Origin of the sequence: uncultured Rhodococcus sp. (assembly GCF_963525155.1) — a bacterium.
GTDB classification, from domain to species: Bacteria; Actinomycetota; Actinomycetes; order Mycobacteriales; family Mycobacteriaceae; genus Rhodococcus_F; species Rhodococcus_F qingshengii.
In genome coordinates, this window is the sequence record NZ_CAURKP010000003.1 from 1 (window position 1) to 102,774 (window position 102,774).

Annotated in this window: 101 protein-coding genes and 1 pseudogene; 51 read left to right on the plus strand and 51 right to left on the minus strand. The window is 63.0% G+C overall.

Annotated features, from left to right (window positions below; all coding sequences use genetic code 11):
• Window positions 1–204: 204 nt before the first annotated feature.
• Both RWT78_RS01065 and RWT78_RS01070 read right to left on the minus strand, forming a co-directional pair.
• Window positions 205–822, minus strand: a complete 618-nt coding sequence (locus RWT78_RS01065; RefSeq protein WP_003943536.1) for a response regulator transcription factor — start codon at window positions 820–822, stop codon at window positions 205–207.
• Window positions 819–2,021: a sensor histidine kinase gene (locus RWT78_RS01070; protein WP_125050154.1), complete on the minus strand. Its 1,203-nt coding sequence runs from the start codon at window positions 2,019–2,021 to the stop codon at window positions 819–821. Before RWT78_RS01070 ends, RWT78_RS01065 begins: the two co-directional genes overlap by 4 nt.
• A gap of 114 nt (window positions 2,022–2,135) precedes the next feature.
• Here RWT78_RS01070 and RWT78_RS01075 point away from each other — a divergent pair, with 114 nt between their 5' ends.
• The 3 genes from RWT78_RS01075 to RWT78_RS01085 all read left to right on the plus strand — a co-directional run bounded on the left by RWT78_RS01075 (window position 2,136) and on the right by RWT78_RS01085 (window position 4,471).
• Window positions 2,136–3,182: an ABC transporter permease gene (locus RWT78_RS01075; protein ID WP_030535886.1), complete on the plus strand. Its 1,047-nt coding sequence runs from the start codon at window positions 2,136–2,138 to the stop codon at window positions 3,180–3,182.
• Complete coding sequence (locus RWT78_RS01080; RefSeq protein WP_003943539.1) at window positions 3,179–3,919, plus strand: ABC transporter ATP-binding protein; 741 nt, start codon at window positions 3,179–3,181, stop codon at window positions 3,917–3,919. Before RWT78_RS01075 ends, RWT78_RS01080 begins: the two co-directional genes overlap by 4 nt.
• Before the next feature lie 111 nt (window positions 3,920–4,030).
• Window positions 4,031–4,471 (plus strand): PAS domain S-box protein, encoded by a 441-nt coding sequence (locus RWT78_RS01085; RefSeq protein ID WP_003943598.1) that lies wholly within the window; start codon window positions 4,031–4,033, stop codon window positions 4,469–4,471.
• 6 nt (window positions 4,472–4,477) lie between these two features.
• Here the strand turns inward: RWT78_RS01085 and RWT78_RS01090 are convergent, their stop codons facing one another.
• Window positions 4,478–5,104 carry a TetR/AcrR family transcriptional regulator gene (locus RWT78_RS01090; protein WP_003943606.1) on the minus strand — a complete coding sequence of 209 codons (627 nt, stop codon included), beginning with the start codon at window positions 5,102–5,104 and terminating at the stop codon, window positions 4,478–4,480.
• A gap of 51 nt (window positions 5,105–5,155) precedes the next feature.
• Between RWT78_RS01090 and RWT78_RS01095 the strand changes: the two genes are divergently transcribed.
• Complete coding sequence (locus RWT78_RS01095) at window positions 5,156–6,127, plus strand: hypothetical protein (RefSeq protein ID WP_218681108.1); 972 nt, start codon at window positions 5,156–5,158, stop codon at window positions 6,125–6,127.
• Here the strand turns inward: RWT78_RS01095 and RWT78_RS01100 are convergent.
• The 5 genes from RWT78_RS01100 to RWT78_RS01120 form a co-directional block, all read right to left on the minus strand.
• Window positions 6,074–7,366: a YcaO-like family protein gene (locus RWT78_RS01100; protein ID WP_058038099.1), complete on the minus strand. Its 1,293-nt coding sequence runs from the start codon at window positions 7,364–7,366 to the stop codon at window positions 6,074–6,076. The two genes, RWT78_RS01095 and RWT78_RS01100, sit on opposite strands and share 54 nt — an antisense overlap.
• Window positions 7,363–8,703: a YcaO-like family protein gene (locus RWT78_RS01105; protein WP_314673403.1), complete on the minus strand. Its 1,341-nt coding sequence runs from the start codon at window positions 8,701–8,703 to the stop codon at window positions 7,363–7,365. The genes RWT78_RS01100 and RWT78_RS01105 overlap by 4 nt, the downstream gene beginning before the upstream one ends.
• Window positions 8,696–10,123 carry a CocE/NonD family hydrolase gene (locus tag RWT78_RS01110; protein WP_314673405.1) on the minus strand — a complete coding sequence of 476 codons (1,428 nt, stop codon included), beginning with the start codon at window positions 10,121–10,123 and terminating at the stop codon, window positions 8,696–8,698. Before RWT78_RS01110 ends, RWT78_RS01105 begins: the two co-directional genes overlap by 8 nt.
• Complete coding sequence (locus tag RWT78_RS01115) at window positions 10,120–10,932, minus strand: hypothetical protein (RefSeq protein WP_314673406.1); 813 nt, start codon at window positions 10,930–10,932, stop codon at window positions 10,120–10,122. Before RWT78_RS01115 ends, RWT78_RS01110 begins: the two co-directional genes overlap by 4 nt.
• A gap of 94 nt (window positions 10,933–11,026) precedes the next feature.
• A complete protein-coding gene (locus tag RWT78_RS01120) occupies window positions 11,027–11,215 on the minus strand; it encodes a streptamidine-related RiPP repeat protein (protein ID WP_003943543.1) in 189 nt (62 codons plus the stop codon).
• A gap of 92 nt (window positions 11,216–11,307) precedes the next feature.
• Here RWT78_RS01120 and RWT78_RS01125 point away from each other — a divergent pair, with 92 nt between their 5' ends.
• The 5 genes from RWT78_RS01125 (at window position 11,308) to RWT78_RS01145 (ending at window position 16,167) form a co-directional block, all read left to right on the plus strand.
• Window positions 11,308–12,567 (plus strand): MFS transporter, encoded by a 1,260-nt coding sequence (locus RWT78_RS01125; protein ID WP_314673408.1) that lies wholly within the window; start codon window positions 11,308–11,310, stop codon window positions 12,565–12,567.
• 84 nt (window positions 12,568–12,651) lie between these two features.
• Window positions 12,652–13,719: an iron ABC transporter permease gene (locus RWT78_RS01130; RefSeq protein WP_314673410.1), complete on the plus strand. Its 1,068-nt coding sequence runs from the start codon at window positions 12,652–12,654 to the stop codon at window positions 13,717–13,719.
• Entirely contained in the window at window positions 13,716–14,510 is a 795-nt protein-coding gene (locus RWT78_RS01135) for an ABC transporter ATP-binding protein (protein ID WP_314673412.1), read from the plus strand. The genes RWT78_RS01130 and RWT78_RS01135 overlap by 4 nt, the downstream gene beginning before the upstream one ends.
• Window positions 14,507–15,487 carry an ABC transporter substrate-binding protein gene (locus tag RWT78_RS01140; RefSeq protein ID WP_003943586.1) on the plus strand — a complete coding sequence of 327 codons (981 nt, stop codon included), beginning with the start codon at window positions 14,507–14,509 and terminating at the stop codon, window positions 15,485–15,487. Before RWT78_RS01135 ends, RWT78_RS01140 begins: the two co-directional genes overlap by 4 nt.
• On the plus strand, window positions 15,484–16,167 hold the full coding sequence (locus tag RWT78_RS01145) for a SagB family peptide dehydrogenase (RefSeq protein ID WP_314673416.1): 684 nt from the start codon (window positions 15,484–15,486) through the stop codon (window positions 16,165–16,167). The genes RWT78_RS01140 and RWT78_RS01145 overlap by 4 nt, the downstream gene beginning before the upstream one ends.
• Window position 16,168: 1 nt before the next feature.
• Here RWT78_RS01145 and RWT78_RS01150 read toward each other — a convergent pair whose 3' ends face one another.
• The 4 genes from RWT78_RS01150 to RWT78_RS01165 form a co-directional block, all read right to left on the minus strand.
• Entirely contained in the window at window positions 16,169–16,453 is a 285-nt protein-coding gene (locus RWT78_RS01150; RefSeq protein ID WP_007735909.1) for an SHOCT domain-containing protein, read from the minus strand.
• Complete coding sequence (locus RWT78_RS01155; protein WP_218748673.1) at window positions 16,450–16,902, minus strand: DUF6325 family protein; 453 nt, start codon at window positions 16,900–16,902, stop codon at window positions 16,450–16,452. The genes RWT78_RS01150 and RWT78_RS01155 overlap by 4 nt, the downstream gene beginning before the upstream one ends.
• A gap of 3 nt (window positions 16,903–16,905) precedes the next feature.
• Complete coding sequence (locus RWT78_RS01160; protein WP_050657053.1) at window positions 16,906–18,552, minus strand: MFS transporter; 1,647 nt, start codon at window positions 18,550–18,552, stop codon at window positions 16,906–16,908.
• A gap of 68 nt (window positions 18,553–18,620) precedes the next feature.
• On the minus strand, window positions 18,621–19,868 hold the full coding sequence (locus RWT78_RS01165) for a hypothetical protein (RefSeq protein WP_314673422.1): 1,248 nt from the start codon (window positions 19,866–19,868) through the stop codon (window positions 18,621–18,623).
• A gap of 18 nt (window positions 19,869–19,886) precedes the next feature.
• Here RWT78_RS01165 and RWT78_RS01170 point away from each other — a divergent pair, with 18 nt between their 5' ends.
• On the plus strand, window positions 19,887–20,474 hold the full coding sequence (locus RWT78_RS01170) for a DinB family protein (protein WP_003944177.1): 588 nt from the start codon (window positions 19,887–19,889) through the stop codon (window positions 20,472–20,474).
• A gap of 1 nt (window position 20,475) precedes the next feature.
• On the opposite strand, the gene RWT78_RS01175 is transcribed toward RWT78_RS01170, so the two are convergent.
• Complete coding sequence (locus RWT78_RS01175) at window positions 20,476–22,047, minus strand: TRAP transporter large permease subunit (RefSeq protein WP_314673426.1); 1,572 nt, start codon at window positions 22,045–22,047, stop codon at window positions 20,476–20,478.
• Window positions 22,044–23,420 (minus strand): M20/M25/M40 family metallo-hydrolase, encoded by a 1,377-nt coding sequence (locus tag RWT78_RS01180; RefSeq protein WP_314673428.1) that lies wholly within the window; start codon window positions 23,418–23,420, stop codon window positions 22,044–22,046. The genes RWT78_RS01175 and RWT78_RS01180 overlap by 4 nt, the downstream gene beginning before the upstream one ends.
• Window positions 23,421–23,570: 150 nt before the next feature.
• On the opposite strand from RWT78_RS01180, the gene RWT78_RS01185 reads away from it, so the two are divergent.
• Genes RWT78_RS01185 through RWT78_RS01200 form a run of 4 tightly spaced genes read left to right on the plus strand, consistent with a single transcriptional unit; the run spans window position 23,571 to window position 30,550 of the window.
• Window positions 23,571–24,206: a TetR/AcrR family transcriptional regulator gene (locus RWT78_RS01185; RefSeq protein ID WP_019746323.1), complete on the plus strand. Its 636-nt coding sequence runs from the start codon at window positions 23,571–23,573 to the stop codon at window positions 24,204–24,206.
• A 25-nt stretch (window positions 24,207–24,231) separates the two neighbouring features.
• Complete coding sequence (locus RWT78_RS01190; RefSeq protein WP_007735929.1) at window positions 24,232–25,929, plus strand: AMP-binding protein; 1,698 nt, start codon at window positions 24,232–24,234, stop codon at window positions 25,927–25,929.
• Window positions 25,926–29,123 carry a carboxyl transferase domain-containing protein gene (locus tag RWT78_RS01195; RefSeq protein ID WP_314673434.1) on the plus strand — a complete coding sequence of 1,066 codons (3,198 nt, stop codon included), beginning with the start codon at window positions 25,926–25,928 and terminating at the stop codon, window positions 29,121–29,123. Before RWT78_RS01190 ends, RWT78_RS01195 begins: the two co-directional genes overlap by 4 nt.
• A gap of 56 nt (window positions 29,124–29,179) precedes the next feature.
• Window positions 29,180–30,550, plus strand: coding sequence for a sulfatase (locus RWT78_RS01200; protein WP_003944134.1), 1,371 nt, complete (start codon window positions 29,180–29,182; stop codon window positions 30,548–30,550).
• Here the strand turns inward: RWT78_RS01200 and cysC are convergent.
• From cysC to RWT78_RS01240, 8 genes are all read right to left on the minus strand, one after another.
• Window positions 30,547–32,427, minus strand: coding sequence for an adenylyl-sulfate kinase (gene cysC / locus RWT78_RS01205; RefSeq protein WP_003944183.1), 1,881 nt, complete (start codon window positions 32,425–32,427; stop codon window positions 30,547–30,549). The two genes, RWT78_RS01200 and cysC, sit on opposite strands and share 4 nt — an antisense overlap.
• Entirely contained in the window at window positions 32,427–33,341 is a 915-nt protein-coding gene (cysD, locus tag RWT78_RS01210) for a sulfate adenylyltransferase subunit CysD (RefSeq protein ID WP_047272728.1), read from the minus strand. The genes cysC and cysD overlap by 1 nt, the downstream gene beginning before the upstream one ends.
• Window positions 33,338–34,147, minus strand: coding sequence for a trehalose 2-sulfotransferase (locus tag RWT78_RS01215; protein WP_007735934.1), 810 nt, complete (start codon window positions 34,145–34,147; stop codon window positions 33,338–33,340). The genes cysD and RWT78_RS01215 overlap by 4 nt, the downstream gene beginning before the upstream one ends.
• A 122-nt stretch (window positions 34,148–34,269) precedes the next feature.
• A complete protein-coding gene (locus RWT78_RS01220; RefSeq protein ID WP_003944164.1) occupies window positions 34,270–35,211 on the minus strand; it encodes a copper resistance D family protein in 942 nt (313 codons plus the stop codon).
• A gap of 4 nt (window positions 35,212–35,215) precedes the next feature.
• A complete protein-coding gene (locus tag RWT78_RS01225) occupies window positions 35,216–35,734 on the minus strand; it encodes a copper resistance protein CopC (RefSeq protein ID WP_314673435.1) in 519 nt (172 codons plus the stop codon).
• The gene (locus RWT78_RS01230; protein WP_314673436.1) at window positions 35,734–36,408 is read right to left on the minus strand and encodes a YcnI family protein; all 675 of its coding nucleotides are present in this window, start codon (window positions 36,406–36,408) and stop codon (window positions 35,734–35,736) included. The genes RWT78_RS01225 and RWT78_RS01230 overlap by 1 nt, the downstream gene beginning before the upstream one ends.
• 52 nt (window positions 36,409–36,460) lie before the next feature.
• Complete coding sequence (locus tag RWT78_RS01235; protein ID WP_003944165.1) at window positions 36,461–36,976, minus strand: hypothetical protein; 516 nt, start codon at window positions 36,974–36,976, stop codon at window positions 36,461–36,463.
• 14 nt (window positions 36,977–36,990) lie between these two features.
• Window positions 36,991–37,644 (minus strand): DUF6474 family protein, encoded by a 654-nt coding sequence (locus RWT78_RS01240; protein ID WP_003944178.1) that lies wholly within the window; start codon window positions 37,642–37,644, stop codon window positions 36,991–36,993.
• Between the two features lie 124 nt (window positions 37,645–37,768).
• Here RWT78_RS01240 and RWT78_RS01245 point away from each other — a divergent pair, with 124 nt between their 5' ends.
• The 4 genes from RWT78_RS01245 (at window position 37,769) to RWT78_RS01260 (ending at window position 42,859) form a co-directional block, all read left to right on the plus strand.
• Window positions 37,769–39,325: a TM0106 family RecB-like putative nuclease gene (locus RWT78_RS01245; protein ID WP_314673453.1), complete on the plus strand. Its 1,557-nt coding sequence runs from the start codon at window positions 37,769–37,771 to the stop codon at window positions 39,323–39,325.
• 75 nt (window positions 39,326–39,400) lie between these two features.
• Window positions 39,401–39,805: a hypothetical protein gene (locus RWT78_RS01250; RefSeq protein WP_314673437.1), complete on the plus strand. Its 405-nt coding sequence runs from the start codon at window positions 39,401–39,403 to the stop codon at window positions 39,803–39,805.
• Window positions 39,802–42,087 carry a hypothetical protein gene (locus RWT78_RS01255; RefSeq protein ID WP_314673438.1) on the plus strand — a complete coding sequence of 762 codons (2,286 nt, stop codon included), beginning with the start codon at window positions 39,802–39,804 and terminating at the stop codon, window positions 42,085–42,087. The genes RWT78_RS01250 and RWT78_RS01255 overlap by 4 nt, the downstream gene beginning before the upstream one ends.
• A 145-nt stretch (window positions 42,088–42,232) precedes the next feature.
• Window positions 42,233–42,859, plus strand: a complete 627-nt coding sequence (locus tag RWT78_RS01260) for a hypothetical protein (RefSeq protein ID WP_314673439.1) — start codon at window positions 42,233–42,235, stop codon at window positions 42,857–42,859.
• 141 nt (window positions 42,860–43,000) lie between these two features.
• Here the strand turns inward: RWT78_RS01260 and RWT78_RS01265 are convergent, their stop codons facing one another.
• Window positions 43,001–43,768: an SDR family NAD(P)-dependent oxidoreductase gene (locus RWT78_RS01265; protein ID WP_003944195.1), complete on the minus strand. Its 768-nt coding sequence runs from the start codon at window positions 43,766–43,768 to the stop codon at window positions 43,001–43,003.
• 158 nt (window positions 43,769–43,926) lie between these two features.
• Between RWT78_RS01265 and RWT78_RS01270 the strand changes: the two genes are divergently transcribed.
• Genes RWT78_RS01270 through RWT78_RS01285 form a run of 4 tightly spaced genes read left to right on the plus strand, consistent with a single transcriptional unit; the run spans window position 43,927 to window position 47,646 of the window.
• Window positions 43,927–44,517, plus strand: a complete 591-nt coding sequence (locus RWT78_RS01270; RefSeq protein WP_054188683.1) for a hypothetical protein — start codon at window positions 43,927–43,929, stop codon at window positions 44,515–44,517.
• On the plus strand, window positions 44,510–45,160 hold the full coding sequence (locus tag RWT78_RS01275) for a DUF6308 family protein (protein ID WP_314673440.1): 651 nt from the start codon (window positions 44,510–44,512) through the stop codon (window positions 45,158–45,160). Before RWT78_RS01270 ends, RWT78_RS01275 begins: the two co-directional genes overlap by 8 nt.
• 35 nt (window positions 45,161–45,195) lie before the next feature.
• Window positions 45,196–46,653: a DUF222 domain-containing protein gene (locus tag RWT78_RS01280; RefSeq protein WP_314673441.1), complete on the plus strand. Its 1,458-nt coding sequence runs from the start codon at window positions 45,196–45,198 to the stop codon at window positions 46,651–46,653.
• Window positions 46,654–46,656: 3 nt separating this feature from the next.
• A complete protein-coding gene (locus RWT78_RS01285) occupies window positions 46,657–47,646 on the plus strand; it encodes an FAD-dependent monooxygenase (protein ID WP_314673442.1) in 990 nt (329 codons plus the stop codon).
• Here RWT78_RS01285 and RWT78_RS01290 read toward each other — a convergent pair.
• A complete protein-coding gene (locus tag RWT78_RS01290; protein WP_283377334.1) occupies window positions 47,609–48,175 on the minus strand; it encodes a GNAT family N-acetyltransferase in 567 nt (188 codons plus the stop codon). The genes RWT78_RS01285 and RWT78_RS01290 overlap by 38 nt on opposite strands.
• The gene (locus RWT78_RS01295) at window positions 48,172–48,855 is read right to left on the minus strand and encodes a TetR/AcrR family transcriptional regulator (protein WP_081557182.1); all 684 of its coding nucleotides are present in this window, start codon (window positions 48,853–48,855) and stop codon (window positions 48,172–48,174) included. Before RWT78_RS01295 ends, RWT78_RS01290 begins: the two co-directional genes overlap by 4 nt.
• A gap of 102 nt (window positions 48,856–48,957) precedes the next feature.
• Between RWT78_RS01295 and RWT78_RS01300 the strand changes: the two genes are divergently transcribed.
• The 5 genes from RWT78_RS01300 to RWT78_RS01320 are packed head-to-tail and all read left to right on the plus strand — an operon-like array spanning window position 48,958 to window position 54,616.
• Window positions 48,958–50,148, plus strand: a complete 1,191-nt coding sequence (locus RWT78_RS01300; protein ID WP_007735955.1) for a lipid-transfer protein — start codon at window positions 48,958–48,960, stop codon at window positions 50,146–50,148.
• 42 nt (window positions 50,149–50,190) lie between these two features.
• The gene (locus RWT78_RS01305) at window positions 50,191–50,622 is read left to right on the plus strand and encodes an SRPBCC family protein (protein WP_030535858.1); all 432 of its coding nucleotides are present in this window, start codon (window positions 50,191–50,193) and stop codon (window positions 50,620–50,622) included.
• A 7-nt stretch (window positions 50,623–50,629) separates the two neighbouring features.
• Window positions 50,630–51,505, plus strand: coding sequence for a MaoC/PaaZ C-terminal domain-containing protein (locus RWT78_RS01310; RefSeq protein ID WP_030535857.1), 876 nt, complete (start codon window positions 50,630–50,632; stop codon window positions 51,503–51,505).
• Between the two features lie 41 nt (window positions 51,506–51,546).
• On the plus strand, window positions 51,547–52,413 hold the full coding sequence (locus RWT78_RS01315) for an SDR family oxidoreductase (protein ID WP_003944152.1): 867 nt from the start codon (window positions 51,547–51,549) through the stop codon (window positions 52,411–52,413).
• Window positions 52,414–52,417: 4 nt separating this feature from the next.
• Window positions 52,418–54,616: an acyl-CoA dehydrogenase gene (locus RWT78_RS01320; protein ID WP_209448225.1), complete on the plus strand. Its 2,199-nt coding sequence runs from the start codon at window positions 52,418–52,420 to the stop codon at window positions 54,614–54,616.
• A 19-nt stretch (window positions 54,617–54,635) separates the two neighbouring features.
• On the opposite strand, the gene RWT78_RS01325 is transcribed toward RWT78_RS01320, so the two are convergent.
• From RWT78_RS01325 to RWT78_RS01340, 4 genes are all read right to left on the minus strand, one after another.
• Entirely contained in the window at window positions 54,636–56,048 is a 1,413-nt protein-coding gene (locus RWT78_RS01325; protein ID WP_050655963.1) for an amidase, read from the minus strand.
• A gap of 90 nt (window positions 56,049–56,138) precedes the next feature.
• Window positions 56,139–56,297, minus strand: a complete 159-nt coding sequence (locus RWT78_RS01330; RefSeq protein WP_003944172.1) for a hypothetical protein — start codon at window positions 56,295–56,297, stop codon at window positions 56,139–56,141.
• Window positions 56,298–56,441: 144 nt separating this feature from the next.
• Window positions 56,442–57,092, minus strand: coding sequence for a sterol desaturase family protein (locus tag RWT78_RS01335; RefSeq protein WP_020968076.1), 651 nt, complete (start codon window positions 57,090–57,092; stop codon window positions 56,442–56,444).
• Window positions 57,089–57,811: a FadR/GntR family transcriptional regulator gene (locus RWT78_RS01340; RefSeq protein ID WP_007735969.1), complete on the minus strand. Its 723-nt coding sequence runs from the start codon at window positions 57,809–57,811 to the stop codon at window positions 57,089–57,091. The genes RWT78_RS01335 and RWT78_RS01340 overlap by 4 nt, the downstream gene beginning before the upstream one ends.
• A 156-nt stretch (window positions 57,812–57,967) precedes the next feature.
• On the opposite strand from RWT78_RS01340, the gene RWT78_RS01345 reads away from it, so the two are divergent.
• Window positions 57,968–58,990 (plus strand): ABC transporter substrate-binding protein, encoded by a 1,023-nt coding sequence (locus RWT78_RS01345; RefSeq protein ID WP_003944181.1) that lies wholly within the window; start codon window positions 57,968–57,970, stop codon window positions 58,988–58,990.
• Complete coding sequence (locus RWT78_RS01350; protein WP_003944194.1) at window positions 58,987–60,000, plus strand: ABC transporter substrate-binding protein; 1,014 nt, start codon at window positions 58,987–58,989, stop codon at window positions 59,998–60,000. Before RWT78_RS01345 ends, RWT78_RS01350 begins: the two co-directional genes overlap by 4 nt.
• Before the next feature lie 12 nt (window positions 60,001–60,012).
• Here RWT78_RS01350 and RWT78_RS01355 read toward each other — a convergent pair whose 3' ends face one another.
• From RWT78_RS01355 to RWT78_RS01365, 3 genes are read right to left on the minus strand one after another with little or no spacing between them, the layout of a single operon-like run.
• Entirely contained in the window at window positions 60,013–61,464 is a 1,452-nt protein-coding gene (locus RWT78_RS01355) for an amidase (protein ID WP_314673443.1), read from the minus strand.
• A 33-nt stretch (window positions 61,465–61,497) separates the two neighbouring features.
• Window positions 61,498–62,760: an amidohydrolase gene (locus RWT78_RS01360; protein WP_314673444.1), complete on the minus strand. Its 1,263-nt coding sequence runs from the start codon at window positions 62,758–62,760 to the stop codon at window positions 61,498–61,500.
• Window positions 62,761–62,773: 13 nt separating this feature from the next.
• Window positions 62,774–63,982 (minus strand): MFS transporter, encoded by a 1,209-nt coding sequence (locus tag RWT78_RS01365; RefSeq protein ID WP_030535848.1) that lies wholly within the window; start codon window positions 63,980–63,982, stop codon window positions 62,774–62,776.
• A 99-nt stretch (window positions 63,983–64,081) separates the two neighbouring features.
• Here RWT78_RS01365 and RWT78_RS01370 point away from each other — a divergent pair, with 99 nt between their 5' ends.
• Complete coding sequence (locus RWT78_RS01370; protein ID WP_054781284.1) at window positions 64,082–65,116, plus strand: Lrp/AsnC family transcriptional regulator; 1,035 nt, start codon at window positions 64,082–64,084, stop codon at window positions 65,114–65,116.
• 3 nt (window positions 65,117–65,119) lie between these two features.
• Here the strand turns inward: RWT78_RS01370 and RWT78_RS01375 are convergent, their stop codons facing one another.
• Window positions 65,120–65,833 (minus strand): TMEM165/GDT1 family protein, encoded by a 714-nt coding sequence (locus tag RWT78_RS01375; RefSeq protein ID WP_058227350.1) that lies wholly within the window; start codon window positions 65,831–65,833, stop codon window positions 65,120–65,122.
• Window positions 65,834–66,125: 292 nt separating this feature from the next.
• A complete protein-coding gene (locus tag RWT78_RS01380; RefSeq protein ID WP_003944138.1) occupies window positions 66,126–66,653 on the minus strand; it encodes a hypothetical protein in 528 nt (175 codons plus the stop codon).
• Window positions 66,654–66,818: 165 nt separating this feature from the next.
• Here RWT78_RS01380 and RWT78_RS01385 point away from each other — a divergent pair, with 165 nt between their 5' ends.
• From RWT78_RS01385 to RWT78_RS01400, 4 genes are all read left to right on the plus strand, one after another.
• Window positions 66,819–68,168 carry a DUF1254 domain-containing protein gene (locus RWT78_RS01385; RefSeq protein ID WP_042453224.1) on the plus strand — a complete coding sequence of 450 codons (1,350 nt, stop codon included), beginning with the start codon at window positions 66,819–66,821 and terminating at the stop codon, window positions 68,166–68,168.
• A gap of 156 nt (window positions 68,169–68,324) precedes the next feature.
• Window positions 68,325–68,897 carry an HdeD family acid-resistance protein gene (locus tag RWT78_RS01390; RefSeq protein ID WP_314673445.1) on the plus strand — a complete coding sequence of 191 codons (573 nt, stop codon included), beginning with the start codon at window positions 68,325–68,327 and terminating at the stop codon, window positions 68,895–68,897.
• Window positions 68,898–68,901: 4 nt separating this feature from the next.
• Window positions 68,902–70,050, plus strand: coding sequence for an AI-2E family transporter (locus tag RWT78_RS01395; RefSeq protein WP_042453218.1), 1,149 nt, complete (start codon window positions 68,902–68,904; stop codon window positions 70,048–70,050).
• Between the two features lie 43 nt (window positions 70,051–70,093).
• Complete coding sequence (locus RWT78_RS01400; protein WP_314673446.1) at window positions 70,094–71,443, plus strand: hypothetical protein; 1,350 nt, start codon at window positions 70,094–70,096, stop codon at window positions 71,441–71,443.
• Here the strand turns inward: RWT78_RS01400 and RWT78_RS01405 are convergent.
• Window positions 71,440–72,063: a superoxide dismutase gene (locus tag RWT78_RS01405; RefSeq protein WP_314673447.1), complete on the minus strand. Its 624-nt coding sequence runs from the start codon at window positions 72,061–72,063 to the stop codon at window positions 71,440–71,442. The genes RWT78_RS01400 and RWT78_RS01405 overlap by 4 nt on opposite strands.
• A 260-nt stretch (window positions 72,064–72,323) precedes the next feature.
• On the opposite strand from RWT78_RS01405, the gene RWT78_RS01410 reads away from it, so the two are divergent.
• The 3 genes from RWT78_RS01410 to RWT78_RS01420 all read left to right on the plus strand — a co-directional run bounded on the left by RWT78_RS01410 (window position 72,324) and on the right by RWT78_RS01420 (window position 74,862).
• Entirely contained in the window at window positions 72,324–73,502 is a 1,179-nt protein-coding gene (locus tag RWT78_RS01410; protein ID WP_047272742.1) for an acyltransferase, read from the plus strand.
• The gene (gene msrA, locus RWT78_RS01415; RefSeq protein ID WP_020905733.1) at window positions 73,441–74,154 is read left to right on the plus strand and encodes a peptide-methionine (S)-S-oxide reductase MsrA; all 714 of its coding nucleotides are present in this window, start codon (window positions 73,441–73,443) and stop codon (window positions 74,152–74,154) included. Before RWT78_RS01410 ends, msrA begins: the two co-directional genes overlap by 62 nt.
• Window positions 74,155–74,265: 111 nt before the next feature.
• Window positions 74,266–74,862: a hypothetical protein gene (locus RWT78_RS01420; RefSeq protein ID WP_223304488.1), complete on the plus strand. Its 597-nt coding sequence runs from the start codon at window positions 74,266–74,268 to the stop codon at window positions 74,860–74,862.
• Between the two features lie 15 nt (window positions 74,863–74,877).
• Here the strand turns inward: RWT78_RS01420 and RWT78_RS01425 are convergent, their stop codons facing one another.
• Both RWT78_RS01425 and RWT78_RS01430 read right to left on the minus strand, forming a co-directional pair.
• Window positions 74,878–75,807, minus strand: coding sequence for an LLM class F420-dependent oxidoreductase (locus tag RWT78_RS01425; protein ID WP_003944174.1), 930 nt, complete (start codon window positions 75,805–75,807; stop codon window positions 74,878–74,880).
• Between the two features lie 21 nt (window positions 75,808–75,828).
• On the minus strand, window positions 75,829–77,604 hold the full coding sequence (locus RWT78_RS01430) for a hypothetical protein (protein WP_314673448.1): 1,776 nt from the start codon (window positions 77,602–77,604) through the stop codon (window positions 75,829–75,831).
• A 415-nt stretch (window positions 77,605–78,019) separates the two neighbouring features.
• Here RWT78_RS01430 and RWT78_RS01435 point away from each other — a divergent pair, with 415 nt between their 5' ends.
• From RWT78_RS01435 to RWT78_RS01450, 4 genes are read left to right on the plus strand one after another with little or no spacing between them, the layout of a single operon-like run.
• Window positions 78,020–78,979, plus strand: coding sequence for a DUF4328 domain-containing protein (locus tag RWT78_RS01435; RefSeq protein WP_314673449.1), 960 nt, complete (start codon window positions 78,020–78,022; stop codon window positions 78,977–78,979).
• Window positions 78,976–79,740, plus strand: a complete 765-nt coding sequence (locus RWT78_RS01440; RefSeq protein WP_003944175.1) for a glycerophosphodiester phosphodiesterase — start codon at window positions 78,976–78,978, stop codon at window positions 79,738–79,740. Before RWT78_RS01435 ends, RWT78_RS01440 begins: the two co-directional genes overlap by 4 nt.
• Before the next feature lie 11 nt (window positions 79,741–79,751).
• The gene (locus tag RWT78_RS01445; RefSeq protein WP_003944127.1) at window positions 79,752–80,666 is read left to right on the plus strand and encodes a DUF5926 family protein; all 915 of its coding nucleotides are present in this window, start codon (window positions 79,752–79,754) and stop codon (window positions 80,664–80,666) included.
• A gap of 53 nt (window positions 80,667–80,719) precedes the next feature.
• Window positions 80,720–81,538, plus strand: a complete 819-nt coding sequence (locus RWT78_RS01450) for an alpha/beta fold hydrolase (protein WP_003944129.1) — start codon at window positions 80,720–80,722, stop codon at window positions 81,536–81,538.
• Here RWT78_RS01450 and RWT78_RS01455 read toward each other — a convergent pair.
• Window positions 81,535–82,080 (minus strand): ferritin, encoded by a 546-nt coding sequence (locus RWT78_RS01455; protein WP_030535839.1) that lies wholly within the window; start codon window positions 82,078–82,080, stop codon window positions 81,535–81,537. The genes RWT78_RS01450 and RWT78_RS01455 overlap by 4 nt on opposite strands.
• A 154-nt stretch (window positions 82,081–82,234) precedes the next feature.
• The gene (locus RWT78_RS01460) at window positions 82,235–83,161 is read right to left on the minus strand and encodes a cation diffusion facilitator family transporter (RefSeq protein ID WP_007735998.1); all 927 of its coding nucleotides are present in this window, start codon (window positions 83,159–83,161) and stop codon (window positions 82,235–82,237) included.
• Between the two features lie 179 nt (window positions 83,162–83,340).
• Here RWT78_RS01460 and RWT78_RS01465 point away from each other — a divergent pair, with 179 nt between their 5' ends.
• The 3 genes from RWT78_RS01465 to RWT78_RS01475 are packed head-to-tail and all read left to right on the plus strand — an operon-like array spanning window position 83,341 to window position 85,302.
• A complete protein-coding gene (locus tag RWT78_RS01465) occupies window positions 83,341–83,970 on the plus strand; it encodes a M23 family metallopeptidase (RefSeq protein ID WP_314673454.1) in 630 nt (209 codons plus the stop codon).
• A 28-nt stretch (window positions 83,971–83,998) separates the two neighbouring features.
• Window positions 83,999–84,358 carry a BlaI/MecI/CopY family transcriptional regulator gene (locus RWT78_RS01470; protein ID WP_003944179.1) on the plus strand — a complete coding sequence of 120 codons (360 nt, stop codon included), beginning with the start codon at window positions 83,999–84,001 and terminating at the stop codon, window positions 84,356–84,358.
• Window positions 84,355–85,302, plus strand: coding sequence for a M56 family metallopeptidase (locus tag RWT78_RS01475; RefSeq protein ID WP_003944128.1), 948 nt, complete (start codon window positions 84,355–84,357; stop codon window positions 85,300–85,302). The genes RWT78_RS01470 and RWT78_RS01475 overlap by 4 nt, the downstream gene beginning before the upstream one ends.
• On the opposite strand, the gene RWT78_RS01480 is transcribed toward RWT78_RS01475, so the two are convergent.
• Window positions 85,303–85,947 (minus strand): thioredoxin domain-containing protein, encoded by a 645-nt coding sequence (locus RWT78_RS01480; RefSeq protein ID WP_030535837.1) that lies wholly within the window; start codon window positions 85,945–85,947, stop codon window positions 85,303–85,305. It lies immediately after the preceding gene.
• A gap of 126 nt (window positions 85,948–86,073) precedes the next feature.
• Between RWT78_RS01480 and RWT78_RS01485 the strand changes: the two genes are divergently transcribed.
• Window positions 86,074–87,015, plus strand: coding sequence for a cytochrome c oxidase assembly protein (locus RWT78_RS01485; protein WP_042920585.1), 942 nt, complete (start codon window positions 86,074–86,076; stop codon window positions 87,013–87,015).
• An 11-nt stretch (window positions 87,016–87,026) separates the two neighbouring features.
• Here the strand turns inward: RWT78_RS01485 and RWT78_RS01490 are convergent, their stop codons facing one another.
• The 5 genes from RWT78_RS01490 to RWT78_RS01510 form a co-directional block, all read right to left on the minus strand.
• Entirely contained in the window at window positions 87,027–87,572 is a 546-nt protein-coding gene (locus tag RWT78_RS01490) for a ferritin (RefSeq protein ID WP_003944176.1), read from the minus strand.
• Window positions 87,573–87,609: 37 nt separating this feature from the next.
• Window positions 87,610–88,080 (minus strand): hypothetical protein, encoded by a 471-nt coding sequence (locus RWT78_RS01495; RefSeq protein WP_042453189.1) that lies wholly within the window; start codon window positions 88,078–88,080, stop codon window positions 87,610–87,612.
• A gap of 99 nt (window positions 88,081–88,179) precedes the next feature.
• The gene (locus RWT78_RS01500) at window positions 88,180–89,415 is read right to left on the minus strand and encodes an LCP family protein (RefSeq protein WP_192712857.1); all 1,236 of its coding nucleotides are present in this window, start codon (window positions 89,413–89,415) and stop codon (window positions 88,180–88,182) included.
• A gap of 160 nt (window positions 89,416–89,575) precedes the next feature.
• On the minus strand, window positions 89,576–90,397 hold the full coding sequence (locus RWT78_RS01505; RefSeq protein WP_003945405.1) for a CPBP family intramembrane glutamic endopeptidase: 822 nt from the start codon (window positions 90,395–90,397) through the stop codon (window positions 89,576–89,578).
• A 10-nt stretch (window positions 90,398–90,407) separates the two neighbouring features.
• Window positions 90,408–91,187: a DUF2470 domain-containing protein gene (locus tag RWT78_RS01510; RefSeq protein ID WP_003945406.1), complete on the minus strand. Its 780-nt coding sequence runs from the start codon at window positions 91,185–91,187 to the stop codon at window positions 90,408–90,410.
• A 139-nt stretch (window positions 91,188–91,326) separates the two neighbouring features.
• Between RWT78_RS01510 and RWT78_RS01515 the strand changes: the two genes are divergently transcribed.
• Genes RWT78_RS01515 through RWT78_RS01525 form a run of 3 tightly spaced genes read left to right on the plus strand, consistent with a single transcriptional unit; the run spans window position 91,327 to window position 93,576 of the window.
• Entirely contained in the window at window positions 91,327–91,965 is a 639-nt protein-coding gene (locus tag RWT78_RS01515) for a hypothetical protein (protein ID WP_007736015.1), read from the plus strand.
• Window positions 91,966–91,996: 31 nt separating this feature from the next.
• Window positions 91,997–92,911: a prephenate dehydratase gene (gene pheA / locus RWT78_RS01520; protein WP_003945402.1), complete on the plus strand. Its 915-nt coding sequence runs from the start codon at window positions 91,997–91,999 to the stop codon at window positions 92,909–92,911.
• The gene (locus RWT78_RS01525) at window positions 92,908–93,576 is read left to right on the plus strand and encodes a histidine phosphatase family protein (RefSeq protein ID WP_042453186.1); all 669 of its coding nucleotides are present in this window, start codon (window positions 92,908–92,910) and stop codon (window positions 93,574–93,576) included. Before pheA ends, RWT78_RS01525 begins: the two co-directional genes overlap by 4 nt.
• Before the next feature lie 9 nt (window positions 93,577–93,585).
• On the opposite strand, the gene RWT78_RS01530 is transcribed toward RWT78_RS01525, so the two are convergent.
• From RWT78_RS01530 to RWT78_RS01555, 6 genes are all read right to left on the minus strand, one after another.
• The gene (locus tag RWT78_RS01530) at window positions 93,586–95,688 is read right to left on the minus strand and encodes an acyltransferase family protein (RefSeq protein WP_231782819.1); all 2,103 of its coding nucleotides are present in this window, start codon (window positions 95,686–95,688) and stop codon (window positions 93,586–93,588) included.
• 40 nt (window positions 95,689–95,728) lie between these two features.
• Window positions 95,729–96,547 (minus strand): ESX secretion-associated protein EspG, encoded by an 819-nt coding sequence (locus tag RWT78_RS01535; protein ID WP_314673450.1) that lies wholly within the window; start codon window positions 96,545–96,547, stop codon window positions 95,729–95,731.
• Window positions 96,547–97,785, minus strand: coding sequence for a PPE domain-containing protein (locus tag RWT78_RS01540; RefSeq protein WP_314673451.1), 1,239 nt, complete (start codon window positions 97,783–97,785; stop codon window positions 96,547–96,549). The genes RWT78_RS01535 and RWT78_RS01540 overlap by 1 nt, the downstream gene beginning before the upstream one ends.
• A 60-nt stretch (window positions 97,786–97,845) precedes the next feature.
• Entirely contained in the window at window positions 97,846–98,145 is a 300-nt protein-coding gene (locus tag RWT78_RS01545; RefSeq protein ID WP_003945399.1) for a PE family protein, read from the minus strand.
• Between the two features lie 134 nt (window positions 98,146–98,279).
• Complete coding sequence (locus RWT78_RS01550; protein ID WP_007736028.1) at window positions 98,280–98,630, minus strand: metallopeptidase family protein; 351 nt, start codon at window positions 98,628–98,630, stop codon at window positions 98,280–98,282.
• Window positions 98,631–98,633: 3 nt separating this feature from the next.
• Window positions 98,634–99,740 (minus strand): septum formation family protein, encoded by a 1,107-nt coding sequence (locus RWT78_RS01555; RefSeq protein WP_003945397.1) that lies wholly within the window; start codon window positions 99,738–99,740, stop codon window positions 98,634–98,636.
• A 70-nt stretch (window positions 99,741–99,810) separates the two neighbouring features.
• On the opposite strand from RWT78_RS01555, the gene RWT78_RS01560 reads away from it, so the two are divergent.
• The 3 genes and pseudogenes from RWT78_RS01560 to RWT78_RS01570 all read left to right on the plus strand — a co-directional run.
• Window positions 99,811–100,206 carry an ankyrin repeat domain-containing protein gene (locus RWT78_RS01560; protein WP_003945404.1) on the plus strand — a complete coding sequence of 132 codons (396 nt, stop codon included), beginning with the start codon at window positions 99,811–99,813 and terminating at the stop codon, window positions 100,204–100,206.
• A gap of 65 nt (window positions 100,207–100,271) precedes the next feature.
• The gene (serS, locus tag RWT78_RS01565) at window positions 100,272–101,525 is read left to right on the plus strand and encodes a serine--tRNA ligase (RefSeq protein WP_314673452.1); all 1,254 of its coding nucleotides are present in this window, start codon (window positions 100,272–100,274) and stop codon (window positions 101,523–101,525) included.
• Window positions 101,526–101,888: 363 nt separating this feature from the next.
• Window positions 101,889–102,774, plus strand: a pseudogene (locus RWT78_RS01570) (Ig-like domain repeat protein); the annotation flags it as partial.

The window sequence follows — 102,774 nt, forward strand, 5'->3', positions numbered from 1 at the left end:
CCACGATCAGCAACACCATCCGCGACTGCAACTCGTGCCGGGCGCGCACCAGATCCAGAACCTCACTCTTGAGGTCCTCGCCATCCAGTTGCCACGCTTCCCGTCTGTCCATACTCAAAGTCTAATCGAACAAAGTTTCGAACACAAGAGAATTGTGAGCGAAAATTGCTGCTGTCCAGCTACTTTCGACAATTCGGGCAAATGTCAGATTGAACCCAACTCGCGCGCACGAGCTACCGCCGACGTCCGCGACTTCACTCCCAACTTGCCGAAGATGTGAACCAGGTGCGACTTGACCGTGGTCTCACTCAGGAACAGTTCTTTGCCGATCTCTCGGTTGGAGCGACCCGCCGCCACCAACTTCAGAACTTCGATTTCCCTTGGGCTGAGGCTGGTTTCGGGTTTGCGTACCCGAGTCATGAGCTTCGACGCGATGGCGGGGGAGAGAACGCTGTCCCCGCTCGCAGCGGCGCGGACGGCTGACAGCAACTCGACCGGTGGTGTGTCCTTGAGTAGGTACCCGCTGGCCCCGGCCTCGACAGCGCTCAAGATATCTGCATCCGTGTCGTAGTTGGTCACAACGAGTACGTGCGGCGGATTCGGAAGCGCGCACACCGCGCGGGTGGCGTCGACGCCCGTCTTCCCGGGGCCGAATCGCAGGTCCATGAGCACGAGGTCGACCGGTGTGGTGGCGCAGAAGGCTATGGCTTCCTCGGCGGTGCCCGCTTCGCCGACTACCTCGATGTCGGCTTCGCTTTCGAGCAGCGCTCGTAACCCGGCGCGCACGATCGCGTGATCGTCGGCGAGCAGCAGGCGGATCACGGTTCGCCGACTTCGAGAGGAAACGTCACTGCGACGGCCGTGTGTCCCGGCTCGGACTCGATGGAGAAAGTCCCGCCCTGAAGTTCGACGCGTCGGCGAATTGCATTGAGGCCGAAAGATTCCGCCGGGCCACGTTCGAGAACTGCCACGTCGAAACCGCGACCGTTGTCGACCACGTCGAGGCTGACGGTGTCATCGGAATAGGTCAGTGTCACAGCCATTCTGGTTGCATCCGCATGGCGGAGAACATTGGACACCGCGCCCTGAGCGATGCGTACCAATGTTGCTTCGAGGGGCATCGGTAGCCGGACTGCCTCGCCTTCGACCACGGAGCGCGCTTCCAGTTCAGGACTGCTCGCGCGTTCGCAGATTCGACGAAGCGCGTCGGCGAGCGACTGACCGTCCAAGGCCGCGGGCGTCAATTCGGCTATGAGTTGGCGGGTTTCGGCAAGACTGTCCGCGGCAGTTTCCCGTGCGAGGCTGATCTGACGGATGGCCGGGCTGTCCGGATCGGCGCGTTCGGCAGCGTGAAGGAGCATCTGGATGCTCGAAAGTCCTTGGGCCACGGTGTCGTGAATCTCGGCGGCGAGTCTTTCACGTTCCGCGAATTTTCCGGCATCGCGGGACGTCGACGCCAATTCTTCACGAGTATTCATCAACTCGTCGATGAGACGACCGCGCTCGGCTGCCTCGCGGTACAGAGCTTGATATCCGAGACCGATAGCAACGGCTACGGCGGCGCCGATGATCGGGCCGACGGCGCCGGCCACCGTCCACCCGCGATGCAATCCGGTGCCGATCACGGCGACAGCCGTTGCCGCGGTGACGGCCAGCAGGCTCCACGGCCGCCGCAGAATATGGAGATAGAGGAAGAAGAGTCCGAACGCGAGGTAGGCGGCGTCGGCGGATACCGCCATCGTCGCGATCCAGACGAGGGTCAGCACGGCCAGCCACCAGCGGGCAGCGTTGCCGCGCAGCCTTTTGGCAACCCCGAAAAGATAGACGGCAACAAAGATCACGGCCAACGCGATGATTGTTGCGGTCAGGTCGGATTCGTCGATCAGCGCTCGAAGAAACACCACACCGGCCAGCGCCATGACAAGGACATGCAGGCCCAGTTGTAGGCCGGCGAAGACAGGCGTGAGCGGAGATCGGTGCATCTCGCCCAGCTTAGCGAGGTTCGGGCCTGGTTCATCCATCAAAAGTTGTAAACCGGGATGGTTCTTTCGAGCGCTGGAATGTCGATCCGAGGTGCGATGGAAAGAGTCTGCATCCGCGAGAGCGTAGAGGCAAGCACAGGAAAGGAATTCACAGTGTTTGTCGCAATGAGGGACTTACGGGCAGCGCGAGGTCGTTTCGCGCTGATCTCCGTCGTGGTTCTGTTGGTTGCACTTCTGGTCAGTTTTCTCAGCGGGTTGACTGCAGGACTTCGCCATCAGAACGTGTCGGCCATCGAGGCCATGAATGCCGACACGGTGGTGTTCGCCGACACCGGAGCCGGGGCGTCGTTCGACGAGTCGGCGCTCACGCAGGACCAGGTCAACGCTTGGACCTCCACGTCGAAGGACGTCGATCCCATCGGAATCGGTCGCGGGAAAGCGGGATTGGCCGACGGAAATCAGAAGTCGGTGGCCCTGTTCGGCGCTGATGGCGGTTTCGGTGACGTGACGCCGTCGGCGTCAGGCACGGTGGTGTTGAGCGAAGGTGCCGCCCGCGATCTGGGGGCGGGCGCCGGCGATCAGGTGAGTGTCGGTACGAAGCAGTTCACCGTCAGCGCCGTTCGCGGTGACGACTGGTACAGCCATTCGCCCGTCGTCTGGATGACGCTCGACGACTGGCAGGCGGCCAATCCACGCGGCGGAGTTGCGACAGTACTGGCTGTCACCGGAGCCTCTGACGCTTCCGCAACGGACAAGGCGGCTGCGACGACGTCGACGACGGTCAGCGGTTCGCTCGACGCGATCGGTTCGTACAAGTCGGAGAACGGGTCGTTGACGTTGATGACGCTCATGTTGTTCGCGATCTCAGCCCTGGTGATCGGTGCGTTCTTCACGGTGTGGACGATCCAGCGAACTCCGGACATCGCGACGCTGAAAGCGCTCGGTGCGACTACCGGTTCGTTGGTGCGCGACGCACTGGGTCAGGCGCTCATCGTTCTGATTGCCGGTGTCACCGTCGGAATCGGGCTGACGGCCGTGGCCGGATCGCTGATAGGTGACGCCATGCCGTTCGTCCTGGACGCATCCACCACCGTCGTACCTGCCGTGGCATTGATCGGACTCGGCCTGCTCGGCGCGGCCTTTGCACTTCGATTCCTCTCGACCACCGATCCACTCACAGCATTGGGGAGCGCACGATGACCATGACAACCGGCACCACAGTTCTCGACATCCAGAACGTCGATCTGACGTTTCCCGATGGGCAATCGCGGGTGACGGCGCTGGATGACGTGTCTCTGCGACTGCACCGCGGCGAGATCGCCGCGATCACCGGGCCCTCGGGTTCGGGCAAGTCCAGCCTGTTGGCGGTGGCGTCGACGCTGATCCGTCCGGATTCCGGGCACGTCTATCTCCGGACGCCGGAAGGCAGCACCGACATCGCTGCGCTGAGTCGGCGGGCGGCGTCGGAGCTGCGACGCTCGTCGATCGGCATCGTCTTCCAACAGTCGAACCTCGTGTCTTCGCTGACTGCACTGGAGCAGCTCGAGGTGATGGCGCATCTGGGGCAGTCCGTGTTCACGTCACGGGCCCGTCGCAAGGCCGTGAAATCAAAAGCGATGGATTTGCTGGACGCTGTCGGGCTCGCGGATCAGAGCGGAAAACGGCCGTCCCAGCTGTCGGGCGGGCAGCGACAGCGCGTCAATCTCGCGCGAGCATTGATGAACGATCCGCAGCTTCTCGTGGTCGACGAGCCCACGAGTGCGCTCGATCAGGAGCGCGGTGCCGCTGTCATGGATCTGATCATCGGGGTGGTGCGGGAACGCGAGGCGGCAACCCTTCTCGTGACACACGACCGAAGTCACCTGTCTCGGATGGATACTGTCTATCGTGTTGTTGACGGTTCCTTGGCGGAGGATCAGGAGGCGCTCGCGGCGTGACTCAGGCGGGCACGATTCGGGCATTCGTCACTGCATCCGGGCGGGAAGTCAACCCGCGATTTGCTGGGCAGTTAGACTGTTGTCGACTCGGGCAACTTGAGAGGACGTGTTATGGAACGCCGCCGCAACGTTGCGCAGCCGCCACAATCGCCGATTGCGGATCTGGAGCAGATGCCTGCCCTGATTCTCCTCGACAGGCTTCCGGTGCCGGTCATGGCCGTTCACCGCGACGGCAGCATCGTTTTTGCCAATCCGTCCTTCGCTGACATGCTGGGATATCCCAAGAAGGCCGTCTCGGCGTTGCGTTTGCAGGACATCCTCTACGACAAGGATGCCGACGACGTCAGTGCAGAGCAGGCCCATCGTGAACTGAGTTCCGAGCCGGGCTCGGTCAAGGAGTTCGTGCACTCCGACTCCACGTTGGTGCGCGCGACGGTCAGCCAGTCTCTGCTCCGACGGGACGACGACACGATCACCCTTGCCGTCCTCCACGATCTGACGGAGCGCCTGTGGAACAACCCACGGCACATCGACGACAAGCCCACCAAGTAATCCCAGCTACTTCCGGGATTTGACGGTTCGGTCCAGGCCGAGGGTGGCGGCAAGGGTGTTGACCACCCATTCTTCGTACTGTTGGCCGGTCCAACCCGCGCCGACCACGAGGTCTGTGTAGGTCTCGGGACTGAGCAGCGTGAGTGCGACGTTCACGGCTGTTTCGAGGTCGACGGTTGGCGCTTTTTCGACGATGCCGACCATCAGATGTTCCTGCACCGTGCGTCTCTGAGTGCGGTTGATTTGCCACAGACGGGCCGCGTCCTCGTCGGCGGAAGCGGCGGCCCGCAGTGCCAGGAGGATATCTGCGGTGCGTTCCAGAATGAGCCGTCCGTGGTGAACCTGAATCCGGAGTTGCCCGAGTGGATGTGGGGCGCCGAGTGCTGCCGCCACCCACGGACGGTCGAGAGTTGCCGTCTTTTCCTCGTCGCCCGCAACGGCCACGTCGAGCAGTGCTGACAGCACGCTCGGCTTGTTGCCGAACACAAAATAGACACTCTGCACCGACACGCCCGCCGCCGCGGCAAGCTGCTTGATCGTGGCGGCCGCGTAGCCGGGATCGACAAAAACCTCACGCGCTGCCTCGATGATCTTGCGCCGCGCCGACGTGTCTTCCCGAAGAACCTCAGTCATGATTAGAGTTTAACTCTAGAGTCGAACTCTAGCGACTCGGGAGGCGAAATAATGACGAAGGTTCTTGTACTCGGTGGCTACGGTGCCGTCGGGATTCCCCTGATGAAACAACTCGCGAAGGTCCCCGAAATCTCCGCGTACTCCGCCGGCCGTGACCCTGCCCGCGCGGACGTCGTCGTTGATCTTAAAGAACCAGGCGCGTATTCGACTGTGGTTCGAGACTTCGATGTCGTGGTGAATGCGTCGGGTTTCGAGGATGTTCGCCTGGCCGACGAAGCGGTACGCGGTGGGGCGGCATTCGTCGACATCACGGCGACCTCGAGCTACTGCGAAGAATTGGAAGCGGTCGACGGACCCGTTCTGATGGGCGTCGGGTTGGCGCCGGGATTGACCAGTGTCCTTGCAACCGAGGCGCATCGACTCGGCGACGGACCCGTGGACATCCTGATCGGTCTCGGCGGTGGAGAACTACACGGGCCGGCCGCAACGGCGTGGACGTACGGGATGTTGGGCACGAGGTTTTCTGATCCCGACGGACGATCGGTCCGCAACTACACCGGGATGAAGACGTTTCGAATACCGGCCGATGCGACCGGCTACCGCACCGGTCCTGCTGTGCGGGCCGACTTTTCGGACCAGCATGCGTTGACGCGAGACCTCGGTGTTCCGGTCAGGACGTACCTGCGATTGGACACGTCCACCGCGACGCTCGGACTTGCGGCCATGACGTGGGCACCCGCGCTACAGAAGGTCGTGCCGAAGAAGCTGTGGGGCTCGGATCGTTGGGTAGCGATGGCCCGAGCGGATACCGGCCCGGCGCTGTGGGTTTCGGGGCGTAGCCAGTCGGTCGCGACGGCAGCTATCGCCGCGCGCGCCGTGCAGGTGATTCGGGATGCCGCGATCTCGAAGCCGACGTGGTTCCACGCGGTGGAAACCACCGAGTCGTTGCAAGCGGCGGTTCCCGAACTGTCAGTGCGGCAATGGGATGGTGCGAGCCGATCGTCCGGCAAGACTGTCCACTAGTCGGGGCGAGCCGAGAAACGGCAATCCGGCGGCCGCATTGGTGAGACAACCGGGTACGACGACGCGGACGACGTGCAGGCCGGCGTGGAGAACATCAGTTGTGGTGAGATCGACCCATGCCGGCCGGAAACCGGCTGCCGTCAGAGCGCTTTCGGTGCCGGCGGCTGATGTCAGAGAGTCGAGTCCCACCTCGCCGACGACGGCACCGACCAGCTCACTCTCGAATCGTGCTTGGATCTCCGGGTCCAGGTGAAGTTGCAAGTGGCATCCGTAGTCCATCACGTCGGCAAAATCCGATCGGTAGGCGCCTGCATAGCTTCGGTCAGCTCGCCAAGGCGCAAGCGGACTGGTCGGGGAGGCCGCGGCTCGACCGATGCCGCTCTGCGGGTTGTCGTAGTCGGCGGAAAGCAGCTGCAGCTGAAGCGCTTCGCCGAGTGACTTGAACGCAGCGGTCTGGGCGTCTTCGTGGCAGGCGGTACCGATGGTCGAGTATCCGGTGAGTCCGTCGTGGATGAGGGCGCCGAGCACCGGGATCCCGAAATCGCTGTCGAATGACAACCACCTGGTCGAGAGGGTGCCGTGATTCCCCAGTCGCCGAAGCACCTCGGGAATGCCGGTGACGACCCGAACACCACGCCGCCCGGTCCAGGACAGCGTCATCGCGTCTCGTTCGACTATCTCGCGCAAGGCATTGTCGATTGCGAACTTCACCGAGGGTCCGGCGGCGAGACCCGCCTGAGCTACCGGAGAGATCGCCGGACCCGTCCGGGCGACGAAATGAGGATACGAACCCCAGACGAGTTCGGCCGGTACCCAGATATCCGAACCCGTGATCAGGTCGGCTCCGCGAGTCCAGTCCATCTCCAGATCGTCGGTTGGTTCGACGAACGGGAACTGTGGCCGCGCGCACTGGGCGGCGTCGAAACGCGCGAGTTGTGACAGGTCGATGCTTGCTCCGATCAAGGCATCGGCCGACCCGCGGACGATCGGTTTGGCGACGATGTTGCCGCAATATCGTTCCACCGCTTCGCCTATCGCAGCTGCGGTAGGCCGCGCACGGTCACCCAGATCGAAGCAATATCCGGCGCCGGCCGAGTCACTGGACCAGGGTGAAAAGCGTGCTGAATCACTGACATACGAGTGAATCAGCTTGAACTCGGGCGGAAAGTGCTGGGGAACAACGGCGTCGACCAGCTCTCGAATGATCCCAGTTCGGCGGTCGACGAGCGAAGATGTCATGCGAGGGGGACCGGCAGATGCAGATGGGTGGTCGATGCGCTGGTCAATCTGCTACCTCCAAGAAGGGGAAAGGCTGCCGGGGCGTTGTTGTACAGGCCCGGAGTCAGGATGCGGACGACGTGCAACCCGGCAATCGAGATGTCGCCGGTGGTGAGATCGACGGAAATCGGCTGGTGTCCCCGTGACATCAGAAGCGCTACGAGAGAAGCCAGATCCAACGGCGCTTCGTCGGGAATCTCTGATACCGAGAGTGTTTCGGTGTAGTCGAAGAGATGTTCCTCTGCGGCCAGGGCCATCACGGGATCGAGATAAAGTTGGGCGACGGTCGGCAGATCGACGATGTCTTTCCATTGCGGATCGAACTCGTCCCGGTAACGACGGTCGGCCCGAAAGGGTTTGTACAGGTGCGCCGGCAGCGTTCCGTCCGCCACGCTGCGCCAGGTCGGCCCGTCGGGGTCGGCGAGGTCGATCGTGATGGCAAGTACGGCATACGCCTCGACAAGCGCCTTCGAGACTGCCGCCTCCACCGTCGGTCGACAAGCTGTGCCCAGCGCGACCAGTCCACGTCGGTCATCGCGGATCCACGCTGCGGCGACGGGAATGCCGAAGGGGGAGGGAAGCAGCAGCACTCGAACGCTCCGGGTCTGGCTCTCCAGATCCCCGAGTTGGCGGTGCGCAGGCAACCGCTCCCAGTCGGAAAGCTCGATCGCCGGCTGTGACCGGTCCCCGCACCACCACAGCGCGGTGGCATCGCGTTCGAGAAGTTCCAGCAGAGCTGACATCTCGGCCTCGCCGCGTGAGCGTCCCGCTGCGATTCCGGCGTACTGCAACGACGCGATCGGTGGCTCGCAGCGACGGGTGCCTGTGTAGTACCCGAGATAAGTCAGGGCCGCAGGCACGTAGGTGGGCACCTTTTCGTCCATGGTGTGACCCAATGCCCAGCGAATGTTCAGATCAGAGGTGAAGGGAACAAAGGGGAATCCGGGAAGGCGGTACTGATCCTCGCTGTACAACGCAAATTCAGCGGGATCGACGACCCGTGAGCCGGCCAGTTCCAGCGCTGATGCACTGCTGCGGACCAGATCCTCGGGGACCAAGTTGCCGCAATATCTTTCGACGGCCTCACCGGTCGCCGCCCCGCGAGCTGCTGCATCGTCGCGTATCGAAGCCCCGAATCCGTAAGGGTCCGCGCGAAACAGTGAACCGCTGCCGCCGAAGTTTCTGGTGTCGGCCACCCTCGCGGCCCAACCGACCCAGCCTGTCGGCATGTCCGAGCGAATGTGTGGTTCCAGTGAGGTCAGCACGCCGCTCCGGGCGTCGACCAGCAAGTCATCCACCGGCAGTTCCTCCGAGTATCGGCAGGGTCAACGACCCGGAAAATGATTGGTGCAGTGCGGTACTGCGTGTTCCTCGATAGCGATCACCGTCTCCGAGATTGCGTGCGAGTCGTGGGAAGTCCGAGCCGGCGATCCGCAGCGTCAAGACATCACCCGCGCGCACAGTGTGCAACACGGGATCCAGATCGATGGTCACCATCGTCGGCTGCAGGCTGACACCCGCGCCCCGTGCGATCGATCTGGTAACTCCAGCGGGATCGACGACGCTCAGTTCGGCGATCCAATCGGCTTCGCCCTCGGGTGAATACACTTTCAGCTCCACCGATGGTGTTCCGGAGAGTACGGAGTCGTGCTTGATATCGAAAGTCAAGACAACACAGTTGTTTCGGTCCCGTGAGGCGTCATACAGGAAGCTGTAGGCCGCATCCTTCCGATCTGGTTCGAGATGAACGCGATTCGCACCCGTGACAAACGGTTCGGTCGACCATTCGCCGACACCCCGGTCGAATACCCGATTGATGGTCAGGGGCCGCGCAGCGAATACCGATTCCATCCACTCGACCTGAAGGCGGCCGAAACTTGTCTCGCCGACCATTCCAGGGCGGAGGTCGTGCGCCCAGGGGCCCACGATCAAACTCTGCGGCCCGCGCCCCACGGACGTGAAGTGCCGCAGTGTCTCCCGAATCATCGCATCGTCCCAACCGCCGATGTGCAGCCCGGCGATGTCGAGTTCGGAGAGTTCGTCCGCGGACACCAGATCATCGCCACCGAAGTCTTCGCGTTTGCGAGCGCGAAGGATCGGCGTCAACCAGCCCGGTGAATCGGAGGTCAGACCGACTTTCTCGATCATCGACTGCACCGGGAGATGTTCCAGCAAAGACGAATCCGAGCGCATCAGGGCAGGGATGAAACCCTCACGAGAGGAAGACGAATCTCCGTGCTCGCCCCACCACGCCAGATGCTCGGCGAGGAGAAGGATCCCCGAGGGATCACGTTTGACGCGGTCGCTTCCGATGGTCGGCACCTTGGAGACGACGCCGTCTACACGAAATGACCGATCGGCGCTGTTGGTCTCGGCAGCAAATGCCCAGGCGGTTCCGGCCGCATACGAAGCCCCGCTTGCGATGACGCACTCGGGTGTCCACGGCTGATCCTGCAGCCACTCGGCCAGGGCGGCGGCGTCCTCGCGCTCGTGGACGTAGGGTTCCCAAGATCCGGTGGAATCGTGCCGTCCACGTACGTCCTGACAGATGAAGGCAATTCCTCGTGATCGCCATTCGAGCCCCTCGGCCAGATGCCACCCGCGTCCGTACGGGGTTCGGATCACGATCAGTCCGCGCGGTGAAGAATCTGGGAGAAGCACATCCGTAGCCAGCGAAGAACCGTCTGCCGCCGGGATCTTCACTCCGAGTGAGATCACCGGAGTGTCGGCGAAGGCTCGAGAACGCCGCCCGGCAGAGGTAGCACGGGATGGCGAGTCATCATGAGGGTTCGCGGATTCATCCGGATCTGGTGGTGAAGGTGTGATGGCGGTGCGCCATGTACACCAGCCACGACGTCCGAACATGCAAGCGCACTGGCCATTGCGGCTGCGGTGGGTTCAAGTTCGAGCGGGCGAGGTTCGCTGCCGGCGAGGTGATTCCACAGTGCCTGCAGATGATCCGGGACGCGCGACGCGGCAAGCCGTCGACCGCAGACGTCCCGGTAGCTTGCGCTGCCGATACCGTCGAAGAAGGGTCCGATGCAGATCTCACCCAGCTCCGCGTGGACGCGTTGCCACGGTGTTTGGTTTCGGCGGCACCAGGTATCGAGTTCCGACCACTCGTCGTGAGGAGGAGCACCGGCAACCGACAGTACGAGGTCCGAAGACGCAACGTCGTCTTCGATTGGCACAGTGGTGGATACGACCTCGAGATGCGGAAGAGCCTTGGAGAGCAGGGCGATGCAAGCATCGGCAACGGGCCCGATCCCGTCCATCAGCACACGCTGTGGGCGCGGAATCTCTGGCACTTGACCTGGAACAGCCAGCACGCCGCGAGAGACGAGGGCGTCGGCGATCTCGATAGCTCCCGGGCCGAGCACCGAACCAGAGCGCCTGAGAAAGTTGTCGAGTTCCGCGAGGTCTTCGGCCGGCGCGCCGATCGTGACCGCGTTCTCGTCCGGTGTCAGGTAATGCCAAACACCGTCCGTGGTCGGATACAGCTGGTGTCCGTCGGCGAGGGCGTACACGGATCTCCTTGTCGGTGCCCGCACCCGACGAGTCGGATGCGGGCGGGGTCATCGGCAGATCAGACTGTCGAAACAGTCTGGATCAGGGGAGGTTTCAGCTCTGGAAGCTGAACGGGTTGTCGACGAGGGCGTTGGTGCCCACACCCTGCAGAGCGTGTGCGGACGTTGCCTCGGCAACCGGCTCGAAGGTGAACGGGTTGTCGACGAGAGCGTTGGTGCCGACGCCCTGGAGTGCATTGGCCGGAGCCGAGTTGGAGACGCTGTCGAACGAAATGTTGCTCATTGTCATCCCTTCCGTAATGGAAACCATTTCCATTACGATGTCACCGTACGAAAGATCGCGACGGAGAGCAACAGGTACAAGAGAGTGCATACATGAGCGAGACCCCGACGACGGGATCCGTCGAAGCGCAACCACATGTCTTTCGGGACAGATCGTTTCGATTGTTCTTCACGGCTCGCACGATTGCCGTGGCCGGTGCGGCGGTCACCGGAGTGGCCATGCCGATCCTGGTGTTCGACATCAGCCGGTCTCCGTTTCTCACCTCGCTCGCGGCTGCGGGGACGGTTCTGCCGTACCTCGTGTTCGGCTTGTTCGCCGGCGCCGTGGCAGACCGAGTCAACCGGCGGACGGTCATCCTGTGTGCGCAGGCCGTTGCTGCACTTGCTTTGGCGAGTATTCCGGCAGCGCAGGCACTAGGCGTATTGACGGCGTGGCATGCCGTCGGCGTATCGATCTGCATCGGAACGTGTTTCGTGTGGTTCGACGCCGCTGCTTTCGGAGCGCTGCCTGCTCTGGTCGGTCGGCAGAGGATACCGGCCGCCAACAGTGCGCTGTGGACTTCCAGCACGCTCGTCGATGTTGCCTTTCCGGCTATTGCCGGAGTGCTCGTGGCGTCGATCGGCCCGGCCTACGCATTGGGTGCTGATGCACTGGCTTACGTACTGGCCGGGCTGGCCATGGCCTCGATCGGAGCCTCGTTTTCGATGACTCCTGCGGCGCCGAAGAAGTCGGGAACCGGAATTGCGCGTGACATACGCGAGGGCCTCAGCTTCCTCTGGCGGTCGCCGCTTCTGCGAGCCTTGACCGGCGTCGGCTTCGTCAATTCCCTGACGCAGGGTGCGGTTACGGCGCTCCTGGTGGTGTACGCATCCGAGAGGCTTGGGATTTCGACGTCGAGTCCGATGATCGGCGCCGTGTGGACGGCCGTCTCCGTGGGTGGAGTGGTCGGGGCGCTCGTGCTTCCACGCCTACCGACGCAGTGGCCGGTCGGGGCGATCACTGTCGGGGCGCTGACCATCGCCCCGGTGGTGCTGTTCGTCGTTGCGACAACCGGCAACACCGGCGCCGCGATCACGGCGCTCGTCGTCTACTCCGGCTGTGCGACCGTCACCATCCTCAATGGCATCGGTGCACGTCAGCGCCTGACTCCGGATCGTCTGCAGGGGCGCGTGAACACCACGGCGAGGATGGTCGCCTGGGGTGGTTCGCCGGTCGGCGCCTTGATTGCCGGGGCAATCGCAGGACGCTGGGACATCGGCACCGCCTACCTCGTTGCGTGCATCTTTGCGCTGGTCGGGGCGCTCTTCGCGTGGGCGAGCGCGCTGCGGACCGACCCTTACCCGCACAAATGAGCATGTGACTATTAATGAAAACGACTGTCGTTATGGTTAGATCCACCTGTTCATGACTGCGAACCCCACCTACTCAGGAGTGCGATGACGCTGACCAGCGAGGCAGCACCACGAGTGCCGTCGCGTCCACATCCCGTCGGCGAGCGCGGGTACGTCCCGTTTCTGTTGGCCACGGCGGTTGTGCTTGTCGCGGTCTCCACCGTCGCGGTGTGGTCGGGTGCCGCGTCGGTGTCCTTTGCCGACGTGTTCGCGGTGTTGTACGCACACGTCGGCGGTCCGCCGGTCGACCCGCTGCTCGATCGGATCGTGTGGGGATTGCGGGTACCGCGCATTCTGATTGCGGCATTGGCGGGCGCCGGGCTGTCGTTGGCCGGCGCCGTGCTGCAAGCGTTGGTGCGCAACCCGATTGCCGATCCGTACATTCTGGGCGTGGGTTCCGGAGCATCCTTCGGTGCAGTACTGATCATGACGACCGGCATCGGCACCGGCCTGTCGATCGGCGTCCCGGTGGCAGCCTTCCTGGGGGCCATGGTCTCCCTGATCGCGGTTCTCGTACTGGGTCGGCGAGAGGGAATGCTCGTCCCGCTGCGCATGGTCCTGGCCGGAGTTGCCATCGGCTATCTGCTCTCGGCTGCAACAAGTTTTGTGCAGTTGCGCGCCGATCCGAGTCAGCTTTCGGGAGTGCTCTTCTGGTTGCTGGGCTCGGTGAGCGGGGCCAGTTGGTCGGATCTCGGTGTGCCCGCCGCGGTGATCACCGTCTGTGCGGCAGTTCTGTTGACACAATCGCGCCAACTCAACGCGTTGGCCATGGGAGACGAGAGCGCGCAATCGGTCGGCGTGGACGTGCGCCGTACCAGGTTGCTACTACTGGTGATCGCGTCGTTGCTGACCGCGGTTGTCGTATCCGTCGCCGGGGGAATCGGTTTCGTGGGGCTGCTCGTGCCGCACGCCGTACGACTTCTGGTCGGTTCCGATCACGGCAAGTTGCTCCCCGCGACCGCGTTGGTTGGTGCCACCTTCCTGGTGATCGTCGATCTTGCGGCTCGGATGTTGGATGCGCCCAACGAATTACCACTCGGGATCATCACCGCCGGATTGGGTGCACCGTTCTTCCTCTGGTTGCTTCGACGGGACGGCGGTGCGCAGTCATGAGATTGTCGGCCAGCGGAATTCACGTCGTTCGGGGCGGACGCCTCGTGGTTTCGGGTGTAGACCTCGAAGCGCCCGAGGGAAGCGTGGTCGGACTCGTCGGACCGAACGGCAGTGGAAAGTCCTCCTTCCTTCGCGCGTTGTATCGCTCGATGAAGCCGCGAAGCGGAATCGTGAAGGTGGACGAGGTGAATGTTTGGGACGATCTCTCGCCTCGATCGGCAGCACGCATCATCGGTGTTGTGGGGCAAGAGCATTCATCCGATTTCTCGTTCAGCGTCCGCGAGGTGGTTGCAACGGGTCGGACGCCGCATCACAGCGCGTTCTCTCGACTCGGTGAGATCGACCGAGACATCGTCAGCGCAGCACTGGTGCGAACCGGCATGCAGGGCTTTGGATCACGTCTCTTCGCCGAACTGTCCGGCGGAGAAAAGCAGCGTGTGATGTTGGCCCGGGCGATCGCTCAACAACCGTCGGTGCTGGTCCTGGACGAGCCCACCAACCACCTCGACATCCGTGCTCAACTCGAATTGATGGAATTGGTCGCCGAACTCGGTACCACGACGATTGTCGCGATCCATGAACTCGCCTTGGCCGCAGCGTATTGCGACTACGTCTGTCTGCTCTCCAGCGGGGCAGTTGTCGCGACAGGACCAACGGCCGAGGTCCTGACCGAGGATCTGCTGTCCGAAGTATTCGGGGTTCAGGTGCATCTCGGCACTCATCCGTTGACCGGGCGCCCCCTGCTCTCGTTCGCCCCTCCGCTCCTACACACGAAAGAAGCAGTGTTTTGAAATCCTCGATACGTACTGCCGCGCTGTTGTGCTCGGCCGTTACCGCCACCGCAGTACTGACCGCATGCGGAAACTCCACGGCGGATTCGGCGGCGTCGTCGTCCGAGAAGATCACCGTCACCAATTGTGATCGCGAGGTCACGGTGCCCAAGACGGCGGAGCGGATTGTCTCGCTGTATCCGTCGATGACGGAACTTCTCATTCAGCTCGGCGCCGCCGACCGCATTGTCGGACAATCGAATACCGACCTCTCTCCTCCCAGCCCCGAACTCGCTGAGCAGTTCGCGGCCGTGCCGGTACTGAGCACCGGAGTTCCCGCGAAAGAAGCATTGCTCGACGCCCGTCCGGATCTGATCGTCTCCGACGGGGAATACTGGTTCGACGGTGACCGATTGCAGACCATGGACGAATTGCGTGACCTCGGCATCCCGATCTTCGTGAACAGCGGCTACTGCCACAAGGCCGTCACCGAAGGCAGGATCGACGACGTCTGGTCCGACCTCGACGGTCTCGGCGCCTTGACCGGAACAAGTGACGCGGCAGCAACCCTCCTGGCCGACGGCAAGAAGTCCCTCGCAGCAACCGAGGCATCTGTCGCCGGGCAGGAGCCGGTTCCCACTGTGATGGTTCAGGTTTCGGAGGGACAGTCCTATGCTCTGGCCAGGGGCCTCTACAGCAGTGTGCTCGAGGCCGCCGGGGGAAGCAATCTTTTCGAGAACGACCTTCCCGACGGAAAGTACTTCGGCCAGGTAGCCACGGAATCGGTGCTCGCGAAGTCGCCGAAGGCTGTCCTCGTCGTCTATTCCACCGAGTCGGCTCGGGAATCCACCCTGGATGCTGCGCGGACGGCATTTGCCGGAACCCCCGCCGCGGCGTCGAATGCGATCTTTGCCGTTCCGGAGGCGTGGTTCGCCGGTGAGTTGGTCTCGATCGACGGGGCCGGCGAGGTGTCTCGCCTGCTGCACCCGGGTTCGTGACCGCACTCGAGCGAATCGAGGCCGTCGTATCGCTGCATGCAGTGTTGGACCGGACGGTGAGTCCGTCGGAGCTACCGTTCGACGAGCACGGACTGCCGCCGGTGACGTGTGAATCCGTGGAACTGCCGGCCGCGACGCCACTGCCGGCCTGCGGGTTCGCGGACGTCTTGCAGGCACGACGGAGCCGCTACGACCCCGCACAGACGGCACTCCGAGCAGGCGAGCTGTCAAACGTGTTGCACCACAGTGTTGTCAGCAGCCCGACGGCGGGCGGGATGCGCGAACTGACGCTGTCGTTTGTTCTCAGCCGACCCGGAGACGAGCTCGGAGCCGGGGTATACCGATATGCCCGAGGCCGTGCCGAAGCTGTCCGGCCAGGCGACGTGCGAGAGCACCTTCGAGCGAGCCTTCTCCAACCCGAGTTCGTCGACGTGTTCCCGGTTCTTCTGTTTGTGGTCGCCGACTTGGAAGCTCCGCTCGAGAAGTACGCGATGCGGCACTACCGCACGATGCACGTGGATGCCGGTGTGCTGGTTCAGAATCTGTACCTCGTGACCGAGGCGATGGGACTTGCGGGCTGCGCCATCGCAGGATTCACGGATGCGCGAGTGGCATCTCTGTTGAATCTCGCGACGACGCAGCTTCCCGTCATGGCTTTTGCCCTCGGGAGGCGCAGCTAGGTCAGGCGAGGATGCGCGCCTTCTGGGTCTCGAACTCGGCCTCGGTCAATACTCCCGCATTCTTGAGTTCGCCCAGCTTGGTGAGCTGTTCGAGCTTCAAGTCCATCGATGCTGCCGGAGCTGCCTGCGGTGGCAGGGGTGGTAGATCGGGAATCGGAGGCACCGGCTGGGCCTGCGCTGCGCGAGCCTGATCTTCGGCGGCCCAACGGGTCCGCTGACGGCGCTGAACATTGCCGTGAATGGAGCTTGCGACGGCTACCCGGCCGGCTCGCCTCAAGAAACTCATGCGTCCTTCTCCGTATTGCCTGGTGCGGTGTTGTCGAGTGCGGTGGCAAGTTCGTCCAAGCTCAGGTGACCTTCGGTGACAATCTTTGCGCCGCTGCGTGTCCACGCGTCGATCACCGGCAGTATGGCCAGTTCCTCGTAAACGAGCACGGCGGCAACGCTACCGGTGGCCAACTCGTCACCAACGGCGGCGATGTCGCCGGCGTCGAGCAGTCCGGAGGCTGCGCCGTCGAACTGCGCCAGATCGAAATCTGCGAGTTCGAAGGTCGATGCCGGTACGACGGCCACTGATCCATCGGCGGCTTTGGTGACGAACTCGAGGTCGAGGATGCGGATCACGCCGGAGTCGACGAGAATGAGCAGCTGCTCGAATCCTGCGGAGGTCGGTGCACCGCCGGGAAACTCGACGGCAACGTATTCGATCGGACCGAATTGGTCTTGGTTGGACATCGGTTACTTCTTGCCCTTCGTGGGTTGCGGTTCTTCCAGAGCAGGTACTTCGTCGGGCATGCGGCCGGCCGGAATGATGGCGAGCAGGGAGAGTCCGGCGAGGACGAGTAGCGAGGTTCGCAGGGCGCGCAAGCGCGCTTCGGTGTTGATCCGGATGGCTTCGTCGATCTGTGCTTGTGTCGCCGAGGTGTTTTCGAGCGTCACGACGAGTTGATCGTTGGGGACGAAGTTGACCTGGTCGAGATTGATCCCGGACTCGACCTTGAGTGATGCCGGGATGGTGGGGTTGTCGATCAGCTGCGAGCTGACGAGGGAACCGAGGATTCCGACGGCGAAGACGCTGGCCACCGCGATGCCGACGCTGCCGGACATGTTGTGTACCAGTCCCCGCCAGGCACCGACGTCGCCGGCCAGTTCCTTGGGGGCTGCGGTGAGGAGGGTGTTGAACACCAGCGCAACGATGGCGCCCTGCCCGAGGCCGAGGGTGATCAGTCCGATGACGACAAAGATCTGATGCCAGTCGCCACGAATGGTGAAGGCCAACAAGATGAGTCCAGCGGCAACGACGACGAACCCGGCTCGTGCGATCAGACGCGGGGAGTACGTCTTGTACAGACGCGCGACGACGGTACTCGCGATGAAGATCGAAAGTGTGTACGGGATGATCGAGAACGACGTCTGCAAGCTGCTGCGGCCCTGGATGATCTGCATGTACAGCGGAATGAGGAAGTTGGCCGCGGTTCCCACGAACATCATCGTCGCCATGCAAATCGTGGTGGCGCGCTCGGCGCCGGTCTTGAGGACGTCGAGGTTGAAGAGCTGAGGCTTGTTCTGCGCCTTGCGGCTTCGCGTCCACTGGAAGAATCCCTGCGCGCAGATGGTGCCGAGGACGATCAGGATGGCCGCGGGTGAAACACCGATGACCGAGAACGGCGCAGCGTCGGTGGCCAGGATGACGCCCCACGAGTTCAGGCCGCTGAAACCGAAGCTGAGCAGGATGACGGCAACGGCAGCAATGGCGGCGCCGGCCCAGTCGATGGTGATGTCCTTCTGCGGGGGAACAGGTTTGACCCGGAAGCTCAGGATCAGGTTGACCACCGCGAGAGCCACGACGAGGGCGAACGAGTATCGCCACCCGATCGTCGTCGCGAAGGAACCGGCGATGAGCAGCGCCAGCACACCGGCCGCCGGGATTGCTGCTGCCAGGTAACCGATGGCCTTTGCCTGCTGATCGCCACTGAAGTTCGTGGCGATGAAGACCGTCAATGCGGGAGCGATGAGGGCGATCACGGCGCCGGATGCAGCTTGCGCCACGAACAGCATTGCCGGGCTCTGACTCAGGGCGACCGCGGCCATTGCGAGGCCGTGAATCGCGACGGCAATCTGGAAGACCAGACGCGTTCCGTAACGGGCGCCGATCTTGGCCCCCAACAGAATGAAGGCAGCCATGGCGAAGGTGCCCGCGGTGATCGCGGTGCCGACACTTGTTGCGGGCGTGTCGAGATCGGTGGTGATGCCGGCCATCGAGACGGTCAGGGCGTTGACGGCGAACGACGCCTGAATCTGGGTGAGGACCACCACGATGAGTGGTAGCCAGGAGGCGGTGCTCACGGCGGCCGTTGTGGCGGCCGCGCCAGGCTTTACGGACATGATGGGTCACGCCTTCCTCGACACTGCGTGTACTCGCGACGTGCCCGGATCAGCCACGCACGGCTACATTAGCCGGAATTGTGCTGAATGGTCGCCTGCAAGTGGTTGGTTTCTTCGCGATAGACCACCATCTCCCGGTGCAAGGCGCGCCGGAAGCGCGGTTGCTCGGCCAGGAGTACGGCCAGCACGGTCAGCAACAGCCACGTCGCGGCCGCGCTCGCGAGGAGCAGCAGGACCGGAATCCACGGACCGCCCATCTGCTCGAGCAGCGTCGTCTTTGCCCAGACGCGCCAGTAGAGCATCAGATTGACGATCAGTCCGACACCGTACGAGATGACGAAGGACAGCAGGAACTGCTTCCACGTGCCGTCGTGGCGCCGCGCCGTCATCGGTTCTGCCCGCAGCGGCAAGCTCACCGACATCACGTTCGCGACCCCCAACCAGAGCAGGATCATGGTCAGCACCTGGCCGCACGCCTTCACCAGGTCGGCACTGCTTCCGGAGCGCCACGCGAGGACGGCGCTGAGCAGGAACCCGGCGCTGCCGACGAGAAGCAGCATCACCGCGTTCTTCGCGACCAGTACGTGCCAGAGCCTGGTTCCACCGGACAACGCAGCACGGACGCGGCCGGCGTCGAAGCTGAGCGCATTGGTGCACACGACGCTTCCGACCACACCCGAGAGTGCGTACAGCGCAAGGTAAGGCAGTCGATCTTCCTTGGCGTCCCACTGGAAGAGGCGAATGAATGCCAGGTACGCCAAGCCCATTCCGAGGCTCAGCCCCAGCCGAAACGCGATCGACCGAGGCTTACCACTCACGACGTGCCGTGCTTCCTCACGGATCCGGGAGCCGAGATCCTGCACGTGGCGGACGACGGGGTTGCCAGAGTTCAGCGGGACGTAACCGCGGATCGCGGCGGCGACGGTATCGGTGTCACCGGCATCGAGCGCGGCGACGCGTGCTTCGAGAACCGCAAGGTGGGCGGCGCGCAAGGCTATCCGTGCGGTGGTCACCGCGGCGACGGCGTCGGCCTCGGCCTGCGCGGCGGTGCCGATGCCGGCGTCGGCGGGCAGTGGCGGCTGCAATGTCGTGATCAGTTCGAGTTGGCGAGCCATGTGCGGTGACGGCGACAACCCGCTGTACGACGGTCGGCTCAGCGCTGATCGTTCGTCGTCGAGCGAATCACGGACGGACGCGGCAGCCTTGCGGACGGCTGCCGGGTTGTGCCAGCGCACCGACCGGGCGTCACGCTCGGCGGCGACGGCCCGGGAGGCAACCTCGGTCAGATCCTCGACCGCTGTCAATGTCTGCTCCACTCGGTTTAGGTTGGTTTCATGACCACCAACTCGGAAAAGGAAGATCTCCAGCGGTACCTGCAGGCAGCACGTGATGCGCTCGTCTGGAAGCTCGACGGGCTGTCGGAGTATGACATTCGGCGCCCGATGACCCGGACAGGGACCAACTTGTTGGGTCTGGTCAAACACATGATCGGCGTCGAGCTCGGGTATTTCGGTCCGACGTTCGGCCGTCGGGTTCCCGATCTCCCCGCGTGGTTGCGTTCGGAGGAACTCAACGTCGACATGTGGGCCCGCGCCGACGAGTCCACTGCCGACATCGTCGAAACCTATCGCCGCACCTGGGCTTTCGCCGACGCCACGATCGAGGAGCACGATCTGGACGCCCCCGGCTTCGTGAAGCACTGGCCGGAGGATCGTCGCGACGTCACACTGCACCGGATACTCGTTCACGTTGTCACCGAGATCCATCGGCACGCCGGCCACGCGGACATCGTGCGGGAGCTGATCGACGGCGCCGCTGGGATGAAGGCGGGCGACAACAATCTGGCTCCCGGTGATGAGGCGTGGTGGGCCGAGTACACCGACCGTCTGGAGACGGCGGCACGCGAGGCCCACCACGCTTGAACTACTCGAATACCGCTGCTGCGCCGATCACCACGACAACGATCACGAAGTTGATCAGTAGCAGTGGCCAGACGAAGCGCAGGAACTTGTCGTAGCCGACCTTCGCCATGGCCAACCCGCCGACAACGACGACGTTGGTCGGGGCAACCATCAGCATCAGGCCGTGGCCCATCTGGAAGGCGGTGATGACGAGTGCGCGGCTGACTCCGGCAAAGTCGCCCAGCGGCGCGAGCAGCGGCATCGCCAGGGTGGCGTGACCGGAACTGGACGGGATCAGGAACGCCAGCGGGATGTTGACGAGCATCACCAGGATCGCGAAGACCCCCGCCGAAGCGCCGCTGACCAATTGCTCCATCGCGTTGAGGATGGTGTCGAGGGTTTCGGTGTTGGTCATGATCACCGAGACGCCGCGAGCGAGCAGGATGACGATCGCCGGTCCGACCATGTCGCCGGCTCCACGCGTGATCAGGGAGACGATCTTCTTCTCACCCATCTTCGCGACTATGCCGACGAGAACGGCGGCGAGGATGAACAGCATCGCCAATTGCGGGAACCACCAGTTCAACTCGAACCAGTAGGGCTCGGTTGCCGTGACGTGGTACGCGTCGTACTCGGCCGGACCGGTGGTGGCGCCGAAGATGCTCGACCACGGGATGACGGAGAAGATCATCAGTCCGAAGGTGAGTCCGGTGATGAGCAGTACCAGCTTCTGAGTTCCGGTGAGCTTGCCGTCGATGTCCACCGGCTCGGCCGGCTCGGCCGACTCTTCGTCTTCGTCGTCCGCGATGTCGAAGCCGACAAGCGACTTGGACGGATCCTTCTTCACCTTTGCGGCGTAGCGGAGAACGAATACCACTGCCACAGCGGTCAATACGATCCACAGGATCACGCGCAGCACGATGCCGTCACCGATGGAGACGCCTGCCTCACCGGAGGCGACGCCGATCGAGAACGGATTGACGGTCGACGCCATGTTTCCGACCAGAGCGCCGAGGATGATCATGGTGGCCGCGACCATGCGGTCGTAGCCCAGTGCCGTCATCAGCGGTATGAGCAGGGCGTAGAAGCCGAACGTCTCGACCGAGAAGCCCATTGTCGAACCGAGCAGTGAGAACAGCACCATGATGACGGTGATGAGCAACCAGCCCTTGTCGCTGAGCTTGGTAGCGAGTTGGGAGACAGCGGTTTCGAGACTGCGGGTGGCAAAGCTGACCGAGATGAACGCACCGAGCGCCATGATGAAGAGGACTACGCCGACCGAACCGAAGAGCCGTCCGATGTTGTCGGTGTCGACGAACCCGGTGATCGAATCCTGGACGCCGTAGAGGCCGTTCACGGGGGAGAGGATCAGTTGCTGGATTCGTTCCCAGAACGACAGCGGAGACGTGACGGTTTCGAAGCTGCCGGGAACGGGTGAGCCGTCCACGTCGACGCCGAAGCGTCCGGCCGGAATGAACAGTGCCGCAATCCATACCAGGACGGTGACGATCGCGAGCATCGTGACCGCGCCGGGGAACTCGAACTTCTTCTTGGCCGGAGTAGGTGCGGACCCCGTGTCGGTTTCGGTGCTCATTTCTTCACCTCGAAGGTGTGCGCGTACTCCTGGAAGAACAGTGCTTTGGCGACGACGGCCTTCTCGAGCTCGTCGAGCAGGACTCGTTCGTTGGGGCCGTGGATGTTCGCGTAACCGTCGGTGGCGCCGAACAACAGCTTCTCGGCGGTGGGCACTGCTGTATCCAAGGCCATCACGAGGGGGATCGAGCCGCCGCCTGCCATCAGCCCGGCCGGCTCACCCCACGACTGCGATAGTGCAGACAATGCCGCGTCGAAGGCCGGTCCACCTTCGGCTGCCGCAAACCCGTCGCCGGTTTCTCCCGCGGTGACAGTCAGTTGCAAACCGAAGGGGCGCAGGGCTTCCAGGTGCCGGACCAGAGCAGCCTGCGCCTCGGTGGCAGGTTGGCGCGGGTGTACGCGCAGATTGATCACGGCGCGGGCAGTGCTTGCGACGGCGTTGACCGCACCGTCCACAGGGGGAGCGTCGATTCCCGTCACGGTGATGGCCGGGCCCGACCAGATGCGTTCGCCGATGCCGCCGGTTCCGAGCAGCGGAAGCCCGTCTTGGATCTCGGCGAGGGTGCGGAACTCGTCCTCGGTGTATGAACTGCCGGTCCACGGTTCGCGCAGGAGGCCGTCGATCGCCACGTCACCGTTGTCGTCGTGCAGCGACGCCAGTGCGCGGATGAGCGCGAGGCGGGCGTCCGGTGCGGCGCCGCCGTAGAGGCCGTTGTGCTTGTCGGCGCCGAGAGTGGTGAGTTCGACGATCACCTGGGCGGATCCGCGCAGTGCGACGGTCAGGGTCGGTGATCCGGGTCGAACGCTCCCGACGTCGGCGATGACCATTGCGTCGGCCGCAAACAATTCGGGGGCTTCCGGCGGATAGTTGTCGAAGGGGCTGCCGAATTCTTCCTGGCCTTCGATGACGAGCTTGACCGTCACCGGCGGCTTTCCGTCGAAGACGCGAAGCGCGCCGATCATGCCGATGACGTTTGCCTTCGAATCTGCCGTACCGCGGCCGTAAATCGCGCCGTCACGCTTGCTCGGTTCGAAAGGCGGTGAATCCCAGAGTTCGACGTCGTCGGCGGGAACGACGTCGTAATGCGAATACATCAATACGGTCGGGGCTCCCTCTGGACCGGGAACTGTTGCAATGATGACCGGCGCAGTTTTACCTGTTATTTCGAGTTTCTCTATCTTCGTGACTCCGGACTTCTCCAATAGAGAAACGATCAGGTCGTGAGCCTCGAACAGGGGCTCGCTGGGGAAACCTTCTGTTGCTATCGACGGAATACGAACAAGTTCGACGAGTTCCGACTCCAGTGCCGGCATCAAAGCGGCAACTGTTTCCTTGATTGTGGAATAGGAGGGCGAGGCGGATTCTTCCGGCACGGAATTGACTCCTTCTGGGAAAGGCGAAAAACATTAGAGGCAGAGTCTTACACCCGATATGCGGGGTGTGAAAGGGTGACCCGAACAAAAAGCCGAAGTGGGGCGCCGGGCTCGCGATTCTTGACATTGACGTCAACGTCAACACACACTGTGACGGTGACCACCAGTGAAACGCAGGAGCGAGCGCGGACAGCCCGCAAACTCGGCGACGGTCCACGCCGTGCCGGACTGCTCGACACCGCTGCCCTCTGCTTCGGCGAACTCGGATACGACGCCGTGACGGTCGAGACGATCACGACCAGGGCTGATGTGTCCCGGGCGACCTTTTACGCGTACTTCTCGTCGAAGGACGAGGTCTTCCGCGCCGTCGCCGAAATGATGTGCCGACGCTTCCTCGACGCTCAGCACATGGAGGGCCCGGCGGCCGAGGATCTACGCGAAGTTCTCCGAACGACCACGTCGGCGTTCATCACGGCCGTGTACACCTACGGTGACCTGCTCGCGGTGATCGAGCATCGGGCGCGGGTGGATTCCGAGGTCGAGCGCAGTTGGTCGGCGGTTCGCGAAAAGCTCGTGAGCCGCTACGTCCGCTTTGTCGAACGGATTCGACAGGTTCACGACGTAGATCCCTGTGTTTCGCCCCCGGTGCTCGTTCAGATGATCTCGGACGCACAGATGGCCGGTGGAGCACGACTGAGTAAGGCGAGTGTCGAAGAGCAGAACCAGTTCATTGCAGATATGACGACGATGTCCGAGCGGTTGATCGGGTTCGAAGAGTCGAAATAGATTTCTTTTACGAATGGAGTGATCGGTGGCAGAACAAGACGTGCTCGAAGCGGCTCTGGCGGAGATCTCTGCGCTGCAACAAGCGCATTGGCCCGCCGGCATTCCCCGCGCCGTCGAGTATCCGCTCGAAGGTGGGGGACTTGTCGATTACTTGCGGCATTGGGCGATCGAGCGGCCGGATACTCCTGCCATCGTCTTCTACGGCCGGGTCATCACGTATTCCGAATACGACGAGCTTTCGGATCGTTTTGCCGGATGGCTGCTGTCACTCGGAGTCGAACGCGGCGATCGCGTCGGCGTTCACCTGGTCAATTGCCCTCAGTTCCATATCGCGATGCTCGGCATTCTCAAGGTCGGTGCGGTTCACGTGCCGATCAATCCACTCTTCCGTGAACATGAATTGATTCACGAACTCAACGATGCCGGCGTCAAGGTCCTACTGACGCAGAACACCTTCTCGAAGTTGGTGAAGAAGGTTCGCTCACAGACTCCACTCGAACACGTCGCGAAGACTGCAGTGTCGGACATGCTGACGGCGATCCCGACCGTCGAACTGCCCTTCGAGGTCGACGATCCGCGCCTGAGCGACTGGCAGTCGATCATCACCAGTGAGCGGGCGACTCCTGTCGCCACCGAACTCGATTCCCTCGCCGCCCTGAACTACACGGGCGGAACGACGGGAATGCCCAAGGGCTGTGAGCACACTCAGCGCCACATGGTTTACACCGCGGCCACCGCGACGCTTGCGGGCGGTGACCAGGTGGGTGCCAATCCGCCGGTGTCCCTGGTGTTTCTGCCGATCTTCTGGATCGCAGGTGAGGACTTCGGCATCCTGGTTCCGCTCGTCAACGGCGGAACCGTGGTCCTGCTGAATCGTTGGGATGCGGAGACCACGCTCGACGCTGTCGAGGCTTACGGCGTGACCTCGCTGGTCGGAACTGTCGACAATTACGTCGAACTGATGGACACGCCAGGATTCGCGGAGCGAAATCTCTCGACACTCCAGAACGTCATGGCAGTTTCGTTCGTTCTCAAACTCGATCCGGCCACGCGCCAGCGGTGGCGCGAGGCTACAGGCGGCGTTCTGCGCGAAGCGAGCTACGGCATGACCGAAACCCACACCGCGGACACGATCACCCTCGGCTTCCAGGACGGCGACTACGACCTGAAAAGCGAGCCGGTGTTCTGCGGAATTCCGGTGCCCGGCACCGACGTTCTGATCGTCGATCACGACGGCAGGCCGGTGCCCGTCGGCGAGCACGGGCAGATCATCGTGCGCAGCCCATCCATCCTTTCCGCGTACTACCGCAACGAGGCGGCCACCGCCGACGCCATCCGTGACGGCTGGCTGCAGACCGGTGACGTCGGAAAGTTCAGTGAGCGTGGCGGTTTGCACTATTTGGCGCGGAACAAGGAAATGATCAAGACCAACGGCATGAGTGTCTTTCCCTCCGAGGTGGAAGCGCTGCTCATGCTGCACCCGGCGATCGAAAAGGCTGCGGTGGTGCCGAAACCGGACCCGGACAAGGGGCAGGTGGCTTTTGCGTTTGTCCAACTGGTCGAGGGTTCCGACACTGCGGCCGACGAGATCGTCTCGTGGGCGAAGGAGAACATGGCCACGTACAAGGTGCCCGAAGTGGAAGTGCTCGAGGCGCTTCCGATGACAGCGACAGGAAAGGTGCGCAAGGGCGATCTGTTCGAGCGCACTCAGGGGGACAAGTGAGACTGCTGATTGCGAACCGCGGCGAAATTGCGCTGCGGATCATTCGAACTGCCCGTGAACTCGGGATCGAGACGGTGTCGGTGTACGCCGAGGACGACGCGTCCAGTCCGCACGTCGCGGCGGCCACGGAGTCGGTGCCGCTCGGAGCGTCGGGCGCATCCGCGTACCTGGATCAGAGCGCACTGCTGAAGATCGCGGCCGAAACGGGCGCCACCCACGTGCACCCGGGCTACGGGTTCCTCAGTGAGAAAGCCGAATTCGCGCAGGCGTGTACCGAGGCGGGCATCGTCTTCGTCGGCCCGGACGCCCAGGTTCTCCGGACTTTCGGCGACAAGGCCAGCGCCCGCACTGCGGCGGTCGACTCCGGCGTACCGGTCCTGCCGTCGACATCGGCGAACGCCGACCTCGACGAGGTGCGTGAATTCTTCGAGCGCAATTCCCGCGGGATCATGATCAAGGCGCTCAGCGGCGGCGGTGGCCGCGGCATGCGCGCGGTGCGTGACCCGAAAGCACTCGACGACGCGTACCGTGTGTGTGCGGCCGAAGCCCAGTCGGGATTCGGCAGTTCGGCACTGTTCGCCGAGGTACTCAGTGAGCACGCTCGGCACATCGAAGTGCAGATCGTGGCGGCACCGGGGCAAGGTGGAACCCACGCGCTCGCTCTGGGTGACCGCGATTGCAGCGTCCAACGTCGCCATCAGAAGTTGATCGAGGTTGCGCCCGCGCAGGGGCTGTCGGGGGCCCTGCGCGGGCGTCTTCACGCTGCGGCGGCGAGGCTGTGCGCCGAGGTCGGCTACCGCGGCATCGCGACGGTCGAGTTCCTCGTCGAGGAACGCGGCTTCGTCTTCCTCGAGGTCAATCCCCGAATTCAGGTGGAGCACACGGTGACCGAGGAGGTCACCGGAGTCGACCTCGTCGCCGTGCAGCTCGCGATCTCGGACGGAGTTCCGTTCGAGAACCTGGACCTGCCAACAGGGATCATCGCTGTCGAGAAGGGCTCGGAGACAGTCGGATCCGTGGCAAACGCTTCGGGAATCGCGATCCAGACCCGCGTCAACATGGAAACCATGACGCCGGACGGCAATGCGTTGCCCTCCTCGGGCACGCTCGACAACTTCACTCCTCCGGGCGGGCCCGGTGTGCGCGTGGATACCTTCGGTACGGTCGGGCTCTCGCCGAGTGCGCGTTACGATTCGCTCTTGGCAAAGGTGATCACCCACACGCGTCGATCGGATTTCCCTGCCGCGGTGCGCAAGTCGATTGCCGCTTTGAGTGAGTTCGCCATCGACGGCGTAGCGACCAACATCGAGTTCCTGCAGGCAATACTGTCGGACAAGGACTTCCGCGACGGCCTGGTCGACGTCGACTGGTTGGGTTCTCGATTGGCGGACCTCGTCCCCGACGTTGGCCCACAAACGCCCTCCTCGTCTGTGGACGTGGCACCGGACGAGGATGTGGTCCGTGCACAGATGGCGGGCATCGTCGTCGAACTCGCGGCAGTCGGTGACGGCGTCCATGCGGGTGGCCAGGTTGCCGTCCTCGAGGCGATGAAGATGCAGCATGTTCTCTCGGCGCCCGGTGATCTCGAAGTGGTCCGGGTCCTGTCGTCACCGGGGAGGTCGGTGGGTGCGGGCGAACCGTTGCTCGTCGTCCGTAGTGCAAGCGCGGGATCGAAGCTCGCCGAGGTCGACGAGGTGGACCTCGACGACGTGCGTCCCGATCTCGCGGAGATCATCGCTCGCCACGAGGTGACCCTGGACCCGGCCCGGCCCGCAGCCGTGGCGAAGCGTCACAAGCTGGGACGCCGGACTGCTCGCGAGAACGTCTACGACCTGGTCGACGACGACAGCCTGGTCGAGTACGGCGCTCTCGCGCTGGCGGCGCAGCGCAGTCGACGCAGCGAGGAAGACCTGATCGCCAACACTCCTGCTGACGGGTTGATCGGCGGAGTGGCGACCATCAGCGGCGGCGAGAGCGTCGTGATCTCGTACGACTACTCGGTGCTCGCCGGTACCCAGGGCATGCGCAATCACGCCAAGACCGACCGCCTGCTCGAGATCGCCGATCGCAAGCGAGTTCCGGTGGTGCTGTTCGCGGAAGGTGGCGGCGGTCGCCCCGGTGACACCGACGCCGGCGCCGGGGCGGGCCTCGAGCTGGGAACCTTCCGCGCCATGGCGGCGCTGAGCGGGCGGGTGCCCATGGTCGCCGTCGTGTCCGGGCGCTGTTTCGCGGGCAACGCGGCCCTGGCCGGTGCCTGCGACGTACTGATCGCGACGCCTGACGCCAACATCGGCATGGGAGGCCCTGCCATGGTCGAGGGCGGCGGGCTCGGAAACTTCCGCCCCGAGGACATCGGCCCCATCGACGTGCAGCGCCGTAACGGCGTCGTACACCTGGTCGCTGACGACGACGCTCATGCGGTGGCGCTGGCCAAGCAGTACCTCGGCTACTTCCAGGGTGCGAGCGGAGAGTGGACGGCTCCGGATCCGCGGCTCCCGCGGCATGTGGTGCCGGAGAATCGCCTGCGCTCGTACGACGTTCGTGGAGCGATCGACGCAATCGCGGACGTCGACAGCGTCCTGGAACTGCGTCGAGACTACGGACGCGGTGTAGTCACCGCACTCGTTCGTGTCGAAGGAGTGCCGTACGGTGTGCTGGCGAACAGCAGCGATCATCTCGGCGGCGCGATCGACGCGGAAGCCTCGGACAAGGCTTCGGATTTCCTGGAACTGCTCGAAGCGCACCGCATCCCTCTGGTGACCCTGTGCGACACACCGGGATTCATGGTGGGCCCGGACTCGGAAGAGGAGGCGACGGTCCGAAGGTTCGGCAGATTCTTCGTTGCCGGTGCTCGCCTCACCGTGCCGTTCGGAACGATCATCCTGCGCAAGGGTTACGGGTTGGGCGCCATGGCAATGGCCGGTGGTTCCTTCCACGCCCCCGAGTTCACGGTGGCGTGGCCGACGGGCGAGATCGGGCCGATGGGTCTGGAAGGTGCTGTACGTCTCGGTTTCCGCAAGGAACTCGAGTCCGTCGAAGATCCGGTGGCTCGGGAAACGCTGTTCGGTCAGTTCGTGGAACTGGCCTACGCACAGGGCAAGGCGCTGATGGCGGCGACCACGTTCGAACTGGACGACGTCATCGACCCGGCCGATACCCGCGGATGGATCAGACAACTCGGCAGAAACAGTTGAGATCCTGCTGATTCGAGCTGTTGCCGCACGTGGGCGGGGCAACTAGCCTTGCCCACGTGTCGGCTGCGCGAGATAACGTCCTGATCATTCATTGGCACGACCTGGGGCGACACCTCGCGAGTTACGGTGTCGCCGGGGTCAACAGCCCCCATCTCGACCGACTGGCGGCAGAAGGCATCCGGTTCACCGACGCACACGCGACGGCGCCGCTGTGCTCGCCTTCGCGCGGATCGCTCTTCTCGGGCAGGTATCCGCACAACAACGGTCTGATCGGGTTGGCGCACCACGGCTGGGAGTACCACGCGGAGGTGCAGACGCTCCCGCAGATCCTCTCCGACAACGGTTGGTACACCTCGCTGTTCGGCATGCAGCACGAGACTGCGTATCCGAAGCGACTGGGCTATCACGAGTACGACGTCACCAACTCGTTCTGCGACTACGTGGTTCCGCGTGCCCAGAACTGGCTACGACGCTTCCCGCCCGAGCCGTTCCTGCTCACCACGGGATTCTTCGAAACGCATCGCCCGTACCCCGCCGATCGCTATACCCCGGCGGACACCGCAGCCCTGGAGGTCCCCGGATACCTTCCGGACGTGCCACAGGTGCGCGAGGATCTGGCCGAATTCCACGGCAGCGTAGAGGTGGCCGACGCCGCGGTGGGGGAACTGCTCGCGACCCTCGAGGAAGAGGGGCTCGACGAGAACACCTGGGTCTTCTTCCTCACTGATCACGGCGCGGCGTTCCCGCGTGCCAAGTCGACGCTCTACGCCCCGGGTACCGGTATTGCCTTGATCGCTCGGCCTCCCGCGCGGTATCGCAGTGGCGGAAAGGAATACGAGACACTGTTCAGCGGTGTGGACCTTGTTCCGACCATTCTCGATCTGCTCGGAATCGACGTCCCCACCGAGGTGGAAGGGCGCTCGCACGCCGATGCCCTCGTCGACCGCGGAACCGAACCGTCCGAGCCCGTTCGTACCTCCTTGTTCACGGAGAAGACCTTTCACGACAGCTTCGATCCCATTCGTGCGGTGCGCACCAAGGACTACAGCTACATCGAGAACTACGCCGTCCGCCCCGCTCTGGATCTACCGCTCGACATCGAGGACAGTCTTTCCGGAAAGGCGCTCGGCACCGAGCATCTTGCGGTACGCGCACCCCGGGAGCTGTACGACCTTCGTGCCGACCCGGACGAGAAGATCAATCTGATCGATCGACCGGAAGTCTCGGCAATACAGGCGGAATTGTCCTCGCAGCTTCACACGTGGCGCGCCGAAACGGATGATCGTCTCCCGGACGAGGCATTGGGAAGCGCGATGGCGGTGCACCGCATGGCGGCGTACCTCGAGAAGATCGGTGTCCGACCCAACGTGCGGTCCGCCTACAGTGCGGACCGCGGTTACCTCGAGTCGGACACCGAAAACCCTTAGGTTCGTGCGGTCTCGCGCTCCTCCAACAATGCGATGACCCGCTCGACCAGCTCGTTGATGTCAGCGCCGGTTGTGTCGAATGCCAGGTCCGGATCCTCCGGCGTCTCGTAAGGCGCGTCGATTCCGGTGAGCCCCTTCAGTTCACCCGCCCGCGCACGTGCGTACAGGCCCTTGGGATCTCGACGTTCGCATTCTTCGACGGGAGTGGTGACGGCAACTTCGAGGAAGGTGAGCCCGGCAGCTTCGTTGAGAGCACGCGCAATTGCTCGATCCGAACGCAGCGGTGAGACCATCGACGCGATGGCAACGACGCCGGCGTCGGCGAACAGTCGAGTGAGATGCCCGACGCGCCGGATGTTCTCGGCCCGGTCTCCCGGCGAGAACCCGAGATCGTCGGAGATACCGTGGCGGACGTTGTCACCGTCCAGGAGATACGCGGTGCGTCCCGCGTCGACCAGCGCACGTTCGACAGCCACAGCGACGGTGGATTTTCCGGAGGCAGGAAGGCCGGTCAGCCAGATCGTCGCGCCCTTCTGGGTGGTAGACGCCCACCGCCGCTGACGTTCGAGTGAAGACGGATGCCACTTGATGTCGTTGCGTGTCTGCTCACCGGGAACGACGACGCGTGGCTCGAGAATGGTGCCGGCGCCGACGGTGTCGTTGCTCTGCTCGTCGATCAGGATGAAGGCGCCGGAGTCCCGATTGTGGTCGTAGGTGTCGGCGACCACCACGGAACTGGTTCGGAGCGTGACCGTTCCGATGTCGTTGAGCCCCAGTTCGACTGGGCTGTCCTGCTCGTCGAGCGTTTCAGGATCGAGACGGGTGTGCAGTTCTTGGACGGTCGCTCGCACGGTCCGGGACGTGTGTTTGAGCGCTATCCGATCGCCCGCGCGCAACGGTGTGTTGGACAACCAGCAGATCGTGGCTTCGAGTTCTCGGGCCAGAACCGGCAAATGAGCCTGCGCACCGCCGCTGACCAGAACGTCGCCACGTCCGACGTCGATGTCGTCGGCCAGTTCCACCGAAACCGACAGTGGTGCAACGGCAGTACTGCGGTTGTCGTCGAGAGTGTCCAGACTGATCACGGTGCTCTTCGATCCGGACGGCAGGACCACTACCTCGTCTCCGACGCTCAGTGTGCCTGCCGAAATCCGGCCGGTGTACCGGCGACGATTCTGCGGATCGGGGCGCGAAACCCATTGCACGGGAAGCCGAAGCTCCTCGATGTGCGTCGCGGGCGCATGGAGTTCGACGCCTTCGAGGTACTCGAGGAGCGTCGGCCCCTCGTACCACGCGGTGTTCTCGGACCGCGTCACGACATTGTCGCCGGCTTTCGCGGAGACCGGTATGGCGAGTACGTCCTCGCGTCCGACTTGCCGTGCCAAGGCCCGTAATTCTTCCTGCACCTGAGCGAATCTCGCTTCGTCGAAGTCCACCAGATCGATCTTGTTCACCACGGCTACAAGGTTCGGAACACCGAGCAGTGCGGCGATTCTGGCGTGCCGACGGGTCTGACGCAGCACGCCGGTCCTCGCGTCGACCAGCAGGACCGCTACGTGAGCATTGGATGCTCCGGTGAACATGTTGCGCGTGTAGCGTTCGTGCCCCGGGGTGTCGGCGAGTACGTAACTTCTGGTCGGAGTGGAGAAGAATCGGTACGCGACGTCGATCGTGATGCCCTGTTCACGCTCGGCACGTAGTCCGTCGGAGAGTGCAGCCAGGTCGGCGACACCGTGCTCGTCGGTGACGGAATCGAGGTGATCGGTTGGCAGACTGTCGGTGTCGTGCAACAGTCGGCCGATCAGCGTGCTCTTGCCGTCGTCGACGCTACCCGCCGTGGCCAGTCGCAGGAGTTGGCGAGTGATGGTGGTGGTCATCAGAAGTAGCCCTCACGCTTTCGGTCTTCCATCGCGGCGACCGACGTTCGGTCGTCTGCGCGAGTCTCGCCTCGTTCGGAAACCGTCGCGGCCGAGATTTCGGTGACGACGTCGTCGATGGTGGTGGCGTGCGATCGAACGGCGCCGGTGATGGTCAGATCGCCGACGGTTCGATATCGCACCCACTCGGTCGTTGCCGCGGCGTTCTCGGCGTCGGTGCTGAATTCGGAAGCAGCGAGGAGCATTCCGTCGCGCTCGAATACCCTCCGCTGGTGCGCGAAATAGATGGACGGCAGTTCCAGTTCCTCCTGGGCTATGTAGCGCCAGATGTCGAGCTCGGTCCAGTTGCTCAGCGGGAAGACACGAACGGACTCGCCGCGTCTGATCCGACCGTTGTAGAGCGACCACGGTTCGGCCCGTTGCGCTCGCGGGTCCCACTGGCCGAACTCGTCACGGAAGCTGAGGACTCTTTCCTTGGCGCGCGCACGTTCCTCGTCCCGGCGGGCGCCACCGAACGCGGCGTCGAACCTTCCAGCTTCGAGAGCGTCGAGCAGGGTTCTGGTCTGCAGGCGGTTTCGCGATCCGCTGGTCTCGGTCGACTCCTGCACTCTGCCCTGGTCGATCGAATCCTGAACGGAAGCAACCAGAAGTGTGTGCCCGCCCTCCTTGATTCGGCGGTCGCGAAATTCGATGACCTCCTCGAAATTGTGACCGGTGTCGACGTGCAGGACCGGGAAAGGGAGTGGGGAGGGCCGAAACGCCTTCTCGGCCAGACGAAGCAGGACTATCGAGTCCTTGCCGGCCGAGAAGAGCAGTACCGGTCTCTCGAGTTCTGCCACCACCTCTCGAATGATGTGAACCGCTTCGGATTCGAGAACTCGGAGTTCGTCGACAACATCGGTGACGGTGCTCATGTGACGGGATATCCGTTCTGTTCGGCGTCGATGCGATAACGCTGCACCCATTCGCGGGATCGTCCGTCGCTCTGACGACGCAGCGGCGGTGGCGGGGCCAGTTGTCCGTCGAGGCCGAGGGAGATGAGGGTTTTTGCGACCACGGACTGCGGGTCTTCGGTGAGATCGCGGAACCCGACTTCGATGGGAGAGATGTCCTCTTCCTCGAACCAGCGCTTCCATTGGCGTTCCTGCTCACCGAGAATCGTCACCAGGTGCGCGATTCCGACTGCGTTGTACTGCGCACCGTCCGAGAGATTCGGTGGAGTCGCGTCGTCGCGCCAAACCTGTGTCTGCACGGCGCGCCACATCGACACAGCTTGAGCGACGACATCTTCTCGATAGACGTGGATGAACTGCAGGTCGTGATCGAGGGTGTCGTGGAGTGCGGAACGTAGGTCCGTCCCACTGCGCCAGGGCAATCCGGCCGCGCGATCGAGTAGGAGCGGCGTCTGGTTCCACATCAGCTTGCCACCCCAGACTCCGTTGGGGGTTCGGCCGAGTTCGAGAAGTTGTGTGCGCCACTGTTCGGAGGTGCGAGTGTCCGGCGTGCCCGGGTGGAACGGGGCGAGCAGACCCAGGACGGACTCGTCCGTGACGTCTTCGAACCACTGCCTCGGTTGCGGCGATCGCGAGGTCTCGGGGAGGTACTGGAAGAACTCTTCCGGCTCACCCGCGACCCCGGTTGCTCGCAGGGATTCGACCAGCAAAGTACTGCCGCTGCGCTGCGAAGCGCAGACGAGAAACGAGCGTTGGGCCTCCGTCATGCGAGCAACGCTAAGGGGGGCCGGAAACCGCCGCAAGCTGGGAAAATAAACTCACGTAGAGGTTAAATCTCGACGTGAAACGTTAAATGTGCGGGTCACGAAATGTCGCGCTGAGGCACGTCTTACGCAGTTGTCGCAAGGGCCGCAGCAAGCCCGAATGCGATGGCCATGAAGACAACTTCACCGATGGCGCGACGCAAGGATCCGTCCGAACTCATGCGGTGTGCAGCGCTCGCGACCACCCATGTCCGGCGCCACCACCATCCCAAGGCGACGAGCAGTCCGATCGCCACGATCTTGGCGAGGATCACCCGGCCGTATGCGGTGTCGTAGAAGGCGGAGAGTGAGTCGAGTCGCACGACGGCGTTGACGATACCGGTGACGACCAGCGCGAGGACGCATCGCCATGCGAGAGCGGAGTACTTGGGCAACCAGATCGCCCAGGCACCGCGCGACGGTACGGCAAGCGCGAGTGCGGCGAGCACGCCGAACCACAAGGCCGCAGCGAGGACGTGAACGGCGTCGAGGATCGATCCGAAGCTCTGCTGCGCCATGTGCCCGGTGATCGGGCGGGCAGCGAGCGCCAACGCGGAGACGACCAATGCCGGTGCGACGGGCACCGTCTCGGGATTGGTGAATCCGTAGATGCCGTAACAGACGACGGCAAACGCGCACGCGATGATCGCGACGCCGACGCGGCCGACGTTGACCTCGGAGACGAATGCGCCGAAGTGCCCGATGGTCAGCGAGGTGACCGGGGCGCCGTCGGCCGCTGCGGCATTGAGCACGAGGAGCGTGATCTCGGCGACGAGCCACACTGCTGCCACCGCGGTGAGCTGAGTCCACATGACGGCGGGGGTTGTCGCCGGGCGGCGTTCACTGCGGCCCATCCAGGCGAGCGTCGCGATGCCGAGCGTCAACGAACCACATCCGATCGCGAGAACGCGGACCGTGCTCGACGATTCGGGTCCCGACGGGCTGGCGAGGCCCCAGGCGATCAGGACTCCCAGCAGAGCTGTGGGTACGGCAAACAGCAACCACCACCTGTTTGCCGTACCCGTCACGCGATCAGCTCGACTTCGGCTTACGGAGCACGAAGAACAGCGCACCGCCGAACACGACGACGCCGGCGACGATGAAGATCCACACCGGCATGCTGCCGGGCTCCGACTCACCCGTACTCGACGCGGCGGCAGCGCCGGGAGTGCCCGACCCCGCCTCGGTGAGGGTGAACGTCAGGGTTCCGTTGACGGGGTGACCGTCAGCGGAGGTGACGCGGTACGCGATGGTGTAGACGCCGGTCGGCCCGAGATCGCCGAGGTCTGCACTGACAGTGGGTCCTTCGACGGACGGATCGCTCTTGGTCCAGAGGTTGCCGTCGGGACCGGTGACGGTCAGCGCCGCGAACTGCGCCTGCAGAGCCTCGTTGAACGTGACCGAAACCGTGTCAGGCGCAACTTGAATGGACGCACCGTTTTCCGGGTTGGAGCCGACCACCGCGGAGTGTGCACTGGCCGTGCCCATTCCGAGCATCGTGGCCAGCATCGCGAGCATGCCGACGGCGATGACCTTGATCCGGGTACTCATCAGCGCTTGCTCCTGACCAGTGCGCCGAGGCCGAGTGCAGCGCCCAACGCGCCGAGCACGAGGCCGACGCCGCCGAGCCAGCGGGCAGTGTTGTCCGACGAAGAGTCAGAGGCTTCGGATGCGGCGGACGTCTCGGCAGTGTTATCGGCAGCAGGCGCTCCGTGAGCATCGCCGGTGGATGCGGCGAGAGTCAGCGTCGGCGCGGGCTTGTCCGGCTCGCTGCCGTCGGCAAGTTCTTCCTGATCCCAGTTGACGACGTTGCCGTCGCTGTACGTCTGCACGGCCTTGAACTCGACCTCTTCCTGCTCGGGCAGCGGGCCGGCGGAAAGGACGAACTGCTGGAACTGGCCGGGGGCGATTCCGACGCCGGGGTCGGCCGTCCAGGTCACGGACTTCGCGACCAGCGAGGTGGGGTCCTTCTCGACGACGGCGGTCCAACCGGGCATCGGTTCGGTGCGTGCCGACTTGAGGTCGGGGAGGGCCACCGTCAGCTTGGTGGTCGAAGCGGTGTCGGATTCGGTGGGCACGCGGAACGTGAGAACGGAGTATCCGCCCTGCGTAGCTCCTGGTGCGACGACGCTGACGTGTGCTGAAGCAATTCCGGCGGCCAGCAGCACAGCGCTGCCGGTAGCGACGGTCGTGACAACCGCACGCGAAATCAGGGTGTTCTTCATGTCGGGGAGTGTCCTCTTGGTCTGGTGAAGGGGTGGGGAGTTCTACGAATCTTCAGACCAGGGCAGGAGGACCGCGCCGCGAGATGCTGGCGCGAAGTAGAGCGTCGACAGGTCCGTGATGGATTCCGGTCGAGACGGTGTGGCCGCGGGAAGTGACAGCGGCGGGAGCCAGAGACGCCAGGACGACGTGGAGAGCGTGGGTGACAACGCGGTAGAGGCGCTCGGCGGCCAGGACCGCCACCGCACAAGCGACGGTGGCACCGGCGTGAGCACCGAGCATCACCAACCCCGGAGCGGGCGAATGAGCGTGCTCGGAGAGCGTCATGGTGGTGTGCGCGGCCAACTGACCCAGACCCAGAGCAACGATCAAGGCAGCGGGCCCCCGTGAGAGGGCGGGAAGGGTGGCCGTCACGGCGCCGACGGTTGCGCAGACGGCGAGCAACAGGGTCAGCGACGACGACTGTGGCAGCTCGCCTCCGCCGATCCCGTGCGCGGCGACAGCGAGAGCAGCCGAAGCGGAACCGACAGCTGTCCCCCGGAGGGTCGCGGTCTGCTCGGCTGCTCTCACTGGCGTTCTCAGGTCTAGCGCACGCCGAGACGTGCGAGCAGATCTGCTTCGACGCCGTCGAGTTCGGAAGAAATCGCCTGGTGAGCTGCCTTACGGCGAGCCTGCGGCATCTGCTCGGCAGCGCGAACTGCCGTGCTGAGGTCGCCGAGGCGCTCACGGATGGCGGCGGCGAAACGCTGCGTCTCCGCGTCGTCGGGCTTGCGGCTGAGGATCTCGGTGACCGAGCTCTCGGCACCGGCGATACGAGCGCTCAACTTCGCGCCGTGACCGGTGTAGTCACCGAGCTGGTCTACGGCGATGCCCATCTTCTGTGCACGCGTGGTGTCGAGCTGGGCGCGCACCGCCGTGGCTGCGCGGTAGGCGATCGGCAGGAGAACGGGGGCAAGCAGACGTGCCACTCCCAGGTACTTACGCACCTTGGCGACGGTCAGGCCCTGATTCGCAGCGGCCTTCTCCTGCGCCTTCAGGGTCGCGATCTGCGCCTTTTCGATCTTGTGCTGTGACTCGATCTCGGCTTTCTCCAGCTTCTTGAGCGACTTGGTCTCGACCTTGTCGCGCTTACGCTGGCTCTTGGCGTTGAGCTTCGCCTCGACCTCAGCCTTGTGCTTGAGAGCCTTTGCCTCCGCCTTGCGGGTGGCACGAGACTTTCGCTTCTTGAACAACCCCATCGAAAAGGACCCCGTTTCCAGGTGTTTGTGTGTTGCCAGGTACCTGCGCTTCGGCTTCAGCCTAGGGGAGCACATAATCTTCGTCATCGTGTGTTCCGTTAACAACCCCGCGCCCCAGCTCCCGATCATCGATTCGGGGGCGTTGACCCGATGCCGTCATCGGGTGCGTCTGGACGGGTTGTTTCCCGGGAAATCGGCTTCGGAACCCGTCGACACCGGCGTCAAGCAGCGCCAGGATGCCGCGATCGCGAAGCGCGCGGAGATCGCCGAACTCGTGATCGGCGCTGCTCCCGAGCGTTGGGTGAAGATCAACCCTGATCAATCGGCGTCGGCTCAGGCTCGCGACACCTTGGCTGCCTGTGAGGCCGGCGCAGACCGGATCTGGGGCGCGGTCTTGCCGGTCGAGCGCGACACCGGACGCAAGGGCCGCTGCGAAATGCTCATCCGTGACGACGAGGGTGGCGGGTACATCCCCGTCATTGTCGTCAATCACAAGGTGACCGATCCCGGCCAGGGCGCGATCACCTCGGGGCTCTTCGAATGGGAGCCCGCGGCCGATCCCAAACGCAAGGTCCGCAGTCAGGTCCGCGATCAGATGCGCGTCGCGCAGGTCTATCGGATGCTCGAGCGTCGTGGGCTGGCGAGCCCGTCGCTGACGGCAGGCGCGATCGGATACAACGGAGACTGCATCCTCGTCCACGACCTCAGCGCGATTCTCGACGATTACGACGAGCGTTTCGCCGACCGTATCGCTGTGGCCCGCGGTGAGGTGCTGACGTCTCCGTCACAGGTGAGCGAGTGCAAGTCGTGCCCGTGGTGGACCGAATGCAAGCAGGAATTGGTCCGCAACCGCGACGTCAGCCTCGTCGCTGTCGGATCGCGGGCCGAGCTTCTGCGCGACGTCGGCTGCAACACGATCGATCAGCTGGCCGCCTGGGACGGCGAGCCGCTCGAAGATTGGCCGCACGGAAATTTCGACGACGCAGTAGTGATCGCCAAGGCGTGGTTGGCAGATGCTCCGTTGGTGCGGCGGTTCGAGAAGATCTCGGTGACTCGGGCGGACATCGAGATCGACGTCGACATGGAGAGCTATCAGGAGCACGGCGCCTACCTGTGGGGGACGTTGCTCAATGTCGGTGGCTTCTCGATGTATCGAGGATTTGCGACGTGGGATCCGTTGCCGGCACGTGATGAGGCGCGGTCGTTCGCAGAGTTCTGGGGCTGGCTGATGGCGGAACGTGCCGCAGCCGCCGCTTCGGGTAAAACCTTTGCCGCGTACTGCTATTCGCGTTCGGCCGAGGACAAATGGTTGTTGGACTCGGCGCGCAGGTTTGCCGGTGAACCCGGGATTCCGAGTAAGGACGAGATCCGCGAATTCATCGACAGTCCGCAGTGGGTCGACATTTATCAAGCGGTGAGTGATCAGTTCATCTGCCCGAACGGCAAGGGACTCAAGAAGATTGCTCCCGTCGCCGGCTTCAACTGGCGTGACGCCGAGGCTGGTGGTGAAGCGTCGATGGCGTGGTACCGCGAGGCGGTCGGCTACGACGGTGAGCCGGACGAGACGCAGCGGACACGCATCCTGCAGTACAACGAGGACGACGTCATTGCCACCAAGGTCCTCCGTGAGTGGATGACGGACCGCGCGGAGAAGGAAATTCCACTCGCCTCGGACCTGTAAGCCGGCGGCCTCGACGTATACTTGGCCGACGTTGCACGAGTCAGGGGGGCTGACTCGTACGTCCGAGGGGGGATCGTGGGTACGTTTGCGACAGATATCGCTGAATTGAAAAGCTTGGGCGGGGTGCTGCACGGGCTCGCGGATGAAGCTGGTCGGCTGAGCGTGGGACCGTCGGCCGGTGCTCCTCCCGCCACTGGTGGCACCTTTGCCCCCATGGCGACTGGGCCCTTGCTCGGGAATTCCTCTTTTGCGCCTGCGAATACGGTGCTGACCTCTTTTCTCGAAGCATCAGCGATCTCGCACGAGCTTTTCGAGGGTTTGCTGGTTCCCTCATTGCGGGAACGGTTGGGCGAGACCGGCGACATCATGATCAACGTCGCCGAAAAGTTCCGCAGTCGTGACGAGCAGTCTGCTGCCGAACTTGCCACCACTTACACCGACGCCACAGGCGCCTGGGTCGCCCAGGAACCCACCGCATGACCCCGACGCGTGCACAGATCGAATCGTGGGATCCAGCGTCGCTCACTGCTATTGCCGACGCCTGGATTGCCCTGGGCAGCAAGGCGGAAGATCTCTTTTCCCGGTACCTCAGCAGTGTTACCACCGTGCACGGCGCTTACTGGGAAGGGGAGACCGCGGAAGCGGCTCAGGACAGGGCCGCCGCAGACAGGAAGACGGCTGGCGAGGTTGTCGATGCTATCGAAGCTCTGGCAAAAACCGCACAGCAAGGCTTTCACGAGATCGACGCTCCCTTGCAGCGGGCCCGAATGGCTGTTCTTGCAGCAGAAGCGGATGGATTTGTGGTCTCGGACGCGCTTCTGCTCACGGACACCGCGGCCGAACCGGACGCCGCCCGTATTGCCCTGATGGTCGAACGGCAACGTGAGCTGACCGACGCTGCAAATGCCACCGAAAATGCGGACAACACTGTGCGAAGCTCGCTGGCCGGCGCCCGTGACGGGCTACGTGTGACATTCGTATCCGCAGTTACCTCGGGTGGGGAACAGGGTAAGAGTGATTCTGACGCTCTGGCAACGCATCCGGCGTCGATGACGCCGGAACAATTGCAGCGGATCACGGAAACCGGCCACCTGACACCGGAACAGGCTACGGCGTTGGAGCGGGGTGAAACTGCGACAATCCCGGCGTCGCAGATGGAATACCTCAATCAGCTGGGAAGATCACTGGATGGGAAATCGCCCCAGGAGATCGAAGACCTGCTCTCGAAGTTGCCGCCCGATGCGCAGGCTGCGGTCGCAAACTCGCTGCAGATACTGTCCAACGAGAACGTCAGCGCGACGGTCGAGGGTGATCCGGACGTTCCGACCAAGGGCGGTCTGAACCTTCTACCCGACATGATGCGAGAGTCTCTGACTCGGGATGACTTGGTGGTAAACAGCTTTGAAGTAGCCGGCGGATCCGGCCTGCCCAGCATTGCACTCAACGGCGTTGCCGACAATCAGGCGATTGCCGACATCGTTTCGATGGGCGACAATCAGTACAAAAGCGGTAGTGCCCTCGACAGTGCGCTTCTCGATGTGGGGCAGAAGTACCTGGATGCGCAGGTTGCTCATGAACAGAACCCGGAAAACAAGTTCGAGTACTTCATGGTCGATGGGCGTGGTACGCAGGACATGGCGATCACCGAGCAGATCTTCGCCGCTGTGGGAGATGACAAGATTGCCGTAGATGCCGCCGTGAACAATCCGGAATCCGGCAACGGATTTGTGCAGGATGTACTGTCGCACAACTGGACTGACGACGGTAAAGCTGCATCGACGCTCTTCGATTTCTCTGATGGTGATGCCAGAGTCGAAAACCCGAATGATCCCACCGACGTGGCTACGGCAACTCGTGCCGGCAGCATCATGTCGGCTGTCGGGGAGGCGGTCAGTACCGACGAAGCGTGGAAGTTGCTCTCCAACATTCCCGAAGCCGGCAGCCAATCGGCCGGTCAGCTCAATCCAGATCTGTTGCAAACAGTTTCACGCAGCATGAGCCCATACATCTTGGATCTTGCTGGGGCCAATCCGGAATATCTCCCTGGCTTCGACACTGCTGGATGGATTGATCCAGATGGAATGCGCCACTTCCAGGGTTCGGCAAACGTCTTCGCACTGATGAATACCGACGAAACGGCTGGTACGGACTTTACGCAAGCGGCGTATCAGGAGATGCTTGCGAAGCAAGGTGCGTACGCACTCGACCCGATGCATCCGAGCTCAACCAATAACCTGGATACGGCAGGAAGGGTTGCAGCGCTGACCGACCGAGGATTGCAGCTCGGCATCCAGGACGGCTACGACGATCAGGCCAGACAGGCTGCCGAAATATATGCGCGCAAGAACAATGCGTACGGAGCCATGATGAGTCTTGGAACCTTCGGTATTGGAAACCTACCTGGCGGGGATCTCATGAACGCCATGATCGGAGCCGGTGGAGATCCGTTTAAGGAGTCGATTATTGGTGCACAACCTTCAGGGGCAGAGGTGGCGACGATCGGTGGGTTTGATTCGGTGAGACAGTCTTACAACATCCTGAATGCTGCAGATTTACCAGCTGATTTCGTGGATACGTACAGATGGGCCTTCGATGAGGATAGAAATCTGCGCCCCTGGTACGAAGTGCAGTCCGGGGCGCTGGGAATGAACGAAATATCCGGTGATTTCCTGACGATGTTTTCCATGTTCGGTAACCCTCGCGATGGACATGACGACAGAATGCAAGATGCGTATGACGCGGTGGTGTGGAATGCGCACTAGTCGGATTGTGTCTGCGGTGTTGGCGATGATGTGTGTCGCTGGCAGTTCGGCGTGCGGCGGTGGCGGTTCGGAGGCTCCCGCTGAGGTCGTTCCGGTACGTGAGTTTCCGTATACGACGGTGTGGTCTGCGAGTCCGGGTGTCGATTTGTTCGGTCGCGGGGCAGAGTTGATTCGCGCGGCGGAGGAAGCGGCCGTCTACACGTTTGTTGTCGGGCCGGAGGCTGAGTTTCCGGGCTATTTTGATGCGGTTCGTGACAGCGACATCGGATTGTTTCCTGCTGATCACGATTTTCGTACCGAGAACGGCAAGTACCTTCAGGACAGATATACCTGGTTCCGCAATATCGTCGACTATTCAGCGGATGCCGGTCGGGTGTCGGCGACGGTGTGTACTTACCGCGTGTACGAGGACCCGGCGAAATACCGGAGTGACATCGTTCTTCATGTTGCGGTGCGTATCGCTCTGGTCAATACCTCGGACGTGCCGGGTCGTGCGGGGATTGTCGACACTGATGCGGCTGCGCGTGATCCGCGTGCGCAGCATCCGCCGTCCTGGAACGTCTTCGGAACGTGGAACATTGTCGATTACACATCATTTCTCACCAATGAAACCCCGCAAGGGTGCATCGATTGGTGGAAGCAGGAATTCCCGATGTTTACCGCAGATAGACTCGGGAGTAGAGCGCTGATTTCGCCTCCTGGTTTTGTCATGCCGACGATGCCGGTGGCCGTGCAGTATCCGGAGTGGATCGGTCCGGCGAATGTGCCATAGTCGGCCCACTCGCTCCTGGCACAGCAGATGCCGGCATCGATTTGTTCTCGCGTGAATCGGAACTGCCGCGAGCAGCGTTCGAGCTTGTACTGTGCGCCTTTATTAACCGCGGGCGGTTAATAAAGGCGCACAGCAGGGAAGTTAGCGCGGCGCCATGCGCAGTGCGCCGTCCATGCGGATGGTCTCGCCGTTGAGGTAGTCGTGCTCGACGATCATCTGCGCGAGCTGCGCGTACTCGGACGGCTGGCCCAGGCGCGACGGGAACGGAACGCCGGCCTCGAGGCCCTTGCGGTACTCGTCGGTGACGCCTGCGAGCATCGGGGTGTCGATGATGCCGGGAGCGATCGTGTTGACGCGGATGCCGAACTGCGCAAGGTCACGGGCAGCCGGAACCGTCATGCCGTGCACGCCGCCCTTGGAGGCGGAGTACGCGATCTGGCCGATCTGGCCTTCGAAGGCAGCAACGGAAGCGGTGTTGATGACGACGCCGCGCTGGCCCGACTCGTCGACGGCCTCGGTCTTGGCGATGGCGTCGGCGGCCAGGCGCATGACGTTGAAGGTGCCGAGCAGGTTGACGGTGATGACCGTGCGGAACAGCTCGAGGTCGTGCGGACCCTTCTTGGACAGGATGCGTCCGGCCCAGCCGACACCGGCACAGTTGACGACGATGCGCAGCGGGGAGCCCGACTCGACGATCTGGTTGATCGCTGCTTCGACCTCTTCGCCGCTGGTCACGTCGGTGGGGATGAGGGTGACGCCGGCGGGGACGTTGTCGCCTGCGCGCTCGATCGACGCGGGCAGATCCAGGCCGAAGACGGTAGCGCCGGCGTCGGCGAGGCGCTTGGCTGTTGCGGCGCCGAGGCCTGATGCCGCTCCGGTGACCAGTGCTGCGGTTCCCTTGATTTCCACTTCGTGTGCTCCTCGAGTTAGCGATCGGTAAGGCGGTGGTACGTGTCGAGAACCATAACGCGAGGGTGTATGTGAGGGCGAACGCGCGAGACCCGCGTAGGGCTGGGTACCTTGGACGCGAGGTCTGAGAGCAAAGCACCGGACGAGAGGGGACCTGCGTGAGCAAGGCGCCTGTGCGTCCCGCCGCTTCTGTCGAGAATTTCGAGCGGTTGCAGCGCGACCCGCTCTTCGAAGATCTTGCCGAGCTGATTGCCGAGGTTCTCTCCTACGCGTTCGACGCTCCGGCCGCCGTCGAGATCGAACAGTGGACGATCAGTTGCCTGCCGTCGACCAACCGATCCGCGGAGCGCCATCGCTTGTTCACGCTCAATATCGGTCCGATGGAGATTCTGAGCGTCGAGTGCCATCTGGTCGGCGGTAAGCCGATCGAGCACGTCATGTCCGTGTACGTATCCAGTTCGGCACTGGAATCGCGAACCGGCTGCAGCATCGAAGAACTCGATGCCAAGCACGATCTGGTCGCCATCAGACGCACCGAGTTGGCGTCCGCCGACGGCGACGGGACCGTGATCGACTGCAGTCTCGAGGACTCGGATGCGTTGGAACAGTTCGCCCAACTGCCCGTCGACATGACGACGGTTCGTCCGCTCGCGGAGCATCTTGTTGCCAAGGGCAAGGGCCCATTTCGGCAGTATCACAACGCCGGGTTCGCCAAATATGTACTGGAAAGGTCGCTCGACCATGCTTGATCAGTTGCCCATCCGACTCCCGCGTGTGCTGCGAGACGGGGACGATGCCGGCGCGGTCGACGTGCTGCAGGAATATTTCACGAGGCCGCTCCGAAAGACCGGTTATCTCCGAACCGGTGCGTTGTGGGATTCCTGGGATCCCAGTGGCAATCGCGATCGTGATGCGAACATCTTCACCGCGGAAGATCTTGTTGCGGTGACTCTTCTGTCGGTTCAGGTTCCGGCGCAAGGAGCCTTCTTCCTGCTCGGGGAGAACAATGCCGAACTGAACCGACTCCTGGCGGACGTGGGCCCGGATCGCGATCTGTCGAACGAACCCGATCCCTTCACTCCGGAATCCCCGGTGTGGCGGTTGGAGACGGCGCTTCGAGAGATTCACGGCGTCGGGCGAACCATGGCGTCCAAACTGATCGCGCGCAAGCGTCCGCGACTCTTCCCGATCTACGACGACGTCATCGGGCGGGAGTTGGGAACGAAGTCGGCCCACCTGGAACCCGTTCGCGTAGCCATGCGGGAAGACGAGTTGCAGAGTCGACTCCTCGATCTACGTGCACGAGCAGGTCTCGACGAATCCGTTCCGGTCATCAGGGTGTTGGACGTGCTGGCGTGGATGCAGGGTAAGGGATACAAACCGGCACTCTAGCTTTCTTGTCGGTGAGTGGGTTTATTGTCGAATGTATGTTCGATAACGGATCGACGGGCGGTGTGGGCACATCCGTCGATGACGGCCGTCCTGTCGTCGACCCACTCGTGTTGCCGGACATGCTCTTTGCGACGGCGCAGAGCGAGAACATGCTTGCCGCGCAAAAGGTGCTCGGTGCATCCATGTTGTCGGAGTCGCGATTCAACGCCGAACTCGACGTGTCCGGTGATGTCGACAAGGCGTGGCGGATCGCATGCAACGAGATCGCGGTCATGCTCACGTGCTCGCGTCGTACTGCCGAAGTCCACATCGAGATCGGTGATGCCCTACGGGAGTTCCTTCCGCTCACCAAGGCCGCCTTCGCTGCCGGCGAGCTGGACTATGCGCGTGTGCGCAAGATTGTCGACGGACTCACCGGGGCCGACCCGGAGGCGATCGCAGCGCTCGAGCGCCGGGTACTTGCCTCGGCGCACCGTCTTCCGCCCGGGCAACTGGAGCGCGACATCGAGCGCCAGCTTTTTGCCTACGATCCGGATGCTGCCGCCGAACGTCGCCGGAAGATGCTGGAACACCGCGATGTTCGCACGCGTGCAGACCGTCACGGACTCGCCCAGTTGCAGGCAACACTCAGCGCGAACGAGGCTGTCGAAGCGCTTGGCCTGATCAACGAGGCCGCCGGAAGCGTCTGCAACCACGATCCACGAAATGTCTCGACCCGTAGGGCCGACGCACTGGTAGCTCTGCTGCACGGCGAACAGGGGCTGACTTGTCAGTGTGGCAGCGAAACGTGCGAGGCAGCATCCACAGCAGCTCGATCAACTGCGCCCTCAAGTAGGAAGCCGGTGTTGCACATCGTGTGTGATCTGGCGACGCTCCTCGGATTGACGTCAGATCCCGCGAGCATCGACGGATACGGGCCGATCGATCCTGATTTTGCTCGCGAGCTCGCCGCTGATTCCACCTGGCAGGCCTTGTTCGTCGATTTCCGCGCCCAGGCCGCGGGGAACCGACCGCGTCGGCAGCATGCTCCGACTGTCCTGCCGCTTGTCACCCGACGTGATCGCCCAAGTCACGAACCGAACGGCTGCGGGGATCGGATTCGGGCAATGCAACGGTTGGTCGCGCGATCCCCGGACATCGTTCGAAGATCGGATGGGCATGGCGCCCAGCACGATCCACCTCCCGGCGCGCTGACCTATGCTCCGGGAGCGGCTCTGGCCGCATTGGTGCGGGCCGTCGACGGTCACTGCCGGTTCCCTGGTTGTTCGGTGCCCGCGAACAGGTGCCAACTCGACCACATCACCGAGTTCGATCCTTCCGATCCGAGACGTGGAGGGTGGACCATTGTGAGCAACCTCCAATGCCTGTGTCGTCATCACCATCAGGTGAAGACATACAGGTTGTGGACACCGGTGATGCTGGAGGACCGTGCCATTCACTGGACCGATAAAACCAGCGGGTTGACGGCGGTCACGGTTCCGGAGAGGATCTGACCTGTGCCGGAAGGACAGTGCGCGGGAATCGTCGGCGGAGGAATTGGCGGGCTGACGGCTGCCATCGCGCTCCGCAAAGCAGGCTGGGATGTCACCGTGTACGAGCGTGCGTCCGAGTTTACGGAGGTAGGCGCCGCCGTCGTGTTGTTTCCCAACGCTCTGGCAGCGTTGGACGAAATCGGTGTAGGCGAACAGGTCAGGGCGAATTCCCTTCCGTACAGCTCGGGCGCGATCAGGAATCTGCGCGGGCAAAATCTGGTGACGCGCAGAATTGGCGACCTCGCCGGCGGTCGCGATCTGGTGACAATCCACCGCGCCGATCTGATCGACGTGTTGGTTCGCGCCCTCCCCGCCGAGTGTCTACGCACCGGAACCAGGGTGACGGGTGTGGGCTGCGGAGATCACGGCCGCGCCGAGATAGTCACCGACGGTGATACCGCTCGATACGACCTTGTCGTTGCCGCGGACGGTGTGCACAGTGTTGTGCGACAGCAGATCTGGCCCGGCGAGGGAACCGTGGTACATACCGGAGTGTCAGCTTGGCGCTGGATCGTCGATGGTCCACCGCCGGATTTTGTCGGACAGGTATGGGGGATTCGAGGGGAGTTCGGGATTCTCCCGTTGGCGGGCAACCGCACCTACGCTTTCGCGGGTGCGCAACGCGGCGAGAGTCTTGCGCATTTTGCGGACTGGCCCGAACCTGTGTCGCAGCTCGTCGCGAACGCTGACCCGGCCCGCATCATCGAGAACGAACTGCTCGAGATTCGGACCCCGAAGTTGTTGACACGCGGCAAAGTTGCGTTGATTGGCGACGCCGCTCATGCCATGCGCCCTCACCTCGGGCTAGGTGCGGCTTTGGCGATCGAGGACGCCGTTACTCGCCTGCTGGCGGCGGTGCGTGACGTCGTTGTGCGGTTGACTCCCGACATCCTTGCCTTGTCGGTATTCGGTGTGATCAACCGTTGGCGGCCGAAGCCGATCGAGAGGCACTGACTTCGAAGATGGTTTCCAGACCGTCTTCTTCGTCCCACTGCTCACCGACTTCGCAAAAATTGTACTGGCTGATCAGGTTTCGAGATGCGGCATTGTCCGGGCTGATGGTCGCGCGAACGATGTGTACTTCGGATTCGCGACTCGCGACGTCGAGAAGTATCTCGAGGGCGGTTCTTGCGTAGCCCTGACGCCGGAACGCCGGGTCGATGCGATATCCGACCTCCACCATCCCGCGCGCATCGGGGCGACCGTGGAATCCGGCCAACCCCACCGGCGTCGAGGTGCGGGCATCGACTGCGATGCGGGTGATCCACGCGCTGTCGAGGGGATTCTCTGCTATCTGCTTGCTCCGGTAGCGCCACAAGCCCTGGCATTCTTCGCCGAGGAGATAAGGGGTCAGGAGGTCGGGTGCGAGTTCCATTGCAAGAGTGGCGTTGTCTTCACCAAGTGCGTGGAGGGCGAGTGATGGAACCTGGACCAGTTGAAGTCCACGTCCGCCGAGTGTCCAGGGTAGTTCGGTGACTGTCACAGGTCGGCGATCGGAGTCGACAGCGTTATGTCGACGCCGATGCTCCGGAGATTGCCGTCGAGAACCTGCCAGATGGAGCGCCCCAGGAACTCGGCCAATTCCGCACTGGACACATCGGAACCCGGCTGGCTGAGCCAACGGTTGACGCTGACGTCGACCAATCCGATGACGCCGAAAGCCAAGGGCTCCGCCATCTTCGACGGTTTGCCACGGCTGGTGAGGATCGTGCCCAACAAATTTCCCAATTGGACGGCGATGGCCGTCTTGGTTCCGGTCACCACTTTCGAACCGGTGGCCCGCGTACTCGGCGAGCCCTTGCCTAAAAAGTGGTGCAGTCGTGGATATTTCACAATCCACTGAAGGTAGGTCTCGACGGCCCGTGAGATGGCCTCGCCGACGGTGCCCTTCGGCGTGAGAGTGGGGGCCAGGTCGGTCATCATCATCTCGAGGATGCGGACTCGCAGCTGCTCGTCGAGGTCGGCTCGATCCTTGAAGATCCGGTAGACAACGGAACGGGGGACGTCGGCGCGCTCGGCGATCTGCTGGACGCCGACGTCGGCGCCACCTTCGTTGACTGCATCGAGTGCTGCGTCGAGGATCCGCGCTTTGCGCTGCTCCTTGTGATCGTTCCAGCGAGTGCTGCGCCCGTCGGGCTGCGCCGACTCGGCTGTTTTTGTCATAAATCGAACGATACTCACCCCGCCATTGACTGGACAAGATGTCTCACATACTTTGGTGGGACAGCGTGTCACACACAGATACCGTTCTCTTCAGGAGTGGCAATGAGTAACAGGGTTTTTGTCGTCGGCGTCGGCATGACGAAGTTCGAGAAGCCGGGAGCCCGCGAGTGGGACTACCCCGACATGGCACGCGAGTCGGGTACCAAGGCGCTCGAAGACGCGGGTATCGACTACACCGAGGTCGAGCAGGCATACGTCGGCTACGTCTACGGCGAGTCCACCGCAGGTCAGCGCGCTGTCTACGAGCTCGGTCTGACGGGTATCCCCATCGTCAACGTCAACAACAACTGTTCGACGGGATCGACCGCGCTCTACCTCGCCACGCAGGCGGTCAAGAGTGGTCAGGCCGACTGCGCACTCGCGCTGGGCTTCGAGAAGATGCAGTCCGGGTCCCTCGGATCCACCTACGACGACCGCGAACAGCCCCTCATGCGGCACCTCCTCGCTCTCGCCGAGCTGCAGGAGTTCGCGATGCCGCCGGCTCCGTACATGTTCGGCGCCGCGGGCGTCGAGCACATGGAACGCTTCGGAACCACTGCCGAGCAGTTCGCGAAGATCGCCGTCAAGAACCACAAGCACTCACTGAACAACCCGTACGCGCAGTTCCAGGACGAGTACACCCTCGAGCAGATCCTCGAAGCACGCCAGATTCACGGGCCGCTCACCAAGCTCCAGTGCTCGCCCACCTCGGACGGATCCGGCGCGGCGATCATCGCCAGCGAAGCATTCGTCGAAAAGCACGGGCTCGCTGCTCAGGCGATCGAGATCGTCGGACAGGCCATGGTCACCGACATGAACAGCACTTTCGAGGACAAGAGCGCCATCAGCCTCGTCGGCGCGGACATGACCCGCAAGGCCGCCGAGAAGGTATACGCCCAGGCCGGGATCACCGCCGACGACGTCGACGTCATCGAACTCCACGACTGCTTCTCCACCAACGAGTTGCTGACCTACGAGGCACTTGGACTGTGCGCCGAAGGTGACGGCGGCAAGCTCGTCGACGCCGACGACACCACCTACGGCGGACGCTGGGTGGTCAACCCGTCCGGCGGCCTCATCTCGAAGGGCCACCCCCTCGGAGCAACAGGCCTCGCGCAGTGCGCCGAACTCACCTGGCAGCTCCGCGGAACCGCGGACAAGCGTCAGGTCGACGGCGCGAAGGTCGCCCTCCAGCACAACATCGGACTCGGCGGTGCAGTTGTCGTGACCGCATACAAGCCCTACGCACGCTGAATCACACCCTCAACCCGCCAGCTACCCACTAGGAGTTTCATCATGGCTTCCGTTTCCGTCTCCGCCGTACTGCCCGCATCCCCCGAGAAGACCTGGGATGCGCTCTCCGATCTGTCTCGCTGGGAAGAGTGGCTCACCATTCACCAGGGCTGGAAGAGTGAACTCCCCACCGAGGTCGCGTTGGGCGCCAAGTTCACCGAGGTCGTCTCCGTGATGGGTATGGCCAACAAGATCGAGTGGACCGTCGAAGAGGTCGAGGTTCCGAAGATGGTCAAGATTGCCGGTACCGGAATGGCCGGCGTCACCGTCGAATTCATCCTCTCGGTCGAGGCCGACGGTGCGGGTTCGAAGGCAACCGTCGACGCCAGCTTCAAGGGCACCATGATCGTCGGGCCGATCGGCAAGGCAGTTGCCAAGAACGCCAAGGCTGATCTCGAGGCCTCGCTGGCCAAGTTCGCCGAGCTGGTCGGGTAACGGCTCGATGACGACACCGAAGACCAACGCGGTCGAATTCGATACGTCCGGGCTGGACGTATGGACCGATCCGGAGCACTTCGAGGTGACAGCCGAGCGCATCGCCGAATATGCCGCTGCCACAAACGACCCCATCGAGCGACACCTGAAAGGCGAGATCGCTCCGCCGGTCTTCGCGGTGGTACCCGTCTTCATGTCGATGGCACCCGCTGCGCTGTCGGTGGCGCCGGTCGAACTGCTGATGAAGCTCGTTCACGGTGAGCAGGACTTCCTGTTCCACCGTCCGATCTACCCCGGTGACCACCTTGTCGCTCGTGCCAAGCCCATCGGATTCGAGGGCCGGGACAACGGATCCACCGTCGTCATCTACGTCGAAACCAAAACCGACAAGGGTGAATTGGTCAACGAGCAGTGGATGACGGCCTTCTTCCGCAAGGTCGACGCGGGCCCCGGACTTGGCGAGAAGGCTCCCGAACACCGATTCGACGACGCTCTTCGCGCTGGTAGACCCGCAGCGGTGGTGAACCAGCACATCGACGAGGACCAGACATTCCGGTACTCACCGGCTTCCGGCGATCCGATGCCGATTCACCTCGACGAGGAGATCGCTCGGATGTCCGGTCTCCCCGGAATCATCAACCATGGACTGTGCACGATGGCGTTCACGTCGTGGGGAGCCCTGACCGAACTGGCAGGCGGCGAGACCGAGCGGTTGCGCCGTCTCGCAGTGCGATTCGCGAAACCCGTACTCCCGACCCAGGACATCGAGACGGTGTTCTACAAGTCGGGTTCGGCAGACGGAGCCACGTCGTACTCGTACGAAACCAGCGCGGTCGGCGACCTCGTGATCAAGGACGGCCTGGCGGTCATCGCCGACAAATGAGTCTTCATGTCCGACAACTGAACTGATGGGAATCTGAACTGATGGGAAGTCTCGACGGTCGCGTAGCGATCATCACCGGAGCAGGACGCGGCATCGGCCGTGAGCATGCGCTGCTCTTCGCTCGTGAGGGTGCGAGCGTCGTGGTCAACGATCTCGGCGGAGCAAACGACGGTTCCGGTGCAGATGCCGGCCCCGCGCAGCAGGTAGTCGACGAGATCGTCGCTGCAGGCGGCAAGGCTGTTGCCAACACCGACAACATCGCCACCTGGGACGGTGCCGAGGGCCTCGTCAAGCAGGCCGTCAGTGAGTTCGGCCGACTCGACGTCCTGGTCAACAACGCCGGCATTCTTCGTGACGCCTTCATCGCGGGTATGGACGAGAGCCAGTGGGACGCAGTCATTGCCGTGCACCTCAAAGGGCACGCAGCGACACTGCACCACGCTGCCGCATACTGGAAGGACCAGAGCAAGGCAGGCGAGACCGTCAACGCTTCGGTCATCAACACTGCTTCGGCTTCGGGTACCTTCATGCCCAATGCGGGCCAGGGCAACTACGGTGCAGCCAAGGCGGGCATCGCAGCCCTGACGTTGGTGGCCGCTGACGAGCTCGATCGATACGGCGTGCGCGTCAACGCAATTGCGCCGATCGCGCGTACTCGACTGACGCTGGCGACACCCGGTATGGGTGCGCTCTTCGCGGCCGAGGTCCCCGAGGGTGAGTTCGACGCGTTTGCGCCGTCCAACATCTCGCCGCTCGTGGCCTATCTCGCGGCGGCGGACTGCAAGCTCAGCGGCAAGGTGTATGCCGTTCAGGGTGGGGCCATCACGGAACTCGCCGGCTGGCACGGTGTGAACACCATCGAGAGCGAGGGTCCCTGGACCACCGCTGACCTCGCAGAACGACTGTAAGCGCATGGCACGCAACGCATACGAACTCGGCCTCGGGCTGAGTGAGGAGCACACCGCGCTTGCAGATTCGGTGCGCTCCTTCGCCGAGCGCACCATCACCACCGAGCAGGTGCGCGCGGCCGTGGAGTCGCGGACCGAGGACAAGTTCCCCCAGTTCTGGACGGCACTCGTCGGGCAGGACCTTCTCGGGCTCGCGGTTCCGGAAGAGCAAGGTGGTCACGGCGCCGGCCTGCTGACCTTGGCGGTGGCACTGGAAGCATTGGGCCGCACAGTCTCTCCCGGCCCGTTCGTTCCGACGGTATTGGCAAGTGCCGTTCTCGGTGTCGCCGATTCCAAGGCGGGACCCGAGTTCCTGCCCGGTCTGATCGACGGAAGTCGTACGGCAGCAGTCGCCTTGGGTGCACCGTTGGCGGCCGAGTCGTCGGACGGTGGGTACAAGATCACGGGCGCACTCGACGGTGTGCTCGGTGGTGAGCACGCCGACGTACTGCTGGTTCCGATCCAGTTGCCCGAGGGCGTTCGCTACGCGGTGCTCGAGAGCAGCGCAGTCGCGATCACCGTTCAGGACAGCATCGACGTGCTGCGCGGTAGTGCGCGGATCGAAGCTGACAATGTTCAGATCAGCGCCGAACGGATACTCGACGGTCTCACCGAGGCGCGGGTACGGTCCATTGCCGCAGTCGTTCTCGGCGCCGAAGACGTCGGCGTCATGTCCTGGTGTGTTTCCACTGCGTCGGAGTACGCCAAGACACGCGTGCAGTTCGGGCGACCCATCGGCCAGTTCCAGGGCGTCAAGCACAAGTGTGCGCAGATGGGCATTGCGCTCGAGCAGGCACGCGCCGTTGTGTGGGATGCGGCAAGCGCATTGGACAAGGGCGACGACACGGCAGATTTTGCCGCCGACATCGCCGCAGTCATCGTGCCGGACGCCGCAGTGCAGGTAGCGCAGGACTGCGTGCAGGTTCACGGCGGCATCGGATTCACGTGGGAGCACGACGCACACCTGTACTACCGCCGCGCGCTCTCGATCCGCGGCATTCTCGGCACCCGCGAGGATCGAGCCAATCGTGTTGCGCAGCAAGCACTTGACGGTGTCAGCCGGGCTTCGGTTCTCGAACTGCCGCCGGAGGCAGAGGAGATCCGCGGCGGCATCGCGGCCGAGCTTGCCAAGTTGGTCGAGCTCGACGAGGACGACCAGCTGATCGCGCTCGGCGACGGCGGCTGGGTTCAGCCGCACCTGCCGAAGCCGTACGGGCGCAGCGCCGCTCCGCTCGAGCAGATCGTCATCTCCCAGGAGATCAAGGCTGCCGGTATCTCGATGCCGCAGCTCCTGATGGGCACCTGGGCCGTGCAGGCCGTCGTAGCGCATGGTTCGGACAAGCAGAAGCAGGAATTGGCAGTACCGACCCTGCAGGGTGAGCTGGTGTGGTGCCAGCTCTTCAGTGAGCCCGGTGCTGGTTCCGACCTCGCATCACTGTCGACGAAGGCCGAAAAGGTCGACGGCGGTTGGAAGATCACCGGTCAGAAGATCTGGACCACGGTTGCTCAGTTCTCCGACTGGGCAATGCTGATCGCCCGCACGGACGCCACCAAGCCGAAGCATCAGGGCATCACCTACTTCGTGCTCGATATGTCGACACCGGGCATCACCGTCCGCCCGCTGCGTGAGATGACGGGCTCGGCGCTGTTCAACGAGGTGTTCCTCGACGACGTGTTCATCCCCGACGAGAACGTGGTCGGTGAGGTCAACGACGGTTGGAACGTCGCCCGGACGACGCTGGCCGGCGAGCGCGTCGCGCTCAGCCAGAAGATGGAGGCATACGCCTCGGACTCCGATCTGCTGAAGTTCGCGAAGTCGGCAGACCTGAGCCCGATCGGACGCTACCGTGTCGGCGAGCTGGTTGCGGAGAGTCAGGCGATCGACCTCATCGGCTCCCGCGTTGTGCTCAAGCAACTTTCGGGGATCGACGTGAGTACGACGTCGAGCGTCGGCAAGCTGTTGGCGATGAAGATCAGCCAGTCGATCGCCGAGTTCGTCGTCGCCGAACTGGGTGCTGCCGGAGCGGTCAGCATCCCAGGTCAGCCAAGCGACAAGGCGATGGAGCAGCTCATTTCGGGCCGTGCCACCACCATCTACGGCGGCACAACCGAGGTGCAACTCAACGTGATCGGTGAGCGCATGCTCGGATTGCCGCGAGACTGAGGGTATTTACCGGTGAGGCTCAGTCCTGGATTCTTCTCCAGGGCTGAGCCTCTTCCAGTTCGAAGGCCAATTCGAGGAGCGTGCGCTCGTCGCCGAGATCGGCGGAGAAATGCGAAGCCAACGGCAAACCGTTGCTGGTCTGATGCATCGGTAGCGAAATCGCGGGACCACCGGAGATGTTGTTGAGCGGTGTGAACGACGTGTACGCGATCAACTTGTCGAAAAGCTCCTCGAAAGGCTGAGCGGGAGAGAGGTATCCGAGCTCGGGGGTGGTGTGCCCCAGAGCCGGCGAGAGCACGACGTCGTACTTCAAGAACATGGCGCTGTACTGCTGCTGGAGCCGTCGCAGACGGTAGAGCACGCGCGGCGTCTTCACCAGGTTCTTCCGGTACAGCGTGTAGAGGCCCTTGGTGAGATTGTCGGTGCCGGACTTGTCGAAGTCGGGTCCGAGCATTTGTTTGCCACCGGTGGAGATGGCAAACGACAGAAAGCCCCAGTAAATGCTGAAGTCGTCGATGAATTCGGGGCCGACGGGCAGTGCCGCGTCCTCGACATGATGGCCAAGGCTTGCAAGGAGTTCGGCCGTAGCTTCGACGGACTTGCGCGTCTCGTCGTCCGTCTTGGTGACGGTTACGGAATCGGCGATCACGCCGACGCGCAGGCGGGTTGAGCTGGGTCCTTCGATCAAGCGAACCGGTGCGAGTCGCGGATTGCGGTAGTAGTTCTCAGCCGCAGACATCCATCGTGCAGTGTCGCGAACAGTGCGAGTAACGGCGCCCTGGGCGATCAACCGGATCGGCATCGACTTGTCGGCCGGATCGGCGATGGTGCGTCCGCGAGTGGGTTTGAGTCCGACGAGTCCGCAGGCAGCGGCGGGAATGCGAATCGATCCACCGCCGTCGTTGGCGTGCGCGATCGGGAGTACGCCGGCAGCAACAAGCGCGGCTGCGCCTCCCGAGGAAGCGCCCGACGAGTACGCCGGATTCCACGGGTTGTGCACGGGTTCTTCCGTCATGTATTCGGTGGACGCACTGAACCCGAACTCGGGCAGTCGGGTCTTGCCGATCGAAATGGCCCCGGTGGAGAGGAACTGCTTCGCGAAATCGCTGTCGGCTTTGGCGGGGATCGCGGTGAAGGCGGTACTGCCCTGCTGGGTGGGAAGGCCGGCGCTGTCGGTGTTGTCCTTGATCGCGGTGGGGACACCGGCAAAGACGCCCTTGGCGGGCCGGTTGCTCCTGGCGAGGGCACGATCGAAATCAGTGCAGGCCAGACCGTTCAATTGCCCCTGCACTGCCTCGGCGCGGGCGATTGATGCCTCCATGACTTCCCGTGCGGTCACCTCGCCTGATTCGATCCGGGCGGCGACGCCGGTGGCGTCGAGGTCGCCCAGGGCGTCGTCGGTGAAAGCGTGGATGGGGGTGTTCGCGGTCATGGGGATCCTTGTCAGGCGGAGGCACTCAGGTCGTCCGTCCAGCATATTGGACGGACGACCCCTGAGTGGCGCTATCTGTGGATTGCGGTATCAGCTACCGAAGATCGTCACTGCCTGCTCTGCTGCCTGCGGCGCCTGCTGGAACACTCCCTGTGGGATGAACTGCTGCGGAATGAACTGCTGGGGGCCCAACTGCTGGAAGTTCGTGACCATCGGGTGGATGACGTTGTTGAATACATCGTTGAACATGTGTTGTGTCCTTCGGTTACAGCGTTTTTCGAACTTCTGACTCCATCGACACTAAGCACGGTTCTGACGAGTTTCAACGAAAATTGCTGATACACAAGCAAGTTCAAGTTCATTGCCAGCTGGGGGCCAGGAATCGGTCTTCCTTCACAGCTTGGACGCTGCGCCGTGCAGGTTCTTGGCTGTCGGGGAGGTCTCGACGGATTTGGGATCGGGGTACGTGCCCAGTACTCGATCGGCAGTTCCCGCGGTGGTGACGGTGAACCAGTAGTGCTCGTTCTTGAAGTGGTGGTTGCGGTGGTTGCGCCAAACTGACCGGTAGAGAGCAGTTTTCGGCTTGTAGTCACTGTGGATGAGGAAATGAGTCCACTCGTAACCGAGGCCGAGCACGGAAATGCAGGTCAGGAACGTCAGACCGAGTTCGACGCGGGGAAATGCCAGGAGGGCGACGGCTGTCAGAACGGGAATCACGATCAGGAGCGTCTGCCACGGGATGAAGATGAGTGAGACGGTTCGCGGCGCAAAGTGGTGTTCCCGATGGCTGCGCGCCAGCCGTGAATCGAGTGTGACGCCGGCAATGGTTCGTGGCTTCCAATGAAGAACGAAGACGTGAATGATCCACTCCACGAAGGGGAATGCGGCAAGCATCACGAGCGGAACGAGGGCGTCGGTGATCTGCCAGTTGCCCACTGCGATGCGCGCCGCCGCGGCGGCCAGCAGCATGGTGCCGATCATCCACGGCGTCGGTGACTTGCGGAACGTCCGTGCCGCATCGGCGAGAGTAAGAGGCTTGCTCATGGTTTCAGTCCTTCCAGGAAGGTGAGAGCGTCGCCGATTGCCGTCGTGCCGGTGTGAAGGAGCTGTGCGGCTGACGCCTCGGCAGTTGGCTCGTCGTGTGAAGTGATGGCGGAGGCCAGTTTTCGATACAGGTCGGTCTGGCCGACTTCGGCGACCATGACGGATGCAAGTGCAGTCATAGCCGGCTCGTATGCAGCCCGAAGGCTGTTGAAGATCAAACGGAAGGCAATGGAATCTGCGCTGTCGACGACGACGTCCCAGAACGCCAGAGCGCGGTCTTGCAACTCCACTGGATCTTCGGTGGCGCCTAGTTGATCAACGGCCGTGTCGAGTTCTCGGGCGGATTCCGCGGAGATGCGACGGGCGGCCAGCACAGCGATCTGCGGTCCCATCAACTCGCGAGTTTCCAGGACGCTGCGCACCACGCTCAGGTCGGGGACGCCGTCGCGCACCAGCAGCTGGGGGAGAAGTTCGGGTCCGGCCTGGCGTCGAAAATCGCGCACCGACGTGGACTCGCCCTGGCGGACCTCGACGAGTCCGGCCTGGGCGAGCTTCTGAATTGCCTCGCGGACTGCGGGCCGCGAGACGCCGAATGCCTCGGCGAGCTTGCGCTCGCTGGGTAGTGCCTCACCCGCAGCCAGCTCTCCGGCCAGCACTTTCACCGATATCTGATCGAAGACTGCGCCGGAGGCCGAGGTACGTGCAACGGGTTGGAACATGTACCGACCTTAAGCGCTTGCTGGTGAGAGGTCAAGTGGTATTACCAGTTGAGCACTGGCGTGAAAGAGATACGTCTTGGCCAAGAGGCTTCACCGTAACGGCGCAGGTGAGAGTAATTTTAGGTAGCCCTAATTCGGATAACCGTCAGGAAACCCATGACATCACTCCTGTTACCGACTCCAGATACCGATGCAGAGTTCGCTCGCATCACCGCTGCCCTGACTCGACGCGGCTTTCTCGGCGGAAGTGCCGCCGCGCTGTCCACACTTGCTCTCGTCGGATGCAGTAGTGGGGAGGGCGGTGACGGTGCGGACGGCGCAACTCGTACTGTGCAGACGCACTACGGATCCGTGGATGTTCCCGTCGATCCGCAGCGCATCGTCGCCGTCTCATACAACACCCCGTGGCAGTTGCAAGCCGTCGGCGCCCGACCCGTCGCGACGCTCGACTACAGCGCGTACATCGACCAGTTCATCCCGACACAGCAGAAGTTCATCGACGGCTTGTCCACGGTGGGGGTTTTCCTCGAGGTCAACCGCGAAGCCGTCGTGGCTGCCGCGCCTGATCTCATCGTCGGCGATGCGTACGAGATCGACGAGGACATGTTCCGCGAGCTCTCGAAAATTGCTCCGACAGCGGTGTATTCGGGCACGAACCGATCGGATTGGCGCGCTGTCGCCGAGGGTGTCGCAGACGCGGTCAACAAGGGTTCGGCATTGACGTCGAATCGCGAGAAGTATCAGGCGATGCAAGAGCGAATCCGCACCGAATACGCCGCGCAGCTTGGCGAGAATCGGTGGGCCCAGGTTGCTATCGGTGGTTCGGAAGGGCACTTCTCCATCTTGTATCCAACCGGAGTGACCGGCGCGATGCTCGCCGACCTGAACGTGACCCGCGGCGAATTCATCCCGGACCTGCGCCCAGCCACCGGCTTCGAAGCCTTCCCGCTCGAACAACTCGAAATGCTGCGGGACGTCACCGTCGTCATCTACCCGAAGCAGCCGAACGGAACTGATTCTGCAGGAATGAAATCCGTCTTCGCCAGCCCGCTGTGGAGCCGCATTCCGGCAGCAGCTTCGGGCCGGGTATTCGGAATCAGCACTCAGGTCACCGACTACGGCACTGCAATCAACTGGCTCAACGAACTCGAAACCGGCGCCTTGGAGGCACTTTCATGACATCACTTCTATTGCCCACCGCTGACACCGATGCCGAATTCGCTCGCATCACCGCAGCACTTACCCGACGCGGTTTCCTCGGAGCCGGTGCCTTGGCGGGGATCGGATTGCTCACGGCCTGCGGAACCAGCTCCGGTGAATCGGCCGAGGGTTCGATGCGCACCATCAACACGGCTCTGGGGCAGGTGGAAGTGCCCACCAACCCGCAACGGGTGGTCAGCGCCGATTACTACACGGGCCCCGCGATGTTCGACGCCGGGTTCACACCGGTCGGATTGCCGGTCGACTACGAGAACGCCGACGGCGTCCCGGAACCCTATGCGTCCGCTCTGCGGTCTCTCCCGAAGGTGGGACGCTGGTACGAGCCCAACGCCGAGGCGATAGCGGCTTTGTCTCCCGACCTGATCGTGATGACCAACCTGCTGTCGGAGAACAACCCGGATCTTTACGAGCAGATCCGGTCGATCGCACCGACCGCGGTTTTTGCCGAAGACGGGCAGTACGCATGGAAGGAGCGCGCCTTCGGAGTCGCGGACGCGCTGAACCAGAGCGCGAAGGTTCAAGAGTTGGCAGATCGGTACGAGGCGCGGATCGCCAAGTTCCGCAGCGACAACGCTGATGTGCTGAGCAAGGTTAAGGTCGTCTACACCACGTACTTCGAGGAGAGTGGTTTCTCGCTGTACTCGCCGACCAAGTATCAGACGACGGTCATCAGCGAGGCCGGGTTCCAGTTCAACGACCGTTCGCTCGCAATTCCCGCCGGCAGCAACGAGTGGTTCCCGAGGGAGCAGTTGGAGCTACTCGACGAGGCCGACGTCATCATCACCAACAGTGGCAAGGGCCCCATCAACGAGAAGTTGGCGAACGACACCATCTTCCAGCGTCTGCGCGCCGTCAAGAATGATCAGGTGTACTCGTTCGACTACGAGGGCGTCGCGTCCTTCGGTTGGGCCCTGACATTCCTCGAGCAGTTCCAGCCGATCGCTGAGGAGATCAGAGCCAAGCTCTGATCTCCTCAGCAATCAAGAGGACGCCGGCGTCACCACATTCAGCTTCGGTTGATGCTGGTCGGTGTATGCCCACGGGCGGATCTTCTCCAGTGCTTTGCCGATCCGGAACACGGTCGGTTCGTCGTACGTATGGCCGACGATCTGGACGCCCGTGGGAACACCGTTGTGTGCGTGTCCACTCGGCACCGCCAATACGGGGCACCGATTGGCGACGTTGAACGGCAATGTGAGAAGTGCTTCGGCGGTGGTGTTCACGTGCTGACCCGCCACAGTGAGGCCGTCGAGCAAAGACTCGCCTGCCGGGAAGGCGATGGTGCCCGAAGTCGGGCAGATCAGCGCATCGAATGGAGCCATCGCCTCGGCGAGCTCTCGTTGCATTTGGGTTTCTTTGCGAAGGCCGTCCAGAAATGACATTTCCGCAGCGCCCTTCGACGTGCTCGCGACGTTGTCGAGCGTGTAGTCGGCAAGAAGATCACCGTGGACGCGAGCAACTTCCGCGACGGATGCACCCATGATCGTTCCGAAATGGACTTTCACCGCTGCTGCCATCGAATCACGAGTCCACGGCAACTCGATCTCCTCGACGATCGCGCCGGCATCGACCAACGACTGTGCGAGAGCCCGTGTGTTCGCCTCGATGTCAGGTTCGATGGGGAAGTCACCGAGCCGCAGGCACAGGGCAATTCGCATTCCCTCGACCGACGGGTACTCGTGTGGCAGCGTGATCGCCGGCCTCAGGGAAGAATGGTCACGCGGATCCGGCCCGATCAGAACGTTGGCCAAAAGAATTGCGTCGTCGACAGTTCGGGCCATCGGACCGTCGCCACGGTAGGAATCCATGGACAGCGGGGCGACCCCGGCGATACGCCCGTACGATGCCTTGAGGCCGACGGTGCCGGTAAAGCCTGCCGGGCCTCGTGTCGACCCGCCGATATCGGATGCTGTTGCCAGAGTAGTAGTTCCGGCGGCGAGTGCGGCGCCCGCACCTCCGGATGAACCTCCGGGGCTGTAATCGAGGTTCCAGGGATTGCGGGTCACGCCCCACAAAGGAGAGTGTGTGAACGCCGCGACGCAGAATTCCGGTGTCGTCGTGCGTGCGTGAATCAGGCCGCCTGCTGCCAGAACTCGGTCGATCACGGGTGCGTTCTCGCGGGCGATGTTGCCGCGCCCTGCCAGAGAGCCTTCGGTCAGCGACTTTCCGGCAATGGCATGTTTTTCCTTGGCAGCTACCGGAATTCCCTCCAGTGGCCGCGGGTCGGGTCCTTGGCCGCGATACCGGCTCTCGGCATCCCGGGCGCCTGCGAGTGCCTCGTCGAACATCTCTTCGGTGAAGGCATTGATGTGAGGTTCGAACTTCTGAGTTCGGTCGATGATTGCCTGTAGCAGTTCGACCGGAGACAATTCCCGCGCGCGAAAGTGAGCAATGGCTTCGGTGGCGCTGAGGTAGTGCAGTTCGTCTGACATGACGTTATCTCCCTGGGACAGTATGTGTGGGAATCACGCGCTCCGCGCAAGGGCTCCCAGCGCGGCCGCGGTCATGGCTGTGACACCTTCGGGTAGGGCCGCGGCGGGATCTGGGGCGAAGCGCGGTGAATGATTCGACGGCGTGCCGGGTGGTATCCGTCCCTCGGCGAGCGCGGCAAGGGCGGTTCCGTCGAAACTTTGAAGTGCCGTTCCGCCGAAATGCCAGAATACAGAAGGGCATTGGGCGGCAGTGCCGAAGATGCCGAAGTCCTCGCTACCTGAAAGTGGTTGTGACAGAGTGTGCATTCCCAAGCCGGCCTGTCGCAGGTCGGACATCACTGTGGACGTGGCGTCCGGAGTGTTGACCGTGGCCGGAAAGCCGTTGTACGCATGTACATCCGGCGTCTCGACGGCGCCGGCTCCGTCCGCTTCTGCGCGGGCTATCCGGCGCACCGATTCGAGCATGTTTTCTCGTGACGTTGCGCTGAAAGTCCTCAGGCTGAGCAGTAGTTCGGCTTCATCGGCGATGATGTTCGCAGCCGTGCCGGCGTGCAAGGCTCCCACCGTGAGCACAGGTGCTGTCGGGGTTGCCGCTTCATGAGCCACCAGACTTTGAATGCGCAGCGCGAAAGACGCTGCCATCAACAAAGGGTCGATGCATGCGTACGGTGATGACGCATGTCCACCACGGCCGTGAAAAACCACTCGAATCGTGTCGGATGCTGCCATCAAGATGTCGGGTTTGCTGACCAACATCCCCGCCGGAGTTGGGCCCACGTGCTGTCCCAGACAGAGGTCCGGTCGCGGGAAGCGGTCGAAGATTCCGTCGTCGACCATCGCACGAGCGCCGGAGCCGGTCTCCTCGGCAGGCTGGAAGACCGCGACAACAGTCCCGGTGATCGATGTCGAATCCGCGGAAAGTGCGGCGCACGTGGCAAGTAGCGCGGTTACGTGGACATCGTGGCCACACGCATGCATGACTCCATCAGTTCTGGAGGCGTAGGACAGCCCGGTGTCTTCTGCCACCGGCAACGCGTCCATGTCGGCGCGTAGCAGGATCACCGGACCGCTGCTCCCTTCGAGAACACCGACGACACCCGTACCGCCGACCCCGACCGTGACGTCCCAGCCGCCGATTCGCCGAAGTTCCTCGGCAACAATTGCGGCGGTGCGAGTTTCGTCGCCGGACAACTCGGGGTGTGCGTGTAGGTCCCGGTAGAGCTCGAACCAGTGCGGCTCGACGGTTCGCAACCGCGACGGGTCTCCGAACTCGAGATTCGAAAGCAGTTGATTCATGGTTGATCTTCTTTCAGTTGGCGGTTTTCAGTTGCACCAGGTTCAGCATCTTTTCCCGGGTTTGTGGTGCTGCCATGACCGCGACGATCGCCACGACGGGCCCGAGTGCGAGCGATACGAACGCCGCTGACCAGGAGAGATGGTCCACGATGAATCCGAATACCAACGGCGCGACTATTCCGGCGACCATGCCGCCGAAAATGATCATCGACGAGGCTGCTCCGACCACCGACGAAGGCAGGCTACGAAGCGGAAGTGCAAAACACGGCATGAAAGCGAAAGAGGCAGCGGCAGATCCGAGGGTGACGAGAACGACGAACAATGCCGTGTTGGAGACGAAAGGAATCGAAACGAGCATCACGATGCACGCGAGCATGGACGGCACCACGACGACACGACTGTTGCCAGCCAGTCGATCGGAGATTCGCCCGCCGATGACGGTGGTCACGGCGGCCACCACGGTAGCCGGAATCAGAAGGAGGCTTGCGCTCGAGAGGGCGATTCCACGTTCGTCATGGAGGTACGACGGAACCCACGACGACATCCCCCAGATCACGAAGTCGTATCCGAAGAACATCAAGGCGAAGAGCCACATCGCGCGGGAGCGAAGTACGGTGCGCATGTTGTCCCAGGAGGAATCCGGACCGTGGTCGTTCTCCGCCGGAAGTGCCGGCGGGAGCCACAACTTGATGCTGACGAGCGAGAGTACGCCGAGCGCCGCGACGGCCAGAAACATTCCACGCCAGCCGATCAACGGGAGAAGTGCTGCCGCAACAACGATGGCAAGAAGCGTACCGACGGCGTTGGAACTGTTCATCCATCCTGTGGCAGTGGCACGTTGCTCCGGGATGCTCCGCTCGGCAACGAGCTTTACTGCAGCTGCCGGAAACACGCCCTGCGCGAGACCGAAGAGAAAGCGAACAACCAGAAGCGTCCCGAACGACCAGGCAAGGGCAGTGAGGCCGGTGAAGACACTCCACGCCACCAACCCGATCAGAGCCATCCGGACTGCGCCGTATCGATCGGCGAGCAGTCCACCAGGCAGTTGGGCCAGCGTGTATGCAATGAAGAACGTGGAGATGATCAATCCACGCTGGGAGTAGTCGAGATCGAACTCCTCACCGAGCAAGGGGAGAGCGAGGTTGATCGCCAGCCGATCTATGTAGTCGATCGCGTACGCGACGAACAGCAACGCGACCGTGACTTTGGTGGAGCGAAGCACTGGGCCTCCAAGTGGTGAACCTGTGAAGTGATTCACACATCTTTGGCAAACAGGCAGGGATCACCGACCAGAATGCAGTAATCCGGCAATACTGGGCCGATGAAGCCGGAATCCGACGCATTTGTCATCGCGGAATCTGATCTGGAGATCATCAATGCACTTCAGCTCAACCCCCGCGCGTCGTGGACGCAGTTGTCGTCAGTGCTCGACATGGATTCGACGACGATCGCCCGCCGGTGGCGTCGCCTCGTCTCGAACGGTCATTCGTGGGTCAACGCGGTCGCAATCGGTCGAACCCACATATTCGGCTATCTCCTGATCAGGACCACACAGGATTCCGTTGCCGACGTGGGGGAGCTGTTACGTCAACTCTCCTGTGCCTATCTGTTGGCCAGGACGGAAGGCGAGTACGAGTACTTCGTCGGAGTCGTGGCCGCCGACCACAAGAGTTTGGACGCTTTGGTGTGTGAGCACCTTGCCGCCGACCCTGGAATTCTGTCGATCAGAAGCCGGGTCGGGGTGAAGGTGTACCGGGACGGGTTCAGCTGGGAGCCGGGCGCTCTGGGGCAAGCGGGTCGGGCTCAGCTGGCAACGGCATCGACAAAGGGCGCTGCGGTGCCGGCAGATCCGACAGAGTTCCGCGAGTCCGACGGTGCCCTGTTGGAGGCGCTCGGCCGTGACGGACGTGCCAGCTATGCGCGTCTCGCCGCGATTTGTGGAACGAACGAGACTGCGATTCGACGGCGCTTGGCCCAACTGACTGCGTCGCAACAGTTGATTTTCCGCTGCGATGTCTCGCAACAGGCTGTCGGTTCACCGTTCGAAGTGATCTTCGACGTCGCTGTGGACGGTTCCACCGACGAACTCGGCAATCTTGTGTCGAGTTGGCCGGAGATCAGATTGTTGGTGGCGACCACCGGAACAGCGAACATGTTGATCAGCGTGTGGCTGAGCAGCCTCGCGCAGAGTCTTGTCGTCGAGGATCGACTCCGCCGAATCGGTAGTGTGCGGATCCTTGATCGACGTGTCTCGTTGTACCCGATGAAGCGATTCGGACAGCTGCTCGGACCAAGCGGAGTGGCAGAAGGTCATGTGCCGGTCGCGATTTGGGGTGCCGGCGACCTTCTTCGCTGAGCGTCAGTCGATCGGCGTCCGATTGTCGTCGACGAGGTGCGTAGCGGAGTCGGTCGCACGGGAGCGCTTCCAGATCATCCGAGCCAGTGCGCCCAGCACGGACACGGCCAGGACAACGCCACCGCCGATGATGCCGGCCGACGAGTCCGGGAAGATGCCCTCGAGCAGCAGCCAGACACCGAAGACGAAGAACAGCACCGCGGCGCCGATCTTGATGAATCCGTCCGGAAGGTGCTTGCCCAGCACCGAGCCGACGATGATGGCGAGAGCGTCGGCCGCCACCATGCCTACCGTCGACCCGATCCAGACGCCGATCCAGTCGTTGTCGGTCGCAAGGGTGATGGTGGCGAGCATGGTCTTGTCGCCGAGTTCTGCCAGGAAGAAGGCCGAGGCGACGGCGATGAAGGCGGATCGCGTGACGCGACCGGCCTTGTTCTGCTCGTCGTCGGTGAGATCGTCACCGCGCAAGGTCCAGAGGCCGAAGATCAGGAAAGCGATACCGCCGACGATGGAAATCGCCGCGGTGGGGAGGGCGACGCCCAGGTAGTGGCCGACGGCGACCGAGACGAGGTGAACAAGGGTGGTGGCGACGGTGATTCCGCCGAGGACGACCCACCAGCGATAGCGCAAGGCAAACGTCATTGCCATCAGTTGCGACTTGTCACCGAGTTCTGCGACAAAAATGACGCCGAAACTCAAAAGTATTGCGGCAAGCAAGATTTACTCCTCCGGTCGGTGTAGGTCGGAGGAAATGCGAGCCTCCGGCCTGGGCAGGCGCAGTGGGTGCGCTTGTCCGGCCGAAGGTCTCGCCCACCGAGGCCACAGGACCTTCGGTTCGCCAGGCCGGGTGCTTCGCGATCCGCACCAGGCGGAGCGCGTCGAACCAGTATGTCGACACGGGCGATTGGGGGCTACTCCCCTTCGTTGCTGCCCACGTTAGCGCGCCTGAAACGAATTGGCAAAGCGCACAGCAAGTTTGGGAGTCCGAACTTATCGCTTACCGGGGCCGTCACGAGGCGAGGAGCATGGCCAAAACAGCGGTGTCGGGATCGCTGATCGGATCGATGCCGACACGACTGATCATGGAGACGACTGTGCCGTCCGGCTCAGCCTCGACCCACGCCGCACGATGCTCCAAACCCAGATAGGGAAGGCCTGGCAGCAGTACACACCCCGACGCGCTGCCCTCGCATTCCGGCAGGCTGGGCGTGGTTTCCGACGGTGGGTGCAGCATGATCAGCGCCGGTGGCTGATGGTCGGAGAAACGGCCGGGTGTCAAGGCGAAATCGCCGAGTACCGGACCTTCGGCGACCACCAGACCGACGGTGCCCGGCTGCGGATCTTCGGGAACGTCTTCACGGACCCCGAAGACCGTCGTGGTCGGCAACAAACCTGGCATCGAGGCCACGCGGACAGCCAATGCGAGAAGCTGCGCCCACTCCTGGGTGGTGTCCGGCCAACGACCGGAAATGACGAACCCCTGCAAAGACCCAGCGGCTTGGAACGGAGAAATGCCTATTGCTTCGTTTCTGTTCATTTCTGTTCCTCCCTCGGTGCTGGGGCAAATCTCGGGCAGACGCGCATGCGTCGGTCCGGCACACCTCGTTGGGTAATCGAAATATGCACCCATTCGGTACTGGCACACAAGAGAGGGAGAGTGCCAGCCAGGTTTGCGCTGGTGAGGGCGGTGGTATGCGCAGACATGACTCTGTCGAAGAACCGTTCTCGGCTGGAAGACCTGGCAACGCAGGCGTGGATCTTCGGATATCCCCTGTTGATTGCTGCGGTATCGCGGGATGTCATGACGGCGGTGCCTTCGCCGGTGGCGATGAAAGCCCCGCTCAACCAGTTCGCCTACGCGCGTACGACGCCGGATGCGACCTTCACCGATGTCGTCTCACCCAACGCGGACACTCTCTACTCGTCGGGGTGGCTGGACGTCTCGACGGAACCGCAGGTGCTCTCACTGCCGGACTTCGGCACGCGGTACTGGCTGGTCCCCATCCTCGACGCGTGGAGCGACGTGTTCACGGTGCCGGGATCTCGGACAGTCGGGCGGACCGGGGGACCGTACCTGGTGGCCGGGCCGAATTGGAAAGGCAACGTGCCCAAGGGTTTGACGCTGCTGCGGTCTCCGACGGCGATGAACTGGATAGTCGCCCGCTACGCGACGTCGGGGGGAACAGACCTGACAGAAGTGCACAGCCTGCAGGACCGGACGCGACTCACTCCTCTGTCGGAGTGGACGGGTGACCCGCAGGACTACACGCCCGGTGAAATGCCGGTGAACCCTGCCGTCGACACGCGGACGCCGCCGGTGGACCAGGTGGCCGCCATGGACGGCGAGGCATTCTTCACCAGACTCGACGCACTTCTCGACGACAATCCTCCGCGTCCGGAGGACACCGAGATGATGAAACAACTGTCCGACATAGGAATCGGCTCCTCCTTGCCCTGGAGGTCGCGTCCGCAGGAGGTACGTGATGCCCTCGATCGAGCTGCGCGAACCGGTATGGACGTGCTGAGCGAGATCGCCGAAGAGGCCGAGGGCAGTCCGAAGAACGGCTGGACGATGCACCGCGGCTTGGGGCACTACGGAACCCATTACGCTCAGCGGGCCCTGATCGTCTGGCTCGGTTTCGGGGCCAATCTCGACGCTGATGCCGTGTACCCGCATGCCACGACGGACGTCGACGGGAAGCCGCTGACCGGGGCGAAGAAGTACGTCCTGCACTTCGAGAAGGACGAGCTGCCACCGGTCGAGGGCTTCTGGTCGCTCACGATGATGAACGAGCGGCAGTTCTTCGTGGACAACCCGATCGACCGATACGCGATTGGCGATCGAAGCGATCTGGTGTTTGCCGACGACGGTTCCCTCGACATCTATCTCCAGCACGAATCCCCTGGTGGTGAGAAGGAGCGGAACTGGCTGCCGGCTCCGTCCGGCGACTTCAACGTCTTTCTGCGCCTGTACTGGCCGAAGGCTGCAGTGCTGTCGGGATCGTGGACTGCGCCCGGTATTCGAGAAGCAAGTATTCGAGAAGCAGGCTGAAAGTCCCCTCGCTTCGTACCCGAAGAGCACAACTCGGTATCAGCCGCGCGTTTCGATGGGCGGAAAGGTCACAAGAGTCATACGATCTGTCGGTATTGCCCTGTTTGAAGAGCTGTTGAATCGGTCAGAGACACCCGCTTGCTTCGGAGGCTACTGATGGTCACGCAGAATCCGCTCGTGCAGTACGGCAAAGAGATCTGGTGGATGATCCTGATCCGCGGAATCTTCGGCGTGATCTTCGGAATCATCGCGCTCGTGTGGCCGGGAATTACCGTGGTGGCCTTGGTTTTCCTGTTCGGTATCTACTCCATTGTCGACGGCTTGATCACGCTCGTTCGCGCCATCCGGGACCGTGAGCATCTGAGCTCGTGGGGTTGGTGGGTGTTCACGGGCGTCGTCTCGGTCGGAGCCGGCATCGTCGCGCTGGTCTGGCCGGGCATCACTGCGCTGGTGCTGCTGTACATAATTGCCTTCTACGCCATCATGTTCGGAATCTTCGGAATTGTCGGCGCCTTCAAGATGAAGGCGCTGCCCGGATCCAGTTGGGGATGGTTGCTCGCCGCATCGGTGCTTGCTGTCATCTTCGGCATCATTCTTCTCATCGCGCCCGGCGAAGGCATCATCAGCCTCATCTGGTTGTTGGGTTGGTACGCAATCCTGTTCGGCCTCTTCATGATCGTGGGAGCATTCCAGATCAGGAGCCGGGCAAAGGAAGCCGGTGTTCTCTAAGCCGGTGTTCTCTAAGAAGGGAAAGCCGGCCGTCGAGGCTCCCACTCCGATCCCCACGCTGTCCGGTAGCGAGAACTGGTCGATCCCGCGCGGTTTGATCGTCCTGCTCGGTATTGCCGCCACCGTGGTCGCCGTCGGCGGAATGAAGGTGTTCGGCGGCATCCTCGGACCGGTATTCCTGGCCCTGGTGCTGACGATTGCCGTTCAGCCCATTCAGGATTGGTCACAGCGCCGAGGGTGGCCCAAGTGGGTCGGGATGCTCGGCTCACTGGTCACCGTGTACTTGATCCTGCTCGGGTTGGCGGCGTCGTTGATCGTGTCGACGGCTCAGTTGGCGACGATCCTGCCGCAGTACTCCGAGGAGATGACCAACCTCCTCAACGAGGGCCGCGACAAGTTGGCCGACTTCGGAGTGAGCACCGAACAGATCCAAAGCACGCTCAGCAGTGTCGATCTCACGAAGGTTGTGGGCGTACTCGAAAGCGGGCTGGAGGGTCTGCTCGGCATCCTGTCGGATCTGGTGTTCATTCTCGCGTTGTTGCTGTTCATGGCCTTCGACGGCATGAGCATCCGCTCGCGGTTGCATGTGTTGTCCGAGCAACGTCCCGAAATCTCCTACGCGCTCTCCACCTTTGCCGCCGGAACTCGCAAATACCTGGTGGTCTCGACGGTCTTCGGTCTCATCGTGGCGGTACTCGACGGTGGCGCGCTGTGGCTCATGGGCATTCAGCTGCCCGTCCTGTGGGCGTTGCTGTCCTTCATCACCAACTACATCCCCAACATCGGGTTCGTCATCGGCGTGATTCCACCGGCGCTCCTGGGACTGTTGCAGGGCGGGCCGTGGCTGATGCTGTGGGTGATCGTCGTCTACTCCGTCATCAACTTCGTGATCCAGTCCATCATCCAACCCAAGTTCGTCGGCGACGCCGTCGGACTGTCGGTGACGATGACGTTCCTCTCACTTGTCTTCTGGTCGTGGGTTCTCGGGGCGCTCGGAGCGCTGCTGGCGATCCCGCTCTCGTTGTTGGTGAAGGCCGTCCTGCTCGATATCGACCCAGCCACGCGCTGGGCCGACATCCTGATCAGTGGCCCTCGGGACATGCCGAAGGAGGAACCCGAGGAGTCTGAGAAGCCGGCCACGCCCGCAGGCTAGGGCTCTCAGTGTTTCTACAAGTTGTTGCTTTATCGTCTCGCCCATGAGCGCCGAGAACACCACAGAAAACTCCCATCGCCGGCCGTCACGACTCGGTCGACGGCTGGCAGTCGGTGGTGTGGCCGCGATCGTCGCGGCTGCGGTGGCGGGGATCGGGTTCGTGATCTTCGCGGGCGGTGCCGACACCTCGAACACCGTCGCGATCGTGAACGCCGACGCGGGAACCACGCTCGACGGCAAGGAACTTCGGGCCGGCGACACGCTGGTGGACACGTTGGGCAAGAACGAAGACTTCGACTTCCAAGTGGTCGACAACCCCGGCGGGAACTACTTCGCGACGTTGACCGTGCCGGAGGACTTCAGCGAAACCGTCGCGTCGATGTTCGGCATGGATCCACGGCAGGCGAGCGTCGACCTCGAGGTGAAGGGTTCGGATTCGGAGAAGGCGGCCGAGTTGACTCGGGCCGTGTCGGCGCAGGTCGGCGCGGACGGCATCAAGGGGCTGCTGGCTCAGACGTCGGCCGCCAGACGCTCGATCGATCAAAACCTCACCACCGCACAGATTCTGGTCGCCGGAACCAACGAGGCCAGAAAGTCCATCGATCAGGTGAAAGCAGGCGCAGGCACTCTGCTGCCGTACCTCGAGACCGCACGGTCCGGGGCGTTGGAGCTGATGGGCGTCGCGGATCAGGTGTCCGGTGTTGTCGATCAGGCGTCGGGGTCGGCGGAAGAGCTGGCCACGCGCGCGGACTCACTGGGCCTGACGCTTGGGGAGGCGTCGTCCTCGACCGCGGAACTGAAGACACGAATCGACACGCTGCAGACTGCGCTGAACGGCCTTCCGATCCCGCCTGACGTGACAGCGCAACTGGCCGGTGTGAGTTCGGATCTCGGTGCGCTGAATGCGCAATTGGGCACCGTTCCGGCGCTGTTGGGTGGCTCGGTCGGGCCCGATACGGAGCTCGGTGATCTAGTCCGCACCGCTGTCGGGCAGCTGCAAGGCGCGAGCGATCAACTGAGCAGTGCTGCCGGACAATTGAACGACGGCCTCATTCCCATCGCTGATCAGGCGCCGCAGATGCTCGGTGACGTGACCGATCAGATCACCCAGGGATTCACGACGCTGCAAGGAATCGCCAAGTCACTGGTCACGGGCCTCGACGGCGCAAAATCCGGTATTCCCGCGATGACCACCCCGCAGCAGGTTCAGCTGACCTCGGTGCTGTCGGATCCGGTGGCCGTGAATCAGACCACCGCGAGCAGCGGTGACTCCGGAACTCGCACACTGGCATTGGTCTTCGGAGCCACGACGGTCCTGCTCGGTGGTGCTCTGCTGACACGAACGGCGGCGCCCCTGGTGAGGCGCCGCCGTTCGCAAGAAGAGCGTGACTAGACGATCAGACCTGCGGTCTGGGTACGGGCACGGTCGTCGCGAGCCGAAACGTCGTTCCAGTTGACGTTGTTCCAGAATGCCTTGACGTAGTCGCCCTTGACGTTCTGGTAGTCGAGGTAGAAAGCGTGCTCCCACATGTCGAGGAGCAGCAGCGGCGTGAGGCCGATGGAGATGTTGCCCTGCTGATCGTAGAGCTGGACGATGATCAGACGCTGTCCGATCGAGTCCCACGCGAGGATGGACCAGCCGGAGCCCTGGATGGCGTTGGCGTTCGCGGAGAAGTGAGCGCGGAAGAGATCGAACGAACCGAAGTTGTCGTCGATCGCTGCGGCGAGTTCACCTTCGGGCTTGTCGCCACCGTCAGCGCTGAGGTTGTTCCAGAAAACGGTGTGGTTGGTGTGGCCACCGAGGTGGAACGCCAGGTTCTTCTCGAGCAGGTTGGCCTGCGCTGCGATGGTGTCGTTCTCACGAGCCTCGGCCAGCTTCTCGAGTGCAGCGTTGGCACCGGCAACGTAAGCCGCGTGGTGCTTGTCGTGATGCAGCTCCATGATCTTGCCCGAGATGTGCGGCTCGAGGGCTGCGTAGTCGTAGGGGAGTTCCGGCAGCGTGTAAACAGACACGAGGGTCCCTTCTTTGCGGGCTGGTGAGCCCTGGTGCTTTAGAGTGCGTCGATCACCGGTCACGGCGTGACGTCACTCGCGTATGTGCAAATCATTCTTCGGGTTTCCACCCAATAACATTCGTACACCGTCCGCAACAGTCCGGCTCAGGTAGTAATCACCAAAGAATAAAGTTTGGGAAACCGAACTTGCCCCGATCTAAGGGTAAGCTAATATGCGCAAATTCGTCGTAAAGGTGAACGGAACCTTAAACTTGCGCGATGCCCGCACCAGTTTTCCTCCCGGAATCACCAGAGGCGGCCGCGCCTCGGGTGAATCTTCCGGGCGCTGACCTGCTGCGAGCCCTGGCGGTTGCCGCCGTGATCTACTCCCACATCTCTTTCTACGTCATCGACGATCTCGGCTCGGGTTGGTGGGTGATCGACGTCGTCTACGGCGTTTTGATCGAGCCTGCCGAACTCAACCAGCACCTCTCTTTTGTCGGCGTCGCAGTATTCATGATGCTTACCGGCGCTCTGGTGACGCGATCCGCGATTCGCGACGGCCCCGGAAAGTTCTTGACCAACCGATTCAGTCGACTGCTGCCCGCATTCTGGGTGGCGACCGCGATTGCCATTCTTCTGGTCCGCCTCGGAATCAACGGAATGTTCAGCGGTCAGGAAGGTATTTCCGATACCGAAGCGTTGATGAGCTTTTTTCTCGGCGGATTCTTTCTCAAGCCCGAGGTGGCAGTTCTGGGAGTGACCTGGACACTCACCGTCCAATTCCTCTTTTATCTCGCATGCGTAGCGGCTCGCCCGATACTGAGGCTGCGACCGATCGTCATGCCGCTCGCCGGTGGTGCGCTGTGCTCGCTGGTGCTGCTCTACAACGTCTACGCGCCGCTGCCGTACACCGTGCCGATGCTGTCCAAGATCGCCGCGACGCTGCCGGCCGTCTTCCTCGGCCAGATCATGTACCTCGCGTGGGCGAAGCTCGCTCCCGGCCGCTGGCTGATCGCGGCCGTCCTCGTCCAGATGCACGTCATCATCGTGGCGACCCAGTTCCGCGTCTACTGGGCCGGTGAGCACTATCTGTGGACCATTTCGGTAGTCGCCGCAGCGGTAGTTCTCATCGGCCGCTACGACGGCGTCCCGACGCGCTGGCCGGTCGTGAAGTGGCTCTCGACGCGTAGTTACGTCATCTATCTCGTGCACACCCTGATCCTGTACCGCGTCGTCGAGAACACTGTTTTGTACGTCGGACCGACGCTGGCGTTTGCGCTCTTCCTTCTGGCCACGGCCGCGGTAGCAGAAATCGGCTACCGGTGGGTGGAGCTGCCCGGCGCCCGCGCGATCACGGCGTGGCGAAACAGTCGCTCGCGCGTAGCATCGAAGCATGAGCTGGTACGACGACATTCTGGGACGAGCGTCCGCAAAATCCACGCTGATCGCGCCTGAGGACGCACTCCCGGGCCGAGAGCAGAAAATGCCGGTTCCGACCGCGCACTACGTCAACGGGCATCCGTTGACGCCGCCGTTTCCGGCCGAACTGCAGACCGTCGTCGTAGGGATGGGTTGTTTCTGGGGCGCCGAGAAGGAGTTCTGGCAGCTTCCCGGCGTGTACACGACCGCTGCGGGTTATGCGGGCGGCTTCACGCCCAACCCGACGTACGAAGAGACGTGCTCCGGACGTACGGGTCACACCGAAGTCGTGCTGGTGGTCTTCGATCCCGCAGTGATCTCCTACGAGCAGATCCTGGCGCACTTCTGGGAGAACCACGATCCGACGCAGGGGATGCGTCAGGGTAACGACCAGGGCTCGCAGTACCGTTCGGCGATCTTCACGACGTCCGCGGAGCAGGAAGAAATCGCTCATGCGTCGGCCGTCGCTTTCGGTGAACGGCTTGCCGAAGCCGGATATGGTGCGATCACCACCGAAATCGGTCCGCTGCGCGACTTCTTCTACGCGGAGGATTACCACCAGCAGTATCTGGCGAAGAATCCCGGCGGTTACTGCCCGGTGCATGCCACGGGCGTCAGTTGCCCGGTCGGATTGCTCCGTCAGGATCAGGTTCCGGCGCAGACGGACATCCTTCCGCCGAGCGAATAACTGGACAGGTGTTGGAGGACACATGTGATTCAGCTCGTTAACACTTGCAACTAGATCGAAACAAAGGGAATCTCGATGTAAGAGTGTGTCGTCGAGAGAACTGAGCTCACAATGTCAGGTAGTACGCGAGGAACTGCGTCGCTGCTCCGACGCACCATTCATGTAGGCCACGATCCGATGGTTCGCCGCAGTGATCGGATCGAAGGGTTCATGTCCTTCGGTCTGATCATTTTCGCGATTCTTCTGCTGCCTCTCGCGGTATGGGCAGGGGCTGCGACTGCTTCGAGCCAGAACGCACTGATCGCCAAACAATCCGCCGAATTACACAGCATTTCGGCGACGACGACTGCAGATTCAACGCAGACCACCGCCTCGACAGCCGATTACATTGCGCCGACCACCGAAATGGCCAGCGCGCAGTGGAACTGGAACGGCCAGGTTCACACGGGTGATGTCACTGTCGACTCGGCGACGCCCGCCGGCACCGAGGTCCCCATCTACGTCAATGATCAGGGCGACAAGACCGTAGCTCCGATCACTCAGAGTGCTGCCGACGTCGCAGCCGTGGTGACCGGGGTTTTCACCTGGTTCAGCGTGATGTCGCTGCTGGTCATCGCTTTCATGCTGGTGCGCGTCTTTCTCGACCGTTCCCGCTCGGCCCAGTGGGACCGAGACCTACGCGCGTTCCTCGACGCGAACGCGCTGTAGATCCCGGCCCATTCCTTACTGCAGTTGGGGCATGACCTCGCTTGCGACGAGTTCGAGATGATCCAGATCGGCGAGATCGAGAGTCTGCAGATACACGCGCTGTGAACCGGCGTCGGCGAAAGTGCCGATCTTGTCGACCAGCTCCGAAGGTGTTCCGGCCAGACCGTTCTCACGTAGCTCGTCGACGTCGCGTCCGATAGCCTCGGCGCGCTTCTTGATCTCCGCCTCGTCGCGGCCGCAGCACAGGACGAGAGCGTTGGAGTACACCAATTCGTTCGGATCGCGCTCGTGCTCGACGCAAGCCTGACGAACCCGCGCAAAGATGTCCTTCGTTTCCTCGAGGGACTTGAACGGGATGTTGAACTCGTTTGCGAACCGAGCGGCGAGCGCCGGAGTCTTCTTCTTGCCCGTGCCACCGATCAGGATCGGCGGACCGTCGACCTGGTGCGGTTTGGGAAGCGCGGGAGAGTTCTTGATCTGCACGTGCTTACCGTCGTAGTCGAACGTGTCGCCGACCGTCGTACGCCACAGACCGGTCACGACGTCGAGAGTTTCCTCGAGCAATTCGAAGCGATCCTTGAGCGCCGGAAACGGGATGCCGTACGCCTGGTGCTCTTCCTCGTACCAGCCGGCGCCGATGCCGAGGTCTACGCGGCCACCACTCATCTGATCGACCTGTGCGACCGAAATGGCCAGCGGTCCGGCGTGACGGAACGTAGCCGACGTCACCAGAGTGCCGAGGCGGATGGTGGATGTTTCGCGGGCGATTCCGGCGAGCGTGATCCACGCGTCGGTGGGCCCGGGAAGGCCGTCGGAATTCATGGCGAGATAGTGGTCCGAGCGGAAAAATGCGCCGTAGCCAAGTTTTTCGGCGGTCTGGGCAACAGTCAGTAGTTGTTCGTAGGTAGCGCCCTGCTGGGGTTCGGTGAATATACGCAGCTCCATGAGTTCTACTCTGCCACTATTTCACTTGGTCGGGACGACGGCACCGACTTGTCCGGCGCCGAAACACAGGGTCGGTCCCGGCGTTGTCGGCGTGATCTTCACACTGTTTCCGTGGCCGACCAGGCGCACGAACACCGAGTGCAAACCTTGGGTGACGGGTACGGATACTGCGTCGCCGGACTCCAACGCAACGTCGATCGTTCCGTCGGCGCTGGCGAGGTAATTGAGCTGAACCGTCCATTCCCAGCCGGCCAGGGGGCCGTCGAGGGGGAGTTCGGTCGGGCCTTCGGCGCGGGTGCCGCAGTTCGGTGCCGTTCCTTCGGGAATCCTTCTCGTCCAGGTCACTTCGGCATCGACGATCTGACCGCTGTCGTCGATGGTGCGCAGAATCGGAGTGCTGGAGGAGAATTCGGGGCGATCAGGCAGCGGCGCGAGAACGTTGCTTGCCAAATTGTTCGGAAAGGCGACGGGAAGGAGCACTTGGATCGCGACGGGTTGCTCGAGCAGTGGAGCGTCCTGATTCTGTGACAACGACATTCGCGCGTTCGCGAGGTAGTCGCGGGTCGGGTTCTCGCGCCAGATGTCGACGAAGGTAATGGTCGAGACGAGTGAACTGATCACGAAGAGCACTGACAGGCCGGCGGCGACTGCGACGGGCAAACGGGCCGGACGTCGCCGAGGCGCAGCGAGAATCAAAGCGGCGGCGAGGGCGAACACCGTCGCCGAATCCGTGAAGTAACGCAAGGTCTGCGCCAACTCGTACGTGGTGTCGGCGTCGGATCGGGTAGCGGTCATCGCCACCACGGAGGCGAGGAAGTACAGCGCCGCGGCAGCCCAGATCCAGGCAGCGCCGCGTCGGGCACGCACTGTCATCACGGCCGTCGTCAGCAGCGCGGCCCAGGATGCGACCACCAAGAGCGTCGGCGGATCGGCCCAGGCGGGGCTGGGGATCCACCGCTCCCAGCGCCAGGGGCCGCCGAGAAGAGTGGGAAGCATCCCCAAAGACGTTCCGTGATGCAGCAGTTCGGTGGACATCGAACGGCCGTATCCGGTGATCGGAGATTCGACAGTTGTCAGATACACCGGAATCCAGAACGCGAGCACGGCGGCGCAGGCCGTCCACAGGAGTCGGCACTTCGTGATCGCACTTCGTATCGGCGTTCCTTCACCTTGTGTGCGCAAGTACAGCACCAGAAAAGCGAGTGCGACGAACGGAACGAGCACTGCTTTCTCGAAGAACAGCAAGGAGACGACAAAAACCGCGGTGCCCGAGAACACATAGCGCACCTGCCCGGTGCGGTACAGCTTGATCGCGTCGCCGCATGCCCAGGCCAGCGCGATCTGGAGCGGCAACGCATTGAGCGCGGCTGCCCACCACGAGAACGCCGGAAGTGTCAGCGGGACGAACAGATACAGGATCAGCGGAATCAACAGTGCCGGTCGCCGGCCGAGGACCAACCGAAGAGTGCGCAGAAGCGCCAACGACGCGGCGGCCTGACCGATGACGAGCAGCGTTGCCGACAGCGCCCAGTTGTACGGCGCGATACGGGCGATCAACCCGGTGAAGAAGAAGGCCGCGGGCATGAAGTGACCGTCGTGGTCGTAGAGCAGGAGTTCGCTCGAGAAGAGTGGGAAGCGTCCTCCACGGCCCATCAGGATGAGGTCGTCCCAGTAGAAGTAATTGCTCGCGGCAACCCAGACGCGAATGACGAGCTGACATCCGATCAACACGAACGCGAGCTGCGTGACCCGTCTCGGGGTGAACGTCAGAGTTGGCTCGGGCTGTGGAGAAGTCATCGACGGTCATGCTTCCAGGTGTGTCAAAAACCGACTTCTCATAAAAAGGGGATACCGGTCTTTTCTGTCTTTTCGGGAGCAATTTCTGAATGGATTGTGAACTTTGCCGGGATAAATGACGTCGACGCCCGAAAGTTCACTGACCTGCGGTGTCAAATTCATCCTCGAGCCTGTGCATCGTTCGCTAACACCTGTCAGCAAATTCTCAGGGTCTTGCCCGTGACCTGTGGATAAAGCCCGATTCATTCATCCAGAACTGTGGATGAACCTGTGGAAACTGTGGATAACTCAAGTTTTTAAGTGGCGGAGGTCACATTATTCGAACAATGCAGGTGAACGCGGTGGAGGTTCGATCACAAATCGGGAGTGAATCCATTTGCTGCCGTTACCGATACGGCGTGACAGAATCGAAGTTGTGAGTGTCGTTCAGGTCTGCGCCCGGTGCGCCGCACGCTGGCCTGTCGTCGGCGGCCCGACGCAGTGGTGCCCGCGCTGCAGCGGCGTCCTGCTGATCCCCACCCGCACCGAGATCTACCAACCGCCCAACCGCCGTGGCTTCCGCTGGATCGCGCGCTCCCCGTCCGACCCCCGCGGCGTGGGGGACGCACCAGTGCGTCGTAGCTTCTCCACTCCGCGCTACGACGCTGTCCCGCAGTGGGGACTACAGGACGTCGTCGACACCTCACCGGTGCCGCCCTCGCGAGCGGACCGGATGGCCGACCGAGTCGGGCCGTTGCTGACGCTCGCAACGATCCTCTACGGACTGGCAGTGTTCGCCGAACTGGGCAGATACGCGATCCTGGTCCGCAACCGCACCAGGCTGATCCCGCAGCCGCTGCTCACGGTCTCCGACGCCGCCGTGTACTTCACTCAGTTGGGTGGACTGCTGATCTCGGTCTTCGCGGCAATCGCCGCTGTGTGCTGGCTGCTTCGTCGGCGTCGTGAACACTTCGCAGGTGCCCGGGAATCCGATCCACGCACAGCGTCGGAAGTTGTCGTCGGCTGCGCTGTGCCGATCCTCAACCTGGTGATGCCGGCCGTTTATCTCTTCGAGTTGGTCCGCCGCGATCCGCGCGGAACCCTGCTGGTCAAGATCTGGTGGGGCTTCTGGGCATTCAGCGCTCTGCTGCTGGTGGTCAACGCGTACTGGCGATCACGCCCGGGGATTCAGGCAATGGCCGACGGGGTTCTGCTGAACGCTTTCATCGCACTGATCGCTGCCGTCACCGCGGCGTTGACACTCGTCGTGATCCGCCGGATCGAGCGCAAGAGCTGGCGCGGTGAACCGGAATCGGAAACCCGGTGGGTGCCAGTTCCGCGCTCGGTGCTGGAAGAGAAGACGGTGCTGGACGAGAAGGAGACCGCTGCCCTGTGAGCCCAGATCGTCGAGGTCCACTCGTCGTTGCGCACCGAGGTGCGTCGGCTGCGCGGCCGGAGCACACCCTCGCCGCCTACGAACTGGCCCTCGAGGAGGGTGCGGACGGGCTCGAATGCGACGTCCGGCTCACCCGCGACGGGCACCTGGTCTGTGTTCACGACCGCAAGGTCGACCGCACCTCCAGCGGGACGGGGATCGTCAGCGAGATGACGCTCGATTCGCTGAACGCTCTGGACTACGGGTCGACGAGCGAACCGGCCGAACTGCTGACTCTCTCCGATCTCATCACCCTCGCTCTGGATTTTGCGCGCCCGGTGAAGCTGTTCATCGAGACCAAGCACCCCGTGAGGTTCGGCGGATTGGTCGAAGCCAAACTCCTGGCGGAACTGCACCGCTTCGGGATCGCGTCACCGCCGTCGGCCGATCACTCGCGCGCTGTCGTCATGTCTTTCTCGGCGAGTGCGGTGTGGCGAGTGCGTCGTTCGGCACCGCTGCTGCCGACGGTCCTGCTCGGTGACGCGTCGCGGTACCTCGGCGGCGGTGCGTCGACGGCTGTGGGCGCTACGGCGATCGGGCCGTCGATCAAGGCACTGCGCGAACATCCCGATCTGGTCGATCGGGCCGCTGCTGCGGGTCGCGCGACCTACTGCTGGACCGTCGACGACAAGGCGGATGTGGACCTGTGTCGTGAGCTCGGGGTCAGTTGGGTTGCCACCAACCATCCCGGGCGCACGAAGCAATGGCTGGGCAGCGTGTAGATTTTGCCCTCGTGGCCAAGAAGAGCAAAAGAAACAGTGGACCGAAGCAGGGCAGCGCACGCGCAGAGAAGCTGGCGGCACGCCAAGCAGAGCGTGAAGCCGCTGCCGGCGTAGTCAGCCGCCCGTTCGAGGGCCTTGCCGCCGAGTGCGATCTGGTTGCGCTGCGCGAATTCGTTCCGTCCGCCACGGCTCCGTTGCCGGTCATCGGCTCCGACCGTCCCGTCACGTTGGCAACGGTCCTCCCCGGCGCTGTTGCCGCACTCGTCCGTGACGAGGGCGAGACGGCCACAGGATTTGTCGGTGTCCAGGTTCAGGCGCACTCGGCCGACCTCGGCGCAGACCTCGCCGCTTCGGTGAACTGGATCAAGGACGCGGCCCCCGGCGACGCGCTTTCTGCCGCGAACCCCGATTCCGAGACCCCCGCAGTCACCGCTGTCGTCGATCCCTCGGCCCTGCTCGACATCACCGTGCACCAGAACTTCAACTGGTGGATCCCCGAGGGCGTCGAAACCGATCCCGAGGTTGCCGCCACCGTGCAGCACGCCAACTCGGCGATCATGCCCTCTGCACGCCTCGAAGGCGACGGCCTCGTTGCCGCGTGGTGGGTCGACGCCGGCGAGAAGGCGCACCTGCGTTGGGTTCGTCCCGAGAGCGAAGACGACCTGATGCTCGCGCTGGCGCGCGTGCACGCGACCGGTGGACTGCATCTGGGTGAGGGCTCGCGCTACGCAGGCTCGTTCCGCACCCACGGCCTGTTGGTTCCCGTCTTCGACCTCGACCGCGAAAAGCATGCAAACGAGTGGGTAGCGGCAACCGTCGAGCTCGGTGAGCGTCTTGCCGAGGCTCTGGCCGTCGATGCTCCGCTGACCTCGGCCGAGCTTCGCTCGCGCGACGGACTTCGTGGTCGTCAGGTCACGCTGCGCTGATTTTTTCGCCCGAACTATAGGCGTTACGCGAAGTTACGGTTAATGTTGGTGACATGACCTTGTCGCATGACATCTCCGGTAGTGGTCCCACGCTTGTGCTCGTCCATGGCATCGTCCATCGACGGCAGGCGTGGGATTCGCTTTTGGACCAGCTGACGCCGTACCGCCGCGTCGTCACCGTCGACCTGCCGGGTCACGGAGAGTCGCTGCTGCCCGAACTCGGTCCGGACGTCATGGGACAGCTGATCGACGATGTCAGTGAGTTCGTCAAGGAAGTGACGCCGGCGGGGGAGCGTGCCCACGTCGCGGGAAACTCCCTCGGCGGCTGGATTGCCCTCTCGCTGGCAGCGCGCGGAGATGTCGCGTCGGCGACAGCTCTTTCGCCGGCCGGGTTCTTTGTCAATCACCTCGATCAGGTGCGAGCGATCAACACGTTCCGTGCACTGCGCGGCACGGCCAAGCTCATGGGTGACGGATTGCCACGCGCATTGCGGTACAAGCTGATTCGCTATCCGGCGCTCGCCGCGTTCTTCGCTCATCCGAGTCATGTCGGTTATGCAGCGGCGTTGGCCGACTGCCGTTCGCTCGTGTCGAACGAACTCGTCGATCTCGGTCTCGAGATGGACTTCGTGCTGCCGCCCATCGTGGATCCCACTGTGCCGGTGACGGTTGCGTGGGGTCGGCGCGATCTCATCCTGCCCGTGTATCAGGCGCAGCGCGTGAAAAAGCCGTTCCCGCAGGCAAAGTTGATGGTTCTACCCGGTCTGGGGCACGTACCGATGACAGATGCCCCCGAGCTGATCAGTTCGATCCTGCTGGCAGGAAGCGAACCGTTCGGCTCGAGGGCAAAATCCGTGAGTGCTGCAGGCTAGATGGTTCCGCCGGCTGCGCTCGGTGCACCGGTGGTGTCACCGACGGTGCTCATCTCGCGGGACACGAAGTCTTCGAGGTCGAACAGGTTGGCGCCTGCGCGGTCCGCGATGGTGAGAAGTGTTGTCATGCTTGCAACTTCCTCGACCTGCTCCTTGAGGAACCACTGCATGAACTGCTCGCCGAGGTAGTCGCCTTCTTCGCGGGCAGTGCTCGCGAGCTGGACGATCTGCTCGGTGACCGTCTTCTCCTGCGTCAGCGCGAGAGCGATGGGCTCGCGGGCATCCTTGAAGTCGGCCTTCGCGGCGTCGACGCCGGTGAGTTCGACATTGATGTCGCGATCGAGGAAATACTGAACGATCATCATGGCGTGGTTACGCTCTTCCACAGCCTGCTTGTAGAAGTGCTTTGCCAACTGTGGCAGATCCGCATTGTCGAAGTAAACCGCTGTCGCGATGTACTGATGCGAAGCGTTGAACTCGTTGCGAATCTGGTCTCGGAGTAGTGCGTGGAATTTGGTCATGTGAGTCTCCCCAGAAGTCATGAATTCCAAGATAGTGCAGGTCAGAGGCCCTGTCATCCCAGTATGACCTTATTGTGGTAAGCGTTCCCAAACTAAAGAAGACCTAATTTTTCTTCGAATTCGGTGAGGTTATCGAGCCCGGTGAATTCGAATGTTTCATTTAGGAATGTCCGTTTCACCAGGCGAGTTCCGCGCATTTACCGTCGCTTCCCTGTAGTTCCACCTGTACGGTGGCGTGCCCCAGTTCGAATACCTCGGCAAGCAAGGTTCGGGTTGCTGCGAGCACCGTTGTGGGATCGGCGTCACTGACCGCGGTGACGTGAACGGAAGCAACTTCCATCCCCGAGGTGAGTGTCCAGACGTGCAGATCGTGCGCGTCGACGACTCCCGGCAGAGCGTTGATCTTCTCGATGATCGAGGTGACGTCGATGCGGTCGGGAGCCTGCTGGAGGAGGATGCGAACGGCGTGGCGGCCCAGGTTGAAGGCACGTGGCAAGACGAAGAGGCCGATCGCGACGCCGATGACGGGGTCGGCGTAGCGCCAACCGAACGCAAGCGTGACCAAGCCGCTGACCAGGACGCCGATGGACCCGACCATGTCCGCCATGACTTCGAGGTAGGCGCCGCGGATGTTGATGCTTTCCTTGGCGCCGCTGCGCAGCATGAGGAAGGCGATGACGTTCATCGCCAGACCGACGACGGCGACTGTCGCGACGGGAAGGCCGGGAACCTCGGGCGGATCCGTGAAGCGGCTGGCGGCCTCGTAGAGCACCCACCCGGCGACTGCGAAGAGCAGGATCGCATTGGCCAGTGCCGCAAACACTTCCGTGCGGTACATGCCGAAAGTACGGTCGGGGCGCCGGGCGGCACGCTGTGCGACGAGGATCGCGGCGAGCGCCATGAAGATGCCGAAGATGTCTGTGAACACGTGCGCCGAGTCCGAGAGCAGGGCCAGTGACGAGGTGAAGAGGCCGACCGTCACCTGCAGCACGAAGGTCACCAACCCGAGGCCGGCGGCGATCCACAGTTTGTTGACATGCTTGCCGCTGTTGCTGGTCGCAGCCTCGGCGGGGGAGATTCCGTGCCCGTGTCCGTGTGACATCGAAGGTCCTTTCGTCGACGCCAGCCTAGACACATATGCATATATGCGCAATAGTGCATGTCTTAAAAACTATGCAACATAGTTGTAAGGTGGCGGCGTAGACCTTCATTTGTCATCGACGCGAGGACCGAGAAGTGGGAAGACATCGAAAATCCGAGCCGATCAGACCCGGCGGGCGCATGGCCGCGGTTTCCGTGGCGACGGGTGCAATCCTCGCGTCCGGCACTTCCATCGGGCACGCGTCGCCGCCGCCGATTGCAGTCGAGGATGCATCTGCGGTGTCGGCGCCGGAGATCCTCGACCTTGTCCGGTCGACGGATCTTGCCGGAATAGCCGAACAACTCGGCAAGACGCGACAACTCGAATCCGAGCGAGCGGCGCTGGTGTACGAGGCCGAAAAGCCACAGGTGATGGCCCCCGTCAGCGGGACGATGACGTCCAACTTCGGTCCACGGTGGGGAACCACCCACTACGGTCTCGACATCGCGAACGCGATCGGAACGCCCATCGTGTCGGCGACCGACGGTGTTGTGCTCGAATCCGGTCCCGCCGCGGGATTCGGGCTCTGGGTCCGCATCCAGCAGGACGACGGGACCGTCGGCGTCTACGGACACATCAACGAGGCGCTCGTGGTTGCGGGTCAGAAGGTGCGGGCGGGTGAGCTGATCGCGACCGTGGGCAATCGTGGACAATCGACAGGACCACACCTGCACTACGAGGTGTGGCAACCTGACGGACAGAAGACCGATCCGCTCGCGTACCTGAATTCCCGGGGCGTGTCGTTCGGGGAGATGACCACGGGCGACTGAAGTTCTGTCACGACGCGATGGAGGAGCAATGCAGGGGCTTGGCGGACTCGAAGCCGAGGTCATGGATGTGCTCTGGCAGTCCGACGACGCGCTCTCGGTCAAGGATCTGGTCGAGACCCTGGGTGAGCGTCGACAACTTGCGTACACCACCATCCTGACCGTCGTGACGCATCTCTACGACAAGGGCTGGGTGAGTCGTGAGAAGAAGAGTCGCGCCTACTTCTATCGGCCGAGTCGCAGCCGTGAAGAGGCCACATCCAGAGCACTGCGCGAATTGTTGGACAGCAGTTCCGATTCCGCTGCCGTGCTGTTGCACTTCGCCAAGACCATGACAGATGCCGAGAACGAGGCCCTGCGCCGGGGTCTTTCCGGGGAAGGTGTGCAATGACATTGGCGTTGCCGATGTTTCTCGGTGCGATGCTCGTGGGATTCCTGGTTCCGAGAGTGTTGCGAGCCGTTTCCTCGGCGTTGTCACCGGCGGTGCTGCTCGCGGCGTGGCTCGGCAGCATGGCGTCGGCGTTGTATCTCGCTCTCTCCGCGGTCTTGGTTCTGGTGTGGCCGAGCCACGCGCCGGTCGAGGGGCTGGTCGACGGTATCGCTCGGTGTTTCAGCGCCTTCGCGCACGGCACGAGTTCATGGGTGGGTGAACTGATCACCGGCACAGCCGTTGCTGTGGTGGGTGTGATCGCCGTTCGGATCGTGCTGGCCGGCCGCAAGCAGGCACGTGAGCACGCGAGGGTCCGAGATTTCCATCGTGATGTTCTCTCGATCGTCGCGCGCCGCGACAACTCGGAGTCCGACGTGTTGTGGTTGGATCATCCGCTGCCTATGGCGTACAGCGTCGCCGGAAAGCCTGGATTTGTTGTTGCGACGCAAGGCTTGTCATCCGCTCTCAGTGGAGGCGAGCGTGATGCTGTCCTCGCGCACGAGCGTGCACACCTGAGCGGCGGTCATCACCGAATTGTCGGTGCGTGCGAAGTCTTGGCCGCTGTTCTTCCGCGAGTGCCGTTGTTCGCGGCGGCACCCGCTGCCGTCGGCGCGATCGTCGAACTGTCGGCGGACAGACACGCCGCTCGCGTCACCAGCCCGGCTGCGGTGCGTTCCGCCCTTGCCGTGGTGTCGAAATCGCCGCTTCCTCAGCCGGACTGGAGCTTGAGCGATCGCGGCAGCGCGACCGCGGTGCGATTGAGTTCCCTGGTCGACGGCGACGTGGCGTCGCCTCGGCGACTGACATGCGCGGTGGCGGCCTGTGCGCCGGCCGCTGTCACGACGGCCGTTGCCGCAGCCGTGACGGTGGCCGTCTCCGCGGGGATCTGCGCTGTTCTGACCTGATCATTCTCCCAAGGCCGAATCGATCTGGGCTTTCAACTGCTCGTAGCTCGGCATCTGGTCCAGCTTCACGTCGTTGAGGAACAGCGTCGGAGTACCTTGGACGCCGAGGCGTCGGCCTTCTTCGAAGTCGCGCTCGACCCGCTCGCGGACGCCGCGGCTGCCGAGGTCGGATTCGAATCGGGCCATGTCAAGTCCGAGATCTTGTGCGTAGGAACGGAACAGCGCCTCCTGTGATTCGGCGGATTCACCCCACTGCGACTGCGTCTCGTACATTCGCTTGTACATCTCGACGAATTTGCCCTGGCGAGATGCGGATTCGACGACCTGCGCCGCGAGAGTGCTGTTGGTGTGACTCGGAATCGGAAAGTATCTGATGCCGAACGTGATTCGATCCTCGTACTCCGCTCTGATCCGCTCCATCGTCGGGTACAGCGCGAGGCAGGCTTCGCATTCGAAGTCGAGGAACTCGACCAGGTTCACCTTGCCGTCGGCGGCCGAGGTCAATCGGTACGCGTCGTCGGTGAGGACGGCGGTGGATTGTGCTGCCCGATCGGCGTTCTCGTTGTCCGCCCGAATCGGATCGACGGTGATGAACGTGATCAGTGCTACCGCGAACACCGCGATCAGGGCGGCGGATATCTTCATGCTTCTGGACACTGCTGTGCACCTGTACCTTCCGTCGAATTCCTAAATACTATCCAACATAGTAGTTAGGTGTAGAGTCGACGGTACCCGCATGGAGACGAAGGAGGACCCGCCGGTGAAGCGTTCGTGAATGACACGCCGCCGCCGTCGATCGGGCAGATGCTGGAGTGGGATACCTCATCCCTCCCGCTTCTTCCTGCCCTGGGAGTTGTTCTTGCACTCTGGTATTGGACTGGCGCTCAGCGAGTTCGCGCGAGTGGGCGACCATGGCCGTGGCATCGGACAGCGTGTTTCCTCGGTGGGTGCCTGCTGCTGATCGCGGTGACCGGACTGAAGGTCGAGAGCTACGGCTACGAACTCTTCAGCGTCTGGATGTTCCAACACCTGACGCTCTCGATGGCGATCCCGCCGCTCTGGGTACTGGGCTCGCCGGGACTGCTGCTACTACGTTCGACGCCGCACCGAGGAATAGGAAAAGGCATTCTCGCGCTTGCCCTCTCGGCATTGCGCAGCCCGCCGGCGCGGTGGATGCTGCACCCCGGGTTCACGATCCCGGTATTTCTGTTCAGCTACTACGGGATCTACCTGTCGCCGATCTTCGACACCGTCTCGGCGTTACCGGCTGGACACGTCTTTCTCGAGATCTTCTTTCTCGCCAGCGGTCTGCTCTTCATCATGCCGGTGCTCGCCACCGGCCCACTGCCGGTGCGACAGAGCTACCTCGGCCGGTGTTTCGACCTGTTCGTGGAGATGCCGCTGCACGTGTTCATCGGCGTCGTACTCATGATGGCGACAAAGCCGCTGCTGACCACGTTCGTGGATCCGCCTCCGGAGTGGGGCGTGGACGTGATGCAGGATCAGCAGCTGGCGGGCGCCCTCGCGTGGTCGTACGGAGAGCCCGTCGCGCTGGTGGTGGTCGTGATCTTCGCGATGCGCTGGAACCGCGACGACAAACGGATGAATGCCGACCTGGACCGCCGCGCCGAGATCGACGGCGACAGTGATCTTGAGGCGTACAACAATTTCCTCAGATCACTGAACGCCGCCGAGCGGCCTGAGACTCGGTAGGCCGGTGGCCCTCAGACGCCGCCGCCGGCGGGCGTCGGCGCCATTGCATCGGCAGCGGCCGGGGTGTTCATCTCGCGTGCGACAAACGTTTCGAGGTGGAACAGGTTGTCGCCGGCGCGGTCGACGATGGTGAGAAGTGTTGTCATGCTTGCCACTTCCTCGACCTGTTCCTTGAGGAACCACTGCATGAACTGCTCGCCCAGGTAGTCGCCGGTATCGCGCGCGGTGCGTGCCAGCTGCGTGATCTGCTCCGTGACCGTCTTCTCCTGCTCGAGTGCCAACTCGACCGGAGCCCGGACACTGTCGAACTTCGTCACGACGTCGTCGATGCCCGGAACGTCCACGTCGAGGTCGTTGTCGAGCAGGTACTGGATCATCATCATCGCGTGACCGCGTTCCTCGGTGGCCTGGCTGTAGAAGCGCGCGGCCATCTGCGGAAGATCGTGTGCATCGAAGTACACCGCTACCGCGATGTACTGCTGCGATGCAGTGAACTCGTTACGGATCTGCTGACGCAGCAGAGTGGTGAATTCGCTCGAGTTCTTCGCCTGTGTCATCCCAACAGGTTACTGGGTCGTCGCCGCTGAGAGGGAGCTACTTCTTGTCGAGCTGATCGATGACGAAGCCCACAGTTTCCGGTCGGTACCCGTAGACGAACGAGTCCTTTTCGCCGACGTACCAATCGCCGCACTGAAAAGAACTGCCCTTCTCGACCCCCGTCGGCCACCACTGTGCGGACAACGATGCGGGACGAGTTTCGACGGTGGGTCGTGCGATGCAGCTGTTGTGATCTATCTCCGCGATGTTCGCAGTCATTCGCAGGATGCGTTCGTTGCCGGTGGTGCGGATGACCTCGTCGATACCCGTTGCGCCGGCGGGAACCCAACTCGGCAGTGTGTCGATTCCGTTGGATGCTTGTGCAAAAGAGAAGGTTTCGGTTTTCTTGTACGCCTTGGAGTCGTCGAACTTCTCGAAGGTTCCGGAGCAGGACGTCACGAGTGCAGCAGCTCCGACGGCGGCGGCAACGACGGCGAGAGTGCGGAATCGGCGGTGTGTTGTGTTCATACCTTCACGGTATTTTTCGGCCGCCGATTCCGCGTCCTGCCGGAAAGCGATTTGTTCGCCGGGCCTGTCCTCCCGCGGTACTACCGGAACTCAGGGCGATTACCCCGTCGTGATCAGATCCTGTGGAATCTGCTGATCGTTGGCCAGGGCGTCGAAGAACTGCGAAGCGCGCGCCTTGTCCCACAACAACACGTTGCCCGAACCGTCCACGTCCTCGAAACCGGCGACCGGAACCGTCGTGGTGGTCATCCCGCCGCGAAGCGCCCAGGCGAGTGAGGCCAGATTCCAGATGTGATCGCCTTCGTCGACCTGTAGAGATTTGGCGGTATCGGAGACGAGTGGCCACAACCGGAACGGATTGAGGAACGTGGTCGGACTCGTCGCCTTCGACAGCAACGCCGACATGAACTGGCGCTGGTTGTTCATGCGGTCGAGGTCGGCGAGCGCCGTTGCGCGAGTTCGCACGAACCCGAGTGCGTCCGAACCCTTCAAGTCCTGGCATCCGGCGGGGAGGTTGATCCCGGCCAGTGGATCGTCGATCGGCTGTGCCAGGCACACGTTGACGCCACCGACGGCGTCGACGATGCCGGCGAACCCGCTGAATCCGATCTCGGCGTAGTGGTCGATGCGAAGCCCCGTTGCCTCTTCGACGGTCTGCACCAGCAATGGAGCGCCACCGAAGGCGAAGGCGGCGTTGATCTTGTCCGACCCGTAGCCGGGAATCGGAACGTACGAATCGCGAGGGATGCTGACCATGGTCGTCTTCCCACTTTTGGGGACGTGGACCAAGATGACCGTGTCAGTGCGCTTGGGACCGGTGTCACCGCCCGTCGCAAGGGCTTGCTCCTGCTCGGGGGTGAGCCCCTCACGACTGTCGGACCCGACGATCAGCCAGTTCGTGCCCGGAGTATCGGCGACGCGTCCCGCGTAGTCGGGCAGCGCGTCGATTCGATTGAGCGAACTGTCGACGTAATAGAGCGCGCCGGCCAGCGCGAGCAGCAAGACCAACAACGTGATGCCGATACGTTTACCCCAGCTACGACGCTTGCGGGGGCGTCGCTGCTTCGGAGGTTCTGGAGGGCGCGGCGGGGCGTTCGGCGGGGTTCGGCGCGGCGGTGCGGGCGCATACTTCGCCTGGCGCTGCGGATCCTGACGCGGCGGCCCCTGCCTGCGCGGGTCGTCCTGAAACGGTTGCGGGCGTTGGGTCGGCGCCCAGTCCTCACGCCTGGGCTGCTGCGGCGCTTGTGGTGGGACCTGTGACCAGGCCTGATTGGCCGGATTCTGCTGCTGCGGGCGTCCGTCGCGGCGAATGACCGTCGGCCCTTCCGGCGGCATCGGTGGACGCCGCTGCGGGGGTGGGCCCTGACGGGGTGGATTCTGGCGTGGAGGGTTCTGCCTCGGAGGTATCGGTCCACGCGGAGGTGGCCCTGGCGGCTGGCGCCGCGGAGGGCGCTGAGGATATTCGGAGTCGCCGGTCACCAGTTCACGGTACCGGTCACGGCAGCCAGGAGACGTGATCGCGCAGGAGGGCGTAACCGATGAACGCCACCATGTCGATGAGAGCGTGGGCGATGACCAGCGGCCAGAGTTTCCCGGTGCGCTGCCAGTACCGGCCGAACACGAGCCCCATGATCACGTTTCCGACGCCGCCACCGAACCCCTGATAGAGGTGGTAACTGCCGCGCAGGAGTGACGACGCGAGCAGTGATTTGTTCTCGCTCCAACCCAGCGTTCGGAGGCGAGTGATCAGGTAGGCGACGACCAGCACCTCTTCGGCACCGGAGTTCGCGATCGCGGACAGTACGAGGATCGGCACCCGCCACCAGTGATCGTCGAGCGCACTGGCCTGGACGGTGAGGTTGATGCTCAGGGCCTGAGCCACGAGATAGAACAGCAGACCGGGGAGACCGATCACAGCGGCGAGGCCGAATCCCGGAGCGATGTCGCGCCCGAATCGAGGCTTGGGGGTCAGTCCCGCAGCACGTGGACCGATCCCCGAACGCCACAGTAGATAGAGTCCCAGCGCTGCCCACGCGAGAAGCTTTGCGACGCCCAGCAATTGGCGCGCCAGGTCGATCCAGTCGATGGCGGCCCGCGACGGGTTGAGTGCAACCGTCTGATCCGAGAGCGCAACCGGCGTCGCCAAGGATTCGGCGAGCGAGAGGATCCCGGACAATCCGCTGAGTCCGAAGGTGACCAGCAGGACGATCGTGATCTCGATCCAGACTCCGCGTCTGGCGGCCGGATCGAGGGCCGGGCCGGCCGGGACGGGAGTCGGCGGCCGTAACCAGGTGCGGACGGTTTCGCGGGCATTCACCCGCGCAACGCTAGCCGTTTGATGCGCCGCCCGATCGGAGGCCGTTGAGGAAAGGGCACCCGACCAGCATGCGGATGGCGCGGCTCAGCGCGGGAGCGTCGTCGACGGGGTTGGCGAACGGCATCCACACGTCGCGGTCACCGGTGTGATCCTCGACCCGCAGGCGAAGTCCGTAGCGGTCGATGCCGAGTGGGCGAACGCGTCCGGTGCGCATGTATGGGGGAAGCTTGCGCACGAGCAGGTCCACGAGGTCGCGGTGGTCTTCGTCGAGATGCTGCAGCCATGCGGTCTCCATTTCCCAGAAGGGATCGGGGCTGGCGTTCAGCAGTTCGTCCACGGCGACGGGTTCTGCCCCCGTTGAATCAGCGACTACAGCCGAGGCCAGGCTCAAGCGAAGGAGGACCGAGGTGTGGCCGATGTCGAGCAGCCCCGGGTGGGGATGTTCGGATGCGACGTCGTCGGCGAGAACGCGTGCCTCGTAGTCGGGCACGGCGTGCAACGAGCCGCGAAGCCACACGAGGGAGCGCACGGGCTCACGCAGCCGCAGTGGTGCGTGATCGGTGATCTCGAGGACGGCAGGCAGGCCGCCGCCGCCGGAGTTCCAGGCCAGAGCCGCAGCAGCGGAGGCATGTGGGACTGCAACGACGACGTCACCGTTCGAACGCAGGTGATGCACCGACGTGACGGTGGGATCGCTGCCTTCGATGGCGAGAACTGCGTCTTGTGCGCGCACACAGGCGCTGCGGACGCGTTCGGCGGTGGACGGGCCGGTGCTGGTCTTCGTTGCCATGCTGCCCCCTTGGCGGGTGTTCTCTCGAACTCCATCGGATGATGAGGTAACCCTAACCTAAGGCGCTTCGGTGTGAATCGCAAGACTTTTGCGCAACTCGCGTGGAATCCGCCGCCTGCGCCGGGGTTACGGTTTGTCTGTGGCCATTCCTCTCTCACTCGGGCTGCCCGCCCCGAGAAACTCGCGCGGACTCCTCGAAGCACTCTTTCTCCCGGTTGTTCCGGCGTCGGTTCTGATCGGTGGCGAAGCAGCAGGCCGGGTTGTCGTCCGTCTCGATATCGATCCGGAAGAACTGCGTGCGGACACGGAAGCGTCGTACGAGGCCGTCCGTTTCGACGTCGACGTCACCACCGACCAGATCGACGACGCGATCGCGCTGCGCCTGCCCGCTCCACTCGCTGTGTACGTCGACGGCGGCGAAGAGGATCTGACACCCGCCGAAGCGGCGCTGCGTCTGTGCGAAGGTGGCCGGATCCCCGGACTCGCCGCCGGTCTTACGCCCACCGAAGTGGCTGATTTCCTGGCGGTACTCGCGCACGAGTCCGTCGGTTTCGTAGCCCGCGCGGCCGACGGCGACGAGGTGATCGCCCTGCTGTGTGGCACCGTCGCTGCACTGCGCGGCGACGACGTGCGCGCCGCGATGGTCGATCCGAAGCCGGAGAAACTTGCCGCGCTGATCCCCGAAGCCGCGTCGGCCATGCGTGAGGTGCTGCTCACGATCGAGGTCGCGGATCTGCCTGCAGTGGAAACGGCTTTGCGTGCCGCGGGTTTGCAGTGACCGGCGTGGGTCGGTGCGTAATCTTTTAGGCGTGCCAAGAATCGCGTATTTCGGTCCGTCGGGAACCTTCACGGAGATAGCTCTCGCCCAGTTGGAGGCTGAGGGCGCGTTCGGCGAAACCGTCGAGCGAGTACCGGCAGGCAGTCCGCCGGCGACTCTCGACATGGTTCGCGACGGTTCCGTGGACGGAGCCGTGGTTCCCTTCGAGAACTCGGTGGAAGGCGGCGTAGCTCCGACGCTCGATTCACTCGCTCTCGGTTCGCCGCTGCAGATCGTCGCCGAAACCGATCTGGACGTGAGTTTCTCCATCCTGGTTCGGGCCGGGACCACCGCCGATCAGGTCCGAACGATCGGCGCGTACCCGCATGCGGGCGCGCAGGTCCGCGGTTGGATCGCCGAGAACCTGCCCCAGGCCGAGGTGGTGTTGGCCTCGTCCAATGCCGGTGCGGCCCTGGATGTGCAGGCCGGAACCGTCGACGCCGGTGTGTCCACGGCTTTGGCAGGTCAGATGCTCGGACTCGACAGCCTGGCGGACAACGTCGCCGATGTAGGCGGCGCCCGCACACGTTTCGTGTTGGTCACCAAGCCGGCCCCGGTTCCGGCGCGGACCGGTGCCGATCGCACCGCGCTGGTGCTTCATCTCGACAACGCTCCCGGCTCCCTGGTGCGCGCACTCTCCGAATTCGCCGCTCGCGGTATCGACCTGACTCGGATCGAATCACGGCCGATGCGAACGGAATTGGGCACGTACCGGTTCTTCGTGGACTGCGTCGGACACGTCGAGGACTCGCTGGTGGCCGAGGCGATGCGTGCGCTGCATCGTAAATCCGGAGTCCGCTTCCTGGGGTCGTGGGCGACAGCGAATTCGACCGGGCCACAACCTCCTTCGGACGAAGAAGCGATTCGGTGGATCGACGAACTCAAGCATGGAGGGGGAGAACGATGACCGGAAGGCTCATCCTCGTTCGGCACGGTCAGACGGAGGCGAATGTCGCCAAACGTCTCGACACCGCCCTGCCAGGAGCAAAGCTCACGCCGGAAGGGTTGGCGCAGGCCGAGACGTTGGGCATCGGCCTGGCTTCGGCGCCTCCGCTGGCGCTCGTATCGTCCTTGGCTTTGCGTGCCCGGCAGACAGCAGGTTTCGTGGAGCAGGCCGCCGGTGTCTCTCTGGACGTGCGGGACGGATTGCACGAGGTGCAGGCCGGTGACCTCGAAGATCGTACCGACGAGGCCGCGCACCGACTGTTCATGGAGACGTTCCATCACTGGCACACCGGCAACCTCGGCGCTCGCATCCCCGGTGGTGAAACGGGATACGACGTCCTGGAGCGATACGTCCCCGTCGTCAATGCGTTGCGCGAAGAATTTCTCGAAGGCTCACGAGACGGCGGCGACATCGTCGTGGTGAGTCATGGTGCTGCGATTCGTCTTGTCGCAGCCCAGCTTGCCGGTGTCCCCGGTCTGTTCGCAGCCAACAACCACTTGGCCAACACCGAGACCGTCGAACTGTTGCCTTCGGTCGACGGCGGTTGGGAGTGCCTGCGCTGGGGAACCGTCAACCCGCCGTTCGAGCATCGACTCATCCCCGGTGCCGACGACGTGATGGGCTGACGGCCGGCTTCACCACCAACCGGTCTGGACGCTCAGTTGGCGCCCGAGTTCAGCGGACAGAGTGCTCACGTAGCTGGCTGTCAGGTGGTGGGAATCGTGATACACCAATACATTTCCCTCCACGACGCGGCACAACTCCGGTCCGCAGACGCCGTCGCTGAGGTCGAGTAGACGGACGTTGGTCAGATCGCCGATCGCCGACGGCGCCGGATTGACGTCGCTGAGCATTTCGGACCGTGGCATCGCGCAGTGATCGGGTGACGTGGTTGTCGCCAGACAGTCGATCGCGCGGTAGGCGACGCCGTCGTGGTGCAACCACGGGGTATCGCGGATGGCGAGCACGTCGATACCGTCGCGCCCCAGTTCCTCCCACACGTGTACGTAAGACTCGGGCGTCACGTCGCCAGGGCCGTCGGAACTCGGCCTGGTTGCCGTCGTGAACACGAAATCGGGTGAGGCGTCGGCCAACTCGGTCAGCACTCCACGCGACCAGTCGACGCAATCCGGATAGTCGTTGTCCGACAACGTCTGCATGGAGTCGATGGTGAGCGGGCAGCCCATCTTCAGATACGTGTCGACGCGGAACCCGTGACTCTTGCCGAGTTCGTCGAGCGCAGTGAGCCAGTGCTCGGAGTGCGAACCACCCGCGAGCGCGATGGTTCTGTCTGCGTCGGCGTCGCCGTAGGTGCAGTGGACGACGTCCCGCTCGAGAAAATCGGCGATACAGCCGTCGAGCGTACTGGCCGGAAGGTCCAGTGGCGCATCGAAGATCGAGGGAACCATCGACGCCTTGGGTACTTCGGCACCGTCGGTGAGCGCGAGTGCGCCGGGATGGGTCGGGAGGTCGAGGGTGTCGACCGCCCGCTGGCCCGTCGTCTGGCTGCTCGCGTACGACTGCCAGGCGACCGAAGCGGCGAGGACCACGGCAGCGGTGACGACGCATACCAGGACGGTGTACCGGCGCGAGCGGCCTCCGCGCTCCACCGGAACCTCGACCAGGCGCCGGAGTGCAAGCGCCCCCGCGACGGAGAGGGCGATGATCAGTGCCCCACCGAGCAGGCCGGCTTCGGGGCGTCCGGTGATCACGAGTGCAAACACCAGAATCGGCCAGTGAATCAGGTACAGCGCGAATGCGAACGAGCCGAGCCACGTCAGTGCCGGATGGGCAAGCGTCTTCGACGTCCAAGGCGTGTCGTCGCCGACTCCGGACAGGATCAGCGCAAGAGTGGCCAGCACCGGCACCAGCGCCCACGGGCCGGGGAACTGCTGGGCGCCGTCGAGCACTATGCCGCACAACAGGATCGACGAAAGCCCCGCCCAGCCGATCGTTGCTCTGACCGAGAACGGCAGGGATGCGATCTGCCGACTGCGTGTGCTGGTCATCAGAACGGCCAGCAGACCACCGAGGGCCAATTCCCACAACCTGGCGCCGGAGTCGTAGTACGCCCAGGCTTGGTGACGCGAAGATTTGGCGAGTGCGTAGAGAAAAGATCCTGCGGTCAGAACCAGAAGGGTGACCGCGAGTGACGGGCGGAAATAGTTGGGATTCACGCGTGAAGCCACATAAGCGATCACGGAGACGAGTGCGATGGCCAGGAGATAGAACTGACCTTGCACGGCCATCGACCACAGGTGCTGCAGGGGAGTGACCGAGCCGTCGGCGGCCAGGTAGTCGCTTGCGGTGCTGGCGAGCTGCCAGTTCTGGAAGAACCCGAGCACCGCGATCAGTTGATCGCCCAGATCGGCCCAGCGTGTGCGTGGCAGCAGCAACGCGGTCCCCAGTGCGGTCAAAATGCTGACCACCGCGATCAGGGGGAACAGCCGCAGAAACACCCGCCGCAGTGCCGGGACCGGGTTGAGTGAACCCCCGGCTTCGGCGCGTCGAACCAGTGAGCCGACGAAGAAGTATCCGGACAGAACCAGGAAGACGTCCACCCCGCCCGATACCCGTCCGAACCACACGTGGAACACGACCACCAAACCGATGGCGAGGCCACGCAGTCCGTTCAGGTCTTGTCGGTGCGGTGTTGTTGCCCGTTCTTCGTTCGGCCGGTCGATCGTGGCGACCGAGCCTTGTTCGCCCGGTGACGACGGTTGACGCGAGAACTGCATGCTGAAGTAAGGCTCCGGGCGTTGAAGGGACGCCCCGAGGTTACCCGGAAGTCTCCGGCGCCGATTCCTCGAGTTCCGTTACCAGAGCGTTCACGGCTTGTCGGAGGCGATGGGATGTTCCGGAACTGATGGACGTCCATTCGGTGCCGTCGGCGGCCCGAGTGGTCGAACCGACCAGCCGACCCGACAAGGTGTCGTACACAGTCACTGCGCCGGTCATGAGCGTCGTCGCTCCCAAACTGTGTGGTATTCCGACCAATTCGGCGAAGGCGGTGCATGTGACGATTGCGCTACCCAGTTGGCGCGCGTCGTCTTCGGGTATTCCGGCGTTGATCAAGGCCGAGGTTACGCTGCCTGCATCCGGGCCGGCGCCGAATGCCAGGCTGAGCATCTCGGTCGGTGCGTTGATCACGGCAATCGGCATTGCTTCGGCGCTGCCGAGCGCGGTGACAACGGGTGCAGCTGGTTCGGCGGTGACGCTGCGCAATGCGAACGAAGAATCAGTTGAAGTCGCTTCGACACAAAGGAATTCGCCCTGCGCGACGCAGAGGCGTGAAATGCTTCCGCCGACATGCCGACGCAGCGCCAACTCCCACTTGGGGTGGGTCAGGACGCGCAGGCGGGCACTGAGGTCGTGATGGATCTCCCCGCCGGGGAGGAGATCGCGCTCGGAGAGTGAATCTGCCGCGGACTGCATCGCCGTACGGTGAGCGCTCGCACTGCCGTGAACCGTCGCGCCACCGAGAACCACGGGAAGCGCATCGAGTCCGAGTCGCTCACGTACATAGTCGATTTCGTCCTGTGACAGGGCGATGACAGGTAAATTCCACCCCTCAGGTGAGGTGCCGAGGTCCACCATCAATGCTCTGCAGTTTCGAGTGCGCCACCGATCACGGACGGGATGACTGTTCGGCCGTCGGCGAAGTGCTCGAAGTGCTTCAGGTAATCGGGTGTGTCGTGCTCGGTCTCGTCTTCAGATTGGGCCGCATGACGGCCGCCGGCGATCGGCGCAGATCCGCCTGCGGTTCGGGCCGGATCCACCCTGACGGTATCTGTGGTGCCCTGAACCGGCGAGGTCACGGGGTTCTGGCGCGTGGCGCTCTGGCCGGTGGAGGGATCAGGAAGAGCGTGCCGACCGGTGCTGCTGCTCGACGACGAGCCCGCGATTGCTCCGGTTCCGGTAGTCGCGGAAGCTGCGCTGACCTGTGCCGGTGCCCGGCTTGCCGACGGGGTGCCGAACAGTGATGGTGTGGAAGCGCCGAGTCCCGCGCCGCCCAGTCCGGTGAGTCCTGCTCCTGCCGTCGCGAGAGCTGATGCGGCAGTGGTGGCGCCTGTGACTGCGGTGGTGGTGGCGCTGGCTGCGGTGGCAACTCCACCGGAGATGGCACCGGCTTGTGAGGCAGCGGCGGCAAATACCGGGTTGGAAACTACGGATGCGACAGCAGCGGTGGCGGCGCGCACGGGATCCGCGATTGCGTCAGCGAGCGTGGATGCCGCTTGCACGACGGACTGTCGTGCGGCACTGCCTGGGCTTTCGGCCGAAGCGGATGCCCCAGCTGTGGGTTCCGCGATGGACGGTGGTGAGTCGAAGTTCTGCTGCACGGCCAGATGGGCCGTTGCGGCGTCGTACGTTTCCATCGTCACCGCCGCTCGAATTTTGAGAGCTTCTTCGGCAGCCTCGGCGGCAGCGGCACCGCCGACCAGGGCACCGCCGATGGAGTACGCGGCGACCTTGGCCGCTTGAACTGCTGCAATCTCGGCCAGGGACGGCATGGCGAGGGTGGCAACCGTGTACGAACCGGACTGCACCTGGGCCTTACCTGCAGTTTCTCCCGCGAGCAACGCGGCAGCAGCAGCCCATTCCTGAAACGGCGCGAACTTACTCAATGCGGCATCCGCTGCTTCTCCGGACCACCCGGTGCGAAGATCCGCCATCACGCGAGAGATGGACGCAGCGGTGTCGGTCAGTCCGGACGACACGGTGGACCAGGCTCCGGCCGCCACGCCGAGAGGGACCGGCCCGGCTCCGGCGACCAGTGCTGCGGAGTTGGGTGCTGCGCCCCGTGGATACCAGATGACGCCGGTGATGCCGACCATTGTTCTTCCCCCCAGGAAGTGTGACTGTGTTGCCGAGTTACCGAGCTCGATTTCTGTCGATCAGATCGGTGCGGCTGCCAGGCTGGACTTGGTGAGCTGGTCTTCGAGCTCGTAGGCAGCTGCATTCTTGCGCAGAGCTGCCGCAGCCGCGGTGAGCTCCTCGATTGCCCGATCGGTGGACGAGGCAAGGCTGCCCGAGATGGTGTTGAAGTAATTTGCCGCGCTACCGGACACTTCTTCGGATCCCGCTGGGAGAACGCGTAGCGTCGGCTGCGCAGTAGAGACGATTCCGCGCAATCGCGTCGCCGCGGACTCGAGTTCCATTGCGGCGGCAACTAGGGCTTGAGGGTCGACGTGCATAGTGCCGAACTCCTTCCTGACCAGGGCGGATAAGTGGTCGGGAGGCCGTGCGCACAGCCGTCGATATCCCCCCGCACATACTTTGATGCATACCGCCCGCTTTTGGTTCCCCCCGAAATCGGACGACTTTGCCCTCAGCCCCAGCCGAGTTCGTGCAATCTGTCTTCTTCGATGCCGAAGTAGTGCGCGATCTCGTGGATGACGGTCACGGCGACCTCGTGAACAACCTCGTCCTCGGATGCGCAGATGTCGAGTATCGAATCGCGGAAAATAGTGACCGTGTCCGGCAGGTACCCACCGTAATGAGAATCCCGCTCGGTCAGAGCGACGCCCTGATACAAACCGAGCAGCCCCGGTTCTTCCTCGTCACGTGCTTCGACAAGCACCACGACATTGTCGATTGCCTTGGCAAGTTCGGGCGGAATCAGATCGAGCGCCTCGCCGACCAGTTCCTCGAACCGGTCGGGCGTCATAGTTACCGTCATGGCTTACGACGGCGGAGCTGCGCCGGGCAACGGCGTCGGCAACGACCGACCTTCCGGTGCAGCGGGTGGCGGGACCGGAGCGGCGCCGTTGATCAGGATGTCGCCCTTGGCGCTTCCGGTGATCGCGGCAAACCCGCCGGTTTCGACCTCTTTGCCGATCGAACAATTGACTCGGCGGCTGCCGGCCAACCAGCTTTCCAGTGAAATGTTGTCCCAGAACAGTGTCAGCGTCTTGTCGCGAAGCGCGTCTGCGGAACCAAGGTACTCGTTGGACGCCTGAGTGCAGACGCCCTCGAGATAGCGGTCCTGATCTTCGACCGACGGCATTGCGCCCGGGAATTGAGTGCCGAGGTCTATCACCGAAATAACCTCGTATGCATGCGGTTTCGCGCAATCGACCGGATCTGTCGGGAGGTTCTGGTTGATGCCGATGCACGTGCCGACGTCCCACACGTTCGACTGGTCCTGGTCCGCCACGCGGCCCACGAACGGTTGTAGTTCGCCGGTCGTGGTCGAGAACTGCAAGCCGCAACGCAGTGCGCGCTCACCCGAAGCCCAACCCGATTCGCTCGGGAACATCAGGCCGACGCTGAACTTGCCCTTGGGATCGAACTTCGAATCGAGGTAGGACATGACGATGGGTGTGCAGTGCTCGTCGCGTAGTTCGGCGAACCGAAGGGCGCCCGGGTACCGGGAACCGGGGCCGAACTCGGCGCCCGGGAACACCGAGAGATCGAGTGGTCCGGCTACCTCGAAGCGGTGTTCAGTTCCGCACTGAACCTTCGACATGTCCGTGCGGTCTCCGCCCGACTCGGTCGCAGGCGTCCAGTTGAGACAGTCGCCGGCCGCAGCCGCGGTGAAGGCGTCGTCGCGAGTCGATCCCGTCGCTGCGGGACCGCCGCCACTGACACTGACCGAGGACGAGTCGTCCTTGTTCAATCCACCGGAAATCGCGATCGTTGCGATCGCGGCGACCACCGCACCTACCGCCACAGCAGCCAGGACCCGACGGGTGCGACTCGCGGAGACAGTTTTCTTCGCCGGCGTCCCCTGGGGATCGGCCGGATCTGGCGACTTCTCGATCTTGTCTTCGGACATCGATTCCATCATGCCTGTTGCCGTGGCGATATCGAACCTTCACTACAAAACTCACAATCGCGTCTGTGAGTATTTTGTAGTCATGAGCGAAAACACCCCACTCGATCCCGAGGCTGTCGAGCTGGCGGGCCGGCTCTTCGACATGGCACGAACCGGCGACGCGGCCGGGCTGGCGTCGTACGTCGATGCCGGAGTTCCCGTCAATCTGACCAACGAGAGTGGCGACACGCTCGTCATGTTGGCGGCGTACCACGGTCACGCTGACGCCGTCGTTGCCCTGATCGAGCGCGGTGCCGACGTCAACCGACCCAACGACAAGAACCAGACGCCCCTTGCCGGGGCGGTCTTCAAGGGCGAGGATGCGGTGGTGAAAGCGCTGGTGAGCGGGGGAGCCGACCCGAAAGGTGGACACCCGACTGCCGTCGACGCGGCTCGGATGTTCGGACGCGAGGACTACCTGAGTCTGCTCGAATCGTGATCTCCCCCTCTCCGACGTGGACGTGACCGTCGGCGAGCTGCGGTGAGTGGGTAAAGTTCGAAGTCGTGATTGACCTCAAGTTTCTCCGTGAGAACCCCGAAATCGTCCGCGAGTCGCAGCGCACCCGTGGAGAAGATCCAGGACTGGTCGACGCTCTGCTCGAAGCCGACGCGTCCCGACGCGCTGCCGTTCTGACCGGAGACAACCTCCGCGCAGAGCAGAAGGCCTTCGGCAAGAAGGTCGGACAGGCATCTCCGGAGGAGCGTCCCACGCTGCTCGAGGGTTCCAAGGAACTGGCGGCCAAGGTCAAGGAAGCCGAGGCCGCGCAGCACGAGGCGCAGGCCGCGCTCGACTCCGCACACCGCGCGATTTCCAACGTCGTACAAGAAGGTGCGCCGGCCGGCGGCGAGGACGATTACATCGTGCTCGAACACGTCGGTGAGATTCCGAAGTTCGACTTCGAGCCGAAGGATCACCTCGAGCTGGGCGAGTCGCTCGGCCTGATCGACATGGAACGCGGCGCCAAGGTTTCGGGTTCGCGCTTCTACTTCATGACCGGCTACGGGGCCATGCTCCAGCTCGGACTGCTGCAGTTGGCTGCGCAGAAGGCGATCGCCAACGGATTCACGATGATGATTCCGCCGGTGCTCGTACGTCCGGAAATCATGGCGGGTACCGGGTTCCTCGGTGCTCACTCGGACGAGATCTACCACTTGCAAGATGACGACCTGTACCTCGTCGGAACTTCCGAGGTACCCATGGCCGGCTACCACTCGGGCGAGATCCTCGAACTGAACGAAGGCCCGAAGCGCTACGCCGGTTGGTCCTCGTGCTTCCGCCGCGAGGCCGGCAGCTACGGCAAGGACACCCGCGGCATCATCCGTGTCCATCAGTTCGACAAGGTCGAGATGTTCACGTACTGCCGTCCCGAGGACGCCGACGCCGAACACCAGCGTCTCCTCGGGTGGGAGCGAGACATGTTGGCGGCCATCGACGTTCCGTACCGCGTGATCGACGTCGCCGGCGGAGACCTCGGTTCTTCGGCTGCGCGTAAGTTCGACTGCGAGGCATGGGTCCCGACGCAGGGCACCTACCGCGAGCTGACATCGACGTCCAACTGCACGACGTTCCAGGCCCGCCGCCTCGGAGTTCGGTACCGCGACGAGAACGGCAAGCCGCAGACGGCCGCCACTCTCAACGGCACCTTGGCTACGACGCGCTGGATCGTGTCGATTCTCGAGAACCATCAGCAGGCCGACGGTTCGGTGCGAGTGCCCGAGGCATTGGTGCCGTTTGTCGGCACGGATGTGCTTCGCTGACACGCTGAACCAACACAATCAGGGCCGCGACGGACTCCGTCGCGGCCCTTTTCGTACTTTCGTACTGGTAGGTTTGGAACTTTTTCTGAACTGACGAAATATCAACTTTTTCCCGCCGATTGGCGCGGTGACCACCAAAAGCGTTGTCGATGGGCCGCTTTGGCGATAGTTTTGCGTTCAATCGAGTTTCCATACCCTGCTTTTCCATCCCGCGTCTGGTGATACGAGGGTGAGTCCGGGGTGAATTGGACAAGTGTCTTGCCAAAAGTAGTACACGTACTAGTTTTTTCGTTATGTTGTGACGGCGCGCACACGTTTTGTCCGAATCCACTGCTCATGTTTGCCCTTCCGAAGGAAGTGCCCATGCCCCAAATCTCTCAGTTGCGGCGATTCGCCGTGCCCATAACCGGAACCGCCATGGTCGCCGGAATGCTGCTGGTCGGCACGCCCGCGTCAGCTGCTATCTCGACCACCGGTTTCAAAACAGCGTGCGTTGCCGGATCGATTATCGGAGACGTCCACAAGGTCACCGACAACCTCATCACGGTCGACGCCCCGGCTTCTGTCCAGCCCGGCGAGACTTTCACCTACCGAATTCAGCCGAGCGGAACGTCATATCCGGACAAGGACTCCGGAGCGACTACTACGAACTTGTCACGTCTGAAAATCGACTATGCCATCCCGAGCAATGCGACGTACGTTTCCGCTACCGTCGTCGCAGGTACCTCCATCGGACTCGACAATGTCGCACCGAATGTTCTCAGAGTCAACGATTCTGGCAATGTCGACGGCAGCGGCGGGATCCTGCGGTTGTCAGGAAACAACCAGGTGATCGGCAACAGTCCGACGACGAGCACGAACTCGGAGGGTGGAATTCGAGTACCGAAGTCCAAGAAGAACCTCGATGGCTCGACAAACGGCAACGGAGACACGTGGTTCCGACTTCCCGCAGTCGACGTAACAATGGTCGCTGGTGCGACGGGAGTGATCCAGCCGAAGGTGAGGACCGCGGGTGCGGCCGGCAACCTCGGTGCCAGCGAAAACTTCAGCACTCAGCTCGCAAAGGCGAGTTTCCTTGGTACACAGTGGGCTCCGACCCGGTGCTCGCCTCGCGAGAACAAGGACACCACGCCTCTCAACGCTGGTGCAGGTCCACTCGCGACGATCAGCATTGCTTCGGCTCCGGTGGATGTCGAGACCACGACGTCACTCTCGGTTCCGGCGACGGCGATCACGGGTACGGCGGTTG

Bases quoted from the DNA above. Each gene is read 5' to 3' on its own strand.
- RWT78_RS01310 (WP_030535857.1), top strand. From the start codon at position 50,630: ATGACGACACCGAAGACCAACGCGGTCGAATTCGATACGTCCGGGCTG.
- RWT78_RS01550 (WP_007736028.1), bottom strand. From the start codon at position 98,630: ATGACGGTAACTATGACGCCCGACCGGTTCGAGGAACTGGTCGGCGAG.
- RWT78_RS01295 (WP_081557182.1), bottom strand. From the start codon at position 48,855: ATGACAAAAACAGCCGAGTCGGCGCAGCCCGACGGGCGCAGCACTCGC.
- RWT78_RS01280 (WP_314673441.1), top strand. From the start codon at position 45,196: ATGTTCGATAACGGATCGACGGGCGGTGTGGGCACATCCGTCGATGAC.
- RWT78_RS01370 (WP_054781284.1), top strand. From the start codon at position 64,082: ATGAAGCCGGAATCCGACGCATTTGTCATCGCGGAATCTGATCTGGAG.
- RWT78_RS01390 (WP_314673445.1), top strand. From the start codon at position 68,325: ATGGTCACGCAGAATCCGCTCGTGCAGTACGGCAAAGAGATCTGGTGG.
- RWT78_RS01535 (WP_314673450.1), bottom strand. From the start codon at position 96,547: ATGGTGGACCTCGGCACCTCACCTGAGGGGTGGAATTTACCTGTCATC.
- RWT78_RS01400 (WP_314673446.1), top strand. From the start codon at position 70,094: ATGAGCGCCGAGAACACCACAGAAAACTCCCATCGCCGGCCGTCACGA.
- RWT78_RS01380 (WP_003944138.1), bottom strand. From the start codon at position 66,653: ATGAACAGAAACGAAGCAATAGGCATTTCTCCGTTCCAAGCCGCTGGG.
- RWT78_RS01255 (WP_314673438.1), top strand. From the start codon at position 39,802: ATGACCCCGACGCGTGCACAGATCGAATCGTGGGATCCAGCGTCGCTC.
- RWT78_RS01230 (WP_314673436.1), bottom strand. From the start codon at position 36,408: ATGAAGAACACCCTGATTTCGCGTGCGGTTGTCACGACCGTCGCTACC.
- RWT78_RS01345 (WP_003944181.1), top strand. From the start codon at position 57,968: ATGACATCACTCCTGTTACCGACTCCAGATACCGATGCAGAGTTCGCT.
- RWT78_RS01470 (WP_003944179.1), top strand. From the start codon at position 83,999: ATGCAGGGGCTTGGCGGACTCGAAGCCGAGGTCATGGATGTGCTCTGG.
- RWT78_RS01085 (WP_003943598.1), top strand. From the start codon at position 4,031: ATGGAACGCCGCCGCAACGTTGCGCAGCCGCCACAATCGCCGATTGCG.
- RWT78_RS01080 (WP_003943539.1), top strand. From the start codon at position 3,179: ATGACCATGACAACCGGCACCACAGTTCTCGACATCCAGAACGTCGAT.
- RWT78_RS01450 (WP_003944129.1), top strand. From the start codon at position 80,720: ATGACCTTGTCGCATGACATCTCCGGTAGTGGTCCCACGCTTGTGCTC.
- RWT78_RS01225 (WP_314673435.1), bottom strand. From the start codon at position 35,734: ATGAGTACCCGGATCAAGGTCATCGCCGTCGGCATGCTCGCGATGCTG.
- RWT78_RS01545 (WP_003945399.1), bottom strand. From the start codon at position 98,145: ATGCACGTCGACCCTCAAGCCCTAGTTGCCGCCGCAATGGAACTCGAG.
- RWT78_RS01465 (WP_314673454.1), top strand. From the start codon at position 83,341: ATGGCCGCGGTTTCCGTGGCGACGGGTGCAATCCTCGCGTCCGGCACT.
- RWT78_RS01560 (WP_003945404.1), top strand. From the start codon at position 99,811: ATGAGCGAAAACACCCCACTCGATCCCGAGGCTGTCGAGCTGGCGGGC.
- RWT78_RS01340 (WP_007735969.1), bottom strand. From the start codon at position 57,811: ATGTTCCAACCCGTTGCACGTACCTCGGCCTCCGGCGCAGTCTTCGAT.
- RWT78_RS01315 (WP_003944152.1), top strand. From the start codon at position 51,547: ATGGGAAGTCTCGACGGTCGCGTAGCGATCATCACCGGAGCAGGACGC.
- RWT78_RS01150 (WP_007735909.1), bottom strand. From the start codon at position 16,453: ATGAGTTTCTTGAGGCGAGCCGGCCGGGTAGCCGTCGCAAGCTCCATT.
- RWT78_RS01125 (WP_314673408.1), top strand. From the start codon at position 11,308: ATGAGCGAGACCCCGACGACGGGATCCGTCGAAGCGCAACCACATGTC.
- RWT78_RS01130 (WP_314673410.1), top strand. From the start codon at position 12,652: ATGACGCTGACCAGCGAGGCAGCACCACGAGTGCCGTCGCGTCCACAT.
- RWT78_RS01170 (WP_003944177.1), top strand. From the start codon at position 19,887: ATGACCACCAACTCGGAAAAGGAAGATCTCCAGCGGTACCTGCAGGCA.
- RWT78_RS01525 (WP_042453186.1), top strand. From the start codon at position 92,908: ATGACCGGAAGGCTCATCCTCGTTCGGCACGGTCAGACGGAGGCGAAT.
- RWT78_RS01155 (WP_218748673.1), bottom strand. From the start codon at position 16,902: ATGTCCAACCAAGACCAATTCGGTCCGATCGAATACGTTGCCGTCGAG.
- cysC (WP_003944183.1), bottom strand. From the start codon at position 32,427: ATGACCACCACCATCACTCGCCAACTCCTGCGACTGGCCACGGCGGGT.
- RWT78_RS01070 (WP_125050154.1), bottom strand. From the start codon at position 2,021: ATGGATGAACCAGGCCCGAACCTCGCTAAGCTGGGCGAGATGCACCGA.
- RWT78_RS01555 (WP_003945397.1), bottom strand. From the start codon at position 99,740: ATGATGGAATCGATGTCCGAAGACAAGATCGAGAAGTCGCCAGATCCG.
- RWT78_RS01275 (WP_314673440.1), top strand. From the start codon at position 44,510: ATGCTTGATCAGTTGCCCATCCGACTCCCGCGTGTGCTGCGAGACGGG.
- RWT78_RS01455 (WP_030535839.1), bottom strand. From the start codon at position 82,080: ATGACTTCTGGGGAGACTCACATGACCAAATTCCACGCACTACTCCGA.
- RWT78_RS01500 (WP_192712857.1), bottom strand. From the start codon at position 89,415: ATGCCGCCGGAAGGGCCGACGGTCATTCGCCGCGACGGACGCCCGCAG.
- RWT78_RS01090 (WP_003943606.1), bottom strand. From the start codon at position 5,104: ATGACTGAGGTTCTTCGGGAAGACACGTCGGCGCGGCGCAAGATCATC.
- RWT78_RS01480 (WP_030535837.1), bottom strand. From the start codon at position 85,947: ATGAAGATATCCGCCGCCCTGATCGCGGTGTTCGCGGTAGCACTGATC.
- RWT78_RS01335 (WP_020968076.1), bottom strand. From the start codon at position 57,092: ATGAGCAAGCCTCTTACTCTCGCCGATGCGGCACGGACGTTCCGCAAG.
- RWT78_RS01325 (WP_050655963.1), bottom strand. From the start codon at position 56,048: ATGACCGCGAACACCCCCATCCACGCTTTCACCGACGACGCCCTGGGC.
- RWT78_RS01475 (WP_003944128.1), top strand. From the start codon at position 84,355: ATGACATTGGCGTTGCCGATGTTTCTCGGTGCGATGCTCGTGGGATTC.
- RWT78_RS01300 (WP_007735955.1), top strand. From the start codon at position 48,958: ATGAGTAACAGGGTTTTTGTCGTCGGCGTCGGCATGACGAAGTTCGAG.
- RWT78_RS01540 (WP_314673451.1), bottom strand. From the start codon at position 97,785: ATGGTCGGCATCACCGGCGTCATCTGGTATCCACGGGGCGCAGCACCC.
- RWT78_RS01495 (WP_042453189.1), bottom strand. From the start codon at position 88,080: ATGAACACAACACACCGCCGATTCCGCACTCTCGCCGTCGTTGCCGCC.
- RWT78_RS01215 (WP_007735934.1), bottom strand. From the start codon at position 34,147: ATGACGGAGGCCCAACGCTCGTTTCTCGTCTGCGCTTCGCAGCGCAGC.
- RWT78_RS01175 (WP_314673426.1), bottom strand. From the start codon at position 22,047: ATGAGCACCGAAACCGACACGGGGTCCGCACCTACTCCGGCCAAGAAG.
- RWT78_RS01095 (WP_218681108.1), top strand. From the start codon at position 5,156: ATGACGAAGGTTCTTGTACTCGGTGGCTACGGTGCCGTCGGGATTCCC.
- msrA (WP_020905733.1), top strand. From the start codon at position 73,441: ATGAGCTGGTACGACGACATTCTGGGACGAGCGTCCGCAAAATCCACG.
- RWT78_RS01420 (WP_223304488.1), top strand. From the start codon at position 74,266: ATGTCAGGTAGTACGCGAGGAACTGCGTCGCTGCTCCGACGCACCATT.
- RWT78_RS01385 (WP_042453224.1), top strand. From the start codon at position 66,819: ATGACTCTGTCGAAGAACCGTTCTCGGCTGGAAGACCTGGCAACGCAG.
- RWT78_RS01305 (WP_030535858.1), top strand. From the start codon at position 50,191: ATGGCTTCCGTTTCCGTCTCCGCCGTACTGCCCGCATCCCCCGAGAAG.
- RWT78_RS01425 (WP_003944174.1), bottom strand. From the start codon at position 75,807: ATGGAGCTGCGTATATTCACCGAACCCCAGCAGGGCGCTACCTACGAA.
- cysD (WP_047272728.1), bottom strand. From the start codon at position 33,341: ATGAGCACCGTCACCGATGTTGTCGACGAACTCCGAGTTCTCGAATCC.
- RWT78_RS01120 (WP_003943543.1), bottom strand. From the start codon at position 11,215: ATGAGCAACATTTCGTTCGACAGCGTCTCCAACTCGGCTCCGGCCAAT.
- RWT78_RS01350 (WP_003944194.1), top strand. From the start codon at position 58,987: ATGACATCACTTCTATTGCCCACCGCTGACACCGATGCCGAATTCGCT.
- RWT78_RS01460 (WP_007735998.1), bottom strand. From the start codon at position 83,161: ATGTCACACGGACACGGGCACGGAATCTCCCCCGCCGAGGCTGCGACC.
- RWT78_RS01430 (WP_314673448.1), bottom strand. From the start codon at position 77,604: ATGACTTCTCCACAGCCCGAGCCAACTCTGACGTTCACCCCGAGACGG.
- RWT78_RS01100 (WP_058038099.1), bottom strand. From the start codon at position 7,366: ATGACATCTTCGCTCGTCGACCGCCGAACTGGGATCATTCGAGAGCTG.
- RWT78_RS01240 (WP_003944178.1), bottom strand. From the start codon at position 37,644: ATGGGGTTGTTCAAGAAGCGAAAGTCTCGTGCCACCCGCAAGGCGGAG.
- RWT78_RS01530 (WP_231782819.1), bottom strand. From the start codon at position 95,688: ATGCAGTTCTCGCGTCAACCGTCGTCACCGGGCGAACAAGGCTCGGTC.
- RWT78_RS01360 (WP_314673444.1), bottom strand. From the start codon at position 62,760: ATGAATCAACTGCTTTCGAATCTCGAGTTCGGAGACCCGTCGCGGTTG.
- RWT78_RS01490 (WP_003944176.1), bottom strand. From the start codon at position 87,572: ATGACACAGGCGAAGAACTCGAGCGAATTCACCACTCTGCTGCGTCAG.
- RWT78_RS01320 (WP_209448225.1), top strand. From the start codon at position 52,418: ATGGCACGCAACGCATACGAACTCGGCCTCGGGCTGAGTGAGGAGCAC.
- RWT78_RS01510 (WP_003945406.1), bottom strand. From the start codon at position 91,187: ATGGCAACGAAGACCAGCACCGGCCCGTCCACCGCCGAACGCGTCCGC.
- RWT78_RS01355 (WP_314673443.1), bottom strand. From the start codon at position 61,464: ATGTCAGACGAACTGCACTACCTCAGCGCCACCGAAGCCATTGCTCAC.
- RWT78_RS01160 (WP_050657053.1), bottom strand. From the start codon at position 18,552: ATGTCCGTAAAGCCTGGCGCGGCCGCCACAACGGCCGCCGTGAGCACC.
- RWT78_RS01135 (WP_314673412.1), top strand. From the start codon at position 13,716: ATGAGATTGTCGGCCAGCGGAATTCACGTCGTTCGGGGCGGACGCCTC.
- RWT78_RS01330 (WP_003944172.1), bottom strand. From the start codon at position 56,297: ATGTTCAACGATGTATTCAACAACGTCATCCACCCGATGGTCACGAAC.
- RWT78_RS01410 (WP_047272742.1), top strand. From the start codon at position 72,324: ATGCCCGCACCAGTTTTCCTCCCGGAATCACCAGAGGCGGCCGCGCCT.